General features: G+C 37.3%; 115 protein-coding genes, 2 tRNA genes, 1 other RNA gene, 2 pseudogenes and 3 other annotated features (2 of these 123 only partly in view). Of the genes and pseudogenes, 96 read left to right on the forward strand and 24 right to left on the reverse strand.

Going from position 1 to position 115,343, the window contains the following annotated elements:
- Together murB and OXT66_RS06700 are read left to right on the forward strand one after the other, a co-directional pair.
- A protein-coding gene (gene murB, locus OXT66_RS06695) for a UDP-N-acetylmuramate dehydrogenase (protein ID WP_268596597.1) crosses the window boundary here: on the forward strand, positions 1-545 show its 3' portion. The gene continues 370 nt to the left of window position 1, outside the view; 545 of the gene's 915 nt are visible here — the last part of the coding sequence; the start codon falls outside the window, past its left edge; the stop codon is at positions 543-545.
- A gap of 13 nt (positions 546-558) precedes the next feature.
- Complete coding sequence (locus OXT66_RS06700) at positions 559-2,688, forward strand: cation:proton antiporter (protein WP_268596598.1); 2,130 nt, start codon at positions 559-561, stop codon at positions 2,686-2,688.
- A gap of 31 nt (positions 2,689-2,719) precedes the next feature.
- On the opposite strand, the gene OXT66_RS06705 is transcribed toward OXT66_RS06700, so the two are convergent.
- The gene (locus OXT66_RS06705) at positions 2,720-3,385 is read right to left on the reverse strand and encodes a DUF1361 domain-containing protein (RefSeq protein ID WP_268596599.1); all 666 of its coding nucleotides are present in this window, start codon (positions 3,383-3,385) and stop codon (positions 2,720-2,722) included.
- Between the two features lie 191 nt (positions 3,386-3,576).
- On the opposite strand from OXT66_RS06705, the gene cdaA reads away from it, so the two are divergent.
- From cdaA to OXT66_RS06745, 8 genes are all read left to right on the forward strand, one after another.
- Positions 3,577-4,422 carry a diadenylate cyclase CdaA gene (cdaA, locus tag OXT66_RS06710; protein ID WP_268596600.1) on the forward strand — a complete coding sequence of 282 codons (846 nt, stop codon included), beginning with the start codon at positions 3,577-3,579 and terminating at the stop codon, positions 4,420-4,422.
- The gene (locus OXT66_RS06715; RefSeq protein ID WP_268596601.1) at positions 4,419-5,390 is read left to right on the forward strand and encodes a YbbR-like domain-containing protein; all 972 of its coding nucleotides are present in this window, start codon (positions 4,419-4,421) and stop codon (positions 5,388-5,390) included. The genes cdaA and OXT66_RS06715 overlap by 4 nt, the downstream gene beginning before the upstream one ends.
- 25 nt (positions 5,391-5,415) lie before the next feature.
- Positions 5,416-6,765 (forward strand): phosphoglucosamine mutase, encoded by a 1,350-nt coding sequence (glmM, locus tag OXT66_RS06720; protein WP_268596602.1) that lies wholly within the window; start codon positions 5,416-5,418, stop codon positions 6,763-6,765.
- A gap of 245 nt (positions 6,766-7,010) precedes the next feature.
- Positions 7,011-8,825 (forward strand): glutamine--fructose-6-phosphate transaminase (isomerizing), encoded by a 1,815-nt coding sequence (gene glmS / locus OXT66_RS06725; RefSeq protein WP_268596603.1) that lies wholly within the window; start codon positions 7,011-7,013, stop codon positions 8,823-8,825.
- Positions 8,826-8,925: 100 nt separating this feature from the next.
- Positions 8,926-9,633 carry a glucosamine-6-phosphate deaminase gene (locus OXT66_RS06730; protein ID WP_268596604.1) on the forward strand — a complete coding sequence of 236 codons (708 nt, stop codon included), beginning with the start codon at positions 8,926-8,928 and terminating at the stop codon, positions 9,631-9,633.
- 115 nt (positions 9,634-9,748) lie between these two features.
- Positions 9,749-10,525 carry a glucosaminidase domain-containing protein gene (locus tag OXT66_RS06735; protein ID WP_268596605.1) on the forward strand — a complete coding sequence of 259 codons (777 nt, stop codon included), beginning with the start codon at positions 9,749-9,751 and terminating at the stop codon, positions 10,523-10,525.
- A gap of 102 nt (positions 10,526-10,627) precedes the next feature.
- On the forward strand, positions 10,628-11,692 hold the full coding sequence (locus tag OXT66_RS06740; protein WP_268596606.1) for an ABC transporter ATP-binding protein: 1,065 nt from the start codon (positions 10,628-10,630) through the stop codon (positions 11,690-11,692).
- Between the two features lie 166 nt (positions 11,693-11,858).
- Complete coding sequence (locus OXT66_RS06745; RefSeq protein WP_268596607.1) at positions 11,859-12,167, forward strand: hypothetical protein; 309 nt, start codon at positions 11,859-11,861, stop codon at positions 12,165-12,167.
- A 70-nt stretch (positions 12,168-12,237) separates the two neighbouring features.
- Here the strand turns inward: OXT66_RS06745 and OXT66_RS06750 are convergent, their stop codons facing one another.
- Positions 12,238-12,546, reverse strand: coding sequence for a DUF960 family protein (locus tag OXT66_RS06750; protein WP_268596608.1), 309 nt, complete (start codon positions 12,544-12,546; stop codon positions 12,238-12,240).
- 25 nt (positions 12,547-12,571) lie between these two features.
- Positions 12,572-13,402: a LicD family protein gene (locus OXT66_RS06755; protein WP_268596609.1), complete on the reverse strand. Its 831-nt coding sequence runs from the start codon at positions 13,400-13,402 to the stop codon at positions 12,572-12,574.
- Between the two features lie 165 nt (positions 13,403-13,567).
- Between OXT66_RS06755 and OXT66_RS06760 the strand changes: the two genes are divergently transcribed.
- On the forward strand, positions 13,568-14,026 hold the full coding sequence (locus tag OXT66_RS06760) for a MarR family winged helix-turn-helix transcriptional regulator (protein ID WP_268596610.1): 459 nt from the start codon (positions 13,568-13,570) through the stop codon (positions 14,024-14,026).
- Positions 14,027-14,186: 160 nt separating this feature from the next.
- Here OXT66_RS06760 and OXT66_RS06765 read toward each other — a convergent pair whose 3' ends face one another.
- The 4 genes from OXT66_RS06765 to OXT66_RS06780 form a co-directional block, all read right to left on the reverse strand.
- Positions 14,187-14,489 (reverse strand): hypothetical protein, encoded by a 303-nt coding sequence (locus OXT66_RS06765; protein WP_268596611.1) that lies wholly within the window; start codon positions 14,487-14,489, stop codon positions 14,187-14,189.
- Between the two features lie 201 nt (positions 14,490-14,690).
- Positions 14,691-15,611: an NADP-dependent oxidoreductase gene (locus tag OXT66_RS06770; RefSeq protein ID WP_268596612.1), complete on the reverse strand. Its 921-nt coding sequence runs from the start codon at positions 15,609-15,611 to the stop codon at positions 14,691-14,693.
- Positions 15,612-15,735: 124 nt separating this feature from the next.
- Positions 15,736-17,475, reverse strand: a complete 1,740-nt coding sequence (locus OXT66_RS06775; RefSeq protein WP_268596613.1) for a thiamine pyrophosphate-dependent enzyme — start codon at positions 17,473-17,475, stop codon at positions 15,736-15,738.
- Between the two features lie 166 nt (positions 17,476-17,641).
- A complete protein-coding gene (locus tag OXT66_RS06780; protein ID WP_268596614.1) occupies positions 17,642-17,974 on the reverse strand; it encodes a DsrE family protein in 333 nt (110 codons plus the stop codon).
- Positions 17,975-18,081: 107 nt separating this feature from the next.
- On the opposite strand from OXT66_RS06780, the gene OXT66_RS06785 reads away from it, so the two are divergent.
- The 4 genes from OXT66_RS06785 (at position 18,082) to OXT66_RS06800 (ending at position 21,266) form a co-directional block, all read left to right on the forward strand.
- Entirely contained in the window at positions 18,082-18,609 is a 528-nt protein-coding gene (locus OXT66_RS06785; protein ID WP_268596615.1) for a cysteine hydrolase family protein, read from the forward strand.
- 146 nt (positions 18,610-18,755) lie between these two features.
- Positions 18,756-19,865, forward strand: a complete 1,110-nt coding sequence (locus tag OXT66_RS06790; protein ID WP_268596616.1) for a lactate oxidase — start codon at positions 18,756-18,758, stop codon at positions 19,863-19,865.
- Positions 19,866-20,086: 221 nt separating this feature from the next.
- Complete coding sequence (locus OXT66_RS06795) at positions 20,087-20,980, forward strand: diacylglycerol/lipid kinase family protein (RefSeq protein WP_268596617.1); 894 nt, start codon at positions 20,087-20,089, stop codon at positions 20,978-20,980.
- Between the two features lie 160 nt (positions 20,981-21,140).
- Complete coding sequence (locus OXT66_RS06800) at positions 21,141-21,266, forward strand: hypothetical protein (RefSeq protein WP_268596618.1); 126 nt, start codon at positions 21,141-21,143, stop codon at positions 21,264-21,266.
- Positions 21,267-21,622: 356 nt separating this feature from the next.
- Here the strand turns inward: OXT66_RS06800 and ssrA are convergent.
- Positions 21,623-21,993, reverse strand: a transfer-messenger RNA (tmRNA) gene (gene ssrA / locus OXT66_RS06805).
- 48 nt (positions 21,994-22,041) lie between these two features.
- On the reverse strand, positions 22,042-22,815 hold the full coding sequence (locus OXT66_RS06810; RefSeq protein ID WP_268596619.1) for a Cof-type HAD-IIB family hydrolase: 774 nt from the start codon (positions 22,813-22,815) through the stop codon (positions 22,042-22,044).
- A 129-nt stretch (positions 22,816-22,944) separates the two neighbouring features.
- Here OXT66_RS06810 and OXT66_RS06815 point away from each other — a divergent pair, with 129 nt between their 5' ends.
- From OXT66_RS06815 to OXT66_RS06830, 4 genes are all read left to right on the forward strand, one after another.
- Positions 22,945-23,631, forward strand: coding sequence for a papain-like cysteine protease family protein (locus OXT66_RS06815; RefSeq protein WP_268596620.1), 687 nt, complete (start codon positions 22,945-22,947; stop codon positions 23,629-23,631).
- A gap of 12 nt (positions 23,632-23,643) precedes the next feature.
- Positions 23,644-24,357 (forward strand): response regulator transcription factor, encoded by a 714-nt coding sequence (locus tag OXT66_RS06820; protein WP_268596621.1) that lies wholly within the window; start codon positions 23,644-23,646, stop codon positions 24,355-24,357.
- The gene (locus tag OXT66_RS06825) at positions 24,357-25,811 is read left to right on the forward strand and encodes a sensor histidine kinase (protein WP_268596622.1); all 1,455 of its coding nucleotides are present in this window, start codon (positions 24,357-24,359) and stop codon (positions 25,809-25,811) included. The genes OXT66_RS06820 and OXT66_RS06825 overlap by 1 nt, the downstream gene beginning before the upstream one ends.
- A 100-nt stretch (positions 25,812-25,911) precedes the next feature.
- Positions 25,912-27,246, forward strand: a complete 1,335-nt coding sequence (locus OXT66_RS06830) for a glucose-6-phosphate isomerase (protein WP_268596623.1) — start codon at positions 25,912-25,914, stop codon at positions 27,244-27,246.
- Between the two features lie 35 nt (positions 27,247-27,281).
- On the opposite strand, the gene OXT66_RS06835 is transcribed toward OXT66_RS06830, so the two are convergent.
- Positions 27,282-28,826, reverse strand: coding sequence for a ClC family H(+)/Cl(-) exchange transporter (locus tag OXT66_RS06835; RefSeq protein WP_268596624.1), 1,545 nt, complete (start codon positions 28,824-28,826; stop codon positions 27,282-27,284).
- Positions 28,827-28,946: 120 nt separating this feature from the next.
- Positions 28,947-29,020 (reverse strand) — tRNA-Glu (locus OXT66_RS06840).
- Positions 29,021-29,147: 127 nt separating this feature from the next.
- Between OXT66_RS06840 and OXT66_RS06845 the strand changes: the two genes are divergently transcribed.
- Positions 29,148-29,220, forward strand: a tRNA-Gln gene (locus OXT66_RS06845).
- 283 nt (positions 29,221-29,503) lie between these two features.
- Here OXT66_RS06845 and OXT66_RS06850 read toward each other — a convergent pair.
- On the reverse strand, positions 29,504-29,836 hold the full coding sequence (locus tag OXT66_RS06850) for a ribonuclease G (RefSeq protein WP_268596625.1): 333 nt from the start codon (positions 29,834-29,836) through the stop codon (positions 29,504-29,506).
- A gap of 147 nt (positions 29,837-29,983) precedes the next feature.
- A complete protein-coding gene (locus OXT66_RS06855) occupies positions 29,984-30,313 on the reverse strand; it encodes a hypothetical protein (protein WP_268596626.1) in 330 nt (109 codons plus the stop codon).
- A 203-nt stretch (positions 30,314-30,516) separates the two neighbouring features.
- Between OXT66_RS06855 and OXT66_RS06860 the strand changes: the two genes are divergently transcribed.
- The 3 genes and pseudogenes from OXT66_RS06860 (at position 30,517) to OXT66_RS06870 (ending at position 35,171) form a co-directional block, all read left to right on the forward strand.
- Positions 30,517-32,262 carry an ABC transporter ATP-binding protein gene (locus tag OXT66_RS06860; protein ID WP_268596627.1) on the forward strand — a complete coding sequence of 582 codons (1,746 nt, stop codon included), beginning with the start codon at positions 30,517-30,519 and terminating at the stop codon, positions 32,260-32,262.
- Positions 32,252-34,082 (forward strand): annotated as a pseudogene (locus tag OXT66_RS06865) (ABC transporter ATP-binding protein). Before OXT66_RS06860 ends, OXT66_RS06865 begins: the two are co-directional and overlap by 11 nt.
- 60 nt (positions 34,083-34,142) lie before the next feature.
- Entirely contained in the window at positions 34,143-35,171 is a 1,029-nt protein-coding gene (locus OXT66_RS06870; RefSeq protein WP_268596628.1) for a serine hydrolase domain-containing protein, read from the forward strand.
- A 21-nt stretch (positions 35,172-35,192) separates the two neighbouring features.
- Here the strand turns inward: OXT66_RS06870 and OXT66_RS06875 are convergent, their stop codons facing one another.
- Together OXT66_RS06875 and OXT66_RS06880 are read right to left on the reverse strand one after the other, a co-directional pair.
- The gene (locus OXT66_RS06875; RefSeq protein ID WP_268596629.1) at positions 35,193-35,897 is read right to left on the reverse strand and encodes a type 1 glutamine amidotransferase; all 705 of its coding nucleotides are present in this window, start codon (positions 35,895-35,897) and stop codon (positions 35,193-35,195) included.
- Entirely contained in the window at positions 35,897-37,243 is a 1,347-nt protein-coding gene (locus OXT66_RS06880; protein WP_268596630.1) for a Mur ligase family protein, read from the reverse strand. Before OXT66_RS06880 ends, OXT66_RS06875 begins: the two co-directional genes overlap by 1 nt.
- A gap of 199 nt (positions 37,244-37,442) precedes the next feature.
- Between OXT66_RS06880 and OXT66_RS06885 the strand changes: the two genes are divergently transcribed.
- From OXT66_RS06885 to OXT66_RS07010, 26 genes are all read left to right on the forward strand, one after another.
- Positions 37,443-38,012 (forward strand): thymidine kinase, encoded by a 570-nt coding sequence (locus tag OXT66_RS06885; protein WP_268596631.1) that lies wholly within the window; start codon positions 37,443-37,445, stop codon positions 38,010-38,012.
- 21 nt (positions 38,013-38,033) lie between these two features.
- A complete protein-coding gene (prfA, locus tag OXT66_RS06890; protein WP_268596632.1) occupies positions 38,034-39,116 on the forward strand; it encodes a peptide chain release factor 1 in 1,083 nt (360 codons plus the stop codon).
- Entirely contained in the window at positions 39,109-39,963 is an 855-nt protein-coding gene (gene prmC, locus OXT66_RS06895) for a peptide chain release factor N(5)-glutamine methyltransferase (RefSeq protein WP_268596633.1), read from the forward strand. Before prfA ends, prmC begins: the two co-directional genes overlap by 8 nt.
- Before the next feature lies 1 nt (position 39,964).
- Positions 39,965-41,008 (forward strand): L-threonylcarbamoyladenylate synthase, encoded by a 1,044-nt coding sequence (locus tag OXT66_RS06900; protein ID WP_268596634.1) that lies wholly within the window; start codon positions 39,965-39,967, stop codon positions 41,006-41,008.
- A 52-nt stretch (positions 41,009-41,060) separates the two neighbouring features.
- On the forward strand, positions 41,061-41,690 hold the full coding sequence (upp, locus tag OXT66_RS06905) for a uracil phosphoribosyltransferase (protein WP_056978186.1): 630 nt from the start codon (positions 41,061-41,063) through the stop codon (positions 41,688-41,690).
- A gap of 306 nt (positions 41,691-41,996) precedes the next feature.
- The gene (gene atpB / locus OXT66_RS06910) at positions 41,997-42,710 is read left to right on the forward strand and encodes a F0F1 ATP synthase subunit A (protein WP_054669047.1); all 714 of its coding nucleotides are present in this window, start codon (positions 41,997-41,999) and stop codon (positions 42,708-42,710) included.
- A gap of 21 nt (positions 42,711-42,731) precedes the next feature.
- Positions 42,732-42,944 (forward strand): F0F1 ATP synthase subunit C, encoded by a 213-nt coding sequence (gene atpE, locus OXT66_RS06915; RefSeq protein ID WP_054669045.1) that lies wholly within the window; start codon positions 42,732-42,734, stop codon positions 42,942-42,944.
- Between the two features lie 34 nt (positions 42,945-42,978).
- The gene (gene atpF / locus OXT66_RS06920) at positions 42,979-43,497 is read left to right on the forward strand and encodes a F0F1 ATP synthase subunit B (protein ID WP_268596635.1); all 519 of its coding nucleotides are present in this window, start codon (positions 42,979-42,981) and stop codon (positions 43,495-43,497) included.
- Positions 43,484-44,026 carry an ATP synthase F1 subunit delta gene (atpH, locus tag OXT66_RS06925; protein ID WP_268596636.1) on the forward strand — a complete coding sequence of 181 codons (543 nt, stop codon included), beginning with the start codon at positions 43,484-43,486 and terminating at the stop codon, positions 44,024-44,026. Before atpF ends, atpH begins: the two co-directional genes overlap by 14 nt.
- Before the next feature lie 26 nt (positions 44,027-44,052).
- Entirely contained in the window at positions 44,053-45,591 is a 1,539-nt protein-coding gene (gene atpA / locus OXT66_RS06930) for a F0F1 ATP synthase subunit alpha (RefSeq protein WP_268596637.1), read from the forward strand.
- A 17-nt stretch (positions 45,592-45,608) separates the two neighbouring features.
- Positions 45,609-46,514 carry a F0F1 ATP synthase subunit gamma gene (locus OXT66_RS06935; protein ID WP_268596638.1) on the forward strand — a complete coding sequence of 302 codons (906 nt, stop codon included), beginning with the start codon at positions 45,609-45,611 and terminating at the stop codon, positions 46,512-46,514.
- A gap of 32 nt (positions 46,515-46,546) precedes the next feature.
- Positions 46,547-47,959, forward strand: coding sequence for a F0F1 ATP synthase subunit beta (atpD, locus tag OXT66_RS06940; protein ID WP_268596639.1), 1,413 nt, complete (start codon positions 46,547-46,549; stop codon positions 47,957-47,959).
- A gap of 12 nt (positions 47,960-47,971) precedes the next feature.
- On the forward strand, positions 47,972-48,388 hold the full coding sequence (locus OXT66_RS06945; RefSeq protein ID WP_268596640.1) for a F0F1 ATP synthase subunit epsilon: 417 nt from the start codon (positions 47,972-47,974) through the stop codon (positions 48,386-48,388).
- Positions 48,389-48,535: 147 nt separating this feature from the next.
- A complete protein-coding gene (locus tag OXT66_RS06950; RefSeq protein ID WP_268596641.1) occupies positions 48,536-48,766 on the forward strand; it encodes a DUF1146 family protein in 231 nt (76 codons plus the stop codon).
- Positions 48,767-48,782: 16 nt separating this feature from the next.
- The gene (murA, locus tag OXT66_RS06955) at positions 48,783-50,087 is read left to right on the forward strand and encodes a UDP-N-acetylglucosamine 1-carboxyvinyltransferase (RefSeq protein ID WP_268596642.1); all 1,305 of its coding nucleotides are present in this window, start codon (positions 48,783-48,785) and stop codon (positions 50,085-50,087) included.
- 117 nt (positions 50,088-50,204) lie between these two features.
- A complete protein-coding gene (locus OXT66_RS06960) occupies positions 50,205-51,221 on the forward strand; it encodes a rod shape-determining protein (protein WP_268596643.1) in 1,017 nt (338 codons plus the stop codon).
- Positions 51,222-51,231: 10 nt separating this feature from the next.
- Positions 51,232-51,504, forward strand: coding sequence for a membrane protein insertion efficiency factor YidD (gene yidD, locus OXT66_RS06965; RefSeq protein ID WP_268596644.1), 273 nt, complete (start codon positions 51,232-51,234; stop codon positions 51,502-51,504).
- Between the two features lie 19 nt (positions 51,505-51,523).
- Entirely contained in the window at positions 51,524-51,745 is a 222-nt protein-coding gene (locus OXT66_RS06970; RefSeq protein WP_268596645.1) for a DUF2969 domain-containing protein, read from the forward strand.
- A 21-nt stretch (positions 51,746-51,766) separates the two neighbouring features.
- Positions 51,767-52,969, forward strand: a complete 1,203-nt coding sequence (locus tag OXT66_RS06975) for an FtsW/RodA/SpoVE family cell cycle protein (protein ID WP_268596646.1) — start codon at positions 51,767-51,769, stop codon at positions 52,967-52,969.
- Between the two features lie 12 nt (positions 52,970-52,981).
- On the forward strand, positions 52,982-53,275 hold the full coding sequence (locus tag OXT66_RS06980; RefSeq protein ID WP_268596647.1) for a glycine cleavage system protein H: 294 nt from the start codon (positions 52,982-52,984) through the stop codon (positions 53,273-53,275).
- A 41-nt stretch (positions 53,276-53,316) separates the two neighbouring features.
- Positions 53,317-53,552: a binding site (T-box leader), on the forward strand.
- A gap of 60 nt (positions 53,553-53,612) precedes the next feature.
- Complete coding sequence (locus tag OXT66_RS06985; RefSeq protein ID WP_268596648.1) at positions 53,613-54,659, forward strand: methionine ABC transporter ATP-binding protein; 1,047 nt, start codon at positions 53,613-53,615, stop codon at positions 54,657-54,659.
- Entirely contained in the window at positions 54,637-55,332 is a 696-nt protein-coding gene (locus OXT66_RS06990; protein ID WP_419146384.1) for a methionine ABC transporter permease, read from the forward strand. The genes OXT66_RS06985 and OXT66_RS06990 overlap by 23 nt, the downstream gene beginning before the upstream one ends.
- A gap of 17 nt (positions 55,333-55,349) precedes the next feature.
- Entirely contained in the window at positions 55,350-56,174 is an 825-nt protein-coding gene (locus tag OXT66_RS06995) for a MetQ/NlpA family ABC transporter substrate-binding protein (RefSeq protein WP_268596649.1), read from the forward strand.
- Between the two features lie 107 nt (positions 56,175-56,281).
- A complete protein-coding gene (locus tag OXT66_RS07000) occupies positions 56,282-56,653 on the forward strand; it encodes a GntR family transcriptional regulator (RefSeq protein ID WP_268596650.1) in 372 nt (123 codons plus the stop codon).
- Complete coding sequence (locus OXT66_RS07005) at positions 56,650-57,528, forward strand: ABC transporter ATP-binding protein (RefSeq protein ID WP_268596651.1); 879 nt, start codon at positions 56,650-56,652, stop codon at positions 57,526-57,528. The genes OXT66_RS07000 and OXT66_RS07005 overlap by 4 nt, the downstream gene beginning before the upstream one ends.
- Complete coding sequence (locus OXT66_RS07010) at positions 57,518-58,279, forward strand: hypothetical protein (RefSeq protein ID WP_268596652.1); 762 nt, start codon at positions 57,518-57,520, stop codon at positions 58,277-58,279. The genes OXT66_RS07005 and OXT66_RS07010 overlap by 11 nt, the downstream gene beginning before the upstream one ends.
- Positions 58,280-58,334: 55 nt before the next feature.
- Here OXT66_RS07010 and OXT66_RS07015 read toward each other — a convergent pair whose 3' ends face one another.
- On the reverse strand, positions 58,335-59,042 hold the full coding sequence (locus OXT66_RS07015) for a DUF975 family protein (RefSeq protein ID WP_268596653.1): 708 nt from the start codon (positions 59,040-59,042) through the stop codon (positions 58,335-58,337).
- 143 nt (positions 59,043-59,185) lie between these two features.
- On the opposite strand from OXT66_RS07015, the gene OXT66_RS07020 reads away from it, so the two are divergent.
- The 4 genes from OXT66_RS07020 (at position 59,186) to OXT66_RS07035 (ending at position 63,406) form a co-directional block, all read left to right on the forward strand.
- Positions 59,186-60,310 (forward strand): D-alanine--D-alanine ligase family protein, encoded by a 1,125-nt coding sequence (locus OXT66_RS07020; RefSeq protein WP_268596654.1) that lies wholly within the window; start codon positions 59,186-59,188, stop codon positions 60,308-60,310.
- A 51-nt stretch (positions 60,311-60,361) separates the two neighbouring features.
- Entirely contained in the window at positions 60,362-61,780 is a 1,419-nt protein-coding gene (locus OXT66_RS07025; protein WP_268596655.1) for a glycerophosphodiester phosphodiesterase family protein, read from the forward strand.
- Positions 61,781-61,813: 33 nt separating this feature from the next.
- On the forward strand, positions 61,814-62,353 hold the full coding sequence (locus OXT66_RS07030) for a DNA-3-methyladenine glycosylase I (protein ID WP_268596656.1): 540 nt from the start codon (positions 61,814-61,816) through the stop codon (positions 62,351-62,353).
- Between the two features lie 141 nt (positions 62,354-62,494).
- Complete coding sequence (locus OXT66_RS07035) at positions 62,495-63,406, forward strand: helix-turn-helix domain-containing protein (protein ID WP_268596657.1); 912 nt, start codon at positions 62,495-62,497, stop codon at positions 63,404-63,406.
- 47 nt (positions 63,407-63,453) lie between these two features.
- On the opposite strand, the gene OXT66_RS07040 is transcribed toward OXT66_RS07035, so the two are convergent.
- From OXT66_RS07040 to OXT66_RS07060, 5 genes are all read right to left on the reverse strand, one after another.
- The gene (locus OXT66_RS07040; protein ID WP_268596658.1) at positions 63,454-63,927 is read right to left on the reverse strand and encodes a universal stress protein; all 474 of its coding nucleotides are present in this window, start codon (positions 63,925-63,927) and stop codon (positions 63,454-63,456) included.
- A 72-nt stretch (positions 63,928-63,999) separates the two neighbouring features.
- Positions 64,000-64,287, reverse strand: coding sequence for a hypothetical protein (locus tag OXT66_RS07045; RefSeq protein ID WP_268596659.1), 288 nt, complete (start codon positions 64,285-64,287; stop codon positions 64,000-64,002).
- Positions 64,288-64,299: 12 nt separating this feature from the next.
- Positions 64,300-65,580 (reverse strand): replication-associated recombination protein A, encoded by a 1,281-nt coding sequence (locus tag OXT66_RS07050; protein ID WP_268596660.1) that lies wholly within the window; start codon positions 65,578-65,580, stop codon positions 64,300-64,302.
- 107 nt (positions 65,581-65,687) lie between these two features.
- Entirely contained in the window at positions 65,688-66,296 is a 609-nt protein-coding gene (rpsD, locus tag OXT66_RS07055) for a 30S ribosomal protein S4 (RefSeq protein ID WP_268596661.1), read from the reverse strand.
- 189 nt (positions 66,297-66,485) lie between these two features.
- The gene (locus OXT66_RS07060; protein ID WP_268596662.1) at positions 66,486-66,953 is read right to left on the reverse strand and encodes a GAF domain-containing protein; all 468 of its coding nucleotides are present in this window, start codon (positions 66,951-66,953) and stop codon (positions 66,486-66,488) included.
- 156 nt (positions 66,954-67,109) lie between these two features.
- On the opposite strand from OXT66_RS07060, the gene OXT66_RS07065 reads away from it, so the two are divergent.
- The 39 genes and pseudogenes from OXT66_RS07065 to trxA all read left to right on the forward strand — a co-directional run bounded on the left by OXT66_RS07065 (position 67,110) and on the right by trxA (position 110,874).
- On the forward strand, positions 67,110-68,855 hold the full coding sequence (locus OXT66_RS07065; RefSeq protein ID WP_268596663.1) for a septation ring formation regulator EzrA: 1,746 nt from the start codon (positions 67,110-67,112) through the stop codon (positions 68,853-68,855).
- Between the two features lie 155 nt (positions 68,856-69,010).
- Positions 69,011-70,156 carry a cysteine desulfurase family protein gene (locus OXT66_RS07070; RefSeq protein ID WP_268596715.1) on the forward strand — a complete coding sequence of 382 codons (1,146 nt, stop codon included), beginning with the start codon at positions 69,011-69,013 and terminating at the stop codon, positions 70,154-70,156.
- A 9-nt stretch (positions 70,157-70,165) separates the two neighbouring features.
- Positions 70,166-71,383: a tRNA uracil 4-sulfurtransferase ThiI gene (gene thiI, locus OXT66_RS07075; protein WP_268596664.1), complete on the forward strand. Its 1,218-nt coding sequence runs from the start codon at positions 70,166-70,168 to the stop codon at positions 71,381-71,383.
- Between the two features lie 72 nt (positions 71,384-71,455).
- Positions 71,456-71,968: a peroxiredoxin gene (locus tag OXT66_RS07080; protein ID WP_268596665.1), complete on the forward strand. Its 513-nt coding sequence runs from the start codon at positions 71,456-71,458 to the stop codon at positions 71,966-71,968.
- A gap of 27 nt (positions 71,969-71,995) precedes the next feature.
- Positions 71,996-72,194, forward strand: a binding site (T-box leader).
- Positions 72,195-72,236: 42 nt separating this feature from the next.
- A complete protein-coding gene (locus OXT66_RS07085) occupies positions 72,237-74,903 on the forward strand; it encodes a valine--tRNA ligase (RefSeq protein WP_268596666.1) in 2,667 nt (888 codons plus the stop codon).
- A 62-nt stretch (positions 74,904-74,965) separates the two neighbouring features.
- Entirely contained in the window at positions 74,966-76,270 is a 1,305-nt protein-coding gene (locus tag OXT66_RS07090) for a bifunctional folylpolyglutamate synthase/dihydrofolate synthase (protein WP_268596667.1), read from the forward strand.
- Between the two features lie 132 nt (positions 76,271-76,402).
- On the forward strand, positions 76,403-77,410 hold the full coding sequence (locus tag OXT66_RS07095; protein WP_327059005.1) for a rod shape-determining protein: 1,008 nt from the start codon (positions 76,403-76,405) through the stop codon (positions 77,408-77,410).
- A 41-nt stretch (positions 77,411-77,451) separates the two neighbouring features.
- A complete protein-coding gene (gene mreC, locus OXT66_RS07100; protein ID WP_268596669.1) occupies positions 77,452-78,312 on the forward strand; it encodes a rod shape-determining protein MreC in 861 nt (286 codons plus the stop codon).
- Between the two features lie 3 nt (positions 78,313-78,315).
- Complete coding sequence (gene mreD / locus OXT66_RS07105) at positions 78,316-78,840, forward strand: rod shape-determining protein MreD (RefSeq protein ID WP_268596670.1); 525 nt, start codon at positions 78,316-78,318, stop codon at positions 78,838-78,840.
- A gap of 15 nt (positions 78,841-78,855) precedes the next feature.
- Positions 78,856-79,536: a septum site-determining protein MinC gene (locus tag OXT66_RS07110; RefSeq protein WP_268596671.1), complete on the forward strand. Its 681-nt coding sequence runs from the start codon at positions 78,856-78,858 to the stop codon at positions 79,534-79,536.
- Complete coding sequence (gene minD, locus OXT66_RS07115) at positions 79,529-80,335, forward strand: septum site-determining protein MinD (protein WP_268596672.1); 807 nt, start codon at positions 79,529-79,531, stop codon at positions 80,333-80,335. The genes OXT66_RS07110 and minD overlap by 8 nt, the downstream gene beginning before the upstream one ends.
- 53 nt (positions 80,336-80,388) lie before the next feature.
- Positions 80,389-80,727, forward strand: a binding site (T-box leader).
- 43 nt (positions 80,728-80,770) lie between these two features.
- Complete coding sequence (locus OXT66_RS07120; RefSeq protein ID WP_268596673.1) at positions 80,771-81,412, forward strand: amino acid ABC transporter permease; 642 nt, start codon at positions 80,771-80,773, stop codon at positions 81,410-81,412.
- A 10-nt stretch (positions 81,413-81,422) separates the two neighbouring features.
- Positions 81,423-82,058 (forward strand): amino acid ABC transporter ATP-binding protein, encoded by a 636-nt coding sequence (locus OXT66_RS07125; RefSeq protein ID WP_268596674.1) that lies wholly within the window; start codon positions 81,423-81,425, stop codon positions 82,056-82,058.
- 8 nt (positions 82,059-82,066) lie between these two features.
- On the forward strand, positions 82,067-82,945 hold the full coding sequence (locus OXT66_RS07130; RefSeq protein WP_268596675.1) for an amino acid ABC transporter substrate-binding protein: 879 nt from the start codon (positions 82,067-82,069) through the stop codon (positions 82,943-82,945).
- Positions 82,935-84,194 carry an EF-P 5-aminopentanol modification-associated protein YfmF gene (yfmF, locus tag OXT66_RS07135; protein ID WP_268596676.1) on the forward strand — a complete coding sequence of 420 codons (1,260 nt, stop codon included), beginning with the start codon at positions 82,935-82,937 and terminating at the stop codon, positions 84,192-84,194. The genes OXT66_RS07130 and yfmF overlap by 11 nt, the downstream gene beginning before the upstream one ends.
- An 11-nt stretch (positions 84,195-84,205) precedes the next feature.
- Complete coding sequence (yfmH, locus tag OXT66_RS07140; RefSeq protein WP_268596677.1) at positions 84,206-85,456, forward strand: EF-P 5-aminopentanol modification-associated protein YfmH; 1,251 nt, start codon at positions 84,206-84,208, stop codon at positions 85,454-85,456.
- A gap of 86 nt (positions 85,457-85,542) precedes the next feature.
- A pseudogene (locus tag OXT66_RS07145) lies at positions 85,543-86,433 on the forward strand (helix-turn-helix domain-containing protein); the annotation flags it as partial.
- 24 nt (positions 86,434-86,457) lie between these two features.
- On the forward strand, positions 86,458-87,042 hold the full coding sequence (pgsA, locus tag OXT66_RS07150; protein ID WP_268596678.1) for a CDP-diacylglycerol--glycerol-3-phosphate 3-phosphatidyltransferase: 585 nt from the start codon (positions 86,458-86,460) through the stop codon (positions 87,040-87,042).
- A 151-nt stretch (positions 87,043-87,193) separates the two neighbouring features.
- Entirely contained in the window at positions 87,194-88,273 is a 1,080-nt protein-coding gene (gene recA / locus OXT66_RS07155) for a recombinase RecA (protein ID WP_268596679.1), read from the forward strand.
- Between the two features lie 183 nt (positions 88,274-88,456).
- Complete coding sequence (gene rny / locus OXT66_RS07160; RefSeq protein ID WP_268596716.1) at positions 88,457-90,010, forward strand: ribonuclease Y; 1,554 nt, start codon at positions 88,457-88,459, stop codon at positions 90,008-90,010.
- Positions 90,011-90,093: 83 nt separating this feature from the next.
- Positions 90,094-90,891, forward strand: a complete 798-nt coding sequence (locus OXT66_RS07165; RefSeq protein WP_268596680.1) for a TIGR00282 family metallophosphoesterase — start codon at positions 90,094-90,096, stop codon at positions 90,889-90,891.
- A gap of 17 nt (positions 90,892-90,908) precedes the next feature.
- Complete coding sequence (gene mutS, locus OXT66_RS07170) at positions 90,909-93,530, forward strand: DNA mismatch repair protein MutS (protein ID WP_268596681.1); 2,622 nt, start codon at positions 90,909-90,911, stop codon at positions 93,528-93,530.
- A gap of 2 nt (positions 93,531-93,532) precedes the next feature.
- Entirely contained in the window at positions 93,533-95,428 is a 1,896-nt protein-coding gene (gene mutL, locus OXT66_RS07175) for a DNA mismatch repair endonuclease MutL (protein ID WP_268596682.1), read from the forward strand.
- A gap of 73 nt (positions 95,429-95,501) precedes the next feature.
- Complete coding sequence (gene ruvA / locus OXT66_RS07180; protein ID WP_268596683.1) at positions 95,502-96,104, forward strand: Holliday junction branch migration protein RuvA; 603 nt, start codon at positions 95,502-95,504, stop codon at positions 96,102-96,104.
- A 15-nt stretch (positions 96,105-96,119) separates the two neighbouring features.
- Positions 96,120-97,133: a Holliday junction branch migration DNA helicase RuvB gene (gene ruvB, locus OXT66_RS07185; protein WP_268596717.1), complete on the forward strand. Its 1,014-nt coding sequence runs from the start codon at positions 96,120-96,122 to the stop codon at positions 97,131-97,133.
- A gap of 18 nt (positions 97,134-97,151) precedes the next feature.
- On the forward strand, positions 97,152-98,192 hold the full coding sequence (queA, locus tag OXT66_RS07190) for a tRNA preQ1(34) S-adenosylmethionine ribosyltransferase-isomerase QueA (protein ID WP_268596684.1): 1,041 nt from the start codon (positions 97,152-97,154) through the stop codon (positions 98,190-98,192).
- A gap of 26 nt (positions 98,193-98,218) precedes the next feature.
- Positions 98,219-99,361 (forward strand): tRNA guanosine(34) transglycosylase Tgt, encoded by a 1,143-nt coding sequence (tgt, locus tag OXT66_RS07195; RefSeq protein WP_268596685.1) that lies wholly within the window; start codon positions 98,219-98,221, stop codon positions 99,359-99,361.
- Positions 99,362-99,449: 88 nt separating this feature from the next.
- Complete coding sequence (yajC, locus tag OXT66_RS07200; protein ID WP_419146385.1) at positions 99,450-99,803, forward strand: preprotein translocase subunit YajC; 354 nt, start codon at positions 99,450-99,452, stop codon at positions 99,801-99,803.
- Positions 99,804-99,865: 62 nt separating this feature from the next.
- On the forward strand, positions 99,866-100,945 hold the full coding sequence (gene dinB / locus OXT66_RS07205; RefSeq protein WP_268596687.1) for a DNA polymerase IV: 1,080 nt from the start codon (positions 99,866-99,868) through the stop codon (positions 100,943-100,945).
- Positions 100,946-101,019: 74 nt separating this feature from the next.
- Positions 101,020-101,976 (forward strand): DHH family phosphoesterase, encoded by a 957-nt coding sequence (locus OXT66_RS07210; protein ID WP_268596688.1) that lies wholly within the window; start codon positions 101,020-101,022, stop codon positions 101,974-101,976.
- Between the two features lie 11 nt (positions 101,977-101,987).
- The gene (locus tag OXT66_RS07215) at positions 101,988-103,346 is read left to right on the forward strand and encodes a DEAD/DEAH box helicase (RefSeq protein WP_268596689.1); all 1,359 of its coding nucleotides are present in this window, start codon (positions 101,988-101,990) and stop codon (positions 103,344-103,346) included.
- 141 nt (positions 103,347-103,487) lie between these two features.
- Complete coding sequence (gene alaS, locus OXT66_RS07220) at positions 103,488-106,136, forward strand: alanine--tRNA ligase (protein ID WP_268596690.1); 2,649 nt, start codon at positions 103,488-103,490, stop codon at positions 106,134-106,136.
- 84 nt (positions 106,137-106,220) lie between these two features.
- The gene (locus OXT66_RS07225; protein ID WP_268596691.1) at positions 106,221-106,496 is read left to right on the forward strand and encodes an IreB family regulatory phosphoprotein; all 276 of its coding nucleotides are present in this window, start codon (positions 106,221-106,223) and stop codon (positions 106,494-106,496) included.
- A gap of 3 nt (positions 106,497-106,499) precedes the next feature.
- Positions 106,500-106,934, forward strand: coding sequence for a Holliday junction resolvase RuvX (gene ruvX / locus OXT66_RS07230; RefSeq protein ID WP_268596692.1), 435 nt, complete (start codon positions 106,500-106,502; stop codon positions 106,932-106,934).
- A 13-nt stretch (positions 106,935-106,947) separates the two neighbouring features.
- Positions 106,948-107,262, forward strand: a complete 315-nt coding sequence (locus OXT66_RS07235; RefSeq protein WP_268596693.1) for a DUF1292 domain-containing protein — start codon at positions 106,948-106,950, stop codon at positions 107,260-107,262.
- Positions 107,263-107,343: 81 nt separating this feature from the next.
- A complete protein-coding gene (gene zapA / locus OXT66_RS07240; protein ID WP_268596694.1) occupies positions 107,344-107,589 on the forward strand; it encodes a cell division protein ZapA in 246 nt (81 codons plus the stop codon).
- 5 nt (positions 107,590-107,594) lie between these two features.
- Positions 107,595-108,116, forward strand: a complete 522-nt coding sequence (locus OXT66_RS07245) for a CvpA family protein (protein ID WP_268596695.1) — start codon at positions 107,595-107,597, stop codon at positions 108,114-108,116.
- Positions 108,113-110,476 (forward strand): endonuclease MutS2, encoded by a 2,364-nt coding sequence (locus OXT66_RS07250; protein WP_268596696.1) that lies wholly within the window; start codon positions 108,113-108,115, stop codon positions 110,474-110,476. The genes OXT66_RS07245 and OXT66_RS07250 overlap by 4 nt, the downstream gene beginning before the upstream one ends.
- A gap of 86 nt (positions 110,477-110,562) precedes the next feature.
- On the forward strand, positions 110,563-110,874 hold the full coding sequence (gene trxA, locus OXT66_RS07255; protein WP_268596697.1) for a thioredoxin: 312 nt from the start codon (positions 110,563-110,565) through the stop codon (positions 110,872-110,874).
- A 43-nt stretch (positions 110,875-110,917) separates the two neighbouring features.
- On the opposite strand, the gene OXT66_RS07260 is transcribed toward trxA, so the two are convergent.
- Positions 110,918-111,424, reverse strand: coding sequence for a DUF2507 domain-containing protein (locus OXT66_RS07260; protein WP_268596698.1), 507 nt, complete (start codon positions 111,422-111,424; stop codon positions 110,918-110,920).
- A gap of 164 nt (positions 111,425-111,588) precedes the next feature.
- On the opposite strand from OXT66_RS07260, the gene OXT66_RS07265 reads away from it, so the two are divergent.
- A complete protein-coding gene (locus OXT66_RS07265; RefSeq protein WP_268596699.1) occupies positions 111,589-112,113 on the forward strand; it encodes a metallophosphoesterase in 525 nt (174 codons plus the stop codon).
- Entirely contained in the window at positions 112,114-112,590 is a 477-nt protein-coding gene (gene cbpB, locus OXT66_RS07270) for a cyclic-di-AMP-binding protein CbpB (protein ID WP_268596700.1), read from the forward strand. It begins immediately after the preceding gene.
- A 31-nt stretch (positions 112,591-112,621) separates the two neighbouring features.
- On the opposite strand, the gene OXT66_RS07275 is transcribed toward cbpB, so the two are convergent.
- Complete coding sequence (locus OXT66_RS07275) at positions 112,622-113,485, reverse strand: mechanosensitive ion channel family protein (RefSeq protein WP_268596701.1); 864 nt, start codon at positions 113,483-113,485, stop codon at positions 112,622-112,624.
- Between the two features lie 141 nt (positions 113,486-113,626).
- Between OXT66_RS07275 and OXT66_RS07280 the strand changes: the two genes are divergently transcribed.
- Positions 113,627-114,046: a DUF948 domain-containing protein gene (locus tag OXT66_RS07280; RefSeq protein WP_268596702.1), complete on the forward strand. Its 420-nt coding sequence runs from the start codon at positions 113,627-113,629 to the stop codon at positions 114,044-114,046.
- Positions 114,047-114,069: 23 nt separating this feature from the next.
- Positions 114,070-114,582: a YtxH domain-containing protein gene (locus tag OXT66_RS07285; protein ID WP_268596703.1), complete on the forward strand. Its 513-nt coding sequence runs from the start codon at positions 114,070-114,072 to the stop codon at positions 114,580-114,582.
- A gap of 49 nt (positions 114,583-114,631) precedes the next feature.
- Here the strand turns inward: OXT66_RS07285 and OXT66_RS07290 are convergent, their stop codons facing one another.
- Positions 114,632-115,343 carry the 3' portion of a M24 family metallopeptidase gene (locus OXT66_RS07290; RefSeq protein WP_268596704.1) on the reverse strand. 386 nt of this gene lie beyond the right edge of the window, so only the last 712 of its 1,098 coding nucleotides appear in the window; its start codon lies off the right edge, out of view; the stop codon is at positions 114,632-114,634.

The raw sequence follows: 115,343 nt of genomic DNA on the forward strand, positions 1-115,343 counted from the left end.
CAGGCATTCCTGGTAGTGTGGGGGGTGCCATCTTCATGAATGCCGGAGCTTACGGCGGAGAAATTAAAGAGGTCGCTACTGGAGCAGAGGTCTTAACGACCCAAGGAGAATTTAAGCATCTAAATGCAGCAGAATTAGACTTTGGTTATCGTCATAGCAGTGTTCAAGATAACGATGATATTGTCTTAAGTGCTACGTTTACCCTTCAACCGGGAGATCCAGTGGCTATTCAAGATCAAATGGATGATTTAAATGAACGCCGAGCAGCTAAACAACCATTAGAATTGCCTTCGTGTGGAAGTGTCTTTAAACGACCTACTGGCTACTTTGCCGGCAAGTTAATTCATGATGCGGGCTTACAAGGTTTTCAAATCGGTGGTGCTCAGGTATCTACCAAGCATGCTGGATTTATCGTTAACGTCGGTGGAGCTACTGCAACCAACTACATGGACGTAATTCGTCACGTTCAAGAAACCGTTATGGCTAAATTTGGCGTAAAGTTAGAAACGGAAGTGCGAATCTTAGGAGAAAATCCCCGGGTATAAGGAGGTTACTTAATTGGAAATATTAGAATCAGTAATTATGCTGATTAGTTTAGTACTGGTCTCCAATATTTTGGATCACTTTATCCCAGCAATTCCAGTTAGTTTAATTCAAGTTGGATTAGGGTTGGCAATGGCGTTGGTGTTTAAAACAACGATTCCATTAGAAACTGATTGGTTCTTATTGTTATTTGTTGCCCCGTTATTGTTTAATGATGGACGGCGCTTTCCTAAAAAGGAACTTTGGAAGCTTCGCGGACCCATTATGGCCAATGCTATTTGGCTAGTCTTTTTAACAACGATCGTGGGGGGCTTTGCGTTTCACTTACTGATGCCTACCATGCCATTAGCTGTCTGCATTGCTTTAGCAGCAATTTTGTCTCCTACCGATCCGGTAGCAGTGCAATCCATTTCTCAACGGGTCTCTTTGCCTGAAAATGTATTGCATTTAGTGAGTGGCGAAAGTCTTATCAACGATGCTAGTGGACTAATTGCGTTTAAATATGCTATTGCAGCTACGGTGAGTGGGACATTCGTTCTTTCTAGGGCGGCTCTAGATTTTACCTACATTAGTTTGGTGGGCTTTGCCGTCGGGGCCATTTTGATGATTGCCATTTTATTATTAGAAGAGTGGCTTTATCGCCATGGGATTAACGATGTGATTTTTATTACGGTGTTACAAATCACAACTCCATTCGTTATTTATTTACTGACGGAAGAACTAACTCACGCTTCAGGCGTTATTGCGGTGGTAACTGCCGGAATTATTTCTCATATTTACGATGGCGGCATTAAAAATCAACCAGAGTTAACCTTAGTACGAGAAAAAACTTGGGATATTATTATCTATACTTTAAATGGAATTGTGTTCTTAATCTTAGGAGTGGAGCTGCCATTAGCTACGACTAAACTAATCGTTGATGATCAAATTAGCACACTTGGTGCCCTTGGTATTTCATTTTTAGTTTGGGTAATTTTACTCTTAATTCGAGTACTCTGGATTTTTATTTACCAGGTAGCTAACAGATCTAAGAAGCAAGCTATCAACACTAAAACTATTCGTTATAGCTTTAAAATGTCGCTTCTAGCCGGTTTATCTGGAGTGCGCGGGGCGGTTACCATGGCCGGGGTATTATCAGTACCACTGGTTATTAACACCGGTTCGGCCTTTCCGGCTAGATCATTAATGTTGTTTGTAGCCGCCGGTGTCATAATTATTAGCTTGGTTGCAGCAACCATTACGTTACCACTAGTTTCGGCTAGTAAGGGACCAATTGTTACTAGAGCACTTGCAGCATCTCGCAATGCTAATTTTGGGGAAACTAGTGAACAACCAGCATCTGCTGAAAAAATTAGTGAAGACGAAGCTCAAATTTATATTATGAAAATGGCTATTCAAAGAATTGAAGAAGAGCGTAGAGAGGAAAATTCTCGAGAGGTCTTTGAACTAATTTTGGACTATCAATTCTTAATTCGTAACTTAGAGTTGCGATTGCAGGATACTGATGCAATGAACAAGGTATTAGCTGACGAATTAGCATTACGGCGAGTTGCTTTGGCAGGTGAACGAAAAGCATTAGAAAAGCTGCATGCTGAAAATGCTATCTCCGACAAAACGTATACTTTTGCTAATAGACGGCTAGCACATCAAGAGACTCAATTGCAGCATTCTTATATTGCTCATGCTAATCATCGCGGCAGTGATATTATTTACTGGCTAAAACGGGCTAAAAAATGGTTAGCTGTAAGATTTTACCAAAGTAAGGAAACGGATGTGGAAATGGCTGAGTTTTCATTAGCCCAACGAGAACAAGCTAAAGCAGCCATTCAAAGTCTTTCTACGTATTTAGCACGAGATGATATTGATCAGCAAAGGTTTGAAAGTCAATCAGTTTATCATTTGATTGTTCGTTATCGAAATCAAATTGAACGAGCAGGCACTGAAAGAGAACAATTTCAAGCTGAACGAGATGAACGCCAATATCAAAATCTTAGAGTTCGAGGGTTAGCAGCTGAACGTGAAGGGGTCCAGATTTTATTGGAACAAGGACACATAGATTGGTCGCTAGCTACTAAATTGAGACAATATATTAATTACTCTGAAACGGTTTTAATTACTGATAACGGAGAAAATGAATCAGATTAAAAAAGACGAGGCCACTTAGAAACAATAGTTTCTAGTTTTCCTCGTCTTTTTTTGTACTATTGGTAGAACTAATCAAATGCAGTGACCAATAGATGATTAATTGCACCAAAGTGAGTAATATCATGAAACGAATAGCCCTTGATGACCACATGTTTAATAGTGGTTGAATAAAGAGGGAAGGAGTCATGAATAGATAAATCGTATGGATGCGTAAAAAGCGACCAATAAAAATACCAATTGATGATAGTATTGATAGAATGATTATCCCGATAGGAGTACTCCATTTAGGTAAATGAAGTCTATCAATAATCCCATCATTGACTTGGCCCAGCCCCCACATGCCCAAAATTGTTGATGGAAGAGCACTAACAATTAACAGCGTGAAATTTAACCACATAGAATTATCTAGGCGTAGCAAGCCATTAGTGCCGTAGGGTTCAAGTAAGGATAAATGAAACAGATCTGTCAGTAAGTATGGTGCATTGGGGTAAAATAACAACCAGACTAATGAAATCAACCAAAACAAAAGTCCGTTTTGCGGTTTTCTTTTTCCCACGTGAAAGCTTAATTCGATGGGAATATAAGCTAAAAAGGTATTTAAAATTAAAAAGGTAAATGGGGGTTTTACTAACGCAGCTAAAATGCCCAGCCAAATAAGATAAAAGCCCCGAATTGCCCATTTTTGTAGTCGATTCATGAATGCCAACTCCCTTTCACCACTATTAAACTCTATTTAAGTTGAAAATGCTAACTAATTGACGAATTATTAGCTTTTTTTATTAAATTTAAGTAAATCCAAAATTTGCAGTGGTTTCTCATAGCTAGAGATGCCTTATGGCGTTAAGTTGCGCTATAATAGGCTGGAAGAATAATTTAAGGAGAACGACTATGGATTGGTCCACAATTTTTACTATACAAAATTTTATTAATTTGATTGATATCCTGGTGGTTTGGTTCCTATTATACGAGTTAATTTTGATGGTACAAGGTACCAAGGCGGTCCAATTGATGCGGGGCATTGTAATTATTGTCTTGATTAAATTAGTCAGTTGGTATGTTGGCCTCACAACGGTTTCTTGGATTATGGACCAAATTATTAATTGGGGAGTTATTGCAATTGTTATTATTTTCCAACCAGAAATTAGACGGGGGTTGGAGCATTTAGGACGGGGATCGTTTTTTTCTCGCAACAAGAGTGAAAATGAGGCCGCTAATCAGTTAATCGAGTCATTAGATAAGGCAATCCAGTACATGTCCAAACGCCGAATTGGAGCATTAATTACAATTCAAATGAATACGGGATTAGAGGATTATATCGAAACCGGAATTGAATTAGACGCGGATGTAACCGGTGAACTATTAATTAATATTTTTATTCCTAATACACCACTGCATGATGGAGCGGTAATTATTAAAGATAACCGGATTGCCGTAGCAGCAGCTTATTTGCCACTATCTCAAAGTAACTTGATTCCTAAGGAATTGGGAACTAGACATCGAGCTGCCGTGGGAATCTCTGAGTTAACCGATGCAATGACCATTGTTATTTCAGAAGAAACGGGTGAGGTTTCAATTACTCAAAACAATGAATTATTGCGGGGAATGACTCAAGACGATTATTTAAAATATTTCAGAACGCAATTAATTAAGGATACACCTGATAATCCCCATAGAAATTTAGTGATGATAGTATCTAATTACATTGAAAAACACTTTAAGGGAGGGAAATCATGAAAAATCCACTCTCAAATAAATGGTCTTTAAGAATCATAGCCCTATTTTTTGCCATTGTATTATTTATTTATGCCGATTCTTCTAAAGTGGGATCAACCCGTGATGTTAGCCAACGGAGTAAGATTATTCAACTAACGTCCACCAAGTCAGCGACTGTCTCAGTACCGCTGTCTTTAACGGTTGATAGTAACAAGTTTTTTGTAACTGGTTATCCAGAAAAAGTTCTTGTACACTTAAAGGGTCCGGCAGCGCTGGTAACTACCACTGCTAATACTCAAAATTTTAAGGTCTATGCTGACCTATCTAACTTAGGAGTAGGCAGTCATTCCGTTAGAATTCAGCAAGAAGGAATTAATAGTGAATTGCGCTATAGTTTTGAACCAGCTAATATAAAAGTTGATATTCAGCCAAGAAAGACAGTTAGTTATCCCTTAGCAGTTAAGTATACCAAGTCTAATATTGCTACTGGTTATCAGGCAGGAACGCCTACTACTGATATTAAGTCAGTGAAGGTGACTGGGGCTATGACTGAAATCAATAAAGTAAAACAAGTTGTTGCCCAACTAAATGTCCCTCAAAATGCTAAGTCAACGGTTGAAAATCAAGCAGTGATTGAAGCCCTTGATTCAAAAGGGAAAACCGTAAATGTGGTTATCACTCCTGCAACTACTAACGTTAAATTACCAATTGCCGCGGGACATAGTAAAGAAGTTGGGGTAAAATTAGTAGTTAGGGGGAATTCTGCAACTAATAACCAATTTAAGTTGAGTAGTAATACTAAACGGGTAAAAGTTTTTGGAACTAACAAGCAATTAGCAAAAATTTCCCAAGCTCAAGTTAAAGTGGATACTAGTGATGTCACTAGCTCTACGACTAAAAAGGTAGTCTTAGATAACAAGCTTAATGACGTAGCAGGCTTCGAACCAACTAGCATTAACGTTAAAATTGTTAAATCGACAAAATTATAATTGAAAAGAACTGAGGAATTAAAAGATGAAATACTTTGGAACAGATGGCGTACGTGGAATTGCAAATAAGGACTTAAGTCCAGAACTAGCTTTTCGATGTGGTAGAGCCGGTGGCTTTGTATTAACTAGTCATTCCGAAAGAAAACAACCCCAAGTTTTGGTAGCTAGAGATACTAGAATTTCTGGCCAAATGTTACAAGAAGCTTTAATTGCTGGATTATTATCAGTCGGAATTGAAGTTTTAAACTTAGGAGTAATTACGACTCCGGGGGTTGCTTATTTGGTTCGTAATCAAGATGCTGATGCCGGAGTTATGATCACGGCTTCCCATAATCCAGTAGAATACAACGGAATTAAGTTCTTTGGTGCTGATGGATACAAGTTATCTGATGCAATGGAAGAAGAAATTGAAGCTATTTTAGAAGCTTCTGAAGATACTTTGCCTCGTCCAGCTGCTGAAGGATTAGGAACTGTTAGTGATTACTTGGAAGGCAGCCAAAAGTATATTCATTTCCTAGAACAAACAATTTCTACTGATTTGACTGGTTTAAATATCGTAGTTGATGCTGCTAATGGAGCCACTAGTAAGTTAGTAACTAATTTATATGCTGATTTAGATATTGATTTTGAAACTATGGCAACTTCACCAGATGGACTCAACATTAACGCTAACGTTGGTTCCACCCATCCAGAACAACTTCAACAAAAGGTAGTAGAGTTGGGTGCACAAGCCGGAATTGCTTTTGATGGAGACGGTGATCGTTGTATCGCTGTTGATGAAAAAGGTAATATTGTGAATGGTGATACCATTATGTTCATTTGTGGTAAGTATTTAGCTGAACGGGGGCGTCTTAAAAAAGACACCATTGTTACTACGGTAATGAGTAATTTGGGAATGTATAAAGCAATGGAACGCAACAATTTAAATAGCGTTCAAACCAAAGTTGGTGACCGTTATGTGGTTGAAAAGATGAATGAAGATGGATATAACTTGGGTGGCGAACAATCGGGCCACGTTGTATTCTTAGATTTCAATACTACCGGCGATGGTATGCTAACTAGCTTACAATTATTATCCATCATGAAAGAAACTGGTCGGAGCCTCTCTGATCTAGCTAGTGAAGTGGCTATTTATCCACAACGACTAATTAACGTTAAGGTTAGTGATAAAAAGCATGCGATGGACAATCCTAAGATCGCTGAAGTAATTAAGCAGGTTGAAGAAGAAATGCACGGGGATGGTCGTGTATTGGTTCGCCCTAGCGGAACTGAACCATTGTTACGAGTAATGACAGAAGCTCCAACTCAGGATTTAGTTGATGACTATACTCAACGAATTGCTGATGTAGTTAAAGAAGAAATCGGAATTGATTAATCAAAACCCCTGGAATAAGTTCCAGGGGTTTTTATGAGCGTTGCTAAAGTAGAGCTAAATAAATTGATAATTTCAGCTCCTACTAAAGTTTGTGAAATTCGGCTAGACCAATTTACTCACATATTATAAGTTTATTTCGTAAATAATTGACAAATGGGTTTAAATTGAGTAAATTATATATGTTCTTTTAAAAATAACTATTAAAAATTATGTCTATACCAATTTAGAAAGCGGGAGATTTGATTATGTGTGGAATTGTAGGTGTCACAGGTAACGATAACGCTGTGGAAATTTTATTAGAAGGGCTTCAAAAACTGGAGTACCGGGGATATGATTCAGCAGGGATTTACGTTAATGATGAAAATGGCTCAGATTATTTAGTTAAAGAAAAGGGCCGAATTGCTGACTTAAAAGCAGCAGTGGGACCAGAAGTTCACGGTACTACTGGCATTGGTCATACCCGTTGGGCTACTCATGGGGTAGTTAGTGTCGATAACGCTCACCCACAAGTTTCACAAGATCACCGTTTTTATTTAGTTCACAACGGAGTGATTGAAAACTTTAAAGAACTTAAAGCTCAATACTTAAGTGACGTTACTTTTACCAGTCAAACTGATACTGAAGTCGTTGTACAATTAGTTGATTACTTTGCTAAGCAAGGAATGAATACTAAGGAAGCCTTCTTACAAACTCTTAGTTTACTTAAGGGCTCTTCTTATGCGTTCTTATTGATGGATAGTAATGATCCAGAAACCCTTTATGTTGCCAAAAACAAGAGTCCACTTTTGATCGGGTTAGGTGATGGCTGTAATGTAGTTTGCTCAGATGCTTTAGCTATGTTGAATGTAACTCATGAATTCTTGGAATTACAAGATGGTGAAGTAGTTACCATTACCCCTAATTCAGTTGAAATTTTAGATCGCGAAGGTAACGGTGTTAAGCGAGAAAGTTTCCACGTAGAAATGGATGCTCAAGAAACTGATAAAGGTACTTATCCATACTACATGTTAAAAGAAATTGATGAACAACCAAATGTAATGCGCAAGCTAGCTCAAATGTACTTACAAGAATCTGGTAAAACTAACGTAGAACCAGAATTGATCGCTGCTATTAAGGCAGCCGATCGAATTCATATCGTTGGTGCCGGAACTAGTTATCATGCTGGTTTAGTTGGCCGGAAGTTATTTGAAAAATTAACTCACACCCCAACTGAAGTGCACGTGGCTTCCGAATTTGCATATGAAAAACCCTTATTGGGTGAAAATCCATTCTTTATCTTCCTTTCTCAAAGTGGAGAAACCGCAGATAGTCGAGAAGTTTTGGTAAACGTTAATGCGGAAAACTACAAGAGTTTAACGATTACTAACGTTCAAAATTCCACTCTTTCTCGAGAAGCTACCTTCACCATGTTATTAAATGCCGGTCCAGAAATTTCTGTGGCTTCTACTAAAGCATACACTGCCCAAATTGCAGTCGAAGCAATTTTAGCTAAGGCAGTCGGAATGGCTAAGGAACAAGTAATTGCTGAAGAATTTGATTTAAGACAACAATTAGGTCTCGTAGCTACAGGAATGCAAGCTATCATTGACGAAAAAGAAGAAATTGAAGATTTAGCTAAGGAATACTTTGTAGATGCTAGCCGGGCCTTTTACATTGGTCGTGGCATTGATCATACCGTTTCCTTGGAAGCAGCATTGAAACTTAAGGAAATTTCTTACGTTCAAGCTGAAGGTTTTGCAGCTGGTGAGTTGAAGCACGGAACTATCGCTTTGATTGAAGAGGGTACTCCGGTAGTGGGAATTATCACTCAAGAAAAGACATCTAGCTTAACTCGCAGTAACCTACAAGAAACCTTATCACGGGGGGCTAAGGTGATTACAATTGTTCGCCAAGCACTTGCTAAGGATGACGATACTATTGTTATTCCCGATGTTGATGAAATGATTACACCACTATTGAGTGTTATTCCTGCTCAATTGTTGGCTTATTACACAAGTCTTAACAAAGGTTTAGATGTGGATCGTCCTCGTAACCTTGCTAAGAGTGTTACAGTTGAATAAAAAATAGAAAGAAAAGCAAATTGCTTTTCTTTTTTATTTGCAAAAATGGTCTATATGTTTTATCATTGGACTATACCAAAACGAAAGACCGGTGATTAAGATGAGAATCATTATTGTCAAGAATAGCGAAGCAGGCGGTAAAAAGGGCGCTCAAATTTTTAGTGAAGCTTTAGAGAACGGTGCTAAAGTATTTGGGTTAGCAACTGGTAGCACCCCAGTAACAACGTATCAAGCATTGGCAGCCAGTGATGTTGATTTTAGTAATTCCACTTCAATTAATTTGGATGAATATGTAGGACTAACTCCTGATAATTCTCAAAGTTATCATTATTTCATGCAAAAAAATCTATTTAACTTCAAGCCATTCAAAAAGTCTTATGTTCCAGATGGTACTAATTTGGATGCAGCAGAGGTCATTGAACAATATAATCATATTATTGAGACTAATCCGATTGACCTACAGATTTTAGGAATTGGGCAAAATGGCCATATTGGATTTAACGAACCCGGCACTCCATTTGATTCAGAAACTCATGAAGTGGCATTATCTCAATCTACAATTAATGCTAACTCGCGATTCTTCAGTAGCCCTGAAGAAGTTCCTCAAAAAGCGTATTCTATGGGAATTGCTTCTATTATGGGTGCCAAACAGATTTTGCTTGAAGCTTTTGGTGAAAATAAAGCTCAAATTATTAAAGAAGCACTTCAAGGTCCCATTACTGAAGACGTTCCTGCCAGTGTATTACAACAACATGATAATTTAACGGTTATTTTAGACGAAGCTGCTGCTAGTCAACTTGACCTTTAAAATAGTTAAGGAATCCAATTAAGGATTCCTTTTTTGGTGATTTAGCTGTATGCTTTATCGTATGTTATAATTTGATGACTGGTAAAAAGCCAATTGTTGGAGGTATCAAGAATTAATGAAAAGGTTCGGAATTAGATTGTTATTAACAATGTCCGTGTTAATAGGCGCTTTGACTGGGGGAGCTTCAATTAAGTCTCAAGCATCTGCAGAAACAGATTTTATTGAAAGTATTAAAAAACCGGTAGTGTCAGTTAGTCATAAAAATCATTTGTATGCATCAGTGATGATGGCTCAAGCGATTTTAGAAAGTGATTGGGGACAATCTGATTTAGCAGTTTCCGGAAATAATTATTTTGGAATCAAAGGTAGTTATCATGGTCAGTCAGTGATGATGGCTACAGCTGAATATTCGGGTAAGGGTAAGCGATATTTTACTAATGCTAACTTCAAGAAGTATCCTGATGCTACGGCATCTATCCAAGATAATGCTGATTTATTACGTCACGGAACCGACACGGATCCTAACTATTATTCAGGTACTTGGACTGATAGCACCGTAAATTATCGGGATGCAGCATCTGCTTTAGCCGCTACGTATGCTACCGACATGGCATATGGCAATAAGCTAACTAAACTAATTCAAAAGTATGATTTGACTAAGTTAGACACTAGCGCAAGTTCTTTAGATATTGAAAAACAAATTGCAGCTTCCGTGAAGGATAGCATTAATAAAAAAAGCGTTAAAAAAGTTAAGGTTAAAACTAAAACCGCTAAGGTGTCAAAAGTGCCTAAAGTAGATTTAAGTAATTTTGATAAAACCAGAGCCACTTTTAAAATAAACAACCAAAAGGTAAAATTGAAACCAATTACCCCAATTATCAAGCTTAACTAATTATTAAGAGCTAGCAAAATTTCACTTAAACGTTAATTAAGCACTCGGAGTTCTGGTATAATACTAAACGATTAAACTATATAGTGATGTAGGAAGAGTAAAATGGCAGCTGAATATAAAATTAAAGTTGAAAATGTTACAAAAGAATATGAACTATTTAAGACTCAATCTGAAAAAATGCGTTCGTTTTTCTCGTTAAATAACGGTAACGTCCCTCATTTTTGGTCATTAATGGGTATTTCGTTGACCATAATGCCTGGAGAGGCAATTGGGCTAATTGGGGTTAATGGTTCTGGTAAATCTACACTCTCTAATATTATTTCCGGAATTATTCCTCAAACAACTGGTTACGTTGATGTTCAAGGAGAAACTTCCATCGTTGCCATTAACGCTGGTTTAAGAAATAATTTAACTGGCCGAGAAAATATTCGGTTGAAATCCTTAATGCAAGGGCTAACAAATGAACAGATTGACGAATTAATGCCTGATATTATTGCATTTGCTGATATTGGCGATTTTGTGGATCAACCAGTTAAGAGTTATTCAAGTGGGATGAAGTCTCGATTGGGCTTTTCTATTGCGGTGCATATCGATCCTGATATTTTAATTATTGATGAAGCCCTATCTGTTGGAGACGACACTTTCTACCAAAAATGTGTTGATAAAATTAATGAATTTAAACAAGAAGGCAAAACCATCGTGTTTGTCAGTCACTCGTTAAAACAAATTGAATTGTTGTGTGATCGGGTAGCCTGGATTAACTATGGTAAACTGCGGGCGGTTGGTGAAACTAAAGAAGTAACTGGTGAATATCGAAAGTTTATCAAGTGGTTCCGGAATCTATCTAAAAAAGAAAAGGCCAAGTTCCAAAAGGAACAAAAAAATATTCAAAAGAACTTTAGTATTCAAGCTTACCAAAAAGAAATTACTGAAGAACATCAACAAGCTAATCCAGAAGATAAAAACGTTGCTAGTGAGGTTCATAAATTATTTTATGGATCAGTAATCAGTGAAAAAATGTCATTAGCAAATAAAATTTTAACCGTAGCAGTCTTAGTAGCGTTAATCTTTTTCTGTTTAGTAAACGTTTCTGGTTATTCAATCACTAGTGTGATAAGTGATCCTTCACTAATTTTACATCCATTACAACACTTAAACGTTCCTTAAGGGACGTTTTTTTAAACAATAATTGACATCGCTTTCATAATAAGGTATATTAGTTGTAGGGTAATAATATACCTTTTAATCAATTCTCTTTCTCTCTAAAAATGGTGGTCAAGTTGACCTCCGTTTTTTTTTCGTATATCATCATAAATTGGAAGGGGCGACAAGCTTGAAAAGTCATGAAATTCTCACTTTGATCGAAGAAATAAAGTTAAATGATGATGACACTTACATTGAAATTAGTAACATGGTGCAAAATGGTCGAGCAGAGTTAGCTGCTGAACGAGGATTCATTAAAAGCGTTCGGATTTTACAATTAAACATTCCTCATTCTGCTCATGTTGCTAAGTATGAAAACTGGGTTAATGAAAATTTTGAGATGCCTACAGAAGCAATGGATCATTTTGAACGGTGGACTAGAACTCCAGAAGCGCAGGCGGAAGTAGATATCATTTTAAAAGAAAATCATTTAAGTTAAAAATAGTTAATTGATAGATTAAAAGCGGGAACTAGCATAATGCTAGTTCCCGCTTTTGGGGTTTTAAATATTAAAGGTTAATTTCACTAGGTAGTGCAATAATTTGTTCATCCCCATTATCATAAACTACTACGGTTCTGGGAAATTGATTTTGAAAGGGATAAGGAGTATCAAAGGTAGCAACTACATCTCCATTGATTAAGTAATCGTACGAAAGATGATTACTAGAATTAATTAAATTAAACTTGATAAGATTAGTCATTGGAAATCTGCCCTGCATATAGTTATCTAGCATGTACCAAATAAAGTCAATTGCTTCGTCTGGTAAAGAATTAACGACTTCATAACTTGCATAGCGGGGATTTTGATTTGAAAACATAATGAAAAACTCCTTTCGAAAATAATTAAGCAAAAAATTCTTGATTATTGATAATTAAGTGGTTGATATGTTTAGCTGATTGTTGGCTTTCAGGTGGTAAAGCCATATAATCGCCGTACATATTAATCAATATATTGTTGTAATCACTAGAAACAGTTAATAACATATCTTCAAACGGTACTAGTTCGGTATTGGTAATTTGATGATAGGTCATTATTTCTTTATCATAACTATATTGAGATGCCATGTTTTTGAATTGGGTATCTGCCCAGATATCCTCACTATTATATTGTTGCATCAAAGCTAATCTACGCTTTTTGAGCTCTAAAACAGCTTGGCGTTGTTCAGTAGATAAGTCAGAGATCAAATGCCGCATGGGGGTATCTATTACGTTGTAATGGAGCTTGAGCAATAAACGATTATCTAAACGTTTAATATCAGAAATTTGTTTTTTGAGTTGAGAAGTAGAATTAGGAATTTGATCTAATGGAAAAATGTCTAAAAAGACACCTTTACGTGCATAATTGAAGTTATTTTTTTCTTCAATAAACGTATGTTGATTAAGTAATTTAGCGTAGCTTAAACCATAATTTTCATCAGAGAAAGGAGTTTGTAAAAAATACGGTTCAGAAGCCAAAATATCTGGAGCTTTGGCCAAAAAAATTTCATAATCTGATCGTAACATGGCAACATCAAGATCATCATCCCAAGGAATAAAACCATGATGGCGGATAGCTCCCAATAGAGTTCCGCCGGTAGCAATGTACGGAAGCCTAAGTTGTTCGCAAACTTTTACAAACGCTTTTAACGTTTCAAGTTCAGCTTGGTGAATTAGGCTAATCATTGTGGTGGTCATACTTATCTCCTTAATAGTATTAATGGTTAAATTATACTACAAGACTAAAGGTTTCCGGGATTTAATCAATTCAAATAGCGTTATTAGACTTGTAAGCTAGAGATGGAGACTATATAATGAAGAATAGTATGACGTTTAATTAATTTTTTAGAATGGTGGATTGTAATGGGTAATATTAATGACGCATTGCTTAAAGAAGCAATTGAAGTTTATTTGACATCGCTAAAGTATTTGGATAATTTTGTTTCCGAACCTGCGAAAGCTTATGGGTTATCTTTTGAGCAATACCTAATTCTGCACACGATTGCAACTCGGGAAAAGGTATCTTTAATGGACATCGCCAATGAACGTCAGGTAACACGAAGTGCGATTTCCCGCCAGATAAAAGTTTTGCTAAATCATGATTATATCTATCAAGAACCAGCTCAAAGTGATCGAAGAAGATTATACTTACATCTATCTGATGAAGGGCAAGAAGTTGAAAAGAAGGTTACTGATATTGTAGCTGCTCGCTTTGATGATTGGATTAATGATTACGGTTCAAAACGTGCCAGGGACATTATTGATTTCATTAAAGATTTTGCTAATCGTAAAATGGGTGACATAAAAAAAATTAACGAATAAAAAACCGGCGATTGCCGGTTTTTTATTTGGAATTATAAGTTCGCTATCCAGATTTGATGTTGTCATACAGCGGTGAAATCTGGTATTAGTTACTAATGTTATCATATGAAGATCAGCTTAAAAAAAGCTTAAAGTATAATTAAATGTGTTATTTATAATATTAAAAGCCACTGAATACGATATCGTTACCAGTTAAATTCAAAACATAAAGAAATAGCATAATGCCATTAAGAACAAATGAAACCACAATTATTCCGTATTTAAATGTGTAAGGATGATAACCATCATTCCAAAATTTACTTTTACGTTGGCCTTTATAAGAAATTACTAGGGATAGCAGAAATAATACCGTAACTGCTTGTAGAATTATTCCAACAATAAAAATAGAATGGGTTAAGATTTTTAATTGTAGAAAATAAAATCCTAACGTAATGAAATCAATGATAATTGCAATTAAAGACATACTTATAAGTCCCCCGTTTATTTATTTACTGAGTAATATTAAACGGCATAATTAGTTAAAAAGCCAATCAATTGGTTAATTATAATAAAGATTTAATTCAATTACATAAATCAAGCAATTTCATAATTTACAGTGACAGCTGATTCCCGCTAACGGAATCGAACCGTTATCTACCACCAGGACGGGATAGTTAGGTAAATTTTAAGCTTCTTTAGAAATAATGACACGGCCAGCGTGTGGTTTTTCTAAAACGGAATGGCCTTCCCGAACGCCAGCTAAGGTGAAGGGGAGAACTAAACCAACTTTAATGGTTAATTTGTTTTCAGCCAGCAAATCCACGATAGTTTGAAGAGCCTCAGCGTTGGAGACATCTTTGGTGGGGCCGATATGGTTAACCTCAACTCCTTTATCAGTATCAGGTTCATCATTAGCTACGGTGGCAATAATTCCACCAGGCTTAACCATGACGACATCTTCGGCACTAGAAGCACCATTCATTGCTGAATTAATAACGAGATCTGCCTTATCTTTTAAAATTTGGGCAGGATCTTGTTTATCATAAGCTACGTATTCGTTAATTCCTATGGATTTCACGTAAGCTTCATTGCGACTAGAACCAATACCAATCACCTGATCACCAAAGTTTAGGGCTAGTTGGGCAGCTAAAGAACCCACACCACCAGAGACCCCTTTGACAATTACTGTTTGACCGGGTTTAGTTTTTCCAAAGTAATGAAGAGCATTATAAGCTGTTATTCCTGGAGTTACAATAGCCGCGGCAGTTTCAAATGAAATAGTAGCTGGAATAATAACCGTACTATTTTCGCTACTAGTGGCATATTCAGAGTAAGCGTGACGACCATGGGCTACCACTCGATCACCTGATTTAAATTTAGCAACTGCTGAGCCTACTTCCTTAACAACCCCAGCTACGTCGAAGCCAGGAATTCGAAGCTTGGTAGTTGCACCGAAAACTCCGGCTCTTTGAGAACGCTCGAAGTTGTTTAAGCCAAACGCTTTAGTTTCAATTAAAATATCTGTTTCTTTTAATGTAGGGACAGCCACGTCGTATTCTTCAAATACTTCTGGGCCACCATTATGATCATATCCAAAAGCTTGCATAGTGAAATCCTCCTGTTTGCTTAATTGCCTAAATTGTATGGGATTACAATGGTTAATTCAATTATTTGGATTAAAAAAGGACAATCTAGTTATGAATACTAGCTTGTCCTTAAGTAGTTAATATTTATTCATCAAGTAGGTCTTGAAGGGCAGGTTGGTCAAATAAGTTAGAAATTCGATTGTAGTTATCAATAGTATCTTGGTCAAATTGACTAGGATCAATTGGCATAAAACTAGTATCCGCTGGATCTACGTTTTTAATTTTAGCATCAATTAAAATTGGTTTAGTGTTCCCGGCTTGTTGGAGTTCATTGATCTTAGCAAATGCTTCTGCTAATGACTTTCGATCGGATACCTTGATTCCAATGGCTCCCATACTGTCAGCAAAGCCAGCCCAATCAGCACCGATGAAATTAATACCATAAGGTTCTTGGGCAGCTTGAATTTTTTCGTGTTGAATAAATCCAAACACTTTGTTTTCTAGCACGACATTAATGATTGGTAAGTCATATTGGACCTGGGTAAGTAAATCTTGCATAACCATAGCAAAACCACCATCACCAGCGATATTAAAGACTTGACTATCAGGATAGCTTAATTGACCAGCAATTGCGGCTGGAAGACCGTAGCCCATCGTTCCAAACCAAGCTGACATAGATAGTTTTTGGTTCTTATTAAGTGGTAGTTGGCGAATAGCCCACATTAAATTATTACCAACGTCAAGGCCAAAGACAGCATCGTCGGAGGCATTTTCCTTGATAGCACGGATAACGGCTTCTGGAGCTAATCCGTCACTATCATCGTCTGCTACCTTGTCTAGCCAAGCATCCCAGTTACGCTTATCTTCTTGAGCGGCCTTGAGGAATGGGGTAGTAGGAATAGCTTCACCTTTTTGGTTTAATTTCTGGAAGAATTTCTTGCCATCTGCTAATACAGCTAGATCAACATCTCGTTGCTTACCAAGGTCAGCTAGAGCATTATTAATTTGGACAAATTTAATTCCTGATGGTAAGAAGCGGCTAAATGGATAGTTGGTTCCGGCCAAAATGATTAAATCAGCATCCTGGGTAACTTCAAAAGCAGGCTTGGTACCTAAACGGCCACGGGAACCCATAAAGTTAGGATGATCGGTAGGCATTACGCCAGTAGCAGGAGCTGTGGAAACGACTGGAACACTGAACTTTTCAGAAAATGTAATAACTTCATTGCGAGCATTCTTCATTCCTAAACCTACCCACAAAACTGGGTGCTTAGCTGCTTTTAGCATGTCATAAACATCATCTACAGCCTGATCATTAATAACTTCCTCAGATACTCCATTAATAACGTTAGTTGATTTAAATGGTTCAAAGTCAATTTCTTCACCAGAGAGATCATCAGGAATAATTACTACTGCTGGTCCTTTGTGCTGGTAAGCATACCGAATGGCTTGATCCATAATGTATGGAATTTGCTCAGGGTTAGTAGCTTGCTTATGAAAATCGGTGAGATCCGCAAACATTGGATCTTGATCCATTTCTTGGAAATAATAAGTATTCATAACGGATGTAGCAGACTGACCAATAATAGCAACTACAGGAACATGGTCCATTTTGGCATCGTAAAGACCATTGAAAAGGTGGGTGGCGCCGGGGCCGGCTGAACCAAAACTAACTCCTACTTTACCAGTTAGTTTGGCGTCCGCAGTGGCTGCAAGAGCACCAACTTCTTCGTGGCGAACTTGAATATATTTGATGTGGTCACGTTCTTGATAAAGACCGTCAACAGTATTATTAATTGAGTCAGCGGTAATTCCGTAAATGTGGTCAACATCCCAACTTTCTAATACTTTAGCTAGAGCTTGACCTGCATTCATTTTTGTCATAATAATCCACTCCTCAGAATAAAATTATTTTTGCTTGTTTTTTGTAAGTACGTTTTATAACTTACTCCATTTGTCTAAGAAATGCAATGATTTTATTCACAAAAAATAACTTTAATGACGAAAACGTATATTTACAGGCACTTTCAGTGTTAAATTGATTGTGAAGTTAAGGCTTGATGTATGCGTAACCTTCACTTTGTTTGCAGGCTAATTCTACTACTCCGACGGGGACCACTTGGAGATTAGCTTGTAATGAATCGGTTTTAATATCTCGTTGAACTAGGGAATTATTACATACTGCTACCATAATTCCCATGTTAGTTAACTGGCTTAAATTAATGTCGCTGTTTTTAACAACAGCGCTAACCGCGGAACCGTTAACTAAAACTTCTATCGTTCCAGCAGTTTTAGTCGATTGCATCCATTCATGCATATGATTTACATTACTAAGTAATGTCGGCCATTTGTTGATTTCATCAATGTGAAAAATAGTATTCATAGGATTCCTCCATGTATTTGACAAAGCGTCTTATCAATAATCATAATCTATGGTATCTTAATATTAATTAGTGTAACCCATTTATCAATTTTTGGAGGAGATTTGAAATGCAATCAGCAGTTTTAGTAATTGATATGACTAATGATTTTTTGACTGGTAAACTAAAGAACGATCGGGCATTAAAAACGATTCAACCAATTAATGATTTGGTAAATAAAGCTCGAAAAAAATCTGTTCCAGTTATTTATGTTTCTGATGCACATTATTCAGCCGACCATGAATTGAAAATTTGGGGAGAACACAGCATGAAGGGCACGTGGGGGAGTCAAATTACTACGGAACTGACTCCGCAAGATGGTGATTACTCATTAGAAAAGCGAACTTATAGTGCTTTTTTTGAAACGGGATTGGATTCTCTTTTGCGTGAATTAAATGTGGATAACCTCATTTTGACTGGGGTGGTTACTAATATTTGCATTCAACATTCCGCTGCAGATGCTTGTTTACGAGGTTATGAGATTACAGTACCTACTGAAACTACTGAGGCATTAAACGATAAAGATTATAAGCATGCGTTAAATTATATTAAGACTATGTATGGTGGTAAAATTATTTCTAGTACTGAGTTGCTTTAAAAAAATAAATTAGTAAAACCCGCTGACTTGTAAAGAGTTAGCGGTTTTTTTAGTGACAATGAATAGCAAAATAATAAAAAAGATATTGCTTATTAAAAGTAAGTGAACTAGAATGACCTTAGTAAAATTTATTAGGAGGCTGTATTATGACAGTTGTTAATGGATATGAACAAAGCGATCGTGAAGAACACATCAACGTTTTAAACTTAGAATCATTGGAAAAGCGGGCTAAAGAAATTATCCCTACCGGTGGATTCGGCTACATAGTTGGTGGTTCTGAAGATGATTGGACATTGGCTCAAAACCGCAAGGCATTTACTCACAAGCAAATTTATCCAAGAACTCTGGCTAATATTGATAATCCAGATATAAGCACTAACGTATTTGGCATTGATTTGAAGACTCCGGTAATGATGGCACCATTAGCTGCTCAAGGTTTGGCCCATTCTAAGGGGGAAGTAGATACGGCCAAGGCATTTGCTAATGAGGGGGCTTTGATGGCTCAGAGTACTTATTCTTCAGCATCTATTGCTGATACTGCAGCAGCTGGAGAGGGCGCTCCTCAATTTTTCCAACTTTACATGAGTAAAGATTGGAAGTTTAACGAAGCGATTTTAGATGAAGCTAAAAAGGCGGGAGTAAAGGGAATTATTTTAACCGCTGATGCCACTGTTGATGGTTATCGAGAAGCCGATATTATTAACGACTTCCAATTCCCAATTCCAATGGCTAACTTGGAAAAATTCAGCGAAGGCGCTGGTAAAGGTCAAGGAATTGCCGAAATTTATGCAGCTGCTGCACAAAAGATTAGTCCTGATGATGTCAGAAGAATTGCTGAATACAGTGATCTACCAGTCATTGTAAAGGGAATTCAAACTCCAGAAGATGCTGAATTAGCAATTGGAGCTGGAGCAGCAGGAATTTACGTTTCTAACCATGGTGGCCGTCAATTGAATGGCGGTCCAGCCTCATTTGACGCCTTAAGTGCTATTGCTGACTCCGTGGCAGGTAGAGTACCAATTATCTTTGATAGTGGTGTTCGTCGTGGTTCTGATGTCTTTAAGGCTTTAGCAGCTGGTGCTGACCTAGTAGCTTTAGGCAGACCATTTGTTTATGCCTTAGCATTGGGTGGTGCATTAGGTGTCCAAGATGCCATTCAAGAATTAAACCATGAATTTGCTACTACCATGCAATTGGCAGGTACCAAGACGATTGATGAAGTTAAGCAATCCAAATTAGCAGATTTTAAGTATTAAAAAAACAGCCTAAGGGCTGTTTTTTATTTTGGTATTAACTCCAACGACTTTTTTTAGATGGTAAAAGCATTAAATTTATAAATAGCATCAATTTAGGGTCAGTAATAGATTGGACAATAGCAATAAACAGTATGCCTGTGAGAGTCACTAGTGAACTTTGCTTAAATTATTAAATCATCCTAGTTTATGCCATAATAAGATTAGCTAGATTAGGAGGTGGAATGATGAAATATACTGTCCTTTATAATCAATCTGCGGGTAAGGCTGACAGTGAAAAACGAGCTCAGCAATTTAAAGTTTTGGCCCAAGCTACACAACATAAAGTGGTATTAGTGGGGACCACTAGTAGAGAACAAGCAATAAAATATATTCAGGAAAATATAGATAATATAAAAACGTTGGTGGTGGTCGGCGGAGATGGCTCAATTAATACAGTATTCTCCGCTTTGATTTCAATGAAAGCTAGTCCAGTAATTGGAATTTTGCCAGGTGGAACGGTCAATAATTTCGCTAGAGCCATGAATATTCCATTAGACAATGAAAAGGCTACGAAGGTAATTTTGAACGGAAAGGGGATTACTACCGATTTACTTCATAGTGATCAACGGGCTATTGCTAGCAGTTTAACTTTAGGAACTGTTGCAGAAATGGCAAAAGGAGTGCGACAAGAAGAAAAACAACGCTGGGGATCATTAACCTATCTGGTTAATGGGATTAAAAAGCTAGTAACTACTAAGCCGGCGTCCATCCAGATTAAGGCAGGTGAACAAATCCACCAATTTAATACTAGGTTTTTACTGATTACCACTACTAGTTCGATAGGTGGTTTTACTAAGTTTAACCCAGAAGTTGGTGTTGACGATCATCAAATTCATATTACTATTTTAAAACGCTTTTCTCCGTGGCGAATAATGGGATACTTTAGTTATTTTATTACTGGCCAAATTCGGAAACTTAATGATGCTAGTTATTTAAAATTAGAACAGGCTAACATTAGTAGCTTGGATGATAAGAAGGTGGCGGTGCGAATTGATGGGGATGAAGCGGGGGAACTGCCGGTCAATTTATACGTAAAGAAGCAATTTATTAAAATTATTGTGCCTGAATCAGATTAAAGTACCATAAAATTAAAAACACTTGATGAAGTGCTTTTAATACTACATAGAATGGCGAGTTAGTGATAGATTTAATTATAATGTTATAGTTTGAACTCAAGGAACTGTCATCTGATTGGTTCCAAATATTTTAAGTAACAATTTAAAAGGGGACCTAGCAATGAAGCTATTAGAAACTAAACACGTTACTGTTGAAGCACGAAAGACCACAATTAAAGAAAAAATAGAAGCTACTATTGTTATTCTAATTTTAGCCGCCTTTATAACTTGGAAGGTGATGCAATAATGTCAACTAAACAAACACTTGCTAATAGTAAATGAATTTCTAAAAATAAAGAACACGCAAAATATTTAAGCGATCGTTCTAGGTCGCGCAGTTTTATTAAAAAGCAAGCAATACTTGAAGATATTAAAGAATTTGAACAGTTACTAAGCGATCGTAAGGTACTGCTTGAAAATCAAAATAAAGACGCCTAAACAGCGTCTTTTTAAATTTTGCGCACAAATTTTTGCACGTGCAAAAAACGTGCATGATCCATCAGCGTTCTTATGGCTTCTTATGTTTTCTAAAAATAAAAAAATAGCCTAAACCCTTGATATAAAAGGATTTAGGTTTTTTTAAAATGTTTCTTATTGTTACTAAAATGGAGTCGGCGGGAGTTGAACCCGCGTCCGAGCATATCGCCACCTGAACGTCTACGTTCATAGATTTACTATTTAAATTTCACTAATAAAAACGCCATAAATCAAGGCTCTCGTTATTAGCTAATCTGATTAGTCTCTTCAATTGACTTCAGATGGGAGCCAATTGCGTAAGCCCACTTATTTATAGGACCCAGATCTATCTCATGGGCGAAGATAGGAGGATCTACGTTAAGCGCTTATTAGGCAGCTAAAGCGTAAGAGTTTGAATTATTTTTTGCAGTTATAATTTTAAACTGGGTGGTTTAACGTGGCACCGCACGAAACGCAGTCCAGGCTCGACCTATACCCGTCGAATCCATAACGACCCCAAAATGTATCTATGTAATTGTAGCACATTTTGGAGAAATAGCAAAAAATTAGATTAAATCAAAGTGTTTGAGACCATTAACGATGCCGTGATCTGTATTAGCTGTGGTTACAAATTCGGCGTATGGCTTAACATGGTCTAAGGCGTTCCCCATTGCTACGGCATGATCTACGAAGTCAAGCATTGGGATATCATTGTTACCATCACCGAATGCATAAGTAGGAATGCCTTCTAAACCAGCATTTTTAATTAATTCTTGGATTCCGTTACTCTTAGAATTGCCCTTAATAACAATGTCCATGCTAGAGGGGGTATTACGATAAAAAGTAAATTGATCGCCAAATTTATTGCGATAATCTTCATCGTGTCCCTTAGTCATTACCAACATCATGTAAACGGGATTAGTTTGCCAGAATTCTTCTGCTCCAACTGGAGGGACCGTGCTATTAACAGAATCATAAGCTCTTTGAGCAAAGTCCGTGTTAAAGTTAATACGAGCTCCCTTGTTATTTAAGACAACAATGGATTCGTCAAAGGTTTTAGCATATTCAGCTAACTCACTGGCTTGTTGATTTGAGAAGGTTGCTTCATATACTGGTTTACCTTCATGAACCACAAAATCGCCATTAGCAGAAACTACCGTAGAAATTCCAGTAATTGCCATAACATTGGGAATTTCGAATAGATTGCGTCCAGTTGAAATCACCGGTAAAATGTTATTAGATGCTAGTTGATGCATTGCATCTGACACTTCAGGATCAACTTTAGTTTGAGCGTTCAGCAGTGTATTATCCAGGTCAAAAAAGGTGAGTGCTTTGTACATAAGATAAGGACCTTCCTTTAATTAAATTAACAATAAGTATTAGTTTCAATTTTAGCATAATTATTCGCTTAGTTTGTTAACATATTGCGCTAATTATTGGTAAAATAAAGATAAATGGGGTGGAAAATTATGAATAAGACAACGATAGCCGATGAAAATACTAAACCGTTTTTTGTTCGGCTTCGTAAGATTCCTGGTGACCATTGGTACCTACCAGAAAAAGGCAACACTAAAAATAAACAAAAAATGCCTAAAAACTACCTAACTCGTGATTTTAGTATTAATCAAATTAGTTTTTTTAATAATCAAGTTTGGTATTATTTTGAGGGAGAAAACGAATCGGGATGGCTTGCAAAGCGTAATATTAGTAAATCCTTCAGGAGGTTAGCAGTAGAACCATTGAAGCAACAAACGGCTACTGATTTAGATAATTATGTAGCTGCGCTGATGATGTTGTTTAACTATGCGGATAAACCAATGACTGAAGATAAGTTAAGACAATGGGTTCAAAATTGGCACGACAATTCTCATAAATTATTAGATCTAAGTGAATTAATTATTAACCAAACAAATTCGATTCGCGATTTGAATAAAGCTGACTTTCGTCAATTAAACCGTCAATTGTTAAGAGGAAGACCAATCTTATTACGAGTTAATGGATTAGATAATCTTAAATCTAATGTAATTGTATTAACTGGCTTTAATCGCAAATTATATTACTATAACAATCCATGGTCTGGTAAATTAGAAGTGATATCACAAAAACACTTAAAACATTTTTGGAAAAATGGCTCATATGAAGCTATTAGTTATTAAGGAGAGTAAATAATGAAGGTATTAATGGTAGAAGATAATAAATCAGTATCAGAAATGATGGCAATGTTTTTCCAAAAAGAAGGCTGGGATGTAACCTACGCCTATGATGGAGAAGAGGCCGTAGATAAGTTTAAGAAGGAAGCCGATGATTGGGATATCATTACTTTAGATTTAAACTTACCTAAAAAAGATGGGATGCAGGTGGCCAAAGAAATTCGTGAAATTTCTGAAATTGTTCCAATTATTATGCTAACAGCTCGTGATTCTGACAGTGAACAAGTATTAGGATTTGAAATGGGAGCTGATGATTACGTTACCAAGCCCTTTAGTCCTATCACTTTAATTGCTCGGATGAAGGCGGTTCGACGTCGTTCAAGTGGCTCCAATGGGGTGTCTGATGGCAATGAAGATGGATTTGATGTAGTAACTGAGAATTTCAAGATGAACAGTGGTACTCGAGAAGCTTATTTAAATGACAAGTTAATTCCAGATTTAACCCCTAAGGAATTTGATTTGTTAAAAGCGATGGCTAAGAAACCTCGTCAAGTATTTACCCGTGAAAAATTACTGCAAGAAGTATGGGATTATGAATACTATGGAGATGAACGAACCGTAGACGCCCATGTTAAAAAATTACGTTCTAAAATTGAAAAAGCGGGGCCTCAAGTTATTCAAACCGTTTGGGGAGTGGGCTACAAGTTCGATGATTCTGAGGCTGCTAAGTAATGAAATTAATTTATCAGCAAGTTCTTTCGTTTTTTGCGGTTATTGCCGTAACGATTTTACTGCTGGGAATTTCTTTTAGCAGAATGACTAAGTCATTTATGTATAACAATAAGTGGGATCAGTTAGAACGTTATTCAGACGGCTTAGTCGAGCAATCACTTACGGCTAATCAGAAAACGGGTAAAACTGCTTTTAGTGTAGAAAAGTTAGATAATTATGAGTCTTTTTTAAAAAATCAATCAATCCATTTTACTGTGTATAAACCTAGTGAAAAACCACTCTATCCCAAAAATCAGGAAGCTGATAAGATAACTTATTCAGAATGGAAACGACTCAGAAATAACCAAATGATTCGAAAAACAAATGCCATTACAGAAGAAAATAAAGATACTCACCCGGCGATGATTGAAATTTTAAAACCATATTACTATAACAATAAACTTTTGGCGGTTATTGGGGTGGGATCATATACGTCTGAAGTGGACTCTAATCTTAACAAAATTAATCGAGATTTAGTTAAAGCACTAATTATTTCCTTGATTGTGGCAATGATCATTAGTTTCTTTATATCTAGACGATTAAATCGCAGAATTAACGTACTACGGGATGCGGCTAATCAGGTTACCAAGGGCAATTATCGAATTAGGTTAGTTAATCAAGGAAAAGATGAAATTGATGAATTAACTACTGATTTTAACCATATGACTGAAAATCTAGAAAAATCAGCAGATGAAATTCAACGCCAAGAAGAACGGCGTCAAGAATTTTTGGCGGATGCTGCTCATGAGATGCGAACGCCATTAACTACAATTAACGGTATTTTAGAAGGCTTTAAGTATGATATTATTCCTGAAGATGCACGGGATAAAAGTTTGGACTTAATGATGAACGAAACTCAACGCCTAATTCGATTAGTTAATGAAAATTTGGATTACGAAAAAATCCGTTCTAATACTATTTCGTTACATGAAACTAATTTTAATGCTTATGATGCTATGCAACAGTTACCAGGACAAATTTCAGCTAAAGCTAAAGCCGCCAACGATAAAATCGTAATTGATGCGCCTAAAAATTTCCCGGTCTATGCGGATTACGATCGATTTGTCCAAATTATGGTTAACATCAGCACTAATGCCATTCAGTTCACCAAAGATGGAGTCATCACCGTTAAAGGGTTTAGAAATCAAGAAGATAACGCTGCCGTGTTAGCAATTAGTGATACTGGGATTGGGATGTCTAATGAACAGGCTCAAAATATTTTTGAACGCTACTATAAAGCTGATGCTTCTAGAAGAAGTGGCAAGTACGGCGAATCTGGATTAGGCTTAGCGATTGTTCATCAATTAGTGGAACAACATGGTGGAACCATCGAAGTAAGCTCCGAACTAGGCGTCGGAACTACATTTACAATTACTTTCCCAGATGAAAATAGTAAAGATTCGGATAATGAATAAAAAGGTATATACCAAATTTCTGTAAACGGTTAATTTTTGTGTTTTATTGTAGTAAAATAGGGTTGTTAAATTAAATAACATAAAGTAAGGATTGATATAAATGGCATATTTGAACTTTGATAGCTCCAAGTTAACAAAATTTGTTCATGACAATGAATTAGCAGAAATGCAAGCAATGGTAAATGCTGCTGATTCTGAATTACGAAACGGTACCGGTGCTGGTAGCGATTTTCGTGACTGGTTAGACCTTCCTACTAATTATGATCACGAAGAATTTGATCGCATTAAAAAAGCTGCTGCTAAGATTAACCAAGATTCTAAATATTTAATTACAATTGGAATTGGTGGTTCTTACTTAGGTGCCCAAATGGCATTAGACTTCTTACACAATAATTTCTACACTCGTGAAGAAGAAACTACTCAAGTAGTTTTTGCCGGTAATTCATTAAGTTCTACTTACTTACAAGATTTAATCGAATTAGTGGGAGACGCTGATTTTTCTATCAATATTATTTCTAAATCAGGGACTACTACTGAACCTGCAGTAGCTTTCCGGGTGTTTAAGGAAATTTTGATTGCTAAGTATGGCGAAGAAGAAGCTAACAAGCGAATCTACGCTACTACTGATGCTAATCGTGGTGCTCTTAAAGAAGAAGCCGATGCTAATGGCTGGGAAACTTTTGTAATTCCAGATGGCGTTGGTGGTCGTTTCTCAGTGTTAACTGCTGTTGGCTTACTTCCAATTGCTGTTTCTGGTTCTGACATCGATGAGTTGATGAAGGGTGCTCGTGATGCACAAAATGAATATGTTGATGCTGATTTAACTAATAATGAAGCTTATCAATATGCAGCCTTGAGAAATATTTTGTATCGTAAAGGGTTTACTACTGAATTATTGGAAAACTATGAACCTAATATGCGAATGTTCTCAGAATGGTGGAAACAATTAATGGGTGAATCTGAAGGTAAAGACCAAAAGGGCATTTATCCATCATCAGCTAACTTCACTACTGACTTACATTCACTAGGACAATATATTCAAGAAGGGTTACGTAACCTATTTGAAACAGTAGTTAAAGTAGACAAACCAACTAAAGATATTAAGATTCCTAGTCAAGACGGCAACTTAGATGGCCTGGAATATCTTCAAGGCAAGTCAATGGATTGGGTTAACACAAAGGCTTATGAAGGGGTTGTGTTAGCACATACTGACGGTGGTGTTCCGGTTATGACCGTTCATATTCCAGATCAATCCGCTTATACTTTAGGTTATACTATTTACTTCTTCGAAGTGGCTGTAGGAATTTCTGGTTACTTAAATGGAATTAATCCATTTAACCAACCCGGAGTGGAAGCTTATAAGACTAATATGTTTGGCTTGTTAGGTAAACCCGGCTATGAAGAAATTGGTAAAAAATTAAACGATCAACTTTAAACTAAAAAAAGATCCTGCATTTGCAGGATCTTTTTTTAGTTATTTAATTGTTGAATAGCATAAATAATATCTTTTTTAGCAGTGAAGCTTTGTTTTTGGGGCACCGAAACTATCAACGTGTCTCCCGGGCGAATGAGGGTGTTTCCGTTAGGAATTAGCAATTTTTCTCCTCGCTGGATTTTTACCAGTAAACAGTTTTTTGGCCAGGGAAGTTCTTTAACATAAAATGGTTCAATTTGATTAGATTCAAAGACCGGCACCTGAATTTCAGTAGGATTACCAACATGACCAATATTGCTTGGTACCAATCTTTCTCGTAATTCAGCATAGATTGGTTTACCGTTTAATAAGTCATCAATTCCGTAAGCCACTAAACTTAAAACCGCTAACGGCATTAAATGTTCTAAGGAACCTACCATTTCAGTGACTAATAATATAGCGGTAAATGGTGCTTTACCGATAGCGGTAAAATAACCGGCCATCGAAATGATAATTAAGTTGTACACGTATTGAGGAGCAAGTAAGTTGAGTTGGCTCATTCCTACTCCATAAATGGCCCCAATAATAGCGCCTAATGATAAGATAGGAAGAAAAATTCCACCTGGTAATCCCGAACCATAAGATAACATGGAAAAAGCAAAGCGTACTAGCAAAAGAATAACTAAAGTCATTAAAGAGTAATTAACGGTATTAAAACTTAAGATGATTCCATTACCGCCCCCCAACCACGTAGGGTGCCAAATCCCCAATGGAATTAAAGCGGCAAAAGGAATCAAGCCCCACAATAACTTAGGAACCCAGATGAATAACTTATAAAAATCGGTTTGGTGGAGAAGTACCCACTGATATATACGGCCTAAAACTCCAAGAAGTATTCCTAGTAGAATTAGATGCCAGTATTGAGAAATGGGAAGGGAGTGTTGGTAGTGCAGGCTTAATACAGGCTGCATTCCGAAGATATATAAAGAAACCAAATTGGCACTCACGGCACTAGCTAATGATGTAAGCCAGACTGGATAAGAAAAATTATGATAAACTTCTTCTAGGACAAACATGGTGCCTGCAATAGGAGCGTTAAATGCAGCTGATAGCCCACCAGCAGCCCCAGCAGCGATCATTATTCTTCTGTCAGATCCGTGATTGTCTAAAAATTTGGCAGCCCCTTGACCAACAGCGGCTCCCAGTTGAATAGAAGGGCCCTCGCGACCAAGAGCTAAACCTGGACCAATTGCGAGAACTCCACCGACTAGTTTGCGCCAGAGAACTGACCACCAATTGTAGTCAAGCTCATCATCTAATTGAGCTTCTACTTGAGGGATTCCTGAGCCACTAATGTTTGGTTGTTGTTTGATTAAAAGGCCAGTAATGATGGTGGCCGTCAGAATCCATATCAAGAGGGTGAGTAAAGACAACCAGTTCCCATGCTGAATGGATCTAAACAGTTGCTGAGATTGTTTAAGTGAAATTTCAATTCCGTATCTAAAAAGATCAGCAACTATTCCGGCAAAAAAACCAATGAGGAGTCCGTTGGCTATGTAGCGAACTTTACCATAATTGAAATGAAAATAATTTGTAGACATGGCAACCGTCCTTAATTAAATTTGAACAATACAATTATTATAGTAGAAAATGCTAATGGAATACAAATAACGAAACAAAAAGCCAGGAAAACAGTAGAATTGTTTTCCTGGCCTTAATTATCACCCGCACGGGGCTCGAACCCGTAACTCCGCCTTGAGAGGGCGACGTCTTAAACCAGTTTGACCAGCGGGCAATGCTTTCAAACTACTATAATAGTTTAGCTGATTTGCTGCCTGCTTGTCAATGTCTTTTAATTTTTATCATTAGAATTATTGACAAAGATATATTATTTAGCTAATATTATTAGATGTAATATTCATTGGGTATTCGCCAAATTGGTAAGGCAGCGGACTCTGAATCCGTAATTTACTGGTTCGAGCCCAGTATACCCAATCTTAAGTTATCAGCCGTTCTTGTAAGCTTGTAAAAAGCCTATGAGGACGGCTTTTTGTTTGGTTAGCATTGTCATTAGTTGTTACCTGTTTTCAGTAAAGGGGGAGCTTTGGGGAGAGCTTAAAAACTTTTTCTGGCTTGACTCTTATATAAACAGTTCTAAGATTTTGATTCAATCTTTTAGAAATTATCAAAGTAAATTAAAAAGAGACTCTAACACATTTTCTTGTGCGGCAGTCTCTTTTTACTGACTCAGAGTAGCTTATATTACAACCTAATTAGGTTAGCTGTTGAAATATGAAGCAAAAACACCTGCAAAAATAAGAACATATAAAATAATAAAAATAATATAAATGGCAAATTGTACTAATCCAGCACGGTTCCAAGTAGCTTGAACTTGCTTAAAGGTTTTCACGTCCTTATAATCACCTTTTTGCCAGGCCCACTCGTTACCCTTAAAACCAGTAACAAAAATCCAAACAATATTAACAAGGGGGATTAAATTAAGTAATGGCAAATACGTTTTATTACCAATTCCCCAAACCCAGTTAAACATGAAGGCCCCCCAGTTCCAGCCTTTAATTTCTTGGGGAGTTTCTTTTCCAGTCTCTTGCATATCAGTTTCTCCCATCCTAGATTAAACTCTCAAATTTATGTAAGTAACTAATTTTAATTAGGCTACCAACAATAACTATAATAGCACAATTGTCTTAACTATTTAGATAATTAAGTAATAAAAAAACGCCTATACAGGCGTCGTAGTTTATTCAAATGACAATTCCACCATATATTTACCAGAATCTCTTAAATGACCAGTAGTGACCCATAGTTCGTCATAACTTTGATCATTTTGTTTAGTGAAATCATAGAAGTAATCTAATAAATTACTATTGGTGCTAATAAAATCCGGTGACATTCTAGTTACCACAATTTCATGATCGGGAAAGTACATTTGAGCATTACCCACTGCTACTGTATCGTCGATAAACATACGGACGGCATTAGTATAATCGGCAGCCGAAATAACTACGTTTTTGGGGTGGCTCTTAATATAGGTAAGAACTTGAAAAATCGAGTCCGAATTACTTAACATTTTTGTCCTCCGCTGTTAGTATTCTCGATTCTATTTTAACAAAAATGCGACAGAAAAGTTAGGAAACAATTTTCTTCACATAAAATTACTTTAGATTTAAAATTCCCATTAGGGAACCCTTTAATTTAAAAAATAAGAAGCGTATAATGGCTTAATGCTCCATTTTCTAATTAAAAACTCTGAAAGTATTTGGGGGTAACATATTGTTTAAATTAGCAAAATCACGACTGAACTGGTGGGCCGTTTCTGGGGCCGTCGTGTTCATGATTTTACAGGTTGCTTGTGACTTGTACTTACCAACTGTAACGTCCAATATTGTTGATAAAGGGATTTCCCTTAACAATATTGGCTACATTTGTAACGAAGGCTTTCGAATGATCTTTGTTTCATTTTTAGGATTATTAGCAGCAGCTGGCAATATTTATTTTGCAGCTACTCAATCTATGAAAATGGGACGTAATATTCGAAATGACTTGTTTAAAAAGGTAATGAACTTTTCTGACGAAGATATGGATAAATTCGGAGAAGCTTCATTAGATACTCGAACTACTAATGACGTTGTTCAAATTCAAAACGTTATGGTTCAGATTTTAAGAATGATGTTGATGGCACCCATCATGTTAGTGGGGGCCGGGGTAATGGCATATGTTAAGAGCCCCCGTTTAACTACCATTTTCTTAATTTCATTACCACTATTAGCAGTTCTAGTAGGGGCCATCATGTTTTTTGCGGTGCCGTTGTTTAAGAGCCTGCAAAAAAAGACTGATCGAATTAATTTGATCTTCCGAGAAGGTTTGACTGGTGTTCGTGTTATCCGTTCATTTAATCAAGACCAATTTGAACAGAATCGTTTTGATAAGGCTAACAAGGACTTTGCCCAAACCGGGATGAAGGTTTTCACGATCGTTTCCTTTGTTATGCCTGTCATGACCTTAATTTTAAGCTTAACCAATGCTGGTATCATTTGGTATGGTGGTAAATTAATTTCCTTCCAAGCTTTAGAAGTCGGGAACTTAATTTCATTTATGACTTATTCAGCTCAAATTTTAATTAGCTTTATGATGCTCTCAATGATCTTTGTCTTTATTCCTAGAGCTTCAGCTTCAGCTGCCCGGATTAATGAAGTGTTGGATGTTAAGGATTCTATTCAAGACCCAAGTAATTCGGTCCCTGTTCAAGAAATTAGTAAGGAAAACTCACTTGCATTTGATCACGTGAACTTCCGCTATACTAATGCTGAGCAATTAGCCTTAACCGATATTAATTTTAGTGCTAAGGCTGGTCAAACGGTGGCGATTATCGGGGGGACGGGTTCTGGTAAATCTACCTTGGTTAACTTAATTCCACGTCTATTTGATCCTGAAAGTGGTCAAATTTTGATTAACGGTACGGCTAACAACCAAATGACTCAACATACGTTACACTCATTGATTTCAATTACTCAGCAAAAAGCAGTATTGTTCTCTGGCACCGTTCGAGAAAACATGAAATTTGGAAAGCCTGATGCTACCGATGATGAAATTTGGCATGCATTAACAATCGCTCAGGCTGCTGATTTTATCACGGATGATAAGGGTGGTTTGGATTATGTGGTGGAACAAGATGGAGCTAACTTCTCGGGTGGTCAAAAACAGCGTTTGGTAATTGCCAGAACCATTTTGAAGAAAGCAGCTGTGTACATCTTTGATGATTCGTTTTCTGCCTTGGACTTCAAGACCGATGCCGAATTACGAACTAGCTTGAAACAAGATAAACAAATTCAAAATGCTGTTAGTGTAATTGTGGCTCAACGGATTTCGACGGTGGCTAGTGCTGATTTGATCCTGGTAATTGATGAAGGAAAAGTTGTGGGTCAAGGGACTCATGATGAGTTAGTGAAATCTAACAAAGTCTATCAAGATATCTTGAATTCCCAAATCAAGCAGGAGGTGACTACCGATGCGGAATAATTCTAAAGCCGTAAGTAAGCCGAATAATTTTTGGCATGCCACCGGGCGCTTAATTGGTTATACTAAACGCTGGATGCCAGGAATTGTTTTAGCCATTGTAATGGCAATCTTAGCAGTTTATCTTCAAATTGTAACCCCTAAAATTTTGGGAAAAGCTACTACTGAAATTTATACTGGAGTAATGGCGGGAACTGCTCAATTAAAAGTGGGGCTCGGAATTACTCATTTACCAATCAATTTTACTAAAATCCTTCATAATTATTAGTGAAGTGATTATTCTCTATATTTTGGCTGGGCTTGCTCAACTGGTTCAACAAATTGTGATGTCTAGAATTTCTCAAAGTATTGTTTACCAAATGCGAAAAGACATGAAGGCTAAAATGGAACGGTTACCGATTTCATTTTATGATCAAAACTCTAACGGTGACATTATGTCTCGAGCAGTTAATGATATGGATAACATCAATACTATGTTACAATCCAGTTTAACTCAGTTAATCACTAGTTTCTTTATGTTCTTTGGTGTATTGTACATGATGCTTACAATCAGCTGGCAATTAACACTAGTTGCTTTAGCAACTGTTCCAGTCAGTGTTATTATTGTGGGAATTGTGGCTCCTAAATCTCAAAAATTCTTTGGTACTCAACAAAAAGAATTGGGAAGTTTAAATGGGATGACCGAAGAAAATTATTCGGGCCACAATATTATCAAAACTTTTAATCGTGAAGAAACCACAATTGATGACTTTGAAAAGCAAAACGAAAAATATTATCAAGCTTCTTGGAAAGCCCAATTTGTGTCTAGCTTCTTGTTTCCATTGATGAACCTGGTTAAAAACCTGGATTATGTCTTTGTAGCTGTAATTGGTGGGATTCAAGTAACGCGGGGACAAGTCACTTTGGGTAACATCCAAGCCTTCTTACAATACACTAACATGTTGTCACAACCTATTACCCAACTTGCTAGTCTAACTAACACCATTCAATCTACTGTAGCTTCTGCGGAACGTATTTTTGCTATTTTAGATGAACCTGAAATGACAGATGAACCAGTAGACATTCCTGTGGATGCTAGTGATCATAGTATGATTAATTTTGAGAACGTGGAATTTTCATATGTACCTGAAAAACCATTAATTCAAAACTTTAATCTACGAGTTAATCCTGGTGAAATGGTGGCGATCGTTGGTCCTACCGGAGCTGGTAAAACCACTATTATTAACTTGCTAGAACGATTTTATGATATTAAATCAGGATCTATCAAGATGCGGGGCAAAGATACTCGTGAAGAAAGTAGATCAGATTTGCGTTCGCACATGGCAATGGTATTACAGGATACTTGGCTGTTTACAGGAACCATTTATGACAATATTAAATACGGTAATGAAAACGCAACGGAAGAAGAAGTTTGTGCTGCAGCTCGTTCAGCCCATGCGGATACGTTTATTCGTGAATTGCCTAATGGTTACCAAACGGTGTTAAATGAAAATGCTAGCAATATTTCGCAAGGTCAACGGCAATTGTTGACAATTGCTCGAGCATTTTTGGCTAATCCAGAAATTTTGATTTTAGATGAAGCTACTTCTTCAGTTGATACTAGAACTGAAAAAATGATTCAAGACGCGATGGATAGTTTATCAGCGGGAAGAACCAGTTTTGTGGTGGCTCATCGACTTTCAACTATTCAAAGTGCTCAAAACATTGTGGTGATGAATCATGGTCAAATTATTGAAACTGGTAATCACGATGTTTTAATGAAACAAAACGGTTTTTATGCTGATCTTTACAATTCTCAATTTATTGGTAACGATTTGGCATAGCTAAATAACGGCCAGCCTGATTTGGGCTGTTCGTTATTTTTTTGTACAATGAAAGAGGAGGTGACAGTTATCAACGAACAAGTAATGGATTATTTGCAGCAACTAATTGATCAAAACATAATTCCAGGAGCTAGTGGAGCGATTATTAACGGTTCTCAAACCTTTTCGTTTCGGATTGGTGATCGATTGGCAATTCCCAAAAGAGAACCATTTTCCCGCCGAAGACCATTGTACGATATAGCTTCTATAACCAAGGTAGTGGGGACGGTACCGTTAATTTTGCAATTGATCGCTCAGAAACGATTGCAATTAACCGATTCAGTTAGTAAATTTTTACCTGAATGGCGGAGTGCTCAGGTAACTGTTAGACATTTACTCACTCATACTAGCGATATAATTGGATATATTCCTAATCGCAATTTTTTAACAGCTACTGAATTAACCACTGGACTTTTAGGATTAGCGGCTGGTGATAAATTAGGGCGGGAAGTTCGCTATCAAGACGTTAATTTTATCTTGTTGGGGTGGGTTGCAGAACAATTAACGGGCCAAAGTGTTCATGAAGCAATAACTAAACGAATTTTAACGCCGTTACGTTTACCCAATGCAACCTTTGTTCCAAGCGGTAGTCCATTAGATGTGATTCCTACTGAGTTAGACTCGCGCAGGGGATTAATTGTGGGGGAGGTCCATGATCCTAAGACTGCGATTTTAGGTAAACACAGTGGGGCTGCAGGTTTATTTGCATCATCAGCAGATCTGACCATTGTGGCTAAGTGGCTATTAGGGCAAATAAGTTATCCTGATGTTGTACCCGATGAATTGATAACAGCATGCTTTGTTGATCAAACACCCATGCATACTAATAATCGATCGTTTGGCTGGGATTTACGGCAAGGAACGACTGGAAATTACATTGTTCATACGGGTTTTACGGGTCCTTTAATGGTAATTGATCGAGTTAATCAACGGGCGTTAGTTTTATTGACTAATCGGGTTAATTTATTTTCAACTCGGCAAGAGTATAAACAGTACCGAGAGCAGTTAACTCAAATTTTTATGCAAACAAAAAAGACTGAACCTCATTAAGAAGTTCAGTCTTTTTTAATTTTAATACGTTGCTGGAATGGTAACTTTTTCTGCAGCAGATAAGTCAGCATCTGGATACCGACGTTTTAGTGCATTGATCAAAATATGCTTAGCTAATTCACCATTGCGGGCCAAAATTGGTCCGTGGAAGTAAGTGCAGTAAGTATTCTTATAAATAGCACCTTCAACGCCATCTTCACCATTGTTACCATGACCTTCAAGAACGTTACCAAGGGGACGTTCATTTTCACCTAAGAAGGTAATGCCCTGGTGATTTTCAAACCCATGATACTTATCCCCAGTTTCTTGGTTTTGAATTACAATATCACCAATGAAACGGTTATCTTCTTGTTTTTCGGTGTAGTGATCTAATGCCCCAATTCCGGGAATCTTTTCACCATCAGCTCCTACATAGTAGTGGCCTAACAACTGGAAACCACCACAGATAGCTAAAACGGAGCCATTATCTTCAATAAAATTGGTTAGATCGGTCTTTTTAGTTTGGATATCCTTAGAGACGATGGTCTGTTCAAAATCTTGACCACCACCAAAAACGACAATGTCAAATTTATCGGGATCAAAACGGTCGTCTAAACTAACTAGTTCTGATGTGACTTCAATGCCCATTTGTTTGCCAAAGTATTGAAGTACTAAGATATTACCAATATCCCCGTAAGGATTCATTAAGTCACCATAAAGATGGGCAACGTTTAAATGATATTGCATTATTCCATGCCTCCCTCAATAAAACCTTTGCTAGCAAAAATTTTCCGCAATTGTAACATAGCCGTGTAGGTTGCGCAAATATATACCTTTTTAGTAGGAAGATCATCAATCATTTCGACTACTTTATCTAAATCAGGTTCCACCATGTGATCTGCTTCTGGGACCCCAGCCACTTGTAAGCGGAAGGTAATATCCTTATAGCGTTCACCACCAGTGATATATTTTTTAATATTCAACTGAGTTAGACGTTCAAAATCACCGTCCCAAATCCAACTAGTATCGATCCCGTCAGCGTAGTTAGCATTTAACAAACCAATAAATGAAATCGGATCTTTATCGGTTGCAATTGTATCTAATACTTGGTTTAAGCCAACCGGATTTTTTACTAAGATTAAAGTAACTAGTTTGTCATTGACCTTAATTTCTTCTTGACGGCCAAAAATGCGTTCATCTCGTTGAAAAGCTTTTTGAGCTTGAGCTGGTGTAACTCCCATAAATCGACCGACAGCGTAGGCAGCCAGTGCGTTGTAAATATTATAAACGCCACCGATTTCAATCTTCATGGGTTCGCCGTCAATTTCAAAAGTAGAAGATGTAGGCGTTAATTCAGTTAATTTGTTGACCTGATAATTTAATTCTGGGCGTTTGTAACCACAATGAGGACAGAAGTATTTACCTAAGTTAGCATAGGTAATAAAGTTATAATGTAAAATATGTTGACAACGGGGACATAATACCCCGTCCGTATTAGGAGTAGCCTTAATATCACTATCTGCTTGGTTATTAAAACCATAGTAAATCATAGGGTTTGGTAGGTTAACTGAATGGAAAATAGGGGCATCTCCATTAGCAATTACCGTAGCGTTGGGTGCTAAAGCAACTCCATCTAAAATTTTCTTGTAGGTGGTGTAAATTTCACCATAGCGATCCATTTGATCTCGGAAAATATTAGTGAACACAAATGCTTTGGGTTTGATGTGTTGCGTAACTTTAATAACGTTAGCTTCATCAACTTCTAAAACTGCTAGTGGGCGTTCATTTCTACCGCGCTTAGCAGTTAAAAAGGTAGTAACGATTCCTTGTTCCATGTTAGAACCGGAAGGGTTAGTAAGGACGTTATCGTATTTTTCTTTTAAAACTGAAACCGTTAAAGCCGTCGTCAAGGTTTTACCATTAGTACCGGTAATTACAATGACATCGTAGTTTTTACCTAATTCATCTAAAATATTAGGATCTAGTTTTAACGTGATTTTACCAGGAAGCGAGCTGCCTCCATTGCGAAAAGTATGCAAAAACCAGTAAGAACCTTTACCGGCAGCGGTTGCAATTGAACTTTGTAATGACATTACTATCTGCTCCTCTAACTATTAGTCAGCGATTGTTCATCAAAATGATAGTTTACCATAAAAAGAACAATATTTTCTGGTTTTACTAATAACTTTGTACAATTCAAATAATTTGAATGGTAGAAAGCAGAAAAGTTATCGAAATCTAGGGGTATTTTCTGTATAATAAAAAACGAGTACGCAAAGAAAGGTGATCAACGTGGCGCAATTATTTTATCGATATGGAGCAATGAATAGTGGTAAGACTATTGAAATTATTAAGGTAGCTCACAACTATGAAGAACAAGACAAAAGTGTCATTATTATGACTAGTGCAATTGATACTCGGGAAAAAGAAGGAATGATTGAATCCCGCATCGGCCTCGAACGAGAAGCTTATTCAATTGCTGATGATACGAATATCTTTGAAGAAGTTCAAGCAATTGATAGTCATGCTAGTTGTGTATTAATTGATGAAGCTCAATTTTTAACTAAACAACATGTTTTACAATTGACTAAAATTGTTGATGAATTAAATATTCCAGTAATTGCTTTTGGATTGAAAAACGATTTTCAAAACCATTTATTTGAAGGCTCACAAGCATTATTGTTGTATGCAGATAAAATAGAAGAAATGAAAACAATTTGTTGGTTCTGTGGCAAAAAAGCCATTATGAATCTGCGAATCCACGATGGTAAACCAGTATACGAAGGCGAACAAATTCAAATGGGGGGTAATGAGTCATATTACCCAGTTTGTCGCCGACACTACAATCATCCCTTACTATAAGGATAGTAGAAAGGATTAATAATGGACGAAATTTTTGATAAACTACAGGCGGTTGTTGACCGTTATGATGAACTAAATGAATTAATCAGTGATCCAGAAATTATTTCTGACACTCAACGTTTTATGAAACTCTCTAAAGAAGAAGCTGACTTACGAGAAACAGTAGCAACTTTTAATCACTACAAGGAAGTAAGCTCACAATTAGATGATGATGAAACTATGCTTCGTGAAGAAAGCGATGCAGAATTAGAAGCCATGTTAAAAGAAGAAATCGCTGATTTACGTAGTGAAAAAGCTGATTTGGAAGATAAATTAAAGGTCTTATTATTGCCTAAAGATCCTAATGACGACAAAAACATTATTATGGAAATTCACGGTGCTGCTGGTGGAGACGAAGGTAGTTTGTTTGCTGCGGATCTCTTTAATATGTATTCTCGTTACGCTGAAAAGCAGGGCTGGAAGGTTGAAATTGTGGATCGAAGTGATACCGAAGTTGGTGGTTTTAAGGAAATCGTCCTTATGATCACTGGAAACAACGTTTATTCCAAACTTAAGTTTGAAAACGGTGCTCACCGAGTTCAAAGAATTCCATCAACTGAATCTGCTGGTCGGGTGCACACCTCAACTGCTACGGTAGGAGTAATGCCAGAAGCCGAAGACGTGGATATTGATATTGATCCTAAGGATATCCGTACGGATGTGTATCGTTCTTCTGGGGCTGGTGGTCAGCATATTAACAAAACTTCATCAGCGGTACGAATGACGCATTTGCCAACTGGAATTGTGGTTGCTATGCAAGATGAACGTTCTCAACAACAAAACCGGGCCAAGGCCATGCAAATCTTGCGGGCTCGAGTTTATGACTACTACGCACAACAAGAACAAGACCAATATAACGCTGAACGTAAATCAGCTGTCGGAACTGGTGATCGTTCTGAACGTATTAGAACCTATAATTTCCCTCAAAATCGGGTTACTGATCATCGAATTGGTTTAACTTTAAATAAGTTAGACCGGGTAATGAACGGGGAATTAGACGAAATTATCGATGCTTTAATTGTTTCTGATCAAGCACAAAAACTTGAAAATTTGAACAATGAATAAGCCAGAAAAACCAACTTTTTTTCAAGCCCGACAGTGGGGTATTGCTGAATTAACTGATCAAAAGATGGGTGATCATTTTGATGTTGATTTTATTTTAGAGCAGCGATTAAATTTAACTGCGGTGGAATTACTGACACGATATCAACAATCGATGGCGATGAATGATTGGCAACAATTTCAATCAGATATAGCTAAGCTGTTAGCGGGGATGCCACCACAGTATGTAATTGGCCGGACCAGTTTTTATGAATTACCAATTAAGGTCAATCAAGCGACTTTGATTCCTAGAGTAGAAACGGCTGAACTAGTTGAGTGGATTTTAACTGATAATAAAAACGATCCGAAGTCTGTACTAGACATTGGGACCGGTAGCGGTGCAATTGCAATTGCTCTAAAAGTTAATCGGCAGAATTGGTCAATGTTAGCTTCAGATATTTCAGCTACTGCGTTGAATATTGCTGAAGAAAATGCGATTAATAATCAAGTTAACATTAATTTTGTCCAAAGTGATGTGTTTACCTCAATTGAGGAACGGTTTGACATTATTGTTTCTAATCCGCCCTATATTGATGTAGCAGAAAAACCGTTAATGGATCAACGAGTGCTAGAATTTGAACCTGAAACGGCATTATTTGCTTTGGATAACGGGTTAGCTATTTATCAACAAATTATTGATAATTTAGCGGAGCATTTAACTCAAAACGGGCAATTATATTTAGAAATTGGTTTTAAACAGGGTGACGCAGTGGCAAAAATGTTACGGCAGAAATTCCCAACGGCTCAGATCGAAGTTCGCAAGGATGTTGCTGACAAGCCACGAATGATTCGGATGAAGATGGGGCGATAAAATGCAAACTAAGACACTAAATCTTGAAACAATAAATGAGGCTGCTGATTTAATTAAGGCCGGACAGTTAGTTGCTTTTCCAACGGAAACGGTTTATGGATTAGGGGCTGACGCAACTAATGAAGCAGCAGTTAAACAAGTCTACCTAGCCAAAGGGCGACCAAGTGATAATCCCTTAATTGTTCACGTAGCTGATATTGATACTGTAAAAGAATATGCAGCTGATTTAAGCTCGGATGCGTTAAAGTTGATGGCTACATTTTGGCCGGGACCTTTAACTTTAATTTTTAAATTAAAACCAAACGTGTTATCTCCAGCAGTTACTGGTGGTTTGGACACGGCGGCATTTAGATTTCCGGATAATCAAGCGACATTATCATTGATTCGGACCGCAGGAGTACCGATGGTAGGCCCTTCTGCGAACACTTCTGGTAAGCCCAGTCCCACAACTGCTGAGCACGTCTTGCATGATTTGGACGGTAAAATTGCGGCGGTGGTTGATGATGGTCCTACTAGAGTGGGAGTTGAATCTACAGTTTTAGATATGTCAGTGGAAACGCCAACTATCCTGCGACCAGGTGGAGTTAGCAAAGGTGAAATTGAAGCCGTGTTAAACCATCCAATAAATGATGAACAACATCATGTTGGTATTAAGGAAGTTCCTAAAGCACCAGGAATGAAATATAAACACTACGCTCCTAATGCACAAGTTTATATCGTTGATCAACCGACTGACTGGCCTGCAGTTGCTCGTTGGATTAATCATCATCCTCAAGAAGTTGTGGGAGTCATGGGAACTGATGATGTTATCAACCATATTGATTGGCCTGATAATGCTCGGGTGGTATCCTTAGGTGTTGATGTTCAAAGTGCTAGTCATCATTTGTTTGAGGAACTGCGTGAATTTGATAATCACGCTGAAATTAAATCAATTTTTACTCAAGCCTTTTCAACGGATGGCTTGGGAGAAGCCTATATGAATCGGTTGAATAAGTCAGCCGGGCAAAGTCATTTTGATAAACAAATGATGGAAAACACTGATTAAATTGGTGAAGATTATGATACAATAGTATGAAATAAAAAAGGAGTGAATGAGTTTGGGTAAGTTTCAGGTTATGGATCATCCGTTAATTCAACATAAATTAACAATGATTAGAGACAAAAATTGTGGTACTAAAGAATTTCGGGAAGTTGTTAATGAAATCGCAACTTTAATGGCTTTTGAGGTTTCTCGTGATATGCCATTAGAAGATGTTGATGTTCAAACTCCTGAAGGAATTGCCCATGCTAAACAAATTTCTGGCAAGAAAGTTGCAATTGTACCAATTTTACGAGCCGGAATTGGTATGGTTGACGGAATTTTGAATTTAATTCCAGCCGCTAAAGTTGGCCATATTGGAATGTATCGTGATGAAGATACATTTGAACCTCACGAATATTTCGTAAAACTACCGTCAGATATTGAACAACGCCAAGTTTTTGTTGTTGATCCAATGCTGGCTACCGGTGGATCAGCCATTATGGCTATTGATGCCTTGAAAAAACGTGGGGCAAGCAACATTAAATTTGTTTGTTTAGTTGCAGCTCCTGAAGGGGTAGCCGCATTGCAAGAAGCTCACCCAGATGTAGATATCTATACAGCTGCTTTAGATGAAGGCCTTAATGATCAAGGCTACATTATTCCTGGCCTAGGCGATGCTGGTGATCGACTTTTTGGAACTAAATAAAAGTAAATTCAAGAAAAGGACATCTTATGATGTCTTTTTCTTTTTTTATTGACAAATATTGATCAAACATTGGTATGCATTTTTTTGTTCCGTTTTTGTATATATATTCATTATGTTACCGTTTTCTTGTAATTTAAAAACATATTCCCAATTTGTTAATTTGCTTTGAACTTTGGTCTAGTTGGTGGTATTATTTCAAGTGTATTTGATCGCCGGTCTGGGGCAAATACTCGCATAATGAATTCGATTTGGTTTTACCATCTTGACTGACGTTGCGAAATCTATAATAGAAAGGGGTGAGAACCTATGGGAGAACCTACTTCTACTTTTACGTTTCTGGGATTAACGTTTAACGTTGGGAATCTAGTCTCAATTACCGTTGCTTGTTTGCTGGTATTGGGACTCGTTTTTGCATTATCACGGCAAGTGACGTTAAAACCGGGTAAAAGGCAGAATGTTTTAGAGTTTATGATTGATTTTACCAACGGAATTGTAAAAGGATCGGTTTCGGGTGAAACTGGTAAGCAGCTAGGATTATGGGCGTTCACGCTATTTTTCTTCATTTTAATTGCTAACTTACAAGGACTATTCTTGCATGTTGATATCTCTGGTGTCGTCTATGTGAAAAGTCCAACAGCTGATCCGTTAATTACCTTGACGTTATCATTAATGACGCTGACTTTTGCTGAATTTATGGGAGTCCAAAAGTTAGGGTATAAGGATCATTTCACTAATTACCTTAAACCATTTGCGCCTTTTATCGTTCTTAATGTGTTCGAAGAATTAGCGAACTTCTTGACGTTAGGACTTCGTTTATTCGGGAACATTTATTCCGGTGAAATGCTTTTGGGCATGATCACTAGTTTGGCAACTAAAGGAGGTCCATTAACTTGGATTGCCGTGTTGCCGGTAGAAATGGTTTGGCAAGGCTTCTCAGTCTTTCTTGGGTGTATTCAAGCGTATGTGTTTGTTACACTATCATCTGTATATATTTCTCGGAAAATTGAAATCGAGGAATAAAAATTTAGGAGGTTTTTTATTATGGGTGTAATTGCAGCTGCTATTTGTATGTTTGGTGCCGCTATCGGTGCGTGTGTTGGTGATGCTATGGTTATTTCAAAGACTTTGGAAGGCATGACTCGCCAACCAGAATTATCTGGTCAATTACGGACTACAATGTTTATTGGTGTTGGTCTTGTTGAAGCTATGCCAATTATTTCCTTCGTTGTGGCATTGTTACTTATGAACAAGTAATAATTTTAAATTTAAACGAAGGAGGTGCCAATAGATGTTTACGTTTTCTGTAGTTGGAGCTCAACTTTATTATGGTGATATGCTCTATATCATGGTCAGTTTTCTAATCTTAATGTGGTTAATCAAAGTTTTGGCTTGGAAACCAATCACTAAGATGATGAAAGACCGATCTGATAAAATCGCCAATGATATTGATTCTGCTGAAAAGTCTAAGGCTGATGCTTCAAAACTTGCCAGTCAACGACAAGCTGAATTGGCGAATACTCGTCAAGAAGCAACTGGTATCATCAATGATGCAAAGCAAACTGGTCAAAAACAACACGATCAAATTATTGAAGATGCTCACAATGATGCTGCTAACATGAAAATCGCCGCAGAAAAGGATATCGAGCAACAACGACAAGAAGCTTTGGCTAACTCTAAGAAAGACGTTGCAAGTCTATCTATTGATATTGCTTCCAAGATCATTACCAAAGAACTTAATGCGGATGATCAAAAAGCGCTCATTGATTCTTATATCGAAGGGTTGGGAAAGCCAAATGAGTCAAGATAGAATTGGAATTGCAAAAAAATATGCAAATGCCATTTTGGCAGTCTTAAAAGAGACTAACGATGTTGAATCCGAAAGACCGGAATTACTATCCTTAGGCCAAATTTTCTCAGAGAACCCTCAATTGGGATCGGTTTTAGACGATAATGCCGTTAAACCTGAAGTTAAATTAGCTTTACTTGCTCCTATTGTGGAACAAGCATCCGATTTTACTAATAAGTTAATCGAAGTTATTAAACAAAATCGTCGCTTCCCTGAGTTGGCATTAATTATTGATGAATTTGAAAAAGCTGCTGAAGCTGATGCTCATGTGGTTCGTGCTGAAGTAACGTCTGCTACAGAATTAGATGCTGATCAAAAGGCTAAAATCGAAGCTGCGTTTGCTAAACGAGTAGGTGCTCAAAAGGTAATTTTGACTACTAAAGTGGATTCATCAATTATTGGAGGACTAGTAATGCGTTCCAACGATACGATTATTGATGGAAGCGTTAGATCTAGGATCGACAAAGTTAAAAAGTTGTTATTGAACTAACGATATCTATTAAAGAGGTGAATTTTATGAGCATTAAAGCTGAGGAAATCAGTGCTCTAATCAAGCAACAGCTGCAAGGCTATAATAATGAACTCGATGTTGAAGAAACAGGTATCGTTACGTATATTGGTGATGGTATTGCCCGTGCTCACGGACTCGAAAATGCCTTGTCAGGTGAATTGCTTGAATTTGCAAATGGTGTTTATGGAATGGCTCAAAACCTTGAAACCAACGATGTTGGTATTATGATTTTGGGTGACGATACTGGAATTCGCGAAGGCGATTCCGTTAAACGAACTGGCCGAATCATGGAAGTTCCTGTTGGGGACGCAATGGTAGGTCGGGTTGTTAATTCAATTGGTGAACCAATTGATGGTAAAGGGGCTATTAAAGCTGACGATCATAAACCAATCGAACATAAAGCTCCTGGCATTATGGACCGGCAATCAGTTAGTGAACCACTTCAAACTGGTATTAAAGCCATCGATTCACTTGTTCCAATTGGACGGGGACAACGTGAATTAATCATTGGTGATCGTAAGACTGGTAAAACTTCTATTGCGATTGACACCATTTTGAACCAAAAAGATCAAGATATGATCTGTATTTACGTAGCTATCGGTCAAAAGGAATCAACTGTCCGAGCTTCCGTAAATACTTTAGAACAATACGGTGCTATGGACTATACTATCGTAATTTCAGCGGGTCCTTCTGAACCTGCTTCATTACTTTATATTGCTCCTTATGCCGGTGCTACAATGGGTGAGTATTTCATGAACAAAGGTCAACACGTTTTGATCGTGTACGATGATCTTTCAAAGCAAGCCAATGCTTATCGTGAACTTTCCTTGATTCTTCGTCGGCCTCCTGGACGGGAAGCATATCCTGGTGATATCTTCTATACTCATTCACGTCTATTGGAACGGGCTGCTAAGTTGAGTGACAAATTGGGTGGTGGTTCAATGACTGCTTTGCCAATCGTTGAAACTCAAGCGGGGGATGTTTCTGCATATATTCCAACCAACGTTATTTCTATCACTGATGGCCAAATCTTCTTGAATTCAGACATGTTCTATTCAGGGGTCCGGCCAGCTGTTGATGCCGGGACTTCAGTTTCTCGGGTTGGTGGGGATGCCCAAATTAAAGCTATGAAGAAGGTTGCCGGAACATTACGTTTGGACTTGGCTTCTTATCATGAATTGGAATCATTTGCTCAATTCGGCTCTGATTTGGATGCAGCTACCCAAGCTAAATTAAATCGTGGTGCTCGAACTGTGGAAGTTCTTAAACAACCACTTCATTCACCACTTCCCGTTGAAAAACAAGTATTGATTCTCTATTGCTTGACTCACGGTTATTTAGATAAAGTTGAATTGGACGATATCGAACAATATCAAAATGAACTTTTTGCTTACTTTGATAGTAACTATTCTGATTTATTGGCTGAAATTGCTAAGACTGGTCAGTTACCAGATACAGATAAATTAGATGCAGGCATTAAAGAATTCAGTCAAACTTTTGAACCTAAAAAAACAGATGAGTCAGCAGCTGTAGTCAACGATTAAAAAGGAGGGCGAGAATAATGGGCGCATCGTTAAACGATGTCAAACATCGAATTGCATCTACTAAAAAAACACGGCAGATTACCAATGCGATGGAAATGGTTTCACAATCAAAGTTAAACCAAATTCTCAAGCATACCAAGAATTATGATATGTATGCTAGCCAAGTTAAATCCGTCGTTTATCATTTGGCGCAAGCCCACATGTTCGACGATTTGGCTAAATCCTCAGATCAAGATGCAGCAGCAAATACGACTAAACGAAGTGCTTACTTGGTGATTACTTCTGATCGTGGAATGGTTGGTAGCTATAATAGTAACGTCTTGCGTGAAACTAACCAATTCATTAAAGAACATAGCCAAGGAAATGACTACCAGATTTTAGCAGTTGGTGGAACTGGTGCTGATTTTTACAAAAAGCAGGGCGCTAACGTAACGTTTGAATATCGTGGAGTTAGTGATGTTCCTACTTTTGATGAAATTAGAAGCATTGTTAAAACATTAACAACTCGCTTTGAGGATAATCAATTTGATGAACTTTATGTTTGCTATGAACATTTTGTTAACCGAATTACCTCAACATTCCGGGCTGAAAAAATGTTACCAATTGATGGTGAGGCTTTGAATACTGAAGCTTCTAAATCAGTTGAAGTGGTAAACATGAATACTGAATATGATGTAGAACCATCTAACCAAGCAGTTTTAGATGCCATTTTACCGCAATATTCTGAAAGCTTAGTTTACGGTGCCATTTTGGATGCTAAGACTGCCGAACATGCATCTAGTTCAACCGCTATGAAGTCAGCTTCTGATAATGCTGATGATTTAATTGGCCGTTTGGAACTACAATTTAACCGTGCTCGGCAAGCTGCTATCACTACTGAAATCACCGAAATTACCGGTGGTCAAGAAGCGCTTAGTCAATAGTTAAATTTTTATAAATAGAGGAGTTAATACACATGAGTACTGGTAAAGTTATTCAAGTTATCGGACCCGTTGTTGATGTTGAATTCTCCTTGGATGAAAAACTTCCAGAAATTAATACTGCTTTGGTAATTCACGAAAGTGAAGACAAAGATCTCGTGGTCGAAGTTGCGTTGGAACTTGGTGACGGGGTTGTTAGAACCATCGCCATGGACGGAACTGATGGTTTACGTCGTGGGATGGATGTTGAAAATACCGGAGCATCTATTAGTGTTCCCGTAGGTAAAGATACCTTGGGACGGGTGTTTAACGTTCTTGGTGATCCAATTGATGGCGGTCCTGATTTTGGACCAGATGCAGAACGGTGGCCAATTCACCGAGATGCACCTAAATACGATGAATTAAGTCCATCGACTGAAATTTTGGAAACTGGGATTAAAGTTATCGACTTACTTGAACCATACATTCGTGGTGGTAAAGTTGGTTTGTTCGGTGGTGCCGGTGTTGGTAAAACCGTTTTAATTCAAGAATTAATCCATAATATCGCCCAAGGTCATAATGGTATTTCTGTCTTTACTGGGGTTGGTGAACGAACCCGTGAAGGTAATGATATGTACTATGAAATGAAAGAATCAGGCGTTTTGGAAAAAACTGCCATGGTTTATGGACAAATGAATGAACCTCCTGGAGCTCGTATGCGGGTTGCTTTGACTGGTTTAACTATTGCGGAATACTTCCGTGATGTTGCTGGCCAAGACGTGTTGTTATTTATTGATAACATCTTCCGATTCACCCAGGCCGGTTCAGAAGTTTCTGCCTTGCTTGGCCGGATTCCATCTGCCGTTGGGTACCAACCAACTTTGGCAACTGAAATGGGTCAATTGCAAGAACGAATTACTTCTACTAACAAAGGGGCGATTACCTCTATTCAAGCCGTTTACGTTCCTGCCGATGATTACACGGATCCTGCTCCGGCAACTACGTTTGCCCATTTGGATGCCACTACTAACTTGGAACGTTCTTTGACTCAACAAGGGATCTATCCTGCCGTTGATCCATTGGCTTCTACTTCATCAGCCCTTGATCCACATATTGTTGGTCAAGAGCACTATGAAGTAGCTACGGAAGTTCAACACATTTTGCAACGTTACCGTGAATTGCAAGATATCATTTCTATTTTAGGGATGGATGAACTCTCTGACGAAGAAAAAACAATTGTTAACCGGGCACGTAGAATTCAATTCTTCTTGTCACAAAGTTTCTCAGTTGCGGAACAATTTACCGGTTTGCCTGGTAAATACGTTACCGTCGATCAAACTGTTCAAGGCTTCAAAGAAATCTTAGAAGGTAAGTATGATGATCTTCCAGAAGATGCCTTTAGAAACTGTGGCCCTATTGAAGATGTGGTAGCTAACGCTAAAAAAATGCAAGAAAACGTAAATAGCTAAGGAGGGATTTAAATGGCTGAAAATTCAGTTATTGAAGTTAGTATTGTAACTCCTGATGGTAAAGTTTACGAAGAAAATGCAAAAATGTTAGTTGTCACTACTAAAGTAGGACAATTAGGGATTATGGGAGACCATGTTCCCTTAATTGCCAATTTAGATGTTGATCAAGCACGAGTTGAACGTGATGGTAATACTGACATAGTTGCTGTTAATGGTGGCTTTATTGAATTTGCAGATAATCATGCAACCATTGTTGCTGATTCGGCTGAAAATCAAAGCGATATTGATGTGGCCCGGGCTGAAAACGCCAAGAGTCGTGCTGAAAAACATATTCAAGAAGCAAAAGCTAAAAACGATACCGATAGCTTGGCGAGAGCTCAAGTGGCATTGCGTAAGGCAATTAACCGAATTAACACTTCTAAAATTTAACAACTAAATTAATGTCAACTAAAAGTCCCGTCAAAGATTTATTTTAAATCTTTGACGGGACTTTTCTTTTTGTTAAGAGTTCAAAAAAAGGCTGATTTGAAAACCTTTATGTGGTATATTGAGAACGTTAGCTGGAGGATTAAAAGAATGAAAATAATTGGAATTCAAGCACTGATAACCTTAATTTCTTACGTAGGATTTATTGGACTTACTTTTTGGAGTATTCAAGATTTACATATTGAACGGTTTATTCCAATGCGAGCAACACAGGGGAAATTATTAATTGTTTTGTTGTCCGTAGTAATTGGTTATGGTACTAGTTCATTTTTTCTCTCGTTAATTGATAATATTCGAAATTTAATTTTTCTTGTAAAATAACCTGGAGGTATTTATTTTGGAAAAAATCATTGTACATGGTGGTAATCGGTTGACGGGAACAGTCCATATTGATGGCGCTAAAAATGCTGTTTTACCGATTCAAGCAGCTATGATTTTAGCTAGCGAAGGTACGAGTGAATTATCAAACGTTCCACTTTTATCAGATGTATACCTAATGAATAAGGTTCTTGAGTTTGTTAATATTGACGTTGATTTTGATGAAGACAAAAATACAATCACGTTTGATGCTACTAAAGAGTTGTCTAGCGAAGCGCCCTTTGAATATGTTGCTAAAATGCGTGCTTCTATTGTAGTAATGGGACCATTATTGGCTCGTCTTGGCCATGCCAAAGTAGCAATGCCAGGTGGTTGTGCGATCGGTTCACGTCCAATTGACCTTCACTTGAAGGGACTTCAAGCTTTAGGTGCTGATATTAGTCAACACGATGGTTATGTTGAAGCTTCTGCTCCTAATGGTTTAACCGGGGCAACTATTTATTTGGATTTTCCAAGCGTGGGAGCTACCCAAAATATCATGATGGCAGCTACTTTAGCCAAAGGAACCACCATCATTCAAAATGTTGCTAGAGAACCGGAAATTGTTGATTTGGCCAATGTTTTAAACAAAATGGGAGCTAAAGTTTACGGTGCCGGAACTGAACAACTTCGAATTGAAGGGGTTGCCAAAATGCACGGTACGAACCACCGAGTAGTACAAGACCGGATTGAAGCTGGTACTTTTATGATTGCCGCAGCTTTAACTCAAGGAGACGTTTTAATTGAAGGCGCAATCGCTGAACATAATAAACCTTTAATTTCTAAGATGATGGAAATGGGAGTTCAAGTCATTGAAACCAATGATGGAATTCGAATTGTTGGTCCCAAAGAATTAAAAGCAACTGATGTAAAAACCATGCCACACCCAGGATTTCCAACGGATATGCAACCACAGATGACGATTTTGCAATTGGCTGCTAAGGGAAGTAGCTCAATGACCGAAAATGTTTTTGAAAATCGGTTTATGCACTTAGAAGAATTAAGACGGATGAATGCTCAATACACTATTTCTGGCAAAACAGTGGTAATGGACGGTCCTACTGATTTTAATGGTGCTGAAGTTGCCGCAACTGACTTAAGAGCTGCTGCTGCATTAGTATTGGCCGGCTTAGTTGCAAAGGGATATACGCAAGTTCGTAATCTAAATTATTTGGATCGTGGTTACCATGATTTTCATAAAAAGTTAGAAGCTTTAGGCGCTGAAATTAAGCGCGTAGAAGTTAGTGACGAACAAGTAGTGATCAATAACCCAGTCGCTAAATAATTTTTTAAGGCCGAGATTATTCTCGGCCTTTTATTTATAGAACATTAAACATGTTAAGGGCTTGAATATGATATAATTATTGATTGAGATTAAAGAACTTTTGGAGGACTTTCTTAGATGGCAAAAGATATTGGAATTGATTTAGGAACGGCTAACGTACTTATTTACGTTGCTGGTAAAGGAATCGTGTTAAATGAGCCATCGGTGGTTGCAATTGACACTAAAACAGGTAAAGTGCTAGCCGTTGGTGAGGAAGCTTATAAAATGGTTGGTAGAACGCCAAGCAACATTCGGGCAATTCGTCCGTTACGCGACGGGGTTATTTCAGACTTTGATATCACCGAAGAAATGTTAACTTATTTTATTAATAAATTAAACGTGAAAGGGTTTATGTCACGTCCTAAGATTATGATTTGTGCACCTACAAACGTTACGGAAATTGAAAGAAATGCGATTACTCAAGCCGCAGAAAAAGCTGGTGGTGGTACTGTCTACCTGGAAGAAGAACCTAAAGTTGCCGCTGTGGGTGCAGGAATGGATATTTTCCAACCACGGGGTAACATGGTAATTGATATGGGTGGTGGAACTAGTGATATCGCCGTCTTATCATTAGGCGATGTAGTCTCCAGTAAATCAATTAGAGTTGCTGGTGATAAAATGAATTCTGAAATTGTAGCCTACATCAAGCAACACCATGGATTACAAATTGGTGAACACACAGCTGAAAAAATTAAAATTGAGATTGGAACCGCTAGACCTTCAGAAGATAATGTAAAAGAAATGGAAGTGCGGGGCCGAGATACGGTTAGCGGAATGCCTAGAGCAGTTACTATTACTAGTAATGAAATTGCGGAGGCAATCCAAGACACCATTCAGTTAATTATTGACGGGGCCAAAGAAGTGTTAGAAGTTACACCTCCAGAATTAGCTTCTGATATTGTTGATCGAGGAGTAATGTTAACTGGTGGTGGAGCTTTATTGGCTGATATTGACCAAGTCATTGCGGATGCTTTGAGCTTGCCAGTGATTATTTCTGAAAATCCATTAGATAATGTTGCTAAGGGAGCCGGAATTTTATTGGAACATTATAATAAAGATGGTAAACCAAAGGCTAAAGTTGAAAAGAGCAAATAAGAGGTAAATCTTGAAAAAGATAATGATTGGGATGGTTCATGGCTATCAACGGTATATTTCACCGTTATTTCCACCGTCATGTCGTTATTACCCAACTTGCAGCAACTATATGATTCAAGCCATTCAAAAACACGGTGTCATTAAAGGGATTTTAATGGGCAGTGCTAGAATTTTACGGTGTCATCCCTTTGTTAAGGGCGGATATGATCCGGTGCCAGATCATTTTTCTTTACGGAGAAATAAAGAGGCTGCAAGTAAGTATCGAAAAGAAATGCGACTATAATTACAAGTAGGAGTTGTAAATGAGTAAAGCAAAAAAGAGTATTGAAGTAGAAATTACTGAAAAAAAAGCGGGAGATGGCAAAACAGTTTCCGAAGTATATATTTGGAAACAATTTCTTGGTAACGTTAGAGAAAACGATAATAAGTTTTTAATGACCACCGCAAAAAATGAAAGCTTTAAGGTTAATAGCTTCGATGAAGGTATTCAAGAACTTATCAAGGAATTTCACTTGCATCATTAGAAGTGGAAAGGAAGTGACGGTTTGGAAAATACACGTAGTCGAAAAGATGAAGATGAGTCACGAATTGATTGGGGCATAGTTTTTTGTGTTTTAATGCTAGCATTAATTGGCTTAGGATCAATTTATGTAGCAGCTTCGCATGACTCTAGTTCTACTAGTGTGGTTAAAGCGGTATCTTCTCAATTAATTTGGTATGTACTGGGAGTTATTGCGGTTGTTATAATCATGCAATTTGACTCAGAGCAGTTATGGAAGATTGCTCCTTACGTTTATTGGCTTGGTGTGGGCTTATTGGTAGCCGTGTTATTTTTCTACAGTCGCGCTTATGCGGCCAACACGGGTGCCAAAAGTTGGTTTGCACTGGGACCATTTACGTTTCAACCCTCTGAAGTTATGAAACCGGCCTATATTTTAATGATGGCCAAGGTAATCGTCAAACATAATGATGAAAATCCGCTGAGAACCATTAAAAGTGATTGGATTCTGTTAGGTAAAATGGCGCTTTGGACGTTACCAGTTGTTGTGCTATTAAAACTCCAAAATGACTTTGGGACCATGCTGGTTTTCTTTGCTATTTTGGGAGGCTTAATTCTAGTATCCGGCATTACCTGGAAAATTATTTTGCCGGCTTTTATAATTATTGCTGGAATTGGGGGAACTGCCCTTAGTCTGGTGGTTACTGATTCCGGTCGAAAAATTTTGGAACACTTTGGTTTTCAAGCATACCAATTCTCCCGGGTAGATACTTGGTTACATCCGTCATCGGATACTACTAATCAGGGATATCAATTATGGCAAAGTATCAAGGCCATTGGCTCTGGTGGATTATTTGGTAGTGGCTTTAATAAATCTCATGTTTACGTACCAGTTCGGGAATCAGATATGATTTTTTCCGTAATTGGCGAAAACTTTGGTTTTATAGGTAGTGCTGTTTTAATTTTATTGTATTTGTTGTTAATTTATCAAATGATCAAAGTAACATTTGATACCCGAAATGTTTTTTATGCTTATATCTCTACCGGGGTAATTATGATGATTATTTTCCATGTATTTGAAAATGTGGGGATGAGTATTGGTCTATTACCATTAACGGGGATCCCATTGCCTTTCGTAAGTGCGGGGGGTTCTGCTTTAATTGGAAACATGATCGGGATTGGATTAATTATGTCAATGCAGTATCATAATAAGAGTTACATGTTTGGCCAAGATAAAGAATTTTCTTAGGAGGCAGAAATCATGGAAACAAAATATTATTGGATGAATGAAGTTGACGGAGTAACCACAATTGGACTAAGTCAAACTGGACGAGATGAGTTTGGTAACATTAGCTTTGCAACTCTTCCTAAGGTAGACAGCGACTTAGCTGAAGGGGATACGCTATTAAACATCGAAGCTGATAAAGCCGTTTCAGATTTGGCTACGCCGGTGGCTGGCAAAGTGATTGAAATTAACCAAGAACTTAAAGCTAATCCGGATTTGTTAAATAGCGATGATCAAAGCATTTCATGGATTGCCAAAATTAAGGCTTGACGAATAAATATAATTTAAGTAGAATTGGACCCAATAATTATTAAGAGCAAATGAAAAGATGAGTAGAAAATGAAAAGTCGTTTAGAGAGCTTGGTCAGGTGAAAGCAAGCCGATGGAAATTTTCGAATATGGTCTTTGATATTGCGTTTATTGATGAACTTGCGCAAGTAAATTAATAATGGTTGACGTTCATTACTACGTTATTAAAGAACTTTTTAAGGCTGAATTTAAAAATTCAGTAAACAAAGGTGGTACCGCGAGGTCTTTCGCCCTTTGATTGCAGTTAGCAATCTGGGTGAAAGGCCTTTTTTTATTTCAACGGTTAAGAGGTGAGATCATGATTGAATTTAAGCACGTTTCTAAAGTGTATCAAAAGCAAAGTACGAAATTAGTAGCGAACGATGACGTTAATTTTATAATTCCTAATGGACAAATTTTTGGATTAATTGGTTTTTCAGGAGCTGGTAAAAGTACTTTAGTTAGGCTTTTAGCTGGATTAGAGGTTCCTACCAGTGGGGAAATTTTAATTGATAATGTGAACCTACATGAATTAAGGGGGAAAGCTCTTCGGCAAAAACGCCAGAAAATTGGCATGATTTTTCAACATTTTAATCTGTTATGGTCTCGTACGGTAATTCAAAATGTAATGTTGCCCCTAGAAATTGCCGGAGTCCCAAAAGCCAAGCGTACGCAACGAGCATTAGAACTATTAGAATTGGTAGGGCTAGCAGATAAAACTACCGCGTATCCAGTAGAATTATCGGGTGGGCAAAAACAGCGAGTAGGCATTGCCCGGGCGTTAGCTAACAAACCGGATATTTTAATTTCTGATGAAGCTACCAGTGCCTTAGATCCAGAAACTACTAATGAAATTTTAGATTTATTGGTGGACATTAATCGCAGACTAGAACTAACAATTTTACTGATTACTCATGAAATGCATGCAGTAGCTAAGGCCTGCCAGAAAGTAGCGGTTATGCAAGTGGGCAAAATAGTGGAAAGAGGTAGAGTTAGTGACGTCTTTAAGCATCCCCAACAAGCAATTACCAAGCAATTTGTTAACGAGGAATTTCATGATAATTTCAATACTTCAGACTTGGAGCTAGCTGCTAGAACTGATTTGGCTAAGGGACAAATTGTTAGACTTACTTTTCACGGTACTCAAGCTAGTCTACCAATTGTTAGTGATGTTATTCAGCAATTTACGCAACTTACCGTTAATATTTTTCAAGGCAGTATTAAACAAACCAGAGATGGTGCGATTGGAATGTTAGATTTAGAATTAATTGGTTCAGATACTGAAGTCACTAAGGTGTTAGATTATTTAGCGACTAAGGACGTAGAAAGTGAGGTGCTTAAAGATGATGGACACCACCGGAATTAAATCCTATTTTCAATTTCAAAATGTTGACTGGCAAGCAATGCAATCAGCTACATGGGAAACCGTCTGGATGACGGTGGTAGCAGCTATTTTGGTAATTATTATTGGTCTACTATTAGGATTACTTTTATATCAAACACGTAAATCAAATAGTTGGATATTAAGAATTTTGAATTGGATCGTTAGCTTATTAGTAAATGTGTTTCGTTCCATACCATTCATTATTCTGATTGTTTTGTTGTTACCAGTAACTAAAGACATCATCGGCACTATTATTGGCCCTAAGGCGGCTATTCCTTCGTTGGTAATAAGCGCCGCACCTTTTTACGCTAGAATGGTTGAGGCTAATCTACGCGATATCGATTCTGGAGTAATTGAAGCGGCTACCACAATGGGGGCTTCTACTTGGGAAATTATTATTAAAGTATTACTGCCGGAAAGTAAGCCGGCTTTAATTGCTGGAGCTACAGTAACCACCATTTCGTTGATTTCATATTCGGCGATGGCTGGAGCAATTGGCGCGGGTGGTCTTGGTAATTTGGCGTATTTAGATGGATTTCAATCTAATAATAATACCGTCACGTTAGTAGCCACGGTGATTATTGCTTGCATCGTCTTTATAGTTCAGTTTATAAGTGATCGTTGGGTAAAAGCGATTGATAAACGGACAATTTAAATATTGGAGGAATTTACATGAAAAAAAGATATTTAGCCGTTATTGGATTAAGTCTGGCACTTTTGTTAACCGGCTGTGGTAAATCTAATCAGAGTAAGTCTCAAACAACTTTAACCGTAGGGGCTTCTAATATTCCTCACTCTCAAATTTTGCAACATGTTAAACCAGAATTAAAGAAGGAAGGTATTGACCTTAAAATCGTTACTTTTCAAGATTATGTAATGCCTAACAAAGCTTTGGCTAGTAAATCTTTAGATGCTAATTACTTTCAACATGCACCATTCTTGAAACAATGGAATCAAGATAACCATCAAAATTTGGTGAACGTAGGCAGCATTCATTTAGAGCCTATTGGGGTTTATTCTAAAAAAGTTAAAAATATAAAGGATTTAAAACCCAACTCGACTGTTTTAGTTAGTAATAGTACCGCTGATTATGGACGAGTACTTCAACTATTTAAGGATGCGGGACTAATTACATTGAAAAAAGGCGTAGATGTCACGACTGCTAACTTTGATGACATTGCAAGTAATCCTAAGCATTTAAAATTTAAACATAATTATGAACCTAAATTAATGGCTCAGATTTATCAAAGTGGGGAAGGAGATGCGGTAGTTATTAATTCTAACTATGCTGTTCAAGCTAAGTTAGATCCTAGAAAGGACGCTATTGCTTTAGAAAAAAATACTTCACCATATGCTAATATTATTGCGGTGAGAAAAGCAGATCAGGATAAACCAGCCATTAAAAAGTTGGTTCAAGCATTAAAATCTAAGAGTACCCAAAATTGGATTAGCCAAAATTACAAAGGGGCAGTCTTACCAATTTCAGAAACTAAATAAAGAATAAAAAATCGAAAGAGTAAATCTTTCGATTTTTTTGTTGACTAGGTAAGGCTAACACTTTATAGTTAGTTACATAAGTGATTAACCAAATAAGGAGGGGTGAAATGTTCGATTTTGATTTTAATAGTGGTGAACCAATTTACCGTCAAGTTGCGGAGCAAATTGAAGAGGCAATTATTAATGGTAGCTTTTCTGAGGGAACGCAAGTGCCGTCCACCACAGAAATATCGAACCAATTCCATATCAACCCAGCAACCGTCTTAAAGGGAATGAATATGTTAGTAGCCAATGGTTTAATTGAAAAAAAGCGGGGAGTCGGCATGTTTGTCGTCCCAGGAGCTCAAGAGACAGTCAGAACCGCCAGAAGAGCTACATTTTATGAAAAAGAAATTCAAGCTTTAGTTAAACAAGCTAAAAGTTTAAGTATTTCAGAATCGGAACTACTAAAAATGATATCTAAGGGGTACGAACAATGAGTGTTTTAGATGTGAGCCATATTAGTAAATCATTTGGCAACAAAACAGTTTTAAACGATGTTAGTTTAAGTTTTAGCGGTAATAAAATTTATGGATTATTAGGCCGTAATGGGGCTGGAAAAAGTACTCTGCTAAATATAATAACTAATCGCTTATTGCCTAATGGTGGTAAAGTCACCATTAATGGTGATTCTGTTAATAACAATGATGAAGCGTTGAGCCACTTATTTTTAATGAGTGAAGTTAATATGTACAACAATGGCACTAAACTTAGCAAAATTATTGATGACACAGAATTGTTATATGGATCATTGGATCGAAACTTAGCTACTGAATTGGCTGCCAAGTTTGAATTGGATTTAACCCAAAGGTTTGGGAAATTATCCACTGGTTACCGTTCTATTTTTAAATTAATTCTAGCATTGTGTTTACCAGTAGAATACGTTTTGCTAGACGAACCAGTTTTAGGATTAGATGCTAGTCACCGAGAATTATTTTATTCTGAAATGTTAAAAACGTATGCTGATCGGCCTCGCAATTTTATTATTTCTACTCATTTGATTGAAGAAATTGCTACCATTATTAGTGATGTGATTGTATTAGATCATGGTCATGTCTTACTTCATGATACGGCTGAAAATGTTTTAGCGCAGTCGGTAGTTGTAGTGGGACCTAAGACGGAAGTAGAACAATATACTCAAGATTTAAACGTGATTGGTAAGGAATCCATTGGCCAGTTAGCAGCATTTTATATTTATGGTGAATTAAATGATAAGCCTATTCCAGATACAGTTAAAATTTCACCAGTTGATCTACAAAAGATTTTTATCTTTTTAACAAATTATACGAACGGAGGTAACGAGAGTGAAAAATAGGGTAGTTTCGCAATATTTATTTCAAAGACATATTAAATCACTAATTCTGGCGTACATATACGCTATTGTTATATTAATTGTTATGCCGCTTATGTTTGCAATTATTAGTGGATCTTTTGGAACTTTTTCAATTGGCAATACTTTTAAAGGAATTGATACAGGACTTATTACTACCTTTATTTTAGGTGGAATGGCGTTATTATCGTATGAAGATTATAAATTTTTAATTCAAAATAGTATTTCACGAAATACTTTCTTTAAAAATCAGGTGAGTTCGTTTGGATTTATTATTTTAATTGGGGCGATGTTTGATGAATTATATTCTTTGATTACTCGTTTCTTTTTAGGAGGAACTACTCTTTACCAAAGTTGGTATGGCAATTTTATTACTAATGCAACTTTAAGTGAATTAATGGGATTTTTATATCATATTTTGTGGTTATTAGCTGTAGTTGCAACTGGTTTGGCAGTGGGATCTTTTCTATCATTATTCTCCAAAAAAGTGCAACGCTTAATCATTATTGGTAGTTTTGTTGCCTTTGTAGTATTATTAGGAATTATTTTTTCTGCTAGTAATAGAAATACCATTGCGGTGACATGGATTGCTGATTTTGCTAAATTTATTTTGGGTTATCAAGGACAAGAAATTGTTACACCAATCTTTTTGATGTTATTTTATGTTATTTGGTCAGTAATAATGGTATTGATTAGTAGAATTTTTTATAATCGTAAACAAATCAAACGAGTTTAAATAAAAAACGGGATTCGATACTCAAAGGTATTGAATCCCGTTTTGATTTGATTAATTAACTAGCTAGCTGAATATTAGCATCAGCAATCAGATGCCGATAGAAGTTAGAATACGTAGCCGAAGCATAAGGAATTACCCAAATTAATCCAATTCCTAATGTTAGAAAGCCTAAAAGATACCAACCAATAAAACTAATTTGTAAGACGAAGTAATCCCACTTGTGACCGTTCATTAGTCGACGACTTTCGGTAATGCAGTCTAAGTAACTAACGTTTTGATCACCAGCATCTACATGGCTCTTGTAAACTAAAAAGGCTTGGGAATAAGAATATCCTTTAATAATACCGGGAATAACCAATAATAAAGACCATAAGAATATAAAGATGGTTTTTAAAACAAAGATAGCTAATGTAGACGTAAAGTACTTTTTGGTGAACACCATAAAGCTAGTTTTAGCTGGACTAGATGGTTGCTGGTTGGAATTTAACCAGTCTAGGTAACCATATGATGCTGCTACAGCTACAAATGTGGATAGGGTAGATAATAGAAAAATAATAACTTGATACTTACCACCAAAATTAACAACGACGTTATCTCCACTATTTAACTGTTCTTGAGTTTGATAGTAACTCTGAACCATAGTACTTAAAACATTAAAGATGTAGACTCCTAAGGCCATTAAAATAGCAACACCCCATTTGTGGGAAAATAGGCGCTTGACCTCTTGCTTTAATTGCCCGCGGACAATATCTTCTGTATTCATAAACGATCCTCCTCAATGCTTAATTTTACCATAGTTAAGAAATTATGATAAATAGTGCTTGTTTTTGACTGTTAGACGTTCATTAAGGTAAAATTCATGTTATACTTAAGATTCTGAAATATATACGAATAGGATGAGAAATCATGGAAAATAAAGAAAAGTTACGAGTAGCACTCTTATTTGGGGGAAACTCCTCTGAACACGATGTTTCAAAGCGTTCTGCACATAATATTTACGATGCAATGGACAAGGATAAATATGATGTGGCTTTATTCTTAATGACTAAAAACGGGATCTTTTTATCTGAAGAAGCTTCTAAACGAGTTTTTGAAGGCGAACCCGAAGATCAAGTGGTAGCTGAAGAACTTCCTAAATTAGACATGAGTAATCCATTAGCTCCGATTATTAACTTGGGTAACACGGAAAATATTGACGTCTTTTTCCCAATTATTCACGGTAATTTAGGTGAAGATGGTACTATTCAAGGCCTACTAAGATTACTTAATAAACCTTATGTAGGAAGTGAAGTTTTAGGTTCTGCTATGTCATTTGATAAGGATATTACTAAAAAGATCCTTAATCTTGCTAACGTTAGAAACACTAATTACGTTTTACTAACCCCTCAAACTGCAGAACGGTATACTTATTCAGAATTAGCCGACAAATTAACCCCAACACTATTTGTTAAGCCAGCTAACCAAGGCTCCTCTGTGGGGATTCACATGGTTACTTCCGAAGCTGAGTATGCTACAGCATTAGAAGATGCTTTTAGATATGATGACAAAGTATTGGTGGAAGAAGCTGTACGAGGACCAGAAGAATTAGAAATTTCTATTCTGGGTAATTACCACCCAATTGCATCAGTTGTTGGGGCTATCAAAGTTCCTGTAGAAGATGAATTCTATACTTATGACAATAAGTTTGTGGATGCCAGTCAAGTTATTTTTGATATTCCAGTTGATGTGCCAGTGGAATTATCTCAAGAAATTACGGAAATGGGCTTGAATGCATTTAAAGCCTTAGGTTTACGCGGGCTTGCTCGAATTGATTTCTTAGTTTCTGAAGATGGAGTTCCTTACTTGGGTGAGGTTAATACCTTGCCAGGCTTTACCAATATTAGTTTATACCCTCAAATGTGGGAAAAATCTGGTATTTCATATGTTGAATTGATCGATCGGTTAATCCAACTAGCGCAAGATGAACACGATCATCAAGCTAAAATTCTTCATGATTTTAAGGCTTTAGATCCTAAAGATCAAGATATCTAAGTATGTTAAAATTGAGACGATACTAATCGTCTCTTTTTTTGGAGGAAAATTGTGCAAGTAAAGATCAGTTTAAACAAAACTGAATTAATGTTACTAGCTTTGGTCGCTACTTTGGGACAGTGGCTCAATGGTCTAAAGTGTACTTGGAATTTTTTAATTTTGGGTATTTTTGGAATCATCATTATTTGGTTAGCCTTCATTGGTCAACGAATGTTAGCTAAATTTGAAAAAGACAAATGGGGGGTAATTAGTTTAGGAATTATGGCCCTCTTACCATTTAATTTTTTAGGGCTACTAGCTGAAGTGCTGACGTACGTTCCAATTAGTGGCAGTGTCATTTTATTTTTAAATAATCATTTTAAATTGGTAATTAGCTTGGGAATTATCCTTACTATTATTATTTGGTTAATACTAGCTGTTATGTTAGCTCGATTTTGGCATACTACAATCCAATTACAAATTAGGCAACTGATAAAAAATATAGGTCTGTATTTAGGTTGGCTAGTAGGGTTAACTGGAATTTTATTACTTACTGCTGAAATATTCAAAACTCAATGGATAACTGCTGTTTTAAACGGGGGATTAATCTTAGGATTGTCTGTAGGCCAACTATGGCTTTTAATTCACGTTTGGGCAGGTGGTAACTTAATTCAATACGATGATAATTCATGGGTTAGCTTAATTATTGGTGCTACAGCGGTTGGATTAGGGTTTAACTTAACTAATATGATGCACAGTTTTCCCCAAGAAATCATTGCTCATCGCGGGGTATATCAAAAAAATGAACTCCCCAACACCATTTCTGCGTTAACCCAAACAAGCCAACAAAAATTTGACTTTGTTGAAATGGATGTCCGAGAAACTAAAGATCACCAATTTATTTGTCAGCATGACGATGAGTTTCATTGGGGCGTCAATCATGCTGATCAAGTGGAAAACCTAACTTTAAAGCAAATTAAGCAACATAGTAAAGTTGATTTGTTTAAAGATTATATATCCGTGGCTAATCAAAAGCACCAACGATTATTGGTAGAAATTAAGCCTGGTAATGTCAATTCCAGATTTGCTGGACGAGATTTCATTCATCAATTTAAAACACAAATGAAACAAAATAATGGCATGGTTCATTCGATGGAGTTAAGCTACTTGCAACAAATTAAACAAATTACTGATGAAGTACCGGTCGGATTAGTATTGACTATTAACACTGGTAACGTAATGAATAAACCAGTTGATTTTTATTCGGTGCAGGCTTTTACCCTAAATCCAGCATTTGTCCAACAAGCTAATCAACATAAGCGTCCAATTTATGTTTGGACGGTTCGACGATCAATTCAATCGTTGATTTTAAAAACAATACCGATAACGGGACAAATTACAGATATTGGCAAAACGGTTCGTTACTTAAGATTTCCCCACTCTTTAGGACAAGAAATGTTTTTAGTGGCAACCGCGTGGAATTATCTTTGATTTCCCGTATTTAACTAGTAGAGGTGATTTTTTATGAATAGATGTGATTGGGCAATGAAAAGCCCGGCATTACTTTATTATCATGATGCACAGTGGGGTCAACCAGTAATGGATTCTAAGAAATTATTTGCTGCCCTATGCTTAGAAATTTTTCAAGCAGGTTTATCTTGGGATACGGTTTTGAAATATAGATTGGGATTAGAAACGGTTCTTATGCATTTGGACTACCAGCAGTTAGCTAAATGCAATGAACAGGATATTGCTGAGTGGATGAAAGATGATCGAATTATTCGCAACCAAGCTAAATTAGAAGCGATCGTTCATAATGCTCAAGCTCTAGATAGTTGCAATGAATCATTCACTGAGCTGGTATGGCAACCGGTAAACTACGTTACAGTTGATCATCATTTGAAAGAATCAATGGCAGAATTAGACTACACAGAATTTGTAAAACCTTTTGTAAATAACTTTAAACAATTAGGCTTTATTCGTGTGGGGGATAAGACCGTATATAGTTTTTTACAGGCCGTAGGGGTAGTTAATGATCATTTAGAATCGTGTACTTTTCGGTAAATAATATTAATTATTTTAATATGTTGACTATGCTTTTTAGTTATATTAAGATAAAAGACGGAAATGATGAAAACGATTTCATCAATTGCTATTTGAGGGGAAATCTAAACAAGAAATCTAAACAAATAGGAGTTGCCGTCAATGAAAGTTAGTGGGGCTGCGATCAGAAATAGAAGGCTAAAATTAGGATTATCTCAACGGGAGTTAGCTATTGATATTTGCACTCAAGCCACTATTAGTACGATTGAAAATAGTTGTGAATGTAAGAATAGTGAAACTTTAACTAAAATTTGTAACAAAATTGGGTTACTACCGGAAGAAATTACCAATAAATATATTTATGGTGAACGGATATTAAAAATAACCGAAATTCATCTATGCAATGATCGACTTGATTTAGCTGAAAAAAATTGGCAAAAAATCAAATGCCAACGACTTGATAATAGTAAAAATATTGATCGCTATAATTTATGTAAGGCTATTATTGGTTTGATTAGTAAAAATGATACGGATGAGGCCCTTTTTATTTTTAATGAAATCATTAGACGAAATAACTTTTCTAATAACGAGCATTATATTGCCTGGTGCTTTGTTGGAATTGGACGTTCTTATATGCAGAAAGGTTATCTAGAGAGAGCCAATCAGTTTTATAAAATTGCTTTAACCAAAATTAACGCAACTGCGTTACAAAAGCGAATGGATCTAGAACGAGTTATCGATATATACAATGTTATTGTTAAATCTGCAATTTTATCCCATAGTTATGAACTAGCTGCTCAAGCATCACAAATGGCTGTTAAATTACTATGGAAAAAGCAAAGTTTATACCGCTTGACCCAATTATTAGAATTTAATTGCCAAGCTAATTGCTTATTAAAAAGGCCTAAACGGGCAAGTAAAATGGCATTGTTAGCATATTGGCATCGACAATTTAATGATGCGGCTGCTAATATTAACGAACAAATCCCCAAAGTTTATTTGCCAACGGTTGATGAATTGGTTATGGATATTATGGACCAAATAAATGTGGATGAAGAAGTTAAAAATAAGTAAATAAAAAACACTAACAAATAATTGTTAGTGGTTTTTTTAAATATGCATTAATTTTCAGGTTTTTTAGCGGGGTGATTGTCCAAATCAGTTCTTACAACTAAAACGTCACATAGGGCAGTTCGAGTTACAAATTCAGTGACAGAACCGATTAAGAGACGTTCTACGGCGTTTAACCCAGTGGCACCGATCATGATTAGGTCGATGTGCAAGTTACGTGGCAGATCTTTAGCAATTACGGATTTAGGAGCTCCATATTCAATTGAATAGTCGATCTCGTTCAGCCCAGCTTGGTGAGCTTCTTGAACGTATTTTTCTAGAGTTTCCTTAGCGGTATCCGTCACTTGTTCGACCATGGAAGTATCAAAACTAGAAATATTTTGAAATGCTCTCGTATCGACAACGTGAACTAAATGAATAGTCGCTTGATTTCGAATCGCAACTGCGACGGCTTTCTTGAACGCCAATTCAGCTTCATAAGATCCATCGACAGGAACTAAAATCTGTTTATATTGTTGTAACATAGCACTCACCCCTATAGTTTTGTTACATTCATTGTACGTTATTTTAATGAAAATACAAAATATTAAAATCGATTATTTGATTTTTAAATGGTTAAATAGGATAAATTGAATAGCTGTAGCTGCTATGGTAGCGATTAATAAGACGATAATAATAAAGATAGAATTTTGTAAAAATAAAGCAATAACTCCCAATAACGCAGTTATTAAAAGGGAACTCCCTCCCCAAATAGCAATGTTTTGGACCACTGAATCAGTGGTAGGATCAAGTGACAAGAAAGGTTTGTTACGATGACTTATTAGATAACCACCAAGAAAGGCGGTAATACCAATGATAATTATAATTAAAATGTTGACTAACATAAGTTCCTCCAATTAAATAGGTTTACCCTGAGCTTTTCTAAGCTGGTAATATTGTTGATTTAATGCGGTTTCATATTTGCCATTGGCTTTGGGTTGATAGTACTGATCAAATTTAATTTTATCTGGTAGATACTGTTGTTTAACCCAATCATTAGGAAAATCATGTGGATACTTGTAGTCAATTCCACGGCCTAATTTAGCTGCTCCCTTATAATGTGCGTCTTTTAAGTAGGCCGGAATTTGACCGTAATTGCCATTTCTTAAGGTGGCAGTAGCTGCATCAATAGCTGATATACCAGAATTAGATTTAGGACTTAAGCATAGCTCAATAATAGCATCTGCTAAGGGAATTCTTGCCTCTGGTAACCCTAACTGTTTAGCTGCCGAAACCGCAGCAACTGTATGTTCACAGGCATTAGGATTAGCTAAACCGACATCTTCATATGCGATTACTAATAAACGGCGCATTAAGGAAATTAAATCTCCAGTTTCAATTAACCGAGCAGCATAGTGTAAAGCCGCATCGGTATCAGATCCTCGGATGGATTTTTGCAGGGCGGAAATAACGTTGTAATGAGCATCGCCATCACGATCAGCATTAATCGCTTTTCGTTGGAGACATTCTTCAACGATGGAAAGATCAATATTAATGATGTCATCTCTGTTGGGAGTAGTTGATTTTACAGCTAGCTCTAACGCATTTAATGAAGACCTTAGATCACCATTAGTGGCCGTACTTAGGAATTGTAGCGCTTCATCCGATAATGTTACGTTGTAGTCTCCCAATCCATTGACTTTATCTATTAATGCACGTTGAATAGCCACTTGAATATCTTCCGGGGTAAGGGGATAAACTTCAAAAATTTGAGTTCTACTTCTAATGGCGGGATTGATACTAATGTAAGGATTTTCCGTGGTTGCACCGATTAAAATAATCGAACCGTTTTCTAAAAGGGGCAATAAAAAATCTTGTTTTACTTTGTCAAGACGATGAATTTCATCCAATAATAAAACTACTGTGCCACTCATTTTAGCTTCTTCAGCAACGATTTGAAGTTCTTTTTTTCCATCAGTAGCAGCATTTAATTTACGAAAAGCATACTTAGATGAACCAGCAATTGCACTGGCAATGCTGGTTTTTCCAGTTCCAGGAGGACCATATAAAATCATAGAAGATAGTAGTTTGGCTTTTACCATGCGTTCAATAATTTTTCCCGGACCAACTAAGTGTTGCTGACCAACTACTTCACTAATCTGAGTAGGGCGCATTCTATAAGCCAGTGGTTGTTGCATGTAAATCCCTCCTTAATCAACTTAACTGGTGCAAAGCAACATTATAACATTTTTGCTAAATAAAAAAGTGTTTTGCCGTAGCAAAACACTTTAGAAAAGCTAATAAATTATAGCTTGTTGTAGTATTCAACGATTAATGATTCGTCGATATCTGCATCAAGTTCATCACGTTCTGGTAAACGAACTAATGAACCTTCAAGCTTGTCTGCATCAAATGATACATATTGAGGACGACCAACAACAGCTTCAACGGCATCCTTAATTACTTGCATATCTTTTGATTTGTCACGAACGCTGATTACTTGGCCGACTTTAACTTCGTATGAAGGAATATCAACACGTTTGCCATCAACAGTGATGTGACCATGGTTAACCAATTGACGAGCTTGACGACGAGTAGTAGCCAAACCTAAACGGTAAACCACGTTGTCTAAACGTTGTTCCAAAAGAATCATGAAGTTAACACCGTGCTTGCCGTGACGGATCTTACCGGCACGAACGAAAGTGTTAGCGAATTGACGTTCAGTCAAACCGTACATGAAACGTAACTTTTGCTTTTCGCGAAGTTGCATTCCGTATTCTGAAAGTTTTGAACGACGACCTTGACCATGATCACCAGGTGCATAAGGGCGACGAGCTAATTCTTTACCAGTACCTGATAAAGAAATTCCTAAACGACGTGAAATACGCCAACTTGGGCCTGTATATCTTGACATAAATAGATTCCTCCAATATTTTGTTGGAGTAAAATAATCCATGTAGGTTTAGTATTCGTGCATGCTGCTTTGTAACTTTCGCTCAAGCAGCCGTTGAGTTACTAATCAACCCGTATTAAGGGCACCAACATGTTGACGAGCTTACCGCCTACTGCTGCATTATTTTACACAATGGACATTCTATAGGTTTTATTCAAAGTTGTCAACGTGATTTAAGAAGACAGCTGCTAATTCTACAATTAAATCTTCATCATCCAGAGAAAATCTATCTATAATAGGAGAATCGATGTCTAACACTCCCAATAAACGTTCATTTTTAATTAATGGGACCACAATTTCAGAATTTGAAGCGGCATCACAAGCAATATGACCTGGAAATTCATGAACGTTCTTGATACGCATGACGCTTTGTTGGGTAATAGCAGTACCACAGACGCCGTCACCATTTTTAATGTGCATGCAAGCTACCTTACCTTGAAAGGGGCCTAAAGTTAGTTCGTTATTAGCATAATTATATAAGTAGAATCCAACCCAATTAATTTGATCAAAGGATTCATTGATTAGAGCCGAGGTGTTAGCCATATTGGCGATTAAGCTAGTTTCATTAGTTAATAAAGCATCTAATTGTTTACTGATTAAATGGTTAAGATTAGTCATAATTCTTACTCCTTGCTTAAATTTACTGATTTGAATGGATTATACTATGATATAATGCTTTTTAGATGCACTACAAATGAATTTATTAACAATACATAATAATTGTTTTGAATACTAATTCAAGCAAAACTTTTGATTTGAAGGACGGGAACCAGAATGCTGAATCTTTTGCTCATTATTATCACAGCTTGCGTACTTATTTATTTAGCGGTTGCTTTTTACCAACATCGAATTAACCAACAGGCTACCGCGATTTATGAAAACAAGAAGCCGTTATTTGATATTCCACTGGATGAAGAATTTGAATTGGCTCAAAATTTGAACTTAACAGGGGAATCTCAACGAAAATACGATCAGCTATTAAGCCAATATAAAAATATTCACCAAAATTTGATTCCTAGTATTGATGATAAAGTTAAAGAGGTCAAAGAAGATACCAAAGGCGTTAACTTTATTCTTTCTCGCCAAAAATGGACAGAAACCAATCAACTAATTGATGATGTTGAAGATCAAGTTAAAAGTATCCAAGCAGGATTAGTTCAGTTACAAGACTTAGATAAGCAACATAATATTGCAATTACGGATTTAGAAAAACAGTATCAAGATTTACGACAACAACTATTGAAACAAAACGAAGAGTTAGGACCTAGTATTGATGCGCTAGAAAAAATGTTAGCTGACATTGAAGATCAATTCGATGAATTTACTACCTTAACTAAAAAAGGTGACCATGATAGTGCAGAAACCATTTTGTCTGAATTAAATACTACAACCAACCAGCTAAAAAATTATATGGAAATTATTCCGGGATTAAATCAAGAACTTCAAGTAGAATTTCCAGAACAAGTTCAAGAATTAGGGAAGGGTTATCAAACTCTGACACACCAAGGATTCAATTTTGAAAATGATACTTTTGAAACCCAATTAGAACAAGTGCAGACCCAAATTAAACAAAATAATGATAATTTAGCGGCGTTAAACGTCAATGTAGCTCAAGATGTTAATACTGATATTTCTCATCGGATTGATCATCTTTACCAGTTCTTAGAAGATGCCATTGAAGATAAACAAGTGGTGGACGAACAGGTGACGGTGATTGCCAAATATATTGATCATTTACGTCGTCAAAATACGGATTTAACTCGTAAATTAGAACGACTAAATATTGACTATGTTTTAGATCATAAAGAGATTGAAAATAATCGTCAGTATACCGAACAAATTCGGGCAATGGGTACTGAGGCTATGCGTCAAAAAGAAGCAATTCAACGTGGACAAGCTGTTTATAGTCGTATTCGAGCCGATCAACAGCAAATTATGCGTAACCTAGAACAAATTGAAGCTTCTCAAAAGGAACTCTATGATCAAGTGATTGATCTTCCCGCAGAAGAAGAAAAGGCGCGACAAACTTTGCGCAAGTTTGATTTAGAAATGCGTAACAAAAAACGAAGAGTGGATAACCACAACTTACCAGGCACACCCAGTGACTACAGTAGTAGCTTTAATGCGGTAATTAAAGAAATTGAACGATTAAGTCAAGCATTAAATCAACCTAAAGTTGACGTAGAGGAAGTTTCTAAGCAGGAATTAATTATCCAATCCGATATGGATAATTTAGAAGAAATGACCACAAAATTAATTGATGATGCTGTATTAGCGGAACAATCATTGCAATTTGCTAACCGTTTTATTAATACTGATCCAGATATTGCCGCCGCTAGCAAAAAAGCTCACTTGGCATTTGATCACGATTATAACTACACTAAGAGCCTGGCAACCATTGCTACTGCTCTAGAAAGTCAGTATCCAGGTTCGTATCAAAAAATAGAGCAAGAGTATTTTGCTACTAAGACACCGGCTAATACTGTGAAAACAGAATCAGAAGAAATTAATGAAGATTAAAAACGTCCGAGAAGGACGTTTTTTTATTTTAGAAAATAACGACTATAATACTTTATCAACTTAATGAGGGATTTTTATTTTACCCAGAATGGTGTATCATAGTAATTCGTACAATTGTTGGAGTCGAACCAATGATTAATAAAAGAGGTTTTAAAATGATTTATTTTGATAATAGTGCCACAACTCAGGCGTTACCTGAGGTTGTAGATACCTATTCAAAAGTAAGTGCTAAAATTTGGGGAAATCCATCAAGTTTGCATAACTTTGGGGATCAGTCCTTTAACTTACTTGAACAATCTAGAAAACAAATTGCTGATCTGCTACAGGTTAACCCTGATGAAATTTATTTCACTAGTGGAGGAACTGAAGGCGATAACTGGGTTATTAAAGGGACAGCCATCGAAAAACGGGCTTACGGTAAACATTTGATTACCAGCTCCGTTGAACACCCAGCTGTTCACAACACAATGCAACAATTAGAAAAATTAGGTTTTGATATCACTTATTTACCAGTTGATGAAGCGGGACAAGTTTCGGCAGCTGATTTAAAAGCGGCGATTCGTCCCGATACGATCTTGGTATCCATTATGGCAGTGAACAATGAAATTGGTACGATTCAACCATTAGCAGAAATTGCGGAAGTTTTAAAGCAATACCCTAAGATTCATTTCCACATCGATGCGGTTCAAGGAATTGGCAAGGGATTGCATTCTGAAATTTTTAATGAACGAGTAGATTTCGTAACTTTTTCTGGTCATAAATTCCATGCTCCCCGCGGAGTTGGCTTCATGTATAGCCGTCGGGGACGCAAGTTAGCTCCATTATTGACTGGTGGAGGTCAAGAAAAAAATCAACGAAGTGGAACCGAAAACGTACCGGCAATTGCAGCCATGGCTAAAGCTTTGCGGCTATTATTAGCTGATGAAGTTCAAACTAATGAAACTGAAATAACAATTAGAAGAGCGATTGCAGACCACGTTAAACAATTTGAGAAGGTTACCTTGTTCTCACAAGACGATGAACGTTTTGCTCCACATATCCTGTGCTTTGCCATTCAAGGAGTCCGAGGAGAAACGATCGTTCATGCGTTTGAAGAACACGGAATTTATATTTCTACCACCAGTGCTTGTTCATCCAAAAAGCATATGGCTTCTAGTACGTTAGCAGCAATGAAGATACCTAGTGATTTATCAACGAGTGCGGTAAGAATTTCGTTAGGGGATCAAAATACCATGGCTGAGGCCGAGACTTTCAACCAGGTGTTTGATGAATTGTATACTGAGTTTGACAAATTAAGTTAGGAGTTTGAAATGCAATATACCGAAATTATGGTTCGTTACGGCGAGCTCTCTACGAAGGGGAAAAATCGAAAAGATTTTATTTACCGGCTTGGCATGAACGTTCGTTCAGTCTTAAAAGACCTTCCTGAAGTAGAAGTTAAAGCTCAACGAGATCGACTACACGTTCAATTAAATGGTGCTAATGCTAGCGAAGTAATGAACCGTTTATCTCTAGTTTTTGGAATTGAAAACTTTTCACCATCAATTAAAATTGAAAAAAATATGACTGACATTAAACAAACTGTGTTGGAAATGGTTAAGCAACAATACCAGCCAGGAATGTCATTTAAAATCAATACTCGCCGTCAGGATAAGGACTTTGAGTTTGATACCAACCAAATTAACCTTCAATTAGGTGATTACGTCATTGATAATATTCCTGATATCAAGGTTTCAATGAAACAACCAGATATATCTGTCCGAGTTGAAATTCGTATGAACGGGGCTTATATTTCTTCTGAAACCATCAAAGGAGCTGGTGGCTTGCCAGTTGGTACTGGTGGGCATGCTACCATGATGCTTTCTGGCGGAATTGATTCTCCGGTCGCTAGTTATTTAGGGATGAAACGGGGCGTTAAAATTGATATGATTCATTTCTATAGTCCTCCATATACTAGTGAACAAGCTTTGGCTAAAGCCAAAGAATTAACTGCCAAATTAGCTAAATTTGGTGGCAACATTCAATTTATTCAAGTACCATTTACCGAAGTTCAAGAAACAATCAAAGAAAAGGTACCTGAAGGGTACTTAATGACTATTCAACGCAGAATGATGCTGAGAATTGCTGCTGAAATTACTCGTCAACGCGGAGCTATGGGCATTTTCAATGGTGAATCATTAGGTCAAGTAGCTTCTCAAACACTAGAAAGTATGGCTGCTATTAACGATGTTACTACGTTACCAGTGCTGCGACCATTGATCTCCATGGATAAAACGGAAATCATTAAGATTGCAGAAAACATTGATACCTATGAACTCTCTATTTTGCCTTACGAAGATTGTTGTACTATTTTTACTCCACCTTCGCCTAAAACTAGACCGAACTTAGAAAAATCTCGTAAATTTGAACAAAATATTGACGTTGAAGGCTTAATGCAACGGGCCATTGATGGAATTAAGGTTACTGATATTGCCGCTACCGATGAATTTATGAATGCTGATGTAGAAGCATTTGCTGAATTGCTATAGGGTTATTACTTGCTTCTTGAGCATATTTGGGCTATCTTATTGTTAATTAAAGGCAATAAGGAGTGAACTGGCATGCAAATTACTATCGGTGGTCAAAGTGAATCATTATTTGGTAATCCCCCAGAAGTAGGAGACCAATTACCAAAGTTTAAAGTACAAAATGCTGAAGGCAACTGGGTGAAAACTGCGGACATTATTGGTAGGATTACTATGTTATCAACTGTTCCTGACATTAATACCCCGGTTTGTAGTTTAGAAACCAAGCGTTTTAACAAAGAAGCTGATATGTATCCAGATGCACGGTTTATCACCGTATCAAACAATACAATTGAACAACAACGGGATTGGTGTGCTGCTGAAGGAGTAGCTAATTTAAAGTTACTCTCTGATGAAGAGTTATCTTTAGGTTACGCAATGAAGGTTTATTTACCTAATAACGGTACTCTAGCTCGGACAATTTTCTTAGTTGATCAAACTGGCAAGATTGTATACCGACAAATTGTTCCTGAATTACATGATGAACCTGATTACAAGGAAGCCTTAGCTGCATTAAATCAAATCGCTCAACGGCGTGTTGACGATTAAGAAATTTTTGGTTAGAATTAAATTTGTCTTGAAGCGTTGAACAAGAGGAGTAAACCAGGTCTCTGCCCAGAAAGAAAATGGCTGCTGTGAATTTTCCGAAGAACTGGTTGAAGGTAGCTTGTGAGCTTTTGCAATTTAGCACGGTTTAATCGGCCGTTAACAATGATTAATTAAGTGGAGTTTTTTAACTCAATTTAGGTGGTACCGCGAGCACTTCGTCCTATATGTTTGGACGGAGTGTTTTTATTTTGGAAAGGAAAGTGACCATATGACTAAAGAAGTTGATATGTCAACTAAGTACAACCCAACAGAAGTTGAAGCTGGGCAATACCAACGTTGGTTAGACGAAGATTTATTTAAACCCAGTGGAGATCAAAAAGCAAAACCTTATTCTATCGTTTTGCCACCCCCTAATGTAACTGGGAAGCTACATCTAGGTCATGCTTGGGATACAACATTACAAGACATGATTATCCGGCAAAAACGGATGCAAGGATTTGATACTCTCTGGTTACCAGGGATGGATCATGCCGGTATTGCTACCCAAGCTAAAGTTGAAGCCCGATTAAAGGAACAGGGAATTAGTCGTTATGACTTAGGTCGCGAAAAATTCGTTGATAAAGTGTGGGAATGGAAGGACGAATACGCTGCTACCATTCATGCTCAATGGGCTAAGATGGGCTTATCCCTAGATTATGGTCACGAACGGTTTACCTTAGATGAAGGTCTTTCAAAGGCCGTTACTAAAGTGTTTGTTGATCTTTATAATAAAGGTTTAATTTACCGTGGTGAATACATCATCAACTGGGATCCGCAAGCCCGGACTGCATTATCAGATATTGAAGTAATTCACCAAGACGATGAAGGTGCTTTCTACCACGTTAAGTATCCATTTGCTGACGGCGTAACGTTCAATGGCAAGGACTATATTGAAATTGCTACCACTCGTCCAGAAACTATGATGGGTGACGTTGCTGTTGCTGTCCACCCTAGTGATGAACGCTACAAAGAATTAGTGGGTAAGAAGGTTGTGGTTCCATTAGTAAATCGTGAAGTGCCAATCATTGCTGATCAATATGTTGATCCAGAGTTTGGAACTGGGATGGTTAAAATTACTCCTGCTCACGACCCTAACGATTTTCAAGTTGGTAACCGCCATGACTTAGAACGAATTAATACCATGAACGAAGATGCCACCATGAACGAAAACGCTGGTAAGTATGAAGGTATGGATCGTTTTGAAGCTAGAAAAGCAATTGTTAAAGATCTACAAGATCAAGACTTAATGATTAACATTGATCCAATTGTGCATTCGGTAGGCCATTCAGAACGAACCGGAGTCCAAGTAGAAGCTCGACTTTCTACTCAATGGTTCGTTAAGATGGGACCATTAGCTAAAATGGCATTGGATAATCAAAACACTGAAGACAAAGTTAACTTTGTCCCAGAACGATTTGAAGGGACATTTAACCATTGGATGGAAAACATTCATGATTGGGTTATTTCTCGTCAACTATGGTGGGGCCATCAAATTCCTGCTTGGTATAATAAACAAACTGGTGAAACTTACGTTGGTGAAACAGCTCCAGAAAACATTGAAAACTGGCAACAAGATCCTGACGTATTGGATACTTGGTTCTCATCTGCTCTTTGGCCATTTTCAACTATGGGTTGGCCAGATGTTGATGATCCTGACTTTAAGCGTTATTTCCCAACTAATACTTTAGTTACTGGTTACGATATTATCTTCTTCTGGGTTTCTCGAATGATCTTCCAAAGCCTTAACTTTACTGGAAAACGACCATTTAAAGATGTCTTACTCCATGGTTTAATTCGTGATGAACAGGGACGCAAGATGTCCAAATCATTGGGGAACGGAATTGATCCAATGGACGTAATCGAAAAGTATGGGGCTGATGCTTTGCGGTGGTTCTTATCTAACGGAACAACTCCAGGTCAAGATTTACGTTTCAGCTACGATAAAATGGATGCTGCCTGGAACTTTATTAATAAAATCTGGAATGCCAGTCGTTACGTAATCATGAACTTGGACGGCGTTGATAAACCAGAATTACCAGCTAAGGATCAATGGCAATTATCTGATCGCTGGATCTTGAGTCGCTTGAATGAAACTGTAGACCACGTTACTCGTGAATTTGACAAGTATAACTTTGGTGAAGCTGGTCGGGCATTATATGACTTTATTTGGAATGATTTCTGTGATTGGTATATCGAAATGAGTAAGGCAACCTTACAAGGTGACGATGAACAACAAAAGAAAAACACCCAAAATATTTTGGCATACGTATTAGATCAAACTTTACGCTTATTACACCCAATCATGCCTTTTGTCACCGAAAAAGTTTGGCTCAGTATGCCACACGTGGGAGAATCATTAGTAACTGCTGATTATCCAGTGGTTCATGATGAATTTAAAGACGTAGCTGCTGAAAAACAAATGCAACTATTGATTGAATTAATCAAATCAGTTCGTAATATTCGATCAGAGGCTAATGCCCCAATGTCATCTGCGATTGATTTGTTGGTCCAAACTGATAGTGAAGAAGTGGCTCAAATCTTTAACGATAACTGGACTTATATTAACCGTTTCTGTCATGCAGAAAAATTAGAAGTAGGAACTAGTGAAGAACTGGACATTCCAACTTTGGCATTTTCAAGCGTGATTACCGATGCTACGGTTTATATTCCATTAGCTGAATTAGTTGACTTAAATGATGAAGTGGCAAGATTAGAAAAAGAAGTAGCTAAGTTTGAAAGTGAAGTTCAACGTGCTGAAAAGAAGTTGGGTAACGAAAAATTTGTTGCTAATGCTCCTGAAGCCGTTGTTGCTAAGCAAAAAGAAAGTTTAGCTGACTACCAAGCTAAATTACAAGCTGCTAATGATCGTTTAGCCCAAATTAAAGCTCAAATGTAACGATGAAAGGCTCGTACGGTAAAAGCGCCGTGCGGGCCTTTTTTGAGAGGAGCAACATTGAAATGATAAACACTTATGAAGATGCTCTAGCGTTTATTCATGGTCGGGGGAAATTTAAAAAAATCCCAACCTTAAAACGTATGCAACGATTTATGGACTTGCTGGGAGATCCTCAAACTAAAATTAGACCGATTCATGTAGCGGGAACTAATGGCAAAGGTTCGACGGTAGCCTTTCTGAGATCTTTATTTGAACAACAAAATTTAACCGTAGGAACCTTTACTTCGCCGTTTTTGATTAAATTCAACGAACGAATTAGTGTTAATGGAATTCCGATTACGGATGCTGAAGTGACGGAATTGGCCAGAAAAGTAAAACCCATTGTGGATCAATTGGATCAAGAACTTCCTGAAGGTGGCCCCACTGAATTTGAAATTGTTACTGCGATGATGTTTATTTATTTTGCTAGCCATCCTGTAGATGTAGTGATTGTGGAAGTTGGAATTGGTGGGTTATATGATTCAACTAACGTTCTCACACCGGCATTATCCATTATTACGACAATAGGTTATGATCATATGCAAATTTTAGGTAATACATTGACTGAAATTGCTATTCAAAAGGCCGGAATTATTAAACCAGGGGTTCCAGTAGTGGTTGGAAATATTGGAACGGAAGCAACGGCTGCTATTTTGAAGGTAGCAGAACAAAATGGCGCTCCGGTAAGTCAATTAGGCCGAGAATTTAATTACCAAAATGTGGTAGAGACCCAAAGTGGTGAACAATTTGATTTTATAAATGAGCAAATAAGCATCAACCAAATCAAAACACAATTGATTGGGACCTACCAAGTAGACAATGCAGTAACAGCAATTCAGGCTTTTGAGCTTTATCAACGACAACAACAGAAGCTTTTTACGACGGCAGAGGTCAAAAGAGGAATTCAGATGGCTACCTGGCCTGGAAGGTTTGAAGTTATTCAACAACGACCAAAAGTAATAATCGATGGGGCTCACAATATACCAGCGATCGAAGCGTTAGTCTCCACTCTTAAAACTCAGTTTGCCAAGGAACCAATTTCGATTTTAGCTGCGGTTTTAGCTGATAAGCAGGTGAAAAAAATGATGTCTAAGCTATTAACGGTTGAAAACGTAGAACTATATTTAACGACGTTTAATGCACCCAAAAATCGACAAGTTTCATCTATCACTAAGTTGGCCCAATCATTAAATTCCAAACGGGTTCATGTGATGGAAAATTGGCAAACGGGATTAGCTGAATTAATGAAAAATCAACCAGATAAAGTCATTTTAGTAACCGGTTCGTTATACTTTATCTCTGATGTGCGAAAGTGGTTAGTTAAATAATCCATTAAATCGCAATCAGTTTGTTTACCAACTATTTATTTATCATGTCGGTATGATATACTTGTTTCGTTAAACTAATATAGAGATATTAAACCGACATTTAAAAAATGTGATGATGAAGGGATGAATAACTTGTTTGGACTTGGAAATAAAAATATTGGAATAGACCTAGGGACTGCCAATACGATTGTATACGTTGATGGAAAGGGAATCGTATTAAGAGAGCCATCCGTAGTTGCCAAGAGTACCAAAACCGGTGAAATTATCGCTGTAGGTGCTGAAGCTCGCGACATGATTGGAAGAACTCCTGGTAGTATTCAGGCTGTTCGGCCTATGAAGGACGGAGTAATTGCTGATTACGATACCACCGTTTCAATGATGAAATACTTTATTGAAAAAGCGATTGGTAAAGGATCTGGCAAGCCATTTGTTATGGTTTGTGTTCCTACTGGAATTACTGCAGTAGAAAAACGAGCAGTGATTGATGCTACACGCGTAGCTGGTGCAAGAGATGCTTATGTAATCGAAGAACCTTTTGCTGCCGCTATTGGTGCGGGACTACCAGTTATGGATCCTACTGGTAGCATGGTAGTTGATATAGGTGGTGGAACTACTGATGTTGCTACCATTTCTTTAGGTGGGATTGTTTCTAGTCGTTCTGTGCGAATGGCCGGGGATAAGCTTAATGATTCTATCGCACAATATGTTCGTCAAAATTACAATTTGTTAATTGGTGAACGAACAGCAGAACAATTGAAGTGGGATATTGGTTCAGCATCCAAAGAAGCCGCTAAAGAAATTGCAGCGGTACCAGTTCGAGGTCGTGATTTAGTTTCAGGATTACCAACCACTGTTGAAGTGAATGGTGAAGACGTCAATAAGGCAATAAGTGAAGGCTTGAATGAAATTATTGAAACCGTTAAGGAAACTTTAGAAGAAACTTCACCTGAAATTGCTGCTGACGTTATTGATCACGGAATTGTGTTGACTGGTGGTGGGGCATTATTGCGTAACTTTGCTGAAGTTATTGCTGATGCCACACAAGTACCTGTTTCAATTGCCAATGATCCTTTAGATTGTGTTGCTATCGGTACCGGAGAATCCCTGAAAAGTATCGAAGTTATGAAGAAGAAACAATAATTCAATTTCTAAATTAAGAAACACAAACGATGGAGGCAACAATGCAAAAATTTTTCTCAAATCGAAAACTAGTGATTGTTATTATTTGTTTAATCATTAGTTTCGGGTTGATGACTGTGTCAGTTGCCGTTAGAAATAAGCGCAGTACGCCGCCGGTTGTCCAACAATTTGGCAATGACATTGTGGGGTTTGCTGATAATATTGTGGCAACGCCAATGAATGGTATTCATCATGGATTTGTTTCAATTAAAAATTTGCTAAATACCTATGAAGAAAATCAGCAACTTAAATCACAAGTTAATCAACTCACACAGACTAAAGTTAAGGATCAAATCTTAACTAAAGAAAACAAGCAACTAAAGCGGCAAGCTAAGGTTGGTAACACGTTAACTAATTATAGCAAGATTAATGCGGCGGTAATTACAAGAACACCGTCATCTTGGAATAGCCAAATTATTATTAATAAAGGGCAAGCAGCTGGCATCAAAAAGAATATGCCTGTTATTGCAGGTAAAGGTTTAATTGGAACGATTTCTGAAGTTAATAAAACCAATAGTAAGGTAGTCTTGGTTTCTAATACTTCTCAAAATTCTAATCGTTTTGCTGTTCAAATTATTAATAGTGCTGGAAAAGTGGTTAACGGAATTATTACGTCCTATGATGGAACTAGCAATCAAATTACAATGGGCAATGTTACTTCTAAGGCAAAACTCAAAAAAGGCGACAAAGTGGCGACTAGTGGATTAGGCGGTGTTATGCCCAAAGGCATTTATGTCGGAACGGTGGCCAAAGTAACGGAAGATGACTATGGCTTAGCTAAAAAAGTATATATAACTCCAGCAGCTAACTTAAATGATATCGAAGTTGTTTCGGTAGCCGTAAGGAATTCGGGGGTGAATTAACCCATGAAAAGAAGAATTCCGGTAGAGTTAATCTTTTTTGTAGGTTTAGTTTTAATGTTTTTCCTAGATGGATCGGTAAGTTTAGTTTTTTCCAGTGGGCTGTATGCTTATCCTAACGCGATGGTACCTTATTTAACCGTTTTATGGTTAATGTTAAGCATGATCTTTATTGAGAGAAGTTCTCTACATATTGGATTATGGGCCGCAGTGATTGGGTTTGTTTTTGATATGTATTACACCGGGCTTTTGGGTGTATTTGTATTTATTTTTCCACTAGTTATCTATTTAGGTCGGTTAATATTTGAAAGCTTACCTCCTAATTTCTTCAGTAGCTTTTTGGTTTATTTCATTATGATTACCTTAGTTGAAGGGATTAGCTGCCTAGCTAACGTAATAGTGGGCATAGTAGATATTTCAATGGCTGATTTTTTAGTTAATATTTTAGCGCCAACACTAGCATTAAATTTAGTGCTGTTCGCAATTTTGTACTTTCCGATTGAACGCCTTTATCGTGCGTTTAACCGTTAAGAAGGAGCTTAAAGGATGGAAGCAGCAACACTTAAGGGGACGCAAGATGGTTACGAAATTATTTTGAATGATCAGGCTGCTATGGATATAGCGTTTGAGAATTTAGAAAAAATTTTAGACGGCCTTAAAACTCAGATGGCAACGTCTGACAAACATATTACATTTGATATAATTACTGGTAATCGGTTACTAACTTCTGCTCAGCGCCAAAGATTAGAAAACCTATTTGCTAACTACCAGCTTTTTTCTATTCATAAAGTGATAGCTAATGTAATTACGAAGGAAAAAGCGCAACGAATGAAAGATCTAGAAAACGTCCACATATTAGATCGAGTAATTCGAAACGGCCAAGAAGTAAATGTTGAAGGGGATGTTTTATTTTTGGGCCAGATTCACCAAGGGGGAAAACTTTTTGTCAGTGGTAATATCTTTGTGATGGGAACAGTTGAGGGAATTATTCAAGCCGGCTTTCCTAATATCGAATCAAAATTTGTTATCGGGGATATTAAAACAGCGCAACAGGTTCGAATTGGAGAACAGTTCGAAATTTTAGATGATTCAACACGTAGTAAAATCAAAACTAACACGGTCATTTACGTAAATGACCTACATACATTAGCTTTTGGTGAGCTTGAGGATTTAAAACAAATTAGTCCTAAGTTCTTTAATCAGATTGGAGGAACCATCAATGGGTAAGGCATATGTGATTACGTCCGGAAAGGGAGGAGTTGGTAAAACTACCTCTACTGCTAATATTGGAACGGCTTTAGCAATGATGGGCAAACGAGTTTGTCTTATTGATTTAGATTTGGGGCTTAGAAACCTAGACGTTGTTTTAGGATTAGATAACCGAATCATGTACGATATTGTCGATGTTGCAGACGGTAGGGCTAAGTTAGGCCAAGCGTTGGTAAAGGATAAACGGTTTGATGACCTACTTTATTTATTGCCTGCAGCTCAAAATACTGACAAAGATGCATTAAATGAAGATCAAGTAATGGATATCGTAAACGACTTGAAGCCAGACTTTGATTATGTTTTAATTGATTGTCCGGCTGGGATTGAACAAGGTTTTATGAATGCTATTGCTGGAGCTGATAGTGCTATTATTGTTACTACCCCAGAAATCTCTGCCGTTAGAGATGCTGATCGGGTAGTCGGCTTATTAGAACAACATCCTTTACAGGAACAACCTCATTTGATTATTAACAGAATTCGCAAACATATGATGGCTGATGGTTCTGTAATGGACGTTGATGAAATTACCCATCATTTAGGTGTCGAATTGTTAGGGATTATCGTTGATGATGATGAAGTTATTACAACCTCTAATCAGGGTGAACCAGTCGTATTAGATCCTAATAATTTGGCAGGTCAAGGTTATCGAGATATAGCTAGAAGACTGGAAGGCGAATCAGTTCCTCTAATGAGCTTGGATGTGGAACAACACCCAAGTTTCTGGCAACGAGTAACCGGTTGGTTTAAACGTAGCTAAAAAAGACTTGACGAATTAGGCGTTGATCATTATGATTATCTTAATTAAATAACTAATCTACTTAGATCGGAATGGTTTAGTACATTGCTAACAGAGAGTCTCAGAAAGCTGAAAATGAGATTAGTGATTGCTACACTGCACATCCGGGAGTAATTTTTCTGAAAATGCAGTAGGAAAAATCGTTGAACACGTTATTGTTGAAGTTTAGTAATAAACTCGTTGAGGTTAATTATGTGAATAATTAACGCAGTTGGGGTGGAACCACGATTAAAATCGTCCTCTTGGTCAGTTATCTGATCAAGAGGATTTTTATTTTTATTACTAAACTCACAGAGATGATCAGTGTGAATTGATCATAAACTGAGGTGGCACCGCGATAACTCGTCCTCTTAAACTATTAGTTTAAGAGGATTTTTTTATTTAGGAGATGAAACAATGGACTATATTCTTTCAATATTACCGGCATTATTAGCCGGCACCAAAATGACATTATCAATCTTTTTTACTACCATCATTATTGCTATTCCTTTGGGGGCAATAATCGGGTTAGGGTTAATTAGTAAAATTAAACCCTTAAAATGGCTTTTAGATTTTTATGTTTGGTTAATGCGGGGAACACCGTTACTATTACAATTAATTTTTATTTTTTACGGCTTACCATTAATCGGCATTGTATTTCCTCGATATGATGCAGCGCTAATCGCCTTCGTATTAAATTACGCTGCTTATTTTGGTGAAATTTTCCGAGGTGGATTTCAATCGGTACCCAGAGGACAGTTTGAGGCTGCTAAGATGCTAGAGCTGAGTTATTGGCAAACTATCCGCTATATTGTAATTCCTCAAGTTTTTAAAATTGTATTGCCATCAGTAGGAAATGAGGTTATTAACTTAATCAAGGATTCTTCACTGGTTTACGTAATTGGATTAGGAGACCTTTTAAGAGCAGGAAATATTGCAACTGCTAGAGATGTTACTTTAGTACCATTAATTTTGGTAGGGATTATTTACTTGCTGTTAACGGCAGTATGCACCTTAGCATTAAGAATGATTGAAAAACGGGCAAATGTTTGGCGTTAGGAGGAATATCATGTTAGAAATTAAGAACTTAACGAAACAGTTTGATGGTAGAATCATTATTAATGATCTGTCCATGACGGTGGCTGATGATGAAATTTTGGCTATTGTGGGCCCTTCAGGAGCGGGGAAAACTACTTTGCTTCGTTGTATTACGGGTTTAGATAAACCAGATAGTGGTAAATTTTACTGGAATGATCAGGAATTTATTCCTAGCGATAAGAAAAAAAGCCAATCAATTATTGGAGCTGTTTTTCAAGATTACCAATTATTTCCTAACTTAACGGTTTTAAAAAATATTACTCTAGCGCCCCAACTGGTTAAAAAAATGGATCCTAAAGAAGTAACTGAGCAAGCTCTAAAGTTATTAAAACGACTGGGATTAGAAAATAAAGACCAATTATATCCTTATCAATTATCTGGTGGACAAAAACAACGAGTAGCCATAGTTAGAGCGCTGGCGATGAATCCTAAAATTTTATGTTATGATGAACCGACATCTGCACTAGACCCGGCTTTACGACAGGAAGTGGGCCAAGTCATTACTGATCTTAAACAAACCGGAATGACCCAAATTGTAGTTACTCATGATATGGATTTTGCCGAAAACGTTGCAGATAAGATTATGAGAGTGGAAGCACTAAGTTAGGTGAAAAAATGAAAAAAATCTTTCGATACTGGCTGGGACTCCTTGTTATTAGTATGTTAGTAGTATTAGGAGGGTGTGCTAAGTTAAGCCGTTCTGCTAATCAGGTAGATAACGGCCAAGCTGAATGGAATAATATTCAAAGACGTGGGACGGTAGTGATTGGATTAGATGATAGTTTTGTTCCCATGGGATTTCAACAGCGTAACGGAACTATTAGTGGTTATGATGTTGACTTAGCCAAGGCGGTTTTTAAACAATATAACTTAAAAGTTGATTTTCAATCAATTGACTGGTCTATGAACGTTACCGAATTACGAAATGGGACAATTGATTTAATTTGGAATGGTTTTTCGATTAATAATCAACGCAAAAAAGTATTAATGTTTAGTGAGCCTTACCTCCAAAATAAGCAAGTTTTGGTCACTAAAACAAATTCTAAAATTAATACTTTAAAGCAAATGAATGAAAAAGTATTGGGACTTCAATCAGGATCAGCGGGAGCATTAGACTTTGATAAATATCCACAGTTACTAAAGAATCAAGTAAAAGATCAAGATTCAGTTCAATATGATTCGTTTACTAATGCGTTTTTAGATCTTAACGCTGGAAGAATTCAAGGATTATTAATTGATAGTGTGTATGCCAACTACTATATTAATCATCAAAAAGACAAAAGTAGTTACAAAGTTATTGATACCAATTATCCAATGGAATATTATGGGGTAGGAATTAAAAAGGGCAACACAGTATTACAACAAAAAATTAATCAAGGGTTAAATCGGTTAGCTAAGTCAGGTGAATTAGCTAAAATTAATCACAAATGGTTTGGCAACACAGCTTCCTCACCTTTAATAACAACAACCGATGGTAAAATTAATGCAAAATAATTTACATTTTCAATTAAAAGCACAGGAAAGTACCAAATTTAAAAATAATATTCTTTATATTAACTTTATCGAACCCCTCAAGGCTGATAATTTGGCCAAGAGGGCTTTATTAGCAGAAATGTTAGGCAATTTCTCTCAATTGTTACCCAGTGAACAGGCAGTGGCTCAAAAATTATCTTATTTGTATGGGGCAAGCTTTGGAGTAAGTGTCTTAAGATTGGGCAGTCAAAATGTATTACAATTTAAAATTTCATTTGCTAACAGCAAGTTCTTACCTAATCAAGCGGATCTACTACCAGAAATCATCGCTTTTTTGGATCAAATGATTAGCGAACCTTTAGTAAATAATGGTCGATTTAATGATGATGTGTTTAAACGGCGGCAGGATAATTTAGCTCACTACGTGGAAACTATTGATGAAGATCATGCTTTTCAAAGTGCACTATTAGTTCGTAAATTATTTTACGGAACAAAAGATGATAATGGCGAATATATTTTAGGAACTCCAGCTCAAATTAGAGCAGTAGATAGTCGCTCTTTGTATTCTTACTATCAAGAAGTTTTTCAAAATGATCAAGTGATAGCTATTGCTGCTGGTGATTTACCAGAAGTAAAATTACAATCATTATTAGGGCAGACCAAATTAAATCAAACTTTAAGTGATAATTTAACTACAGGCGTTCCTAACCTCCGGGTTAATTTTATTCCACATGAGGTTAATCAATCTGTCACTAAGTATCAAGGAGATCAGACCACGTTATCAATGGCTGGTTATTTACCGGTTTACTGGGGAGATCCGAAGTATTTTGCAGCTCTTTTAGGTAATTATATTTTAGGCGGTTCCATGCAGTCATTACTATTTATGAACGTTCGTGAGAAGGCTAGTTTGGCTTATGATGTTCATAGTAACTATGATAGTTTAGCTGGAAGAATAACGATTCAAACCGGAATTGCCGCTACTGATAAAGATCAGGCTCAAGCGTTGATTAAGTTGCAGGTTAAGCACCTTCAAAATGGTGAATTTACTGAACAAATGTTAATTGCGGCTAAAACTAGCTTACTAAATCAACATTTATCAGGTAGTGACAGTTTAAGAACCGTAGCTAATCGCAGTTTTTTAAATTATTTTGATGCCGATTTGAGTGAAGATTTATGGCAACGAGGTCTTAAATCAGTAACAATCAATGATATTCAAAATGTTTTTAAGCAGTTAAAATTGCAGGCTGTTCATATTGGTTTAGCTGAATAACGGGGGTAGTAATGAACAAAGATTATGTAAGAACCATGCAATTGCCAAATGGATTTAGAATTCACGTAATTATTCAACCGGGTTATGTTAGGACATCAATGGCACTAACCGTTAATTTTGGATCCGTGGATAGTACCTTTAAATTGGACGGAAAACTAGTCACGCAACCAGCGGGAATTGCTCATTTTTTGGAACACCAATTATTTGATAAAGATGGTTATGATGTTACTGAAAAATTTGCTGCTTTAGGAGCTGATAGTAATGCCTTTACGTCATATACTAAAACTAGTTATTTAGCATCTACTGTCGAAAATCCGATAGAGGTGGTTAAGACATTAGTCAGTTTTGTGACTACGCCATATTTTAGTACTGAAAACGTGACAAAAGAAAAAGGAATTATCAGCCAAGAAATTGGAATGTATGCTGATGATCCTGATAATCGGTTGTACGTTAACACGGTAGAAAATATGTATCAAGAAACTACCTTAGAAAATGATGTGGCCGGATCAGTAGAATCCGTAAATCAAATTACGCAGAATAACTTAAATTTGGCATATACAAGTTTTTATCAACCTGGCAACATGAATTTACTTGTAGTAGGCAATATCAACGTCCAACAAGTTTATGATGCTGTTTTGGAATCATTTGCGGCTAGGGAAACCGTTGATTCAAAAATTCAAAAAAATAGACAAAATCTCACCGGCAAATTAGCTCCTCAATTAAAAATTACCGCTCCAGTAGTTTTTCCCAAATTTGCTTTGGGGTTAAAAGGGCATGATCCGGTGCCAGAAAAATTAGCTGGTATTAAGTATGAAATTGCCATTTCAATTGCCCTAGATCTATTTTTATCAGAAACAGCGTCAACTTATAATCAACTTTATGAAGCTAACTTGTTAGATGATTCCTTTAGTTATGAGTTTGAAAATGAAGATGGATTTCATTTTGCAATGTTACTAGGAAATGCACTTAATCCGGTAGAGACGATTGATCAACTTCAAAAAGTAATTCGAAGTATTCCTACTGAATTACCTAAGATGCAAGAACAGTTTGAGCTCCAGAAAAAGGAATTGACTGGTAATTATATCGAAATGATGGATTCTGAAACTGCAATTGTGTCACAGTTTGGTGATTTTGGTGACGAAACTGATTCGGTTTTTGACGAATTAAATATTATAACTAACTTGAGTTTTCAGGATTTGATTAGTATTTGTATTCCATTTTTCAAACAAGCAGAAATTTCACAAACAATTATTGAATCGTAGTAATATTTTTACGATTCTTTATAATTATTGTTAACTTTCATATGATATACTAAATTTAACGACTATTGTAAAGTGTGGAGAGAGTTATGAACGACGACAAAGAAAATGTAAACAAAAGTTCGATTGGAAAAACTTTGCGAGATGCCCGAGTTGCTAAGGGTTATACCCTTGATGATTTGCAAAAAGCAACTAAAATTCAAAAACGGTATTTAATTGCTATTGAAGATGATGATTTTGATGCATTACCAGGTGAGTTTTATGTTCGTGCTTTTGTGAAACAATATGCAGATTCAGTGGATTTGAATGGAAATGAATTATTAAGTGAGTATGAGACTAAACTGCCGGATACCCATTCGGCAGAGTATGTCGACCGGGTTAATGGTGATAACCCAGAAAGTCGTTCGGCTCAACGAAAAGTTGACGAACGTAATTCTCGAATTCGACACTACATTCCAATTGTTGCAGTTTCGATCGTTGTCCTTTTGATCTTAATTGCAATCTGGGTGGCTGCGGCTAGAAATACGCACGATTCTTCTCAAACCAAGATAGAAACTAGTAAAGTAACGGTTTCATCCGGGTCTGACCAAGCCAAAAAAGCTAGTTCGTCATCCACACCAAAGGTAACTAAGACTAAAAAGACGACCACCAAAAAAGTCGTTAAATTTAAGAAAACTACTGTTTCAGGTAGCGATCTTACGTACACAGTTAGTGGAACTTCTAATAAAGCTAAGGTAGTTACAATTAAGGCTACTGCAAGCGCTTGGACTTCACTAAGTGTTAATGGTACTGTAAAATGGCAAGCCGCTCAAACCAAAGGGCAAGCCAAAAAAGTTACGCTTCCTGCGGGCACAACCCAGGCATCTATTAATGCAGGGAATGCTCCAGGAATTAAAATTTATGTGAATGGAACACGACTTAAGTTGGCTCAACCAGCAAGTGGTTCAAGCGACCAAGTTCGAACCATTACCATGAACTTTAAATAATTGTTGGAGGGGTTTTAGATGAATTTACCAAATAAATTAACTGTTTTTAGAATTATTTTAATTCCATTTTTTATTATAGTAATGTCACTGTCGTTGGGCGGAAATGTTATGTTTTTAGGAACAAGTATTTCTGTTTCCAGATTGTTAGGCACTTTGATTTTTGTCGTAGCATCTCTGACTGATGTTATGGATGGTAAGATTGCTAGACGAAATCATTTAATTACTAATTTTGGTAAATTTGCCGATCCATTAGCAGATAAAATGTTGATGACTACTGCATTCTTTTTCTTGGTAGCAGCCCACACTGTGCCAGCATGGGTAGCAGCTATCATTGCTTGTCGTGAATTAGCAGTCACTGGTCTTCGATTAATCATTGTGGAAAGTGATGGAGAAGTTTTTGCAGCTCAATTACCAGGTAAAATCAAAACGGTATCACAGATGTTTGCCATCTTTTTCTTGTTAATGAACAATGTAATTTTTGACTTAATTAATATTCCAATGGATCAGATCTTACTATACACTTGCTTGTTCTTCACGGTATACTCCGGAGCTGATTATTTCATCAAGAACAAACATGTATTTGCTGATTCTTTTGGAAAATAAATTAACCACTGAAGTTTTTCGTAATTTAATATAAAGGGCGACTCGGCGAACAATGAAAATCGAACTTTTGTTCGCTTTTTTCTTGCTTTTTATGCCAAATGTTTGTATAGTTACGAAGTAGACTTTCTGAAAGAAAGACGGAGGAATTTGAATGGCTGATGAAAGAAAAGCGGCTTTAGATAAAGCTTTAAAGAACATCGAAAAGGAATTTGGTAAGGGCTCTATTATGCGAATGGGTGATAAAGCTGATACTCAAATTTCGACCATTCCCACTGGTTCGCTTGCATTAGACGAAGCTTTGGGGGTAGGTGGTTACCCTCGTGGTAGAATTGTTGAAATTTATGGACCTGAAAGTTCCGGTAAAACTACTGTAGCACTTCATGCGGTTGCTGAAGTTCAACGTCGTGGTGGAACTGCTGCGTATATTGATGCTGAAAATGCTTTGGATCCAGCATATGCAACTAACTTAGGAGTTAGCATAGACGATTTACTATTGTCTCAACCAGATACTGGTGAACAAGGATTACAGATTACAGATGCTTTAGTTTCTAGTGGAGCCGTTGATATCGTGGTTGTGGACTCCGTTGCAGCTTTAGTTCCAAGAGCTGAAATTGAAGGCGAAATGGGTGACCAACACGTTGGTTTGCAAGCTCGATTAATGTCTCAAGCACTACGTAAATTATCAGGAACTATTAACAAAACAAAAACTATTGCGATTTTTATTAACCAAATTCGGGAAAAAGTTGGGGTTATGTTTGGTAATCCAGAAACTACTCCTGGTGGTAGAGCTCTTAAATTTTATTCAACGATTAGACTAGAAGTAAGACGTTCCGAACAAATCAAAGACGGCACTGATATTATTGGTAACCGAGCTCGGATTAAAGTGGTTAAAAATAAGGTAGCGCCACCATTTAGAAAAGCTGAAGTTGATATTATGTACGGTCACGGAATTTCTCAATCCGGCGAATTAGTTGATATGGCAGTTGAAAAGGATATCATTAACAAATCAGGTTCTTGGTATTCATACGGTGAAGAACGAATTGGTCAGGGACGTGAAAATGCTAAAGCCTATTTAGAAGGCCATAAAGAAATGTATGCAGAAGTACTTAAAAAAGTACGGGAAGCGTATGGGATTTCTAATCCAGAGGATGAATCCGATAGTGAGAATTCTTCAGACAGTAAAACTGCTAAAAAAGTTGATGCTGATCAACTAAATTTAGAAGATAAGTAAAGAGATGAATTTTCATCTCTTTTTTATTTGCTTAATCATCAGATGAATAGGCTTATGTGATTGACACTGTAAGGCTTAAACATTAAAATAGTACTTGTGTCAATAATCAAAAAATCTGAAAACCGATTAAGAAATTAATCTTTTTGATGATGTGGAGGTAAAACCGTGACTACTATAGTTGAAATGGTTACAATAATCCTCGCAATCATCGCTATTGTTATTAGTTTTGTTGCTGGTAAGGCTATTCAAACTAAAAATTTTGAAGCCCATATTAAGTCTGCTAATGATTCTGCAGAAGGAATTATTAAAGAAGCACAAAAGCAGGCGGATAATACGGTTAAAGAAGCTAGTTTGACGGCTCAAGAAAAAGCTCATGAATACCGTTCAGAAGTGGAACAAGAATTAAAACAGCGAAGAACGGAAATTCAAAAGCAAGAAGCTCGACTTTTGCAACGTGAAGAAGCGTTGGACAAAAAGGATACGGCCTTTCAAAAGCGAGAAAGTTCATTGAGTCGAAAAGAGCAAAAGTTGTCCCGTGAACGACAAAATCTTGCAAAGCAACAAGATGATGCAAACACCCTCATTCAAGAACGACAAAACGAAATTCAACGAGTGGCGGCTTTAACTCAAGAAGAAGCTCGTAATTTGTTACTAGCAGAAACCAGTGAACAGTTAGAAGATGAACGGGCTAAGATGGTTAAAGAAAGCTATCGTCAAGCACAACAAGATGCTGATCAAAATGCGAAGGACTTAATGGTTCAAGCAATTCAACAAAGTGCTGCCGACGTAGTTGCTGAGACTACCGTTTCCGTTGTAACGTTGCCCAATGAAGACATGAAGGGTCGCATAATTGGTAGAGAAGGCCGTAATATTCGGACATTCGAAACTTTAACGGGAATTGATTTAATCATTGATGATACTCCTGAAGCAGTCGTCTTGAGTGGCTTCGATCCAATCAGAAGAGAAGTTGCCAAAATGGCTTTGGAAAAATTAATCAAAGATGGTCGTATTCATCCAGCTCGAATTGAAGAAATGGTTGCTAAGAGTCAAAAAGAATTGACCCAACGAATTCAAGAAATTGGGGAACAAACTTTATTTGATCTTGGAATCCACTCAATGGGGCCAGAATTGACTAATCATGTTGGAATGTTAAACTTTAAAATTGGTCACGGACAAAATCTGTTGGCCCATTCAATTGAAGTAGCTAAGCTAACTGGGGCTTTTGCTGCTGAACTTGGTGAGGATGTTACATTAGCAAAACGTGCAGGATTATTACACGATATTGGCAAATCAGTTAATAATGGAACTGAGGGTTCCTATGTTGAACTGGGAGTCGATTTAGTAAAGAAAAACCATGAAAGTTTTGAAGTGGTAGATGCCATTAAAGCTTATCATGCTGGTCATGAACCACAATCTATAATTGCAGAATTAGTAACGGTTGCTGAAAAAATTACCATCTCTCGACCTGGAGAACATAGTGATTCTTTGGAAAGCTACGTTCATCGTCTTGAGAGTTTGGAGAAGATTTCAGACAGCTTTGATGATGTTGAAAAAAGCTATGCTATTCAAGCGGGTCGTGAAATTAGAGTGATTGCTAAACCAGATAATATTTCTGATACCCAGTCAGTTGTACTGGCTCGTAAAATCAAAAAGAAGATTGAAAATGAGATGAAATATCCTGGCCATATTAAGGTCACTGTTATTCGAGAAACTCGTTCAGTTGAATACGCAAAGTAAAAGATCAGATAAAACTGGTCTTTTTTTTATTATTAAAATGGTACAATGAAACCTACTAAACAGAAAGAATTGGTAACTTAAATATGCGAATTTTATTTATTGGTGATGTAGTTGGCGATCGAGGAATGGAAATGCTTGAGTCTCGAATTGGAAGTCTTAAGCAGCAATATAAACCACAAGTAACGATTGTTAATGGTGAAAATTCCACTTCTCAGGGTCGCGGTATTACAAAGGCCATTTTTAAAAAAATGATGGGAATGGGAGTCGATGTGGTTACATTGGGCAACCATGCTTGGAATAACGAAGAAATTTACCAATTCATAGATGATACTCCTAAGTTAATCAGACCGGCTAACTATCCAGATGCTCCAGGAAATGGTTATACGATTGTTAACGTGAATAATACTAAGTTGGCGGTTATTAACATTCAAGGTCGAGTCTTTTTAGATACGATTGATAATCCCTTTACTATTTTGCAGCAATTGGTTGACAAGCTCCAAAAGGAAGTTGATTATATTTTTGTTGATTGTCATGCTGAAGCTACCAGTGAAAAAATGGCCATGGCGGCTTTCTTAGATGGTAAAATTTCTGCATTGGTGGGCACTCATACCCATGTTCAAACTAATGATGCTCAAATCTTGCCTAAAGGAACGGCTTTCTTAAGTGATGTTGGAATGACCGGTCCTACTGGTGGGGTATTAGGTATGCAAGCAGAAAGTGTTCTTTCGCGTTTCTTAAACGCGCGTCCGGTTCGTTTTAACGTGGTGACTACTGGAGATGCTGTTTTGGGGGCTTGCGTTATTGATTTAAGCGATAAAGACGGACATGCAATGAAGATTAAAAATATGATAATTAAAAGTGATGATCCAATAGAAAATTAAGAAAGGATAAGTGTATTTTGGCGAAAAACGAAACTACTCCCATGATGGAACAGTACCAACAAATTAAGGATCAGTATCCGGATGCTTTCTTGTTTTATCGGTTGGGAGATTTTTACGAACTATTCAATGATGATGCGATTAAAGGCTCTCAAATCATGGAATTAACTTTAACTAACCGAAGTCGTAATGCTGAACATCCCATTCCAATGTGTGGGGTGCCCCATAAGGCAGTTAAAAACTATGTCGATATTTTAATTGATCAAGGTTATAAAGTAGCCATTTGTGAACAAATGGAAGATCCTACCTTAACTAAGGGAATGGTCAAACGCGAAGTGGTACAGTTAATTACACCTGGTACGCAGGTCGATACTGGCGCAGAAAATGCTAAGGATAACAATTACTTAACCGCAATTACTACCGATAATGGTGGTGTGAACTATGATCTAGCTTATGTAGACTTGGCTACCGGTCAATTACAAGTCACTACTTTAGCTAGTTTTGATGAATTAACCAATGAAATTATTAACTTACAGACTAAGGAAACCGTCTTACCGACTGAAATCAATGCAGAAGTTACTGAGTTATTAAATAAATTAGGCATTCTAATTTCGCATAATTCCAGTTCAGAAGTTACTGCTACGACCAGTTATTTAAGTCAAGATATTAATGATGAGGGGCAAAAAACGGTTTTAGCGCAACTGTTAGAATACGTTCGAGCTACTCAAAAACGCAGTTTAGATCACTTAAAAAAAGCGGTAGCCTACGAACCTAATTACTTCTTAGAAATTGACCATAACTCTCAATATAATTTGGAATTAACTAAAAATATTCGTACCGCTAAAAAAGGTGGTACATTACTCTGGTTATTAGACCAAACTAAAACGGCTATGGGTGGTAGAAAACTCAAACAGTGGGTCGAACGGCCTTTAGTTAATCGCGAAGTTATTTCAAAACGCCAAGAGGTTGTGGAAGATTTATTAAACCACTATTATGAACGCAATCAATTAACTGATGACTTGATCAAAGTGTACGATTTAGAACGGTTGGCTAGTAGAATTGCTTTTGGTAGTGTTAATGGGCGGGATTTGATTCAATTAAAAACGTCACTAGAGCAAATGCCTAAGATTAGACATACGTTGGACAGCTTCACGGCATCTAGCTTAAAGGAACTGAGCCGTAATATTATTTCGGTAGATGATTTAGTCGATTTAATTGAGCAAGCTATTGATGATGAACCACCAATTTCAGTGACTGAAGGCGGAGTTATTAAAGATAACTACAATGATCAGCTAGATTCTTACCGAGATGCTAGCAAAAATGGCAAGCAGTGGTTGGCTAACCTAGAGGCCCAAGAACGAGAAGATACAGGTATCAATAACTTAAAAATCGGCTTTAATCGGGTATTTGGTTACTATATTGAAGTAACTAAAGCTAATTCAAGTAAAGTGCCGACTGATCGTTACCAACGAAAGCAAACGCTAACCAATTCTGAACGTTTTACTACTCCGGAGTTGAAGGAAAGAGAAACGTTGATCTTAGAAGCTCAAGATAAGAGCCAGTCACTAGAATATGAATTATTCGTTAAAATTAGGGAGACCATTAAAGAATCCATTGACCGGATTCAAAAATTAGCTGACATTGTCGCTCAAATTGATGTTTTACAAAGTTTTGCTAGTGTCAGTGAAGAGTACCGATTTGTTAAGCCAGAATTAACAGAGCAACACGAAGTTAAAATTATTGCTGGTCGGCATCCAGTGGTCGAAAAGGTTATGGGGCACCAAAAATATATTCCTAACGATATTTTAATGCCGGAAAATACTAATATTTTGTTGATTACTGGACCCAACATGTCAGGGAAAAGTACCTTTATGCGCCAAATGGCGCTAACCGTAATCATGAATCAAATTGGATGTTTTGTGCCCGCTGAATCAGCAATTTTACCAATTTTTGATAAAATTTTTACCCGAATTGGGGCGGCAGATGATTTGATTTCGGGGGAAAGTACCTTCATGGTAGAAATGAAGGAAGCTAATAATGCATTGCAACATGCTACCGCTAATAGTTTAATTTTATTTGATGAAATTGGACGAGGAACGGCTACTTATGATGGAATGGCGTTGGCTCAATCCATTATCGAATACGATCATAATAATATTCATGCTAAAACGTTATTTTCCACTCATTATCATGAGTTAACGACGTTGGAAACTGAGTTACCAGAACTCAAAAATGTTCATGTAGGGGCGGTAGAACAAAATGGAGAACTAGTCTTTTTGCATCATATTGAAGATGGGCCAGTGGATAAATCCTATGGAATTCACGTTGCTAAGTTAGCTGGTTTACCAGCTAGTTTATTAGATCGAGCAGATAATATTTTGACAGAATTAGAAAGTGAGCCCACCAAAACTATTTCCGCTAACGTAACTCAAACACCAACGCCAACAATGACAATTGCTCCTGCGCCAGAAGCAAAGGAAGATCAACAAATGTCCTTATTTGCTGAACAATCTCTAGATGAAAATACAGAACAGGTATTGCATTCTTTGCGTCATTTAGATTTAATGGGGAAAACCCCTATGCAGGTTATGAATCAAGTTTATCGTTGGCAACAGAAGTTAAATAAAGAAACGAGTGATTAAACGTGGCTAAGATTCACGAATTACCAGTCCTCTTAGCTGATCAAATTGCGGCCGGAGAAGTGGTGGAACGGCCGGCTTCGGTAGTTAAAGAACTGGTTGAAAATGCCGTTGATGCTAACAGTACAGAAATTAATGTAAATGTTGAATCTGCAGGATTAAAGGTTATTCAAGTCATCGATAACGGTGATGGTATCGCTGCCGACGATGTCCAGACCGCTTTTTTGCGTCATGCCACCAGTAAGATTACCGAACAACGAGATTTGTTTAGAGTTAAAACTTTAGGTTTTAGAGGTGAGGCGCTGCCCAGTATTAATTCTGTTTCTGATTTAACGATTGAAACTTCTACTGGAGAGGTTGGGACCCAACTTCAATTTAAGGGGGGCAAGCTAATTGCTCAAGGAGTCGCTGCTCCTAGAAAAGGAACTACGGTTACCGTTAATCAGTTATTTTATAATACCCCGGCTAGATTGAAATACCTCAAATCTCCAGGAACCGAATTATCGCAAATTACTGATGTGATGAATCGTTTGGCTATTAGTTACCCTCAAATTAGTTTTTCATTTACCTCTGACGGTCGTGAATTACTAAGAACGGCTGGTCGAGGACAGGTAGAAGCGGTTTTAGGGGCAATTTATGGGCAAAAAAACTTAAATAAATTAGTCCCAATTGCTAAAGAGAATCTGGAAATTAAGGTGCAGGGATACACCTCCTTACCAGAATTAACTCGAGCTTCACGAAAATACATGTCGTTAATTTTAAACGGACGTTACATCCGTAATTATCAACTCAGCCGAGCAATTATTGATGGGTATGGTTCTAAATTGATGGTGGGGAGATATCCGATTGCTGTGATTAGCGTAACCGTAGATCCAGCGCTAGTAGATGTGAACGTTCATCCTACTAAGCAGGAAGTCCGGATTTCTAACGAACAAGAAATTATGACGTTAATTAGTCAGGCAATTGTTGAAGCTGTTAGCCCGCAAGTTAGAATTCCTCAGGTTGATCCGAAGCCTAAGGTTAATCAAGCAATTTCACGACCTCAACCAACATTGGAACGAAATTTCGGGTTGACGAACAGTGCGACGCCACTGCCACAATCTAAAATGGCTGCTTCCAGTATTGAACCCATTATTATTACTAATAAAGCTGAATTAGATCTACCTACCATTCAACGATTTGATGAACAGGTAGCTAAGATGACTGCTTCAAATAGTCTGGTTGCAAAACAACCGGTTGCACCCAAAATAAAGCCAGAAGAGTTGGAGTTATTTTCAGAAGAAACAAAGACCACTAAATTTCCTGAGCTAAGATACATTGGGCAATTACACGGAACTTATCTACTAACTGAAAATCAGGGTGGTTTATATTTGGTAGATCAGCATGCCGCCCAAGAACGGGTGAATTATGAATATTACCGGCAAGCAATCGGAGAAGTCAGTGATGACCAACAGCGGCTAATGGTGCCCATCGTACTTGATTATTCTACTTCAGATTTTTTACTGATTTCTGAACGATTAGAATTGTTGGCTACCTTGGGAATTTATTTGGAAGAGTTTGGACAAAACAGTTTTATTTTAAGGGAACATCCAACCTGGTTTAAGGCGGGGCAAGAAGAGGATACCGTTAGGGAAATGATTGATTGGATTTTAACTGACCATCATATTTCGGTGGCTGCTTATCGTGAAAAAACCGCTATTATGATGAGTTGTAAGCGAGCAATTAAGGCTAATCACCATTTAGATGATCAGCAGGCTAAGGCACTCTTAGAACGATTACCAGAGTGTGAGAATCCTTATAATTGTCCTCATGGACGACCAGTATTAGTGGAAATTACCACTACCGAAATTGAAAAAATGTTCAAACGGATTCAAGATTCACATGATTCTAAAGAATTCTGATAAATCCCGCCAAGCTGATAACGAATATGATACAATCGGATAAGCAAACGTATGTTTAGAAGGGAACCGGAATATGTTCGAATTTTTAGAAGGTCAGATCACCAATGTGCGCCCTGACGCGGTGGTTATTAACGTCCACGGCATTGGTTTTTTGGTGTACTCACCAGATCCATATCAATATGATGTTTCTGATACCATTCAACGCATTTACGTTTATCAGTCGGTGAGTGAAAATGCGATGTTACTTTATGGTTTTCATGATGTTGAGGATAAACAATTATTTTTGAAGTTAATCGCAGTTTCGGGCATTGGTCCTAAGAGTGCCTTGGCTATTTTGGCCGGCCATGATCGAAACGGTTTAATTAACGCTATTGCTAGTGAAGACGTGAAATTTTTAACTAAATTTCCAGGAGTTGGCAAGAAGACCGCGCAACAAATTATTTTGGACTTGCAAGGTAAGTTGGGAATTTTTAGTGCTGAAATGGATCTCTTGGCACCTGAACAATCCGCGTTGGTTAAACCAGATAATCAAGACCTAAACGATGCGTTAGAAGCATTGAAAGCGTTAGGTTATACAGATAAGCAAGTGCAAAAAATTCAACCAAGTTTAGCTGAATTACCTAAAATGACAACTGATGAATACTTGAGTCAGGGACTTAAACTGTTAATGAAGTAGAAAAAGGTGAATGAATTGACGGAAAATGATGACCGGATTATTGCGGCCAATAATTTAGACGACAATGAAGAAAATATTGAACGTTCAATCAGACCCCAGTTATTAGATCAATATATTGGACAGTCAGATATTAAAAACGAACTTCAGGTTTATATTCAAGCGGCTAAACAACGAGAAGAAGCCCTGGATCATGTGTTGTTGTATGGTCCACCGGGACTAGGAAAAACTACCTTAGCGATGGTGATTGCTAATGAACTCCAAGTTAACATCAGAACCACTAGTGGGCCTGCCATTGATAAGCCAGGAGACTTATTATCTTTATTAAATGAATTAAAACCGGGTGATGTTTTATTTATTGATGAAATTCACCGCTTACCTAAAATCGTAGAAGAAATGTTGTATTCCGCTATGGAAGATTTCTTTGTCGATATTGTGATCGGTCAAGGACCAACGGCTCATCCGGTTCATTTTCCGTTGCCGCCGTTTACATTAATTGGAGCGACTACCCAAGCAGGGATGCTGTCGGCACCGTTACGGGATCGATTTGGTATCGTGGAACATATGAACTACTACACGGTAAGCGAATTAGAACAAATTGTACGTCGCACAGCTGGTATTTTCCAGGCGGAAATTAGTGATGAAGGAGCTCATGAAGTGGGCTTGCGATCGCGCGGGACTCCGCGAGTAGCTAACCGCCTATTAAAACGAATTAGAGATTTTGCACAGGTTGCTTCTAAATCAGAAATCGATTTAGAAATTGTGCAATATGCATTACATTTGTTAAAAGTAGACGATCTAGGCCTCGATGATACCGATATCAAACTGTTAAAAACCATGATTGATTTTTATAACGGTGGGCCGGTTGGGTTAAATACGTTGGCGGCTAATATTGGTGAAGAGACGGATACGATTGCGGAAATGTATGAACCATATTTACTACAAATTGGCATGCTAAAGCGTACTGCACGCGGTCGAATGGTTACGGATAAAGCTTACTTACACTTGGGTTACACCCCCAAACAAAAATAAACGAAGGGATGATCAACCGTGACAGAAAAATACACATTGGCAGATTTTGATTACGATTTGCCTAAAGAATTAATTGCTCAAACTCCAATTGAAAAACGAGACACTTCTAGATTATTGGTGATGAACCACGAAACTGGTGAACTTACTGATAAGCATTTTTATGATATTATCGATTATTTAAATCCTGGCGATGCCCTGGTAATGAACGACTCTAAAGTGATGCCCGCTCGAATCTACGGGGTTAAAGAAGACACTGGAGCACACGTAGAAGTACTATTACTGCACAATATTGAAGGTGATAGTTGGGAAACCTTAATGAAACCAGCTAAGAAGCTTAAGGTAGGGACTGTTGTTAGTTTTGGTGATGGGCAGTTAAAGGCAGTAGTAACTAAGGAATTAGACCATGGTGGTCGTGAAATTAAATTTGAATACAATGGTATTTTTATTGAGATTCTAGAACGACTAGGCGAAACCCCACTTCCACCTTATATTAAGGAAAAACTAGATGATCCGGATCGTTACCAAACCGTTTATGCTAAAGAAATGGGATCTGCTGCTGCGCCTACAGCTGGACTTCATTGGACTCCAGAATTATTATCCAAAGTGCAAGCAAAAGGGATCAAACTAGTTTATTTGACCCTTCATGTCGGTTTAGGGACTTTTCGACCAGTCGACGAAGATAACATCGAAGATCACAAGATGCATAGCGAGTTCTATCGATTATCTGAAGATGCTGCAGATACTTTAAATGAAGTACGACAAAACGGTGGGCGGATCGTGGCTACTGGGACTACTTCTATTAGAACCCTTGAAACTATTGGCTCTAAATTCGATGGAGCAATTAAGGCTGATTCTGGGTGGACCGATATTTTCATTAAACCAGGCTATGATTGGAAAGTCGTTAATGCCTTTATTACCAACTTCCACTTGCCTAAGTCCACATTAGTAATGTTAGTAGCTTCCTTTACTGGTCGGGATAATATCTTGAACGCTTACCAACACGCCATTGAAGAAAAATATCGTTTCTTTAGTTTTGGCGATGCGATGTATATCTATTAGTTTCAATAGTAACGGAGGATTCATATATGGAACCAGCGATTAAGTATCGCTTAATTAAAACCGAAAAACACACTGGCGCTCGTTTAGGAGAAATTATTACCCCTCACGGAACTTTTCCAACCCCAATGTTTATGCCAGTGGGGACGCAGGCTACTGTTAAAACTTTGGCCCCCGAAGAACTGGATGAAATGGGTGCGGGAATTATTTTAGCCAACACTTATCACCTGTGGTTACGGCCAGGCGAAGATATTGTTGAACAAGCTGGCGGACTACACAAGTTTATGAATTGGGATAAAGGTATTTTGACTGATTCAGGTGGTTTTCAAGTTTTTTCTTTAGCTAGCAACCGAAACATCACTGAAGAAGGGGTAACCTTCAAAAACGAAATTAATGGTTCTAAGATGTTTTTATCACCTGAAAAAGCCATTCAAATTGAAAATGCGCTAGGACCGGATATCATGATGAGCTTTGATGAGTGTCCACCATATTTTGAAAGTTACGACTACGTAAAACATTCTGTAGAACGAACTTCACGGTGGGCAGAACGAGGATTAAAAGCACATCAAAATCCTGATTGGCAAGCCTTATTTGGCATTGTTCAAGGGGCCGGCTTTGAAGATTTGCGAAAGCAATCAGCCGCTGATTTAGTTAGTTTAGATTTTCCAGGATATTCAATTGGGGGACTCTCAGTTGGAGAATCCAAGGAAGAAATGAACCGAGTGCTCGAATTTACGACCCCGTTGTTGCCAACCAATAAACCTCGTTACTTGATGGGCGTGGGGACTACCGATTCACTGATTGATGGAGTTATTCGCGGGGTAGACATGTTTGATTGTGTACTACCAACTAGAATTGCTCGTAACGGAACGGTAATGACTTCTCATGGCCGTTTGGTAGTGAAAAATGCTAAGTATGCACGCGACTTCACGCCATTGGATGATCAGTGCAACTGTTACACTTGTCGTAACTATACTCGGGCTTACATTCGCCATTTAATGAAGACTGACGAAGCTTTTGGAATGCGACTAGCTAGTTATCATAACTTGTATTACTTGCTTAACTTAATGAAACGAGTTCGCCAAGCTATTATGGATGACAACTTACTAGAATTAAGAGAAGAAGTTTTTGAGCAATATGGCTATAATTTGCCTAATGCAAAGAACTTTTAAATACTGGACGATTGTACAAGAGTTTGTTAAAGTTATTTTATAAAGAAAGTGCGGGTGAGATATAGTGGGTTCTACTTATTCTATTTTGATGATCGTGGTTCTTTTCGTTTTGATGTACTTCTTAATGATTAGACCACAACAAAAACAAGAAAAAAAGCGTCGTGAACAATTATCTAAGTTAGCAGTTGGAGATAACGTCGTTACTATCGGTAGATTACATGGTGTGATCGACGAAATTAACGAAGCTGAAAAAACAGTTACCTTGGATTGTGACGGCATTTTCTTGACTTTCGATCTAAATGCGATTGCTCAAGTTAAAGAACGAGCAGTTGCTTCAAGTACTAAAGAAACTAGTACTACTGAACAACCAGCAGAACCAAAAGAACCATCAACTGAAACTTCAGAAACTGATACTAAAGATTCAGATTCTGAAGCAAAATAAAGAGCTGATAACAGCTCTTTTTTTACCCACTTGAAAAAAACATACGTTCGGAGGTGGACTGAATGAACAACCGCTGGATTATTCACGTTGATATGGACGCTTTTTATGCCTCGATTGAAGAAAGAGAAGATCCCAGCTTGAAAGGAAAACCATTAGTAGTGGCGAAAGATCCTCGTAAAACTGGTGGCCGCGGGGTTGTCTCTACCGCTAATTATATTGCTAGAAGGTATGGAGTTCATTCAGCGATGAGCTCTAGCGAAGCTCTGAAACTATGTCCGAAAGCTATTTTTCGTTTTTCTGGTTTTCAATTATATCGAGCAGTTTCTCAACAAATTCATAACATATTTCACCATTATACCGATACGATTGAATCGTACGCCTTAGACGAAGCCTATCTTGATGTTACCAACAATAAATTGGGAATGACCGATCCCGTTCAAATTGGCCGAGAAATTCAACAAAAAATTAAACAAGTAACTCGACTGACTTGTTCAATTGGTATTTCTTATAATAAATTTTTGGCCAAAGAAGCCTCTGACTATACTAAACCAGCAGGATTTACTATTGTTTCTGTTGAGGATGCGCCAGCTTTTTTAGCACAGCTACCAATTGAAAAATTTCGGGGAGTCGGTAAAAAAACGGTTCCCAAAATGAAAGAGTTGGGGATTAACGACGGCTCAGATTTATTAAAACTGTCAGAACTAGATTTAATGAAACATTTTGGTAAATTTGGATATTCCCTTTACCGACGAGCTCGCGGAATTGATGAGCGGCCGGTGGAAGCTAGTCGAGTTCGTAAATCGATTGGTCGGGAACGAACTTTTGGACCGGTGTTAGATTCTGAAGTAGTAGTCAATACTCAGTTACGGCTGATTGCTGCTAAGGTAATCAAGGACGTAGCTAAACAACATAAACATGGTAAAACATTGGTGCTAAAGGTGCGCTATCAAGATTTTCAAACAGTTACTAAACGAGCAACTTTTTTAGATTATATTGAGAACAACGTTGATAATTATTTAGAAATTACAAGTGAACTACTAACTAATTTGCCGCCAGTGGAAGCTGGAGTTAGATTGCTAGGAATTACTTTAACCGGGTTAGATGATTTAAATTATGAAAATTTAGCGTTAAACTTGTTTTAAGCGATTAGCTTTTGAATTTTGACTGGTTATTCGTTATACTTAAGTGTTTAAGAAAACTGGGACGGAGCGAAAAAATGACAATCCAAGAACAAATATTAAATGCAATTCAACGTTTTGATACCATTATTATTCACCGCCATAAACGACCAGATCCAGATGCGGTAGGGTCTCAAATGGGATTAGCCGAAATTTTAAAAACTAGTTTTCCGGCTAAAAAAATCTATACGGTTGGTAAACAATATGCTAGCTTTGACTGGTTAGGGGTTACTGACGAAATTGATGACGATGTGTATCAAGATGCATTAGTAATTGTTGTGGATACCGCTAATCAGCCGCGGGTTGATGATGATCGTTATTTGAACGGCAAAATGTTAATTAAAATTGATCACCATCCTAATGACGATCAATTTGGCGATCTAATGTGGGTGGATGAATTGGCATCAAGTACGTCAGAATTGATTGGTGATTTTTGTTTCCAACTTAAAGAACAATTATTAATGACTTCTAACGCTGCCAGATTGTTATATGCTGGAATTGTTGGTGATACGGGTCGTTTTAAGTATCCGGCTACCACCCCTAAAACTTTTGCGATTACTGCTAAGTTAACGGAATATGATTTTGATGCTAGTGCAATTAATCAACATGAAGATGAGATTAACTTACCATTAGCACATTTAGCAGCGTACACTTACGATAACTTGGTAATTAATGATAATGGTGCTGCGCATTTAATTTTAACTAATGCGGCATTAGAACCATTTAACCTAGGGGATGAAAGCACTTCTTCAATTGTGCCACTTCCTGGTAATTTAAAAGAAGTTACTTCCTGGGCTATATTAGTAGAACAAAAAGAAGGAGATTATCGGATTCGACTTCGCTCTAAAGGTCCAGCAATTAATGAACTAGCCAAACAATATGGTGGTGGCGGTCATCCCTTAGCCAGTGGAGCTGTGTTAGCGGATGCGCAAGGAATTCCTGAATTTCTCGCCAACCTAGATAAAGTGGTAGATGAATACCACGCAACCAGATAACAGGAGAATTTATGACAAGTTTTAACGATTTTAATTTAAAGCCAGCATTGCTTGAAGCGGTAGCTGACATTAATTTTCAAACCCCAACTCCGGTTCAGGAAAGATTGATTCCTGAAGTTTTAGCCGGTAGAGACGTGGTAGGCCAATCTGCCACCGGTAGTGGAAAAACACACACCTTTTTACTGCCAATTTTTAACCAACTAGATAGTCAAAAAAAGGCTGTGCAGGCAGTGATTACTACTCCTAGTCGTGAATTAGCATATCAAATTGCTGAAGCGGCTAAACAACTACGTGGATTTGTAGATGAAGATATTTTGATTGGAACTTTTGTTGGTGGAACCGACAAGAAACGACAAATTGAAAAACTACACAGAGAACAACCGCAGTTAGTTATTGGAACTCCGGGAAGAATTTGGGATTTAATTGAAAGTGAAGCCTTAGATATTCACGAAGCTCAGCAATTAGTAATTGATGAAGCTGATATGACGATGGACATGGGCTTTATGGACTTGATTGACAAAATTGCTACGCGATTTGGTAAAAAAGTCCAAACATTAGTATTCTCAGCAACTATTCCACAACAATTACGAGTATTTTTACGAAAATACTTAACTAACCCATTAATTGAAGAAATTCCGGTAGCAACCGTTATTAACCCTAACGTTTCAAACTGGTTAATTTCGACTAAGGGTCGGGATAAGAATCAAATGATTTATGAATTATTGACAATGGGTGAACCATACTTGGCATTGGTATTTGCTAATACCAAAGAACGGGTTAAAGAAATTGGTCAATTCCTAAAGCAACAAGGTTTAGACGTGGCTATGATTCATGGGGATATTAAGCCTCGGGAACGTAAACGAATTATGAAGCGGGTAAAGAACCTTGAATTTCAATACGTAGTGGCTACTGATTTAGCAGCTCGAGGAATCGATATCGATGGCGTTTCCCACGTTATTAATGATGATATTCCTGAAGACCTTGAATTCTTTGTTCATCGAGTTGGTAGAACTGGTCGAAAGAATATGAAGGGAATTTCCATTACCTTATACGAACCAGGCAAGGAAAAGCGGTTAGCAGAATTAGAAGCTATGGGGATTAAATTTGATCCTAAAGATATTAGAAACCATGAAGTCGTTGATTCTTACGATCGCAATCGGCGAAAGACGCACCGGAAGAAAAACGAAAAATTAGATCCAACTATGATTGGATTAGTTAAAAAGAAAAAGAAAAAGATTAAACCAGGTTATAAACGACAAATTAAAATGTCGATCCAACGAAAAGACGAAATGGACCGTCGAATTAAGAAACGTGAAGAAGCCAGAGCTCAACGGAAGCATAAGAAGCAAAGCTCAACTCGTTATAAATAGGCTTCAGCAAATTGACAGTTTTTCTGCTAAAAAGTATAATTTTAGTGTTAAATTTTGTCAGATTAGATTACTAAAAAGATTAAATTAAAGTGCCGGGAAGCAATGACCGGCTTTTTTATTTAAAGGAAGTGGAGAGTTTCGATGAAGGAATTAAGCAGTAGCCAAGTGCGGCAAATGTTTTTAGACTTTTTTCAAGAAAAGGGCCACGCGGTAGAGCCTAGTGCATCGCTAATCCCAGTGGATGATCCTACCTTGCTGTGGATTAACTCTGGAGTTGCTACTATGAAAAAATACTTTGATGGTAGTGTTGTGCCGGCTAACCCACGAATGACCAGTTCTCAAAAAAGTATTAGAACTAACGATATTGAAAATGTTGGAAAGACTCCTCGTCACCAAACATTATTTGAAATGTTAGGTAACTTTTCAGTTGGAGATTACTTTAAGAAGGAAGCCATTCCTTGGGCATATGAATTGTTAACCTCACCCAAGTGGTTTGGCTGGGACAAGGACCGCTTGTTTGTCACGGTATACCCTAAGGATACCGAAGCTAAGGAAATTTGGTTGCAAGCGGGTATTGCTCCAGATCATTTGATTGAGGCTGAAGATAACTTTTGGGATATTGGTCAGGGACCATCTGGACCAGATTCTGAAATTTTTTATGATCGAGGCCAAGAATTTAATAACGTTAGTGAAGACGACCCAGAAAATTATCCTGGTGGTGAAAATGACCGTTACTTGGAAGTTTGGAATATTGTCTTTTCTCAATTCAACCATACTCCTGAGGGCACTTATGAACCACTTCCTCGCAAAAATATTGATACAGGGATGGGACTAGAACGAGTAGTTTCCATTTTCCAAAATGCAAAAACCAATTTTGAAACTGATCTATTTCTACCAATTATTAAAGCAACGGAACAACTCAGCGCAGACCGTCATTATGGTAAAGTTGCTGAAGACGACGTTAGTTTTCGGGTAATTGCAGATCACGCTAGAGCTATCACTGTAGCGATTGGCGATGGCGCTCTTCCATCTAATGAAGGACGAGGCTATGTTATTCGACGGTTAATCCGGCGGGCCATCGTCAAAGGCCACCAATTGGGAATTGAAGATGCTTTCTTGTATAAGATGGTTCCGGTGGTTGGAGAAATTTTGCAATCATACTATCCAGAAGTTTTAAAGCAAAGTGAATACATTGCGTCAGTCGTTAAATCAGAAGAAGAACGGTTTAATGCTACCCTTACTGATGGTCTTAAATTATTGGAAACTGTTTTAGCAGATGCTCATGAAAATAATAATGACCAGATTAATGGGGCTGCTGCATTCAAGCTTTATGATACTTATGGTTTTCCTTTAGAATTAACTAGTGAAGCAGCTGCTGAAGCTGGAATCACAGTTGATCAAGAAGGTTTTGCTAATGAAATGCAACAGCAACGGGACAGAGCCCGGAATGCTCGGAGTGGAGCCAAATCTATGGGTGTCCAACGAGACCTGTTACTAGAAATTAAAGATGCCAGTGAATACGTTGGTTATGATCGGTTAACGGTAACTGGAGCTAAATTAATCGTAGCTATTGCTGATGAACAACGGGTTGCTAGCGTAGCACCAGGTACGACTGCCGAATTAATGTTTGACCAAACGCCATTCTTTGCTGAAATGGGTGGTCAAGTAGCTGATAATGGTGAAGTGTTAACTGCAGATGGTGAATTAGCAGCTAAGGTGGTTGACGTCCAACACGCGCCCAATGGCCAAAATTTGCATACCGTGGAAGTAGTGAAAACCTTGACTACTGATGATGAGTATATTTTAACGGTTGATCAACATCGGCATAGCAAGATTGAAAAAAACCATACTGCAACTCATTTGTTAGACCAATCATTAAGAAATGTCTTAGGGGATCATACACAACAAGCTGGATCATTGGTGGAACCTAACTACTTGCGTTTTGATTTTAACCATTTTGGCCAAGTGACTGATGAAGATTTAGCTAAGGTAGAAGCATTAGTTAATGAACAAATTTTTAACGAATTAGAAGTTACCACGGTAGAAACCGATCCTAAGACTGGTAAGGAAATGGGTGCCATTGCTTTATTCAGTGAAAAATATGGTGATGTGGTTCGAGTAGTTAAAGTTGGGGATTTCTCAATTGAGTTCTGTGGTGGTACTCACGTTAAAAACACTAATGAAATTGGCTTATTCAAGATTATTTCGGAATCAGGAGTTGGAGCCGGGGTACGAAGAATTGAAGCCGTTACTTCAGCGGAAGCTTATGAAGCTTTGAATCGTTCTCATAATGATTTACAACTAATTGCTAACAAGTTAAAAGTTAGCCAAATTAAAGATTTGCCTAACCGGGTAGATCAACAGTTAGAAGAAATTAAAACGCTGAAGCAAAAAAATGAAAGTTTAGAAGCTAAAATGGCTAGTCAGCAAGCAGCAGATGTCTTTAGTAACCAACAAACGATTAATGGCCATACTTTGATTACCGGAATCATTAAGGATGCCGGAATGGATCAGTTACGTCAATTGGCAGATACTTGGAGGACTAAAGCTCTGTCAGACATTTTAGTATTAGGAACCGGTAAAGACGACAAGGCTAACTTAATTGTTGCTATGAGTGATGATACGGTTAAGGCAGGCTTAAAGGCTGTTGATTTAATTAAAGCTATTTCACCACAAATCAATGGTGGTGGCGGTGGTCGACCAAACATGGCCCAAGCCGGTGGTAAAAAACCAGCTGGATTAGCAGATGCCATGAAAGCAGCTGAAGATTGGCTTGCTAGTATTAAATAACGATTACAGGATTGCTTGATGATTGTAGTTTAAGTTATTTTCAGTTAGAATTAGACCATACAACTTATGTTGAGGGGTGAGGGTATGAGTTCACTAGATAAAACGATGTTTTTTGACTTTGGCGCTGATCAACCCAAAGATGTTCGAGATACGTTATTGACAGTTTTTCGAGCCCTAGAGGAAAAGGGATACAATCCATACAACCAAATCGTAGGGTATTTGATTTCAGGAGACCCTGCTTATATTCCTCGTAACCAGGATGCTCGTAATCTGATTCGACGGCACGAAAGAGATGAAATCATCGAAGAACTAGTAAGATTTTATATGGATAATCAGCCCAATGACGATCAGAAAGGTTAATTAATGAAATTAATGGGACTTGATGTCGGATCCAAAACCGTGGGCGTGGCAATGAGTGATGCTTTTGGTTGGACTTCTCAGGGAATAGAAATAATTCCGATCGACGAAGAAAATCAAGAGTTTGGGTTAGACCGAGTAACAGAACTAGTTGAACAGTACGGAGTTCAGGGCTTTGTGGTCGGACTACCCAAAAATATGAACAACAGCTTAGGACCTAGAGCTGAAGCGTCACAAAAGTATGCTGACAAATTAACTCAACTGTTTAATTTACCAGTAGATTTTGAAGATGAGCGGCTCACAACGGTTGAAGCTGAACGAATGTTGGTGGAAAAAGCCGATGTTTCTAGAAAAAAAAGAAAAAAAGTAATTGATAAAGTAGCAGCTGGCTTGATCCTTCAAAATTATTTGGATCGAAAAGGTAAACTAACACAGAAATAGTGAGGAATTTATTATGGCTGAAGAAATTCAACAACAAATTACCATTGCAGACGAAAACGGTGACGAAACATTATACGATGTTTTATTCACTTTCCAATCTGAAGATTATGATCGCTCATACATTTTGGTTTACCCAACTGGTAAAGGCGAAGATGAAGAAGTTGAAATTATGGCATTTGCTTTACCAGCTGGTGACAACCCAAGTGATCCACAAGGTGGCGAATTGTTACCTATTGAAACTGACGAAGAATGGGATATGATCGAATCAGTTCTAAACACATTCTTAAATGGTGAAGATGACGAAGCAGCCGATCAACCAAAAGAATAACACCAAATTTAATTAGTTGATTAGGATTGAACTAACTCATTGGGTTGGCTCAGTCCTTTTTCATTCATAGGAGGAAAAATAATGGCTGATAATAAACGCCGATTTAAAACGGAAATTGATGGCAAAACATATATTTTAGTGGGAGCTGGTACTCAAGAACATATGCAAGCTGTTTCGGATCTCTTAAATGAACAATTAGCGGAACTAAAAGAAGCTGCTCCCCAAATTACGGATAAAGATCGAGCAATTTTACTAGCATTTAACGCCATTTCTAAACAATTAGACATGGAAACTAACTCTGCATTAGGGCGACAAGGAGAAAAATAACTAATTTGGTACTAAATATTGTTATTATAATTATTCTGTTAATTTCCATTCTAAGTGGAATTCGGCGCGGATTTGTCCATGAAATTATTAACTTAATAGGTTATGGCCTTTCTATATTTGGTGGCTTGTTAATCGCTCGTCCCATTAATTTATTAATTCAGGATTGGCTCAATACCAATACCGATCTCAGTCCATTTATTATCTTTGGCCTGAAAAATGTAATTTTCTTTGGTATTTTTGCTAGCATTTGGACAATTTTTAGAATTATTAAGCGAACATTGATGCCGATTAAATCATTACCTATTATCGGGCCTTTAAATGGTGCTTTAGGAGGATTGGCTAGTTTCTTGCTTACCTATTTAATTATTTTTGTGGTGGTTTTTATTACTCACGACATTCCAATTACTAGTTGGCAAACCAGCGTTGAAAATTCTGAAGTAGCTCAATGGATTTTGACTAAAACTCCTATTATTTCCAATCAGATTTTTGATTTATGGCAAAATTATGGAGGTGACATTCGAATATGAATTCTAAGGTATTAGATACTTTAGAGTATCAAAAAATTAAAGAACAACTAATTCCGTTTTTGAATACTGCTCAAGGACAACGGACAGTTAAGAAATTACTACCTAGTTCTGATGCAAAGGTAGTCGCTAATTGGTTAGACCAAAGTGCTGATGGCGCTACTATTATGCGGTTGGAAGGAGAAATTCCTATTCCTAAACTTGATGATATTTCTAATATCATTAAACGTTTAAATATTGAAGATGCTTCGTTAAGTGGAACAGAATTAGCAGCAGTTACTAAACTATTGCGTACCACTCAAACCGTGTATAATTTTTTTGAAAGCTTAAAAACTAATGAGGTAGAGTTACGGACACTAGATCAATTTGTAGAACAATTGAGTTTACAACCAGAAGTAACTCAGCAATTAATTAGTTCTATTGCAGAAGATGGTCGAATCTTGGATGGCGCTTCTAGGGAATTACGTAGTATTCGAACTCAGATTACCCGTACCCAAGCTGAAATTCGTGGCATTATGAACCATTTTATTAAAGGCGCTAGCTCTAAATATCTAAGTGAACCAATTATTACCATCCGAGATGATCGGTTTGTTTTGCCAATTAAGGCGGAATTTAAGCAAAGTTTTGGTGGTATTATTCATGATCAAAGTGCCTCTGGTCAGACACTGTATGTAGAACCAAATAACGTAGTTGAAAAAAATAACCAGTTGAGGCGTGATCAATTAGCGGAACGAGTTGAAGAACGCCGTATTTTAGCAGAATTAACGGAACTTATTCGGCCTATTCGTACCGAAATGAAGGAAAATGGTAATGTGATTGGCCAACTTGATTTTATTAACGCTAAAGCCAAGTTAGCCCATCAAACACACAGTACAGAACCTTCGCTGTCAGTTGAGAACTCTGTAAATTTAAGACAAGCTAGACATCCACTTATTGATTCTAATTCAGTAGTGGCTAATGATATCGTAATTGGTAGTGACTACCGAGCCATTATCGTTACCGGGCCTAATACTGGTGGGAAAACAATTATGATGAAAACCCTAGGACTTTTACAATTAATGGGGCAATCTGGAATGTTTATCCCAGCACTAGAACACAGTCAAATTGGTATTTTTGATGATATTTTTGCTGATATTGGTGATGATCAATCTATTGAAGCCAGCTTAAGTACTTTTTCTTCTCACATGGATAACGTAATTAACATTTTGAAGCAAGCTACTGATCGCAGTTTGATTTTACTAGATGAGTTGGGAGCCGGAACTGATCCTAAAGAAGGAGCGGCACTAGCAATGGCAATCATAGATAAAGTGTTAGAAATTGGTAGTGAATTAGTAACTACTACCCACTACCCAGAATTAAAAGCTTTTGCTTATAATCGTACCCATACCGTCAATGCATCTATGGAATTTGATTTTGATCGCTTACAGCCCACTTATCGGTTTTTGATTGGTATTCCAGGTCAAAGTAATGCGTTAAGTATTGTTGAAAAATTAGGCTTGGATAAACAAGTAGTTGCTAACGCCCGTAGTTTGACTGATTCTGATAGTCAAGATATTAATACGATGATTGATGAATTAACTGAACAAACTAAAAAAGCTCGGCAAGAAGCTGACGAGCTACAGGTTGAACTAGCAGACGCTACTAAACTTCATCAAGATTTAACGACGGCTTATGATAAATACCAATCTAATAAAGCACAGCTAGCTGAAAAAGCGCGTGAAAATGCTAATCAAGTTGTTGCAGCAGCTAAAGAAAAAGCCGATGCCATTATTGCCGATTTGAGAATTAAGCAACAACAGGTAGCGAATAGTCCAGTAAAAGAAAATGAGTTAATGGATGCTAAAGGGGCCTTGAATTCATTAGAAGTTGCTCCACAACTAAAGAAAAATAAGGTTCTTCAAAAAGAAAAAGCTAAGCATGATTTTCATGAAGGAGACGAAGTACTGGTTAAGTCTTATGGTCAACCAGGTACTTTAGTTCGAAAAATGGGTGATCATTCTTGGGAAGTTCAAATTGGAATTCTAAAAATGAAGTTAGATGAAAGCGATCTAGAAAAGGGGAGTGCCCCTAAACCTAAAAAAGCTGCTCGACCTAGAGTAGCTCGAACTAAATCTGCTGGCACTTCACCTACTTTAGACTTACGAGGACAACGTTACGAAGAGGCCATGCACAGCCTAGACCAATATATTGATGCAGCCTTAGTTTCCGGATATCCAACGGTAACCATTATCCACGGAAAAGGAACTGGAGCCTTGCGTCAAGGAGTTAATGATTATCTAAGTAGTCACCCGCAGGTCAAAAACTTTGGCTATTCAGCACCTAATGCGGGCGGAGATGGATCAACCGTGGTAAAATTCAAGTAAAGCAAAACGTAATAGTTGCTTTTTTCTCAAAAGGATGTAAACTACTATTATTAAGTAAGTAATTATACTTTCAAGGAGGCTTACCAATGGTTATTGAAACTACAGATAAAACTTTTGTTGATGATACAGCAAAGGGTGTAACCTTAACTGATTTTTGGGCAACTTGGTGTGGCCCTTGTCGGATGCAATCACCAGTCGTTGAAGAATTATCAGAAGAAATGAGTGACGTTAAATTCACTAAAATGGATGTTGATGAAAATCCGGAAACTGCTTCTAGTTTCGGGATCATGAGTATTCCCACTTTGATGGTGAAAAAAGACGGTCAAGTGGTTGACACAATTGTTGGCTACCATGACAAAGCTCAATTAAAGAAAATCTTGGATCAGTACACTGATTAAGTTAATAAAAAAATAGGGATAATATCCGTAAAGGATATTGTCCCTATTTTTCTTTTGAGTTACTAGTGGGGTTCATTAGTTCAAAATTGGTGCTCTCACTAGGCTGATAATTTTTAGTATCACCGATCTCAGTTTCAATGTTAACGATGCCTTTGCCTTTATTTATTTTTACTACCTCTGATTCTGCAGGAGTTTGTAAAATTTCGGTTACGTTATGAGAAATGATGCCGGCTTCTAAGAAAAAGTCTACATCAGAAACGGAATCAATTCTTTTAGTAACGATATCGCCGGTTAATGTCCAATTAATTTCGTGGGCGGTTTGTTTAGTTAACTTTAAGTTCCCTAGATTAAACTGTAAAAAGAAAATTGAGATAGCATCCAAGTCGGTTAACTGGTATTTACGGGCTAACCGTTTACCAGCCCAGTATGATAATTGATGAATCTCAGTTCCTAAAATTTCAGGAAGGAGGTCGTCTCTGATTAATTCTTGACCTAATAATGAATTAAGTTGGTCATCATTTAAAAATTGCTTATATGTTTGGCTATCCATTTTTTATCTCCATCGCTTATGTTATAAAACATTATACAATACTTTTAAGAGAAGGTGCTTGCTAGTTGATCACTAATCCAAAATGATTGATAATGAAGGTGCGAAAGATTTTGAATTCAAGTATAATTAACAGTAATGAAGGAAATTAATGAGGTGCGATAGCCATGAAATTGTTAGTAGTCAGCGATAGCCACGGAGATAGGCAAATAGTTGCCGACCTACTTGATCATTACCAAAATCAGGTAGATGCAGTGATTCACTGTGGGGATTCTGAAATGCAATCGACAGATCCATTGTTGGACCAATTAATTATGGTACAAGGTAACATGGATTTAGCTAACTTTTCACTCATTCAAAAGAAAATAATTGATAATCAAACTATTTTAATAACACATGGTCACCGTTTTGGAGTAAACGGTGGACTACTTAAACTAGAATTATTGGCCCAGCAAGAAAACGCAAATTTAGTGTTTTTTGGGCATTCCCACCAATTAGGAGCCGAAGAAAATCGCGGTCGAATTTTTGTTAATCCGGGGAGTATTTCTCAACCGCGAGGTAAGTATGCATTTATTGGTGGCACCTATGCGATCGTTGAAGCTCAAAGTAATAGGGTCACAATTCAATTCTACGATCGTAATTTTAACCTAATTCCAGAACTAGAATGCCATTTTAATGAAGGAGACGATTAAATGATTGAACCATCAATTGAAGACGTCATGAACCATAGTGATCGAGACATTGTAATTCCTGCTGAAAGGGTTGCAACCGTTAATGAAAATAATAATTTACAACATGTTTTTTTAGTACTAACTAAAATTAAGTACTCAAAGATTCCAGTTTTAGATAACGATAATCACTTTAAAGGCTTAATTTCGTTAGCCATGATTACTGATCAAATGCTTAATAACGATGGGATCGATGGTCATCGGTTAGAAAATATCCTGGTTAAAGATGTGATGCAAACCGATGTTCATGCAATTTATGAACGGGAGAACTTAGAAGTAATCTTAAGATACTTAGTTGATGAAAACTTTTTACCATATATTGATGAAGATGACGTTTTTATGGGTATTATTACCAGACGAGAAATTTTAAAGGAAATCAACTTTTTAACCCATAATTATGATAAGTATTACCATGCTGAGCCTAATCATGTGGTGATCTAAATAAAAGCCAACTTCAATCGAAGTTGGCTTTTTAATGTTCTGGGTAGCTTTGATTAGGAAGAGAAATATTATTTTGTTGAAGAGCCTCCAAGTAAAATCCTAAGAAGTCATGAGAAATTTTTCCTTGAGTACCGTTTTTAGTAGTGATATTTACTTGAAGAACTAATTTACCAGTAGGCAAAGTAACGGTCCCTAAAATATTAGGGGCACCAATAATTTCGTCATATTCAGAAATTTTTTTATTATTAACCTGAGCGATAATTTCTAATGCTTGTTGGATAGGGGTTTCTGGTAAAATGGCAATTTGGATCATTGCCACCATATTATTACGAGACATGTTAGAGATGGTGGTAATAGAGCGGTTAGGGATAAAGTTTAGAGTTCCATCATCTGATACAATCTGGGTTGTACGTAGCCCTACTGCCGCTACTGTACCCTTAATTGTTCCAATCTGGACGTATTCACCCACTTCTACCTGTTTTTCTAAGATAATGAAAAAGCCGCTGACTAGGTCGCTAACAAATCCCTGAGCACCTAATCCAATTGCTAAACTAAAAATTCCGGCACTGGCAACTAAGGTACCCACGGGAATCCCGATTACCGACAGAATAGAATAAATCCAAAAGAACCAAAGAGAATACATAAAAACGTTTAGGGACAGCGAATGAAACGTTGAAATTCGTTTTTCAACGAAGTTGCCTGCGTATTTGGACCGGTAACGTTTGAAAAAATGGTTAATTAAGCCGCGACCAATTTTACGAATAACGATAAATAATATTGAAAAGAAAATTATCCAAATAATGGACTGGGTTAAATTGGCTAAAATCTTATCCAATTCAAAGTATTGAAAGTATTTGTGCCAATTAATTGTTGAACCTAATTTTTGATTTACCACTTATTGGGCCTCCTGCATTTATCTTCTCTTATTTTAGCAAAGACGTTGTGAGATTCAAAGTTCACTAAAGAACAATTTCATTGTCAAAGCAGGGGTTCAATGCTATTCTGGTATTGAACTACAATTAAAGGAGGGTGTGCAATGACAGGTGGTCAAGTAGCAGCGATCATTGCCGCAGTAGCATTTTTAGTATTGGTTTTATTCATCGGAATGTTTTTGATGAAAATCAGTAAAACTATGTCTGAGGTTAACAAGTCCATCAATTCAATTACTAGTGATGTTGATGTAATTTCCAAGCAGACTGAGCAAATTATGGCAACGTCTAATACATTTATTAAGGATGTAAACGATAAGGTCAATATTGTAACGCCAGTATTTCAGGCCGCTGCTGACTTAGGTCAGAGTGTTTCTGATTTAAATGCTGCCACACAAAATTTAACTCAAAAAGTCAAAGATTCCGGTAAAACCGGTGCGAAGGCTGGAGTTGCCACCAAAGTTGGTAAGACAGCTTGGGGCATGTACCAAAATCATCGTCAAGCAAAACGAAGTAAAGAACTTTAAACTTATTTTGGAGGCCGAAGATTATGAAAAAGAAATTAGCGGGTAGTTTATTTATTGCAGCAGTTGGAGCAGGTTTGTATGCAGCATACCAAAAATTAGATGCTCAAAAGAAACAACAACTTCAACAAGATGCAATGGATAAAGCTGCAGAATTAAAAGATCGAGCAGTAGATTATGCATTTTATGCTAGCGATGCTGTAGAAGATTTAAAAGAAGTAGTTAAAGATCAAATGGACCAAACCAAGAGTCAAATTAAAGATTGGCAAGCTCAAAATACTACTCCTAACGTTGGTGAAGAAGTTAGTTCTGAAATCAATGAAAAGGCTACGCAGTTTCATGAAGCTCAAGAACGACTTCGTTCAGAAATTGCCGGAGGCGTTGATGATTTAAAGGACGAAGAAGCTCAAGATGATATTGTCATGACTGCAGACGAAGCCTTAAAAAATCAACACAAAGATCTACCTAAAGAATCAGAAGTAACTCCAAAAGAAGCTAAAACAGAAGAACCTAAAACAAAAGAAGCTAAGAAAGATTAGCTGTAAATAAAAAGACCACCGTTTAAAACGGTGGTCTTTTTGTTTTTAATTAATCTACATATTGAAGTTCTTTAGTAGTATGGGTAAATGGTTCCGCACCAGTTTCAGTAATATGAACACAATCTTCGATACGAACGCCAGCAACACCAGGAATGTAGATGCCTGGTTCGATAGAGAAACACATACCGGGACGCAAAAGCATATCATTACCTTCCATAATAGATGGGAATTCATGTTCACTCATACCCATACCATGACCTAAGCGGTGGATAAAGTATTCACCGTAGCCAGCCTTAGTAATGACGTCACGGGCAATTTTATCAAGTTCAGAAGCCATCATACCTGGTTTGGCTGCAGCTTGAGCAGTTAATTGAGCTTCTAGGCAGACATTATAAATATCCATAGACTTTTGATCAGGTTTGCCAACAGCAACGGTTCTAGAAGCATCACTAATGTAACCTTCCCAAACGGTGCCTAGATCAAATAATACTAATTGGTTATTTTCAATTTTAGTAGGACCAGTAGCTCCATGAGGTTCAGCAGCGTGAGCACCGGCTTGGATTAAGGTATCAAAGCTCATTTCCATGATTCCTTCACCCTTTAGGGCGTACTCAAGATCTGCTGCCACTTGTTGTTCACTGGTACCAATTTTGGCAGCTTCAAACCCTTTAGAGAAGGCGAAATCAGCCCATTTACCAGCAACGTTTAACTTTTCAATTTCATCAGCTGATTTAATCAATCTCATTTTTTCAATTTCAGGA

This window comes from Lentilactobacillus senioris (assembly GCF_026798195.1).
Taxonomy (GTDB): domain Bacteria; phylum Bacillota; class Bacilli; order Lactobacillales; family Lactobacillaceae; genus Lentilactobacillus; species Lentilactobacillus senioris_A.

Bases quoted from the DNA above. Each gene is read 5' to 3' on its own strand.
- yajC (WP_419146385.1), top strand. From the start codon at position 99,450: ATGATCGTGGTTCTTTTCGTTTTGATGTACTTCTTAATGATTAGACCA.
- OXT66_RS07090 (WP_268596667.1), top strand. From the start codon at position 74,966: ATGATAAACACTTATGAAGATGCTCTAGCGTTTATTCATGGTCGGGGG.
- OXT66_RS06735 (WP_268596605.1), top strand. From the start codon at position 9,749: ATGAAAAGGTTCGGAATTAGATTGTTATTAACAATGTCCGTGTTAATA.
- OXT66_RS07285 (WP_268596703.1), top strand. From the start codon at position 114,070: ATGAAAAAGAAATTAGCGGGTAGTTTATTTATTGCAGCAGTTGGAGCA.
- glmM (WP_268596602.1), top strand. From the start codon at position 5,416: ATGAAATACTTTGGAACAGATGGCGTACGTGGAATTGCAAATAAGGAC.
- OXT66_RS07125 (WP_268596674.1), top strand. From the start codon at position 81,423: ATGTTAGAAATTAAGAACTTAACGAAACAGTTTGATGGTAGAATCATT.
- trxA (WP_268596697.1), top strand. From the start codon at position 110,563: ATGGTTATTGAAACTACAGATAAAACTTTTGTTGATGATACAGCAAAG.
- alaS (WP_268596690.1), top strand. From the start codon at position 103,488: ATGAAGGAATTAAGCAGTAGCCAAGTGCGGCAAATGTTTTTAGACTTT.
- OXT66_RS07265 (WP_268596699.1), top strand. From the start codon at position 111,589: ATGAAATTGTTAGTAGTCAGCGATAGCCACGGAGATAGGCAAATAGTT.
- OXT66_RS07215 (WP_268596689.1), top strand. From the start codon at position 101,988: ATGACAAGTTTTAACGATTTTAATTTAAAGCCAGCATTGCTTGAAGCG.
- OXT66_RS06980 (WP_268596647.1), top strand. From the start codon at position 52,982: ATGGAAACAAAATATTATTGGATGAATGAAGTTGACGGAGTAACCACA.
- OXT66_RS07080 (WP_268596665.1), top strand. From the start codon at position 71,456: ATGCAAATTACTATCGGTGGTCAAAGTGAATCATTATTTGGTAATCCC.
- cdaA (WP_268596600.1), top strand. From the start codon at position 3,577: ATGGATTGGTCCACAATTTTTACTATACAAAATTTTATTAATTTGATT.
- OXT66_RS07015 (WP_268596653.1), bottom strand. From the start codon at position 59,042: ATGAATACAGAAGATATTGTCCGCGGGCAATTAAAGCAAGAGGTCAAG.
- OXT66_RS06715 (WP_268596601.1), top strand. From the start codon at position 4,419: ATGAAAAATCCACTCTCAAATAAATGGTCTTTAAGAATCATAGCCCTA.
- OXT66_RS06795 (WP_268596617.1), top strand. From the start codon at position 20,087: ATGATGAAATATACTGTCCTTTATAATCAATCTGCGGGTAAGGCTGAC.
- glmS (WP_268596603.1), top strand. From the start codon at position 7,011: ATGTGTGGAATTGTAGGTGTCACAGGTAACGATAACGCTGTGGAAATT.
- OXT66_RS07035 (WP_268596657.1), top strand. From the start codon at position 62,495: ATGAAAGTTAGTGGGGCTGCGATCAGAAATAGAAGGCTAAAATTAGGA.
- minD (WP_268596672.1), top strand. From the start codon at position 79,529: ATGGGTAAGGCATATGTGATTACGTCCGGAAAGGGAGGAGTTGGTAAA.
- OXT66_RS06950 (WP_268596641.1), top strand. From the start codon at position 48,536: ATGAAAATAATTGGAATTCAAGCACTGATAACCTTAATTTCTTACGTA.
- tgt (WP_268596685.1), top strand. From the start codon at position 98,219: ATGGAACCAGCGATTAAGTATCGCTTAATTAAAACCGAAAAACACACT.
- OXT66_RS07250 (WP_268596696.1), top strand. From the start codon at position 108,113: ATGAATTCTAAGGTATTAGATACTTTAGAGTATCAAAAAATTAAAGAA.
- OXT66_RS07065 (WP_268596663.1), top strand. From the start codon at position 67,110: ATGCTGAATCTTTTGCTCATTATTATCACAGCTTGCGTACTTATTTAT.
- OXT66_RS06855 (WP_268596626.1), bottom strand. From the start codon at position 30,313: ATGTTAAGTAATTCGGACTCGATTTTTCAAGTTCTTACCTATATTAAG.
- rny (WP_268596716.1), top strand. From the start codon at position 88,457: ATGGTTACAATAATCCTCGCAATCATCGCTATTGTTATTAGTTTTGTT.
- prmC (WP_268596633.1), top strand. From the start codon at position 39,109: ATGAATAAGCCAGAAAAACCAACTTTTTTTCAAGCCCGACAGTGGGGT.
- OXT66_RS06945 (WP_268596640.1), top strand. From the start codon at position 47,972: ATGGCTGAAAATTCAGTTATTGAAGTTAGTATTGTAACTCCTGATGGT.
- OXT66_RS07235 (WP_268596693.1), top strand. From the start codon at position 106,948: ATGGCTGAAGAAATTCAACAACAAATTACCATTGCAGACGAAAACGGT.
- mreC (WP_268596669.1), top strand. From the start codon at position 77,452: ATGCAAAAATTTTTCTCAAATCGAAAACTAGTGATTGTTATTATTTGT.
- prfA (WP_268596632.1), top strand. From the start codon at position 38,034: ATGGACGAAATTTTTGATAAACTACAGGCGGTTGTTGACCGTTATGAT.
- atpD (WP_268596639.1), top strand. From the start codon at position 46,547: ATGAGTACTGGTAAAGTTATTCAAGTTATCGGACCCGTTGTTGATGTT.
- OXT66_RS06705 (WP_268596599.1), bottom strand. From the start codon at position 3,385: ATGAATCGACTACAAAAATGGGCAATTCGGGGCTTTTATCTTATTTGG.
- atpA (WP_268596637.1), top strand. From the start codon at position 44,053: ATGAGCATTAAAGCTGAGGAAATCAGTGCTCTAATCAAGCAACAGCTG.
- OXT66_RS06740 (WP_268596606.1), top strand. From the start codon at position 10,628: ATGGCAGCTGAATATAAAATTAAAGTTGAAAATGTTACAAAAGAATAT.
- OXT66_RS06810 (WP_268596619.1), bottom strand. From the start codon at position 22,815: ATGTACAAAGCACTCACCTTTTTTGACCTGGATAATACACTGCTGAAC.
- OXT66_RS06770 (WP_268596612.1), bottom strand. From the start codon at position 15,611: ATGCAAGCTTTTGGATATGATCATAATGGTGGCCCAGAAGTATTTGAA.
- OXT66_RS06835 (WP_268596624.1), bottom strand. From the start codon at position 28,826: ATGTCTACAAATTATTTTCATTTCAATTATGGTAAAGTTCGCTACATA.
- ruvA (WP_268596683.1), top strand. From the start codon at position 95,502: ATGTTCGAATTTTTAGAAGGTCAGATCACCAATGTGCGCCCTGACGCG.
- OXT66_RS06775 (WP_268596613.1), bottom strand. From the start codon at position 17,475: ATGACAAAAATGAATGCAGGTCAAGCTCTAGCTAAAGTATTAGAAAGT.
- OXT66_RS06780 (WP_268596614.1), bottom strand. From the start codon at position 17,974: ATGAATACTATTTTTCACATTGATGAAATCAACAAATGGCCGACATTA.
- OXT66_RS06875 (WP_268596629.1), bottom strand. From the start codon at position 35,897: ATGCAATATCATTTAAACGTTGCCCATCTTTATGGTGACTTAATGAAT.
- OXT66_RS06830 (WP_268596623.1), top strand. From the start codon at position 25,912: ATGGCATATTTGAACTTTGATAGCTCCAAGTTAACAAAATTTGTTCAT.
- OXT66_RS06765 (WP_268596611.1), bottom strand. From the start codon at position 14,489: ATGTCTTTAATTGCAATTATCATTGATTTCATTACGTTAGGATTTTAT.
- OXT66_RS06750 (WP_268596608.1), bottom strand. From the start codon at position 12,546: ATGTTTTCAAATCAAAATCCCCGCTATGCAAGTTATGAAGTCGTTAAT.
- atpB (WP_054669047.1), top strand. From the start codon at position 41,997: ATGGGAGAACCTACTTCTACTTTTACGTTTCTGGGATTAACGTTTAAC.
- cbpB (WP_268596700.1), top strand. From the start codon at position 112,114: ATGATTGAACCATCAATTGAAGACGTCATGAACCATAGTGATCGAGAC.
- pgsA (WP_268596678.1), top strand. From the start codon at position 86,458: ATGAATTTACCAAATAAATTAACTGTTTTTAGAATTATTTTAATTCCA.
- OXT66_RS06760 (WP_268596610.1), top strand. From the start codon at position 13,568: ATGGGTAATATTAATGACGCATTGCTTAAAGAAGCAATTGAAGTTTAT.
- yfmH (WP_268596677.1), top strand. From the start codon at position 84,206: ATGAACAAAGATTATGTAAGAACCATGCAATTGCCAAATGGATTTAGA.
- OXT66_RS06730 (WP_268596604.1), top strand. From the start codon at position 8,926: ATGAGAATCATTATTGTCAAGAATAGCGAAGCAGGCGGTAAAAAGGGC.
- dinB (WP_268596687.1), top strand. From the start codon at position 99,866: ATGAACAACCGCTGGATTATTCACGTTGATATGGACGCTTTTTATGCC.
- OXT66_RS06825 (WP_268596622.1), top strand. From the start codon at position 24,357: ATGAAATTAATTTATCAGCAAGTTCTTTCGTTTTTTGCGGTTATTGCC.
- zapA (WP_268596694.1), top strand. From the start codon at position 107,344: ATGGCTGATAATAAACGCCGATTTAAAACGGAAATTGATGGCAAAACA.
- OXT66_RS07020 (WP_268596654.1), top strand. From the start codon at position 59,186: ATGGAAAATAAAGAAAAGTTACGAGTAGCACTCTTATTTGGGGGAAAC.
- OXT66_RS07280 (WP_268596702.1), top strand. From the start codon at position 113,627: ATGACAGGTGGTCAAGTAGCAGCGATCATTGCCGCAGTAGCATTTTTA.
- OXT66_RS07110 (WP_268596671.1), top strand. From the start codon at position 78,856: ATGGAAGCAGCAACACTTAAGGGGACGCAAGATGGTTACGAAATTATT.
- OXT66_RS07260 (WP_268596698.1), bottom strand. From the start codon at position 111,424: ATGGATAGCCAAACATATAAGCAATTTTTAAATGATGACCAACTTAAT.
- OXT66_RS06985 (WP_268596648.1), top strand. From the start codon at position 53,613: ATGATTGAATTTAAGCACGTTTCTAAAGTGTATCAAAAGCAAAGTACG.
- OXT66_RS07000 (WP_268596650.1), top strand. From the start codon at position 56,282: ATGTTCGATTTTGATTTTAATAGTGGTGAACCAATTTACCGTCAAGTT.
- OXT66_RS06755 (WP_268596609.1), bottom strand. From the start codon at position 13,402: ATGACCACCACAATGATTAGCCTAATTCACCAAGCTGAACTTGAAACG.
- OXT66_RS06850 (WP_268596625.1), bottom strand. From the start codon at position 29,836: ATGCAAGAGACTGGAAAAGAAACTCCCCAAGAAATTAAAGGCTGGAAC.
- OXT66_RS06970 (WP_268596645.1), top strand. From the start codon at position 51,524: ATGAGTAAAGCAAAAAAGAGTATTGAAGTAGAAATTACTGAAAAAAAA.
- OXT66_RS06785 (WP_268596615.1), top strand. From the start codon at position 18,082: ATGCAATCAGCAGTTTTAGTAATTGATATGACTAATGATTTTTTGACT.
- OXT66_RS07050 (WP_268596660.1), bottom strand. From the start codon at position 65,580: ATGCAACAACCACTGGCTTATAGAATGCGCCCTACTCAGATTAGTGAA.
- atpE (WP_054669045.1), top strand. From the start codon at position 42,732: ATGGGTGTAATTGCAGCTGCTATTTGTATGTTTGGTGCCGCTATCGGT.
- yfmF (WP_268596676.1), top strand. From the start codon at position 82,935: ATGCAAAATAATTTACATTTTCAATTAAAAGCACAGGAAAGTACCAAA.
- OXT66_RS07045 (WP_268596659.1), bottom strand. From the start codon at position 64,287: ATGTTAGTCAACATTTTAATTATAATTATCATTGGTATTACCGCCTTT.
- OXT66_RS07005 (WP_268596651.1), top strand. From the start codon at position 56,650: ATGAGTGTTTTAGATGTGAGCCATATTAGTAAATCATTTGGCAACAAA.
- OXT66_RS06935 (WP_268596638.1), top strand. From the start codon at position 45,609: ATGGGCGCATCGTTAAACGATGTCAAACATCGAATTGCATCTACTAAA.
- recA (WP_268596679.1), top strand. From the start codon at position 87,194: ATGGCTGATGAAAGAAAAGCGGCTTTAGATAAAGCTTTAAAGAACATC.
- OXT66_RS07030 (WP_268596656.1), top strand. From the start codon at position 61,814: ATGAATAGATGTGATTGGGCAATGAAAAGCCCGGCATTACTTTATTAT.
- OXT66_RS07165 (WP_268596680.1), top strand. From the start codon at position 90,094: ATGCGAATTTTATTTATTGGTGATGTAGTTGGCGATCGAGGAATGGAA.
- OXT66_RS07070 (WP_268596715.1), top strand. From the start codon at position 69,011: ATGATTTATTTTGATAATAGTGCCACAACTCAGGCGTTACCTGAGGTT.
- OXT66_RS06960 (WP_268596643.1), top strand. From the start codon at position 50,205: ATGGCAAAAGATATTGGAATTGATTTAGGAACGGCTAACGTACTTATT.
- OXT66_RS07085 (WP_268596666.1), top strand. From the start codon at position 72,237: ATGACTAAAGAAGTTGATATGTCAACTAAGTACAACCCAACAGAAGTT.
- rpsD (WP_268596661.1), bottom strand. From the start codon at position 66,296: ATGTCAAGATATACAGGCCCAAGTTGGCGTATTTCACGTCGTTTAGGA.
- OXT66_RS06990 (WP_419146384.1), top strand. From the start codon at position 54,637: ATGATGGACACCACCGGAATTAAATCCTATTTTCAATTTCAAAATGTT.
- OXT66_RS06790 (WP_268596616.1), top strand. From the start codon at position 18,756: ATGACAGTTGTTAATGGATATGAACAAAGCGATCGTGAAGAACACATC.
- OXT66_RS06880 (WP_268596630.1), bottom strand. From the start codon at position 37,243: ATGTCATTACAAAGTTCAATTGCAACCGCTGCCGGTAAAGGTTCTTAC.
- atpH (WP_268596636.1), top strand. From the start codon at position 43,484: ATGAGTCAAGATAGAATTGGAATTGCAAAAAAATATGCAAATGCCATT.
- OXT66_RS07040 (WP_268596658.1), bottom strand. From the start codon at position 63,927: ATGTTACAACAATATAAACAGATTTTAGTTCCTGTCGATGGATCTTAT.
- OXT66_RS06815 (WP_268596620.1), top strand. From the start codon at position 22,945: ATGAATAAGACAACGATAGCCGATGAAAATACTAAACCGTTTTTTGTT.
- OXT66_RS06995 (WP_268596649.1), top strand. From the start codon at position 55,350: ATGAAAAAAAGATATTTAGCCGTTATTGGATTAAGTCTGGCACTTTTG.
- OXT66_RS07210 (WP_268596688.1), top strand. From the start codon at position 101,020: ATGACAATCCAAGAACAAATATTAAATGCAATTCAACGTTTTGATACC.
- OXT66_RS07120 (WP_268596673.1), top strand. From the start codon at position 80,771: ATGGACTATATTCTTTCAATATTACCGGCATTATTAGCCGGCACCAAA.
- OXT66_RS06800 (WP_268596618.1), top strand. From the start codon at position 21,141: ATGAAGCTATTAGAAACTAAACACGTTACTGTTGAAGCACGAAAGACC.
- OXT66_RS06820 (WP_268596621.1), top strand. From the start codon at position 23,644: ATGAAGGTATTAATGGTAGAAGATAATAAATCAGTATCAGAAATGATG.
- OXT66_RS07060 (WP_268596662.1), bottom strand. From the start codon at position 66,953: ATGACTAATCTTAACCATTTAATCAGTAAACAATTAGATGCTTTATTA.
- OXT66_RS06900 (WP_268596634.1), top strand. From the start codon at position 39,965: ATGCAAACTAAGACACTAAATCTTGAAACAATAAATGAGGCTGCTGAT.
- ruvX (WP_268596692.1), top strand. From the start codon at position 106,500: ATGAAATTAATGGGACTTGATGTCGGATCCAAAACCGTGGGCGTGGCA.
- OXT66_RS07130 (WP_268596675.1), top strand. From the start codon at position 82,067: ATGAAAAAAATCTTTCGATACTGGCTGGGACTCCTTGTTATTAGTATG.
- mreD (WP_268596670.1), top strand. From the start codon at position 78,316: ATGAAAAGAAGAATTCCGGTAGAGTTAATCTTTTTTGTAGGTTTAGTT.
- atpF (WP_268596635.1), top strand. From the start codon at position 42,979: ATGTTTACGTTTTCTGTAGTTGGAGCTCAACTTTATTATGGTGATATG.
- OXT66_RS07225 (WP_268596691.1), top strand. From the start codon at position 106,221: ATGAGTTCACTAGATAAAACGATGTTTTTTGACTTTGGCGCTGATCAA.
- thiI (WP_268596664.1), top strand. From the start codon at position 70,166: ATGCAATATACCGAAATTATGGTTCGTTACGGCGAGCTCTCTACGAAG.